The following is a 115,343-nucleotide window of genomic DNA, read 5'->3' as shown; positions in this document are numbered from 1 at the left end:
TTATCTCATCATATACAAAGGCGAATGTTTCATAGGCCATTAATCTAACCAAGCCTCGATATTTTCAAGCGGTGCATCTGACCACAATTTTTCTAAATTATAAAATTCACGTTCTGAAGTACTGAAGACATGAACAATCACATCACCTAAGTCGATCAAGACCCACTTCCCGCCATCTTTTCCTTCAACCCGTTTCACTTCTACTTGTGCTTCTTCTTCTTTGTCAATAATTTCATCGACAATCGCATTGATTTGACGATCCGAATTCGCTGAACAAATCAGAAAATAATCCGCCAATAATGAGACCTGTGAGACATTTAAAGCCACAATATCAACTGCTCGTTTCGAATCAGCTGCCTTCACGGCGATTTCTAACATATTTTTACTATCTATGATAATTCTCCTCCTTATTCCAAATCACTTGCTTATTCAATATTGCTACTATTATCATTATTTTACATCATTCTGGATACCCAACGATTATATGTCTCAATCGTTTTAGGATAAACTGGCGTTTCACTTTCGATTAGATGAGCCAGTGTATGTTTCGTTTCAAATGCTACGGCTTGATCTAAATCACTAAAAGCAATGACACGCGCATCTTCTACTCCTGGAAAATGTCTTCCCGGTTCGATGTAGTCTGCTACATAAATAATCTTATCTAATAACGTCATTTCTGCTGCTCCTGTAGTGTGAAGACGAATCGCATTCAATATCTCTTCATCTGTAATCTCTAACTCACGCGCAACAAAGTCCGCGCCTACAAGCCCATGCCAGATAGCATTGCCGTACTTTAACAGCTCTGTTTTATTCTCATAATTTCCTTTAGCAATTGCCAATTTAAATTCTTCATCAGAACGTTCTTTCGCATAGTCATGCGTCAGTGCTGCAATACTTGCCTTTTTAGGTGAGCCACCAAAGCGTTCTGCCAAAGCCACTGCTGTTTCTTCAACACCTAAAACGTGCTTGAAACGACGTTCACTCATTCGCATCTGAACAGCTTGCATCAGTGCTTCACGATCTAATGCTGTATACTTTTCATCATATTTCATCAAGGTACAATCCTTCTTCTGTGATATATTCCCGCACTCGATCTGGAACAAGGTAGCGAATCGAACAACCTTGATTAACCTGTTTTCTAATATAGGAAGACGATAATTGGATTTCGGGTACATCAACCCAAATGATTGGATATGGGCTTTCCGATGAATATCCTGCGCGCTTCACCCCTACAAAGTTAACGAGGCGAACCAGTTCATCAATTCGATGCCATTTAGGCAGATAAGCAACCTCATCCCCGCCAATAATGAAATAATACTCCGTATCAGGGTTTTCAGCAGTCATTTCCAGCATCGTATCAATCGTATAGCTTTTACCTTTACGAGCAAGCTCTCTTGTATCTATTGATAAAAAAGAATTATCTTCAATCGCCAATTTGGCCATCGCCAATCGATGCTTACTATCGATCGTTTTCTTTTCGTCGATATGCGGCGGTAAATAACTTGGCAGTAGATGTACTTCGTCAAATCCCATTTTCTGTCCGACCTGTTCCGCAATCATTAAGTGCGCATTATGAATCGGATTAAAGTTACCACCCAATAGACCGACCTGCTTTTTAGGCATCATAGTATCCGTCATTGGTTTGACTTTTGGAATCGTTAAGACATCTTGATACAACAGTTACTCCCCCTCATTATTCTAAAAAGTTGTTTAAATCCCTTGCACTTCTTTCGAGATTTTTTGATACTTTTCTTTGCTTGAAGCTTTGTATAAAACCAATACACGTCCAATGATTTGAACAATCTCACAATTAATTTTTTCTTCTAATACGTGAGCCACATCTTCAGCAATCTCATCAGTATTTTGCAATAAATTGATTTTGATCAATTCCCTTTTCTCTAACGCTTCATTGATCTGAACAATTACTGCGTCATTGATCCCATTTTTTCCAATTTGAAAAATCGGTTGTAAATGATGGGCCTGACTGCGTAAGAAACGTTTTTGTTTTCCTCTTAATTCCATTCATACTCCCCTTATTTAGATGATAGATTTTAAATTAATGCTTTGCGGGTCAAGACATCTACACTCTTAGGTGCCCAGCCAGCTACAACGGCGGGCTTCGTCACCGTTACCCAGCCAAGTCCCGCAAAAACAATATCCGACTTTTCTTTGATAGAAAATTCGAAACGAACTAGTTCTGGGAAACTCTCGACTTCATCTGGACGCGGTGGTTGTAGTAATCCTCCAATATGTTTTTCATAGAAGGCATCCGCTTTTTCCAATTTTGTTCGATGCGGATCAATATCATTTGACACATAAGCAACAAATGGAGCGCGATCCCCTTGAATGAAATCAAAACGAGCTAAACCGCCTAAGAATAATGTTTGACCGGCGTTTAACTGATAGACTTTAGGCTTTATTTCTTTGTGCGGAGCAATAATCTTCAAGTCTTTCTTTCCAAGATAATGCGCCATCTGATGCCGATGGATGATTCCCGGCGTATCAAATAAATAGTGGCCATCGTCTAAAGGAATCTCGATCTTATCTAAAGTAGTACCTGGAAACTGAGAGGTTGTAATTAAATCCTGAACACCAGCAGTTTGCTTAATGATTTGATTAATCAATGTTGATTTCCCAACATTTGTCACACCCACTACATAAACATCTCGACCATTTCGATACTCTTCAATTTTTTCTAATAAATCAGCCATTTCATTTGATTTACGCGCACTTGTTAATAAGATGTCAATAGGTCGCAAGCCTTCTTCATGAGCACGTTCTCGCATCCATTGTGTTAAACGCCCTCTCTTCAATGATTTCGGTAATAAATCGACTTTATTTCCGACTAACAGCACTGGATTATCACCGACAAAACGGTGCAGCCCAGGAATCAATGAGCCATTAAAATCAAAAATGTCCACCACATTTACAATCAAGGCGTCTGCTTTTCCTAACTCATTCAATAAACGTAAAAAGTCATCATCAGTCAATGACACATCTTGAATCTCATTATAATGACGCAAACGAAAGCAGCGCTGACAGTAAACTTCGCCACTGGCTAGGCCTTTTTCCAAAGCTGAAAGCGGTGTGTAGCCTAATTCATTTGAATGCTCTGTTTGAATCTTTGCACCACAGCCGATACAAAATAATTCTTCTTCCATTTATAGTTCACTCTTCCATTTCATATCAGGATCTTTGCGCAACAAAATATGCATCACACGACGTTCAAAAAAACGATTGATTCGCGTATTCCAACCATCTGTGTTTAAAATGGGACGAACCAGAATGCTGCGTATACCAGCTGCATTAGCTCCGCGAATATCAGTCATCACTTGATCACCAATCATAACAATCTCATCTTTTGAAACACCCAATTGCTGCTGAGCATTCTTTATTCCCACCGCAAATGGTTTCATTGCCCGAGCAACAAAGTCTAGTTGAAAGCTTTCTAACGCTTTAGCCACGCGGCTAGCCTTATTATTTGAAACAACAACCACAGGAATTCCTGCGTCATCCATCATTTTCAGCCAATCAATCAGCTCTTTTGTACCGTTAGGATTGTTCCAAGCAATCAAGGTATTATCTAAATCCGTCAAAACCGCTCTGAATCCATGCATCTTTAATTGCTCAGGGGTTATTTGATAAATGGCTTCGACCATCCACGTTGGTTTGTATTTATCTAACATGGCAACTCCTATAACTTTATTTATACTTCTACAAAACCTGATTATAACGCAATTTTTTTGAAAACTCTACATTTCGCTACAAAGGTTTAAAAAAAGACTAGGCTTTCTTTGCCTAGTCTCACTATTCTTATAATACTTTTGACAAAAAATCAATCGTTCGAGGGCTTTTCGTGTGGTCAAAAACGTCCTCTGGAGTTCCTTCTTCTACAATCACACCGCCATCCATAAAGATGACACGATCGCCAACTTCCTTAGCAAATCCCATTTCGTGAGTCACGATCATCATGGTCATTCCTTCTTTAGCCAGCTGCTGCATAACTTCTAATACGTCGCCGACCATTTCAGGATCAAGTGCTGAGGTTGGTTCATCAAAGAGCATAACATCTGGTTGCATTGCTAATGCGCGTGCGATAGCAATACGCTGCTGTTGTCCACCAGATAACGATTGCGGGTACGCCCCAGCTTTTTCCGACAAGCCCACTTTTTCAAGCAATTCCTTCGCGATCGTTTCCGCTTCAGCTTTTGCCAATCCTTTAACCTTAATCGGTGATAAAGTGATATTGTCTAAAACCGTCATATTGGGAAATAAATTGAACTGTTGAAAAACCATCCCCATTTTTTCACGTGTTTTAAAAATGTCATTCTTTTTATCGGTAATATCTGTTCCTTCGAATCTAATAGTGCCTGAAGTCGGAACCTCCAATAAATTGACACATCGTAAAAACGTGCTTTTTCCAGAACCAGAGGGCCCGATAATCACGACCACTTCGCCTGGGAGAATCTCCGCAGATATATCCTTCAGGACTTCATTGTCACCAAATTTTTTATTTAGATGTTCAATTTGAATCAATGCTTCTGTCATTATATTCACCTCTGCTCCTTATCGCTGATAGCCTTTTCCAAGTTTTTTCTCCCACAGATTTACTAAACGGGAAGTGATGAAGGTCATCACGAAATAAACGGCCGCAGCGACAATTAATGGTTCTAAAGGAATATAAGAGTTTGAGACAACGATTTGGGCAGAGCCCATTAATTCATTGATCCCAATCGTTGCAAGCAAAGATGAATCCTTAATCAAAGTAATAAATTCATTTCCTAATGGCGGTAGGATGTTTCTCAACGCTTGTGGTAAGATCACATAACGCATTGTTTGCGCTGGACGCAATCCTAATGAATGCGCAGCTTCCGTCTGACCATAATTCACCGCTGTAATACCGCCACGAATGATTTCTGCAACATAGGCTCCAGAATTCAAAGATAGGACAATCATCCCTGGAAATAAGCGACTCAGGCTAACTGTTAACACCCCGACATCTAAATCTTTGGAAGGAAAAAAACCTTGTAAAATTAAAAATCCGATTGTAATTTGTAATAACATCGGAGTGCCGCGAAGCACTTCGATGTAGATATTTGCTAACCAGTTTAAGGGCTTGTGTTTAGATAACTTTAATAGTGCCATTGCAAGACCGATTAAAGTCCCAAGACAAACTGTTACTAGCGAGATAATAACGGTAATTCCCGCTCCTGAAACGAAATAAGATAAGTATTTATCCAAAAAAGAAAAGTTCAAAACCTGTTTCCCCTATTCTTCTGCTGATTTTTCGGCTAATTCATGATTTTGTTGAACATATTCATCAATCTTGCCTTCATCATTCAACTTTTTGATAATCTTATTAATTTCTGCTTGTAGTTTATCACTGCCATCTTTTGGTAAAGCAATTGCGAAGGCTTCATCTTCATTTGCCTTTAAATCAATATTAGCGATCATTAATTCAGGATTTTGTTGGACATAAGATTCTGCGATTGTTTTTTCTACAACCATTGCATCTAACGAACCGCTGTTCACTTCAATCACCATGTTTGGTACTTTTTCGATTGAAACAAGTTTGGCATCTTTAATTTGTGTTTTTACAACATCCTCTTGAATCGAACCTTTTTGCGCACCGACATTTTTATCTTTTAACGTTTCTAAACTTGTAAATTTATTTTCATTCTTTTTATTGATAATCACTACTTGTGGCGGATTGTAGTAGTTATCCGTAAAGTTAAATTGTTCCTGACGTTCTTTTGTAGCAGAAATCGCTGAGATAGCGATATCCGATTTTCCTTCCTTCAATGAAGCTAAAACGGTGTTAAAGCTCATGTCTGAAACTTCCGCCTTGACTCCTAATTGCTTGGCAATCTCATTGACTAAATCGATATCTGCACCGACAATTTTATCTTTACCGTCCACCATGGTATGGAACTCAAACGGCGCATAGTCCGCTGAAGTTGCAACCTTTAATACGCCTGCTTTTTTGATTGCTGCCAATTGATCCTCTGTTTTAGCACTTGATGAGTCCGATGATTTATCGCCGCCTCCACCACATGCTGCTAGGGTAAATAATGCTACTAATGTCATAACTAAGCCGGTAATCTTTTTCATCCTAATTCCTCCTATTTTTGAATGCTTTTTTCAATGAATTTATTATAGCATGTAATTTTCATAAAACAAGCATTTTTATGTATAAATATTAAAATATTTTTGGAAATAAGTTCTATTGTTGCATATATCCCACCCCTAAATGTATAAATATTTTTATCATGATTGATAGAAAACTTCTGACTACTCTCAATTTTCATTATATAAAAACAAAGACGACGGCCTTTGCCGTCGTCGCAGACTGTAGACAAAGTCCATTTTATGGATGATGTCTACAGTCTTTTCTTTTATAATAGATTTATGAAAACGAATGCAAGGAGTGATAGTTATGATGTCTAAAAACAATACGAATGGTAGAAATCAATTTGCGATGCTTACGATTGATGATCTAGTTCCTCAAGATCATCTCGTTCGAAAGATTGATGCCGCGCTTGATTTTGAATTTATTTATCCAATCGTCGAAGCCACTTACTCCGATTTAGGTCGCCCAAGTATCGATCCAGTGATTCTGATCAAATTGGTGTTTATTCAGTATTTATTCGGTATCCGTTCCATGCGACAAACCATTAAGGAAGTCGATACCAATGTCGCTTACCGCTGGTTTTTAGGCTATTCCTTCGAGGAGAAAATCCCCCATTTCTCAACTTTTGGAAAGAATTATGTCCGCCGATTTAGAGAAACGACGGTGTTTGAGGATATTTTTGCCTATATTTTAGAACAAGCAGTTAAAGCAGGTTTTGTAACAGAGGATAATTTGTATCTTGATTCTACCCACATCAAAGCTAACGCCAATAAACATAAGTTTACGAAAGAAATGACCCATGATGAAGCGAAAGCCTATCAGGATGAATTAGAAGATGAGATCAATCGTCAACGAATAGAGGCCGGAAAACGCCCTTTTACTTTGGACTTAGAAAAGGAAGTGAAGCTGAAAGAAAGAAAAATAAGTAAGGCTGATCCGGAAAGCGGCTACTACGTCAAAGGCGAACGAGAAAAACAATTTGCTTATTCTGCCCATACTTCATGCGACGACAACGGATTTATTCTTAGCACAATCATCACTCCTGGAAATATTCATGACAGTCAAGTCGCCTTTCAGCTCGTCAAACAATCGAAGAGACTTTTTCCTGAAATCAACTGTGTTGTCGCTGATGCTGGGTATAAGACACCTAAGTTTGTTCACTTTTTGACTCATTTGAACCTTCGACCTTGTTTGCCTTATTCAAGGCCCAAAGGGAAAAAGGGGTTATTATCAAAAAACGAGTTTCTCTATGACGAGTATTATGATTGTTACATTTGTCCGCAAGATCAAATGCTCGCTTTTTCAACGGTTAATCGAGAAGGGTACCGAGAATACAAATCCAATCCAAAAGAATGTGTGAACTGTCCTCTGCTAAACCAATGTACCAAAAGTAAAAATCATCAACGAGTCATCACGAGACATGTTTGGGGAGATCTGATGGATGAAGTGGAACATCTTCGCCTAACGGATCTGAATAAATCAATTTACAAAAAACGGAAACAAACGATTGAACGAATATTTGCGGATGCAAAAGAAAAGCATGGGATGCGTTGGACCAAGTATCGAGGCTTGGAAAAAGTCGCGACGCATACGATGCTAGTGTTTGCTGCAATGAATTTAAAGAAATTAGCCACCTGGCTATGGAAAGGCAAGGAGCCTTTATTTTTTTGTTCAAAATTTCGAAAGAAATCAGATAAAAAGACGTCTCAAACTCAAATTACGAGTTCGAGACGTCTTTTGTCTACAGTCTGAGACGACGGCCTTTGCCGTCGTCGGATGTTTGGTTAAAATTTACGAAATCGTTGATATCTATTTTCGATCAATTCTTTAGTAGAAATTTTTGATAACTCAGTAATTTTTTCAATCAATAATTTTTTCATCATGCGAATAATCTTATCTTCACTGAGTTTTTTTCCCTTCAACGTTTCAGGAATGACTCGATCAATAACATCTAGCTCTAAAAGCTCAGCTGCGGTAATTTTCATCAGCTCTGCCGCCTCATCCGCGCGCTTTCCATCTTTCCAAAGAATCGATGCAAAGCCTTCGGGTGAAAGAATCGCATAAATGCTGTATTCCATCATCCAGACTTCATCAGCTAAAGCCAAGGCTAAAGCACCCCCACTACCGCCTTCTCCAGTTACAATCGAAATAATTGGTACTTTTAAATCAGACATTTCCATAAGGTTACGAGCAATGGCTTCCCCCTCGCCACGCTCTTCGGCTTCAACACCGCAGAAAGCTCCAGGCGTATTCACGAAGCAAATCACAGGTCGCTTGAATTTTTCTGCCTGCTTCATTAAACGTAACGCTTTGCGATAACCTTCAGGATTGGGCTGACCGAAATTACGCGCCATATTTTCTTTTAGATCGTTTCCTTTTTGAATCCCGATCACAGTGACTGGCTTTCCTGCAAGATTCGCAATTCCGCCAACAATCGCAGGATCATCACCGAATAAACGATCACCATGGAATTCTTGAAAATCGGTAAAAATTTTTTCGAAATAATCCAGACTAGTCAGACGTTCTTGATGTCTCGCTAATTTTACAATTTCTCCAGCAGTCAGACCCATTATTCGCACCAGCCTTTCTGTTGATGGAATGATAATAATTGCGTTAAACGATCGCGCAGCTCTAAACGCGGAACGATCTGATCAATAAACCCATGCTGCAAAAGAAATTCCGCTTTTTGGAAATCATCCGGCAGTTGTTGACGAATCGTCTGTTCGATCACTCGTCGACCAGCAAATCCAACTAAAGTTTGTGGTTCAGCTAAGATAATATCGCCTTCCATCGCGAAACTAGCGGTCACGCCACCAGTTGTCGGATCAGTTAAGACAGTAATATAAAGTAAGCCGGCATTACTATGGCGCTTAACCGCCGCCGAAATTTTAGCCATTTGCATTAAAGAAAAAATTCCTTCTTGCATTCGAGCACCACCAGAAGCCGTAAAAAGCACGACTGGTAATTCTTCAACGATCGCTTTTTCAAAGAGTCGCGTGATTTTTTCACCAACCACAGTTCCCATACTGCCCATAATAAAGTTAGCATCCATTACACCGATTGCAACATTTTGATCATTAATCGTTGCCTTGCCTGTTATAATAGCTTCATCCAACCCAGTTGCTTCTTTTGTTTTATCGATTTTAGCCAAATACCCAGGAAAATCAATCGGATTTTTTTGAACTAAATCATTGTCCCAATCGATAAAACTTTTTTCATCAATCGTCAATGCCAATCGTTCCCAAGCGCTGATTCGAAAGCTGTATCCACAGTGAGGACAAACTTTTTCGGCACCCATCTCTTTTTTATAGAGTGTTCGTTTACAATTTGGACATTTCGCCCACATATCGTCAGGGACAGTTGGCTTCGTTGTCGGTACACTGTCGCGATTAGGATTGATCCGAATGTAGTTTTTTTTCTTATTAAAAAGGCCCACCTAAATTCCTCCTACTCGCTTTGTTGCCATTCAGGTAAAAATGTTTTTTGTAAGAAGCTTGTATCATAATCTCCAAATAAAACACTTGGGTGGCTGATCAGATCCATTTGGAATTCAACGTTCGTAATCACACCATCTGAAACAAATTCACCTAAGGCTCTTTGCATCTTCATTAGAGCATCAAAACGATCTTCTCCGTGAACAATAATCTTCGCAATCATTGAATCATAATATGGTGGGATTGTCACTCCGCTGTACATCGCACTGTCTACGCGTAAGCCTAAACCACCGCTTGGTAATAGCAACGTTTTGATTTTCCCTGGAGAAGGCGCAAAATTGAACGCTGGATTTTCAGCATTGATCCGACACTCGATAGAATGGCCCTGAAATTTTACGTCTGATTGTTTTAAACCTAAAGGCTCGCCAGCAGCAATCTTGATTTGCTTTTTGACAATATCGATTCCCGTGATCATTTCTGTGATGGGATGCTCCACTTGGATACGCGTATTCATCTCCATAAAGTAGAAATTGCCCTCTTCATCACGTAAAAACTCAATTGTTCCAGCGCTTTCGTAATTTACAGCCTTTCCTGCCTTAACAGCAATATCTCCAAGCATCTTACGATTCTCTTCGCCAATCACTACAGAAGGCGCTTCTTCTAAAACCTTTTGATTGTTCCGTTGTAATGAACAATCTCGTTCGCCTAGATGAATGACCTCACCCTGCTGATCCCCAAGAATCTGCACCTCAATATGGCGCGCTGGGTAAATAATTTTTTCCATGTACATCGCATCATCGCCAAAAGCTGCTTTAGCTTCTGATTTCGCAGATAGAAAATGTTTTTCAAGTTCACTTTTCTTAGGAACTTTACGAATGCCTTTCCCGCCTCCGCCAGCAGCAGCTTTCAGCATGACTGGATAACCGATTTTATCTGCTAGTTTTTCAGCTTCCTCTAAAGTATCGATCGCTCCATCACTGCCGGGAATGACTGGAACACCGGCTTCTTGCATCAATTGTCGCGCGTGGATTTTATTTCCCATCGCGTCGATGGTTTTTTCACTTGGTCCGATAAATTTGATATTGCATTCGGCACACATCGTTGCAAACAAACTATTTTCTGACAAGAAACCAAAACCTGGATGGATTGCTTCTGCATTGGTCACAATTGCTGCGCTTAAAATTTCCTGCATGTTTAAATAGGATTCGCTTGAACGAGCCGGACCGATGCAAATCGCTTCGTCCGCCATCTCAGTGTGTAATGCTTCTTTATCCGCCTCAGAATAAACCGCGACTGTCTGAATTCCTAATTCACGACAGGCACGGATGATTCGTACGGCAATTTCGCCACGGTTGGCGATCAAAATTTTTGAAAACATAGACATCTATCCAATCATAAAAGTCAATTCTGCTTCGGCTACTTTTTTGCCATCGACATACGCGATGCCTTTTCCGCAACCAGCTGAAGAACGAACCTTTGTTAATTCTACTTCTAATACTAAAGTATCTCCCGGCACGACTTTCTTACGGAATTTCGCTTTATCGATTCCGCCAAAATAAGCTGTTTTGCCTTTGAACTCCTCCATTGATAATAAAGCGACAGCACCTGCTTGGGCCATTGCTTCAACGATTAATACACCAGGCATTACTGGTTCATGAGGGAAATGTCCTTGGAAGAATGGTTCATTAACAGAAACATTTTTCTTTGCTTTGATACTTTTACCTGCTTCTAATTCTTCTACGCGATCGATCAACAACATTGGATAGCGATGCGGGATAATTTCTTTAATTTCTTCAATTGTTAGCATTTTAAATCCTCCTCGTTCATATTAACGGATTGTTTTTTTATCAGTCTGATTTTCTCTACGTAGCCTAATTCACTAAAGTTAGAAACCCGAAGAATTTGGAAAATAAAATCAATTCAAAAAACAACCTTTTAATTGTCGTTGGCATCCGAGTCCACTAACCATTAAAAACACCCAAGTGTAACTCATAACGAACAGCCTATTTAACCAATTCGGAATAGTGGTTGGCCGTATTCAACAACGTCTTCATTTTCTACTAAGATCTCAGTAACAGTGCCATCAAAATCACTTGTGATTTCATTTAGCAATTTCATTGCTTCAATGATGCAAACAGTTTCTCCCTGTTTCACTGAATCACCAACTGATTTATAGGCCTCTTGATCTGGAGATGGCTGTAAGTAGACAATCCCTACGATTGGTGAAGTGATAACTTGACCTTCTCCTTTTGCCACAGTTGGTGCTGCTTCCGGTTCAACCGTTGTCGAACTAGTCGAAGTTGCTACAGCGACTGGCGCTTCCACGGATTGTTCCGTTTGACTAGGTGCCGCAGTTTGACGACTTGTTTGATTTTTATTCATATATAATTCAAAACTGCCCTCTCGTAAATCAAATTCAGTGAGATTCGAATCGTTGAATTGATTCAGCAGTTCCTTGACTTCATTGATTTCCATTGTTATGCCTCCCAGCGTTTCAAACAGATCACAGCGTTGTGACCGCCAAAACCTAGAGAATTACTTACAGCGTAGTTGACTGTTGTTTCTTTTGCTTCATTAATTACAACATTTGCTACAACCTCTGGATCGATCTCTTTAATATTTGCAGTTGGTGGAATAAATTGATGTTGTAAAGCCATTAGGGATGCTACCGCTTCGACTCCGCCAGCACCGCCCAATAAGTGGCCAGTCAACGATTTTGTACTGCTGACATAAGCATTGTCAGTCAATGCTTTTGCAATCGCTCGACTCTCAGGAACATCATTAGGTGGCGTACTTGTACCGTGAGCATTCACATAATTCACTTCTTCTGGCTGAATCCCAGCCTCTTTAATTGCTTCAGTAATCGCTCTTGCAGCACCATCACCATCAGGTGTAGGCGATGTCATATGGTATGCATCACAGGTTGCACCATAACCAACAACTTCACCTAGAATTTTTGCACCGCGTTTTTGCGCATGGTCTAAAGATTCCAAGACCAAGACACCGGCACCTTCTCCCATCACAAATCCGTTACGATCTTTATCAAACGGAATGGATGCACGAGCAGGATCTTCCGAAGTGCTCAAAGCTGTTAAGGCCGCAAAACCAGCTATTCCAATTTTGTTAATACATGATTCAGCACCACCAGCGACAATTACATCAGAATAGCCATGCTTTATATTTCTAAACGCTTCACCGATTGAATGTGTACCACTAGCACAAGCTGTTACAGTACTAGTACAAATTCCTTTTGCACCAATTCGTAATGCCACATTTCCTGCAGCCATATTAGCAATAGCCAAAGGAACAAACATTGGTGATACTCGAGCGGGGCCCTTTGCATCCATTTTTAGTACCTGATCTTGGATTGTTCCCAAACCGCCAACACCAGAGCCAATCATCACGCCAAAACGTTCCATGTTTTCCTCTTCTGTGTTAATACCGCTCATTTCTAACGCTTCAAGAGCAGAATAGATGGCATATAATGAATAAGTTTCCATCCGTTTCGTATCTTTTTTAACAAAATATTTTTCCAAAGGGAAATCCTTGACTTCTGCTGCTACCGAGATACCAGTTTCGCTGGCATCAAAACGCGTGATCGGTCCAAAACCATGATTTCCTTCTTTTAAATTCTTTAAAAATGTCTCTTCATCGTTACCAATTGGTGATGCGACACCAAAGCCTGTAATTACAACACGATTCATTTACTTCCGTCCTTTCTTTACATGACCATTCCGCCATCCACATTTAGCACTTGGCCAGTGATGTAGCTGTTTTGAGCTAAGAATAACGCAGCATTCGCTACATCCTCTACACTGCCGAAACATTTCAACGGGATTTGACCTTCCATTTGTTCTTTTACTTTATCGTTTAATTCATCTGTCATATCTGTTTTGATAAAACCTGGAGCGATCGCGTTGCAGGTGATGCCTCGCGGAGCAACTTCTCTAGCTACCGCTTTAGTAAATCCAATCACACCAGCTTTACTCGCTGCATAATTGCTTTGTCCAACATTTCCGATCAGACCAACCACACTAGAAAGGTTGATGATCACACCAGCGCGTTTTTTCATCATTTTTTTCAAAACTTGCTGGGTCATGTTGAAGGTTCCCTTCAAATTGATATCCATAACCGCATCGAAATCTTCCGGTTTCATGCGTAAAAGCAACTGATCCTTCGTGATACCAGCATTGTTGATCAAAATATCGATCGAGTCCAACGACTCTTCACATTCCTTAATCATTCTGCCCGCTTCATCGAATGAGCTGATGTCTCCGCAAATACTAATGCATTTTACGCCGAACGCTTCGATTTCAGCAATCTTGTCTGCTGGAATTTCCTTTCGACCGTTCAAAACGACATTTGCACCTGCTTGAGCAAAAGTCTTTGCGATGCCCCAGCCGATTCCACGACTACTGCCGGTAATAAACACTGTTTTATTCGTTAGTTCCATTCGATCCTCCTAATTCATTTTAAGGAATTTATTCTCACTACTCATACTATTCACCTAAAAAACTGACCGTCTCAGCTAATGTCTTTACATCTTCTACACGACTGGTTGCTAACGTGCGATCAATTTTCTTGATAAAGCCCGTCAAGACTTTTCCAGGACCAATCTCAATCAATTGAGACACACCAAGTTCTTTCAGAGTTACAATACTATCACTGAAACGAACTGGCGACATGACTTGTTTTGTCAAAAGCTCCACGACTTGATCCTGTGGCATAATTTCCGCTGTCGTATTTGAAATCACAGGCACTTGCATTTCATTAAAAGTGATTGTCTGCAATACTTCGTTTAGACGCTTGCTGGCTGGTTCCAATAGCGCTGTATGGAATGGTCCACTGACATTCAATGAAATCATCCGTTTTGTTCCAGCAGCTTGCAATAATTCTTCCGCTTTTTCAACTGCGGCCACTTCACCGCCAATCACGATTTGTTGCGGAGTATTATAGTTTGCTGGCGAAACAATACCTAAAGCCGAAGCTTGCTTACAGCAGTCTTCAATGATCTCTGCTGGCGTATTCATCACAGCCACCATTTTCCCACTGCCAGTCGGTGCTGCTTCACTCATAAATTGCCCTCGTTTGTGAACCAACTGAACGGCGTCACTGAATGCTAATGCACCAGAAGCAACTAATGCTGTATACTCTCCTAAACTCAATCCTGCAACTGCATCAGCCTGATAGCCTTTAGTCCTTAACACACGTAAAAAAGCGGTGCTGACTGTTAATATTGCTGGTTGCGTATATTTCGTTTCGTTAAGCTGGTTATTTCCTTCGAAGCATAAATTCTCCATCGAAAAACCTAGCAGATCGCTGGCTTCTTCAAACGTTTCCTTCACAATTGTTTCTTGCTGGTACAACTCTTTACCCATCCCGACATATTGAGCGCCCTGCCCGCTGAACAAGAATGCTGTTTTCATGATCGTCTCCTAATAGCAGGAAAGGCCAGGCCTTACGCCTAGCCTTTTCCCGAAATTTTATTAATTAAGCGTTTTGTTGTTTTTCAACATATTCAACTAAATCTTTAACTGTTGTGATGCCATCTTCTGTTTCGATTTTCACATCAAATTCGTCTTCGATTTCGTTGATGATTTGGAATAAATCTAAGCTATCTGCTTCAAGATCTTCTTGGATATTTGTTTCTAATTTAACTTCCTCTTTTTCTACCCCTAGTTCTTCTACGATAATGTCTTGGATTTTTTCGAATGTCATAAGTTGTTTCCTCCGATAATTTTAAGTTTTAGTTTTTATATTTTTAACAAACTTACAGCTGGATAAGTAGGTTTCCCCACGCTAATCCACCGCCATAGCCTGTCAATACCACTTTTTGATTGCTATTTAATGATAAAATATTTGCTTCAATGAGTTCATCCAATAAAATGGGGATGCTCGCCGCTGAAGTGTTCCCATAATTCATCAGATTCATGGGGAATTTTTCAATTGGCTCATTCATTTTACGAGCAATTTTTTCAATGATTCGTTTATTGGCTTGATGCAGCAGATAATAATCAACTGTTTCTTCACCAATAAATTCCTTCAAACTTTTAGTGACATCATTCAAGGCGAAATTCCAGATGCCGCGACCGTCCATTGCTAAGGTCGCACTCGTTTCTGGTCCTTCATGGAAAATATTACTGTTTTTGCGGAAACCAGATGTCAACGAATTGGCGCGCTCACCATCTGCTCGCAACATTTGCTTTATAATAGAAGCTTTTTCATTTGCTTCTAGCAAAACACCCGCTGCACCATCGCCGAAAAGAACTGCAGAAGAACGATCCTGCCAATCCAACAACTTCGAAGTTTTCTCACCGCCAATCACAATGCCTCGCTGCATTCCCGCACGCATAAAATTTTCAGCTGTGGCCAGTGCATAGACAAACCCCGCACAAGCGGCTGCAATATCGAAGGCCATTGCTTGTTTAGCTCCAAGTTCTCCTTGTACCTGACAAGCGACAGAAGGAGAAGTGTAATCTGGTGACATCGTTGCAACGATAATGAAGTCTAAATCTACTGGATCAATCCCAGATTTATCAATCAATTTTTTTGCAACCAGCGCGCACATATCTGAAGTATTTTCAGTTTCTGCAATGTGACGCTGTTTAATTCCAGTACGTGATTGAATCCATTCATCAGAAGTATCCATCCATTCAGCCAAGTCATCATTACTCACGATTTTCTCAGGTAAATAACGGGCTGTTGCGGTTATTTTTCCGAAACTCATACTCATTTGATCTCCTCTAAGTAACTATATAGATTCACTAGCGCCTTTAAGAAAACCTCTTGTTCATCCTCATCTAAATCCTTGATGGCACTTTTGACCATTTCATGATGAAAATGTTGATGAATACGAAAAACGAGTCTTCCTTTTTTCGTTAGACCTAATTTGACAACGCGGCGATCATCCTCACTGCGAATTCGTTCTACATAGCCCTTTTTCACTAAGCGATTGATCGATGTCGTTAAAGTCCCAACAGTTACTAATAGCTCTCTAGCAACCTCCGTGGTCGTTTTCTTCTTGTACATCCCGATCGCATCAATGGTATGCATCTCCGTGATCGTCAAATCGCTGAATTGTGATTTTTTTAGTTCGTTTTCTTCAATCGACAAAACGTCGTTGAAAATTGAAACTAAATAGGTATTTAATTCTTCCCAGTTTCTTTCCATGTCCTCACCTAATTAGTTTGATTATCAAATCATTTGATGTTCAAACTATATCTTATTTTTTTTCTGAATGCAACAAGATTTTTTCAATTAACCAAAAATTAATGATTAACACTCAATATAGATAAATCTAGTCATTAAAAAATACTTTGGGTGTCAAAGTAATTAAAAAAAGAACCGTATATTAGCGATTCTTAAATATAGCGATTATTTAATGTAATCATGGTTGCGAGTAAAACAGTCAACATACATAAAGACAAAATCATATTAATTTTTTTATTCGACAAACTCAAGATTTTTTCTTTACTGGAAAATAGCGGAACAATGAGTAAACTTCCTGGGATAAAATATCTTCCTTGGACTCCTTCAATAGAGCTTTTGCGATTAACCTTATTCCATATCTGATACAAAGCAAAAAAAGTAAGAAATATATATGCGACAATTCCCAGTATCATCAATACACGTTGGAGGATCAATAAAGAATGATCTCCCTCTTGTTGGACTAGGCAGCCGATGGTCAGACTGATAAAATAAATAATCACCCAATGCCATCCCAGTGGCGTATCTAACCATCCAAAATTTCCGACAAAAGAATAGATGATGCCATCCCCTTTTATTCCAAATAGATAATTCTCGAAAAAATTTACGAAAAATATCTGGGGATTATTGAGAAACGCTTTTACCTGAGCTTCAGGATTTGCAAAATCACGATAAAGAAGCTGTTGATCAATCATTAATTTATTCCAGGAAACATAAAGTAAAATACTAATAAGAAAAATTCCTATACCCCAAATACCCTTTCTTTTTAGATCCAAAGTTTTGTTAGGGATTAAAAAGAACAATATTCCTAATACGATTAACGTTGGTTTCATCAAGACAAGGCTCACCATCATCAGAGCGCTGACTAACATTTGTCGATCTGTTATTTTTGCCTCGCTAATTAATTTCAACATCCAAGAAGTAAAGAAAAAACTTCCAGCAATTATCATACCGTCGCCTGAAACAGAAGAGGTCAGAAATAAGGCCATTGGATTCAGCGCAAGTATTGCTGCTCCCCACTTAGAAAAAGGGAAAATTTTAAGGGCGAAAAAAACAATAAAAATATAAAAAATTAAATTGAACACTCTCGCTGAATAGTATTGCCAGACATAGTTTTTTTGAAATAATTTTCCAATCTGAATGCCTATTAATTGAGGTATATAATTAATAAACGAATAGTTGGTAATACCACCAGTACCAATAAACATTTTTTCTGCAATATTTTTTTCTTTTATCTGGTAGGGAGGTTTAGACTCTTTTCCTTGTGTCTGATTGGCATACTCATTCATTTTGTAAATTTCAGAAGAGACCTTAAATCCATATTCTCCCCAGGTTGAATTTCCTTTTTTACTAGAAGTTGAAGACTTTTCTCGTGGACGAATTTTAAAATCCGAAAAATCTTCTGCTTTTACATAGTGCCCAATCTCATCTGGCGCTTGCAGTGGAGGAATTGTCTTTATCATCAACACACCAAAAAAACTTGAAAAAACTAAAAAGAATTTTAGAACGTAGGGGAGTTCAATGAGCCTTTTGATTTTTTCCTTCATGCTATTTTTTATTTGTTCTACCATAATTCCTCCTTAAAAAAAGAAACACGTAATTTTTATAAAATAATTATATCAGTAATTGAGAATACTGAATATGTATAGTCACAATCTATATTACACTTGTTTTAATTCAAAAAAGAAGCGGGAGTTCCGCTTCTTAAACATTCCGATGCATAGGTATTGAATTATTATTTGGATGAACCAGTAAATATTGAATGACATCGATATTGCTGGCCTGAAATGATGCTGCACAAGCTTGTAAATATAAATCCCACATTCGATAGAAAGCTTCGTCTTTTTGCTCCATAACTTTGTCAGCAACTTGATGGAAATTTCTTGTCCAATGTTCTAAGGTTAATTGATAATCACGTCGCAAGCTTTCAAGATCAATTAATTGTAAATCGTTTTCTGTGATATGTCCGACTAATTCCGTCACACCAGGAATATACCCGCCTGGAAAAATATATTGATTAATCCACGCATTTTTCGCACCACCTTGCTGACGACTGATACCATGGATCAAAGCCGTACCATTTGGCGCTAAATGTCGTTTAATCACTTTGAAATATTCTTGCAAATTTTCGGCACCAACGTGTTCAAACATACCGACACTTGTAATATGATCGAAAGTTCCAACTAAATCACGGTAATCCATAAGTTCTACTGAAACAGTATCTTCTAGTTGTTCTTTGGTGATTATTTCTTGGATATGCTGATATTGCTCCTCGCTTAACGTAATACCTTTAGCCTTGACCTTATATTCTTTCGCGGCTGTCAAAATCAACGTACCCCAACCACAACCGATGTCTAACAATGTTTCACCTGGTTGAGTAAATAGTTTATCTAAGATGTGATGAACTTTATTTATTTGTGCTTGTTCCAAAGTATCGTTTGGCGACTCAAAAAATGCACAAGAATAGGTCAAAGTATGATCTAGCCACATCTCATAAAAATCATTTCCTAAATCATAGTGACTATGAATATCATGAGCGGATTGCTTTTTTGTGTGCTTTTCCTTTGGCATCCATTTCTTAAAATTCGTATTATGAAAAAAACCATCCGCTTGATTATAAACATCATAAATCAATGCCTGCAGGTCGCCCTCGATCTCGATTTTCTTTTCCATATAAGCTTCGCCTAATGCTAATGAAGCATTATTTATGAGTTCTTTAACAGGGATCTTTTCGTTGAAAATAATTTTGAAGATTACTTCACTTTCAGAATCACCATACTCTTTCACAGAACCATCCCAGAAAGTAACTTGCGTTCTCTTTGAAAAAGATGGCTTAAATAGTTGATTGTATACTTCTTTGTCTAACATATCATTACCTCCTCATAATATCTTCTGACTAAATCTTAATAAGTTCAAAAGATTTGACCTGAGTTGGCTTAAAAAATAGGAATTACTCATAAAATTATAATCAAAAATTATCTGAAAACCCTTTAGTCCAAAGAAAAAGGTGACCATCTAAAAATAGGAAGTAATGAAGCTACTAGTCTGAGTAGCACTCTTACTAACTATTAGTTAAACAAGTAAAAATGTGTACAAAAAAAACGGGTTTCCCCGTTTTATTGAATCAAATCATAAATTTCCATCGCAACAATATCGATGTTATCAAATTGATAAGATTGTTTGCTGTCGCTTTCAGTCAGCTCAAATGTTTCTGTCGTATTATCATAAGTTACAGTACATTTTTCTACGCCCTCTTTTTCAAAACGACGTACTTGTACTTCATTATCAGTCGATTCAGTCATTGCTTCTAAGCGTTTAATAATGGCAACTAATTGTGAATGTTTCATCTAGGTGCCCCCCTTCTTCTCAATTCTGTCTTATTGTATCAAATCCGACCGTATCTTGCATTGATTTTCATCAATAAATTTATGTTTTTTTTACTAAATCTAACTTAAGATTTCGACCACCATAATTTAATTAATGCTTGTGTCCCGTCATTGTCGAATCCTTGGTCAGCTAACCGTTCATATAATTCAGTCGCTAATTTTGTTGCAGGAAGGTTTAAGTGCATCTTCTCTGCTTCATCTAAAGCAATTTTTAAGTCTTTGATAAAATGTTTGACGAAAAAGCCAGGGGAGTAATCAGCTTTTAGAATCCGTGGTGCATAATTGCTCATGGACCAATTTTGTGCTGCGCCGCCACCTAATGTCTCCAAAACTTTCTCTACATCTAAGTTCGCCGCCTTAGCGTAGACCAGCATTTCTGTCATCCCCGTCATCGTTCCAGCAATCATGATCTGATTTGCCATTTTTGTGTGCTGACCAGCACCAGCTTTTCCTTGAAGAGAATAGCTTTTGCCCATAATATCGAAAAGAGGTACAACACTATCGTATACTGCTTGATCTCCGCCTATCATTATCGATAATGTTCCATTCTGAGCCCCTAAATCTCCCCCGGATACCGGAGCGTCTAAAGCTGCTGCGCCCTCTTTTTTAGCTGTTTGATAAATCTTTTCAGCCAGTGTTGGAGTTGAAGTTGTTAAATCAACCAAAATCTTATCTTTAACCTCTACTGAGAAGATTCCGTTTGCGCCATAATAAATTTCTTCTACATCGCTAGGATAACCTACCATTGAAAAAATAATTTCGCTAGCATTCGTAACTTCTGCTGGTGTCTCTTGCCAAATCGCACCTTGGGCAACTAATTCATCTGATTTGCTTTTTGTACGATTGTACACCATCACTTCATGACCCTTTGCTAAAAAATGTTTAACGATTGATTTTCCCATTACACCAGTACCGATAAATCCTATTCTCATGCTATTAACCCTCCATAATAAAAAATAATCCACCTCCAGTATACATGAAGAGGTGGATTTCAGCTTTATTTATCTTCGTTGTTTCTAAGGGAATTAATTCGAACCCGCATTTTTTGAACTGTTCGACTAGGCAATCTTACTTCCGTATAGTTTTCAGCATAATAAGCAATCATCTCTTGATAGAACTTGATCATCTCATCACCGAAGCGCTCAGCCGAAATTTCCATTAGTTTTTTTTGTTGGACCCTAGGATCTATAGCGATCTGTTGTTGAACATAACTAACAAAACTTTCACTAAAATCCGCATCCTGTTCAAATGTGATTCCCAAAGACTCATCGTTTAACAATTGATTTAAGTAATCATTTCCTTCAACAATGCATTGTGTCCCCGACGCAATTGCTTCGGCGTAAGTCAAGCCTTGTGTCTCTGAAGTAGAGGCGCTAACAAAATAATCTGCAGCATGATAATAATATGCGACATCCTCATGAGGAACTTCTCCAGTAAATTGTATATAGTCTTCGACACCTAATTGACGACTTAACTCTTCTAAATCTTCACGATAAGGCCCCTTGCCAACAATTACTAGTCGAGCGTTAGGATAACTCATTAAAACCTCCGGAAATTGTTGAACAATGACATGGATATTCTTTTCATAAGAAATCCGGCTCAATGATAAAATCATCAAATCATCTGTGTGTAATCCTAACTTATCCCGTAGCTGATCTGTATCTTTCTTCGTTATATCAGGTCGTGAAAATCTAGATACATCAATGCCTGTAGGAATAATTCGCATTGGAACATCAACTTCATAACGCTTTAGTGTGTCCACCACACGTTTACTAGGGCACACGACGCCAGTTGAATGATTAACAAACATTTTTATGAAATGTTTAACGTGAGATGGTCTTACGACTTTCCCATTCGCAATATAGTGAAGATAGTCTTCATACATCGTATGATAGGTATGAATGACTGGGATACGCAAACGATTTGCTACCATTTTCCCTAAAAATCCGGTCCCAAACTCTGTATGTGTATGAATGATCTCTAATTCTAATTCCTTGGCAATTTGATAAGCAAACCAAAGACCACGGACTACAATCCGCCGATCTGTAAAGGATATAAAAGGAACGCTAGGCATACGTACAATATCCTTTTCAAATTCATCTGCATCGGGATCTGTCGTCGTAAAAATATAAACCTCATGGCCTTGCTTTTCCAGTTCATTTTTTAGTGTTCTAATTGATGTTGCTACCCCGCTGACCTGGGGAAAATAAGTGTCTGTAAAAAAACCGATCCGCACGTCCACTCCTCCAAACTATTTTGTAACTTTTGCATAGACCTGATGATCATACGGCAGCTCCAAAACCGCTTGATAAACAGATTTCAACTCTTCACCAATTTGCGTAATACTTTTTTCCTGAGCTGTTCTAAAACCAGCCATAGAAAGATTAGGTAAACGATGATTGACTAATTGATGAATCAATTGTTCAAATTCTTGATTGTTATCCCCCATATAGCAATTCTTTCGATCCTCCATCCAACCATCGTAGACAGGAATATTTCTTAATAAGACCTGCTGCTGACTAGCTAAGGCTTCTAGTACAACAATCCCTTCAGTTTCTTCATAAGAAGGAAAGAAGAATAAATCAGCTCCCGAATAGGCCCCTTCAATCAAATCTCCATTGATATAGCCAGGGAAAATAACATTTTTTGGGTGTGCTTTTTTTACAACGTGTCTAATATTCGCCGGGATCGAAATCATTGGTACATCACCAAACCAAATAAATGTATATTCAGGCATTTTCTCTGCAATCTTAACAAAATCTAGAATTCCCTTGCGTTCAAAAAAGAGTCCCACACAAATGATGACCTTTTGCGTTTCCGTCAAATTAAAATGTTTCCTAAAGGCTGCTTCTTTATGTTCGTCAGGATAGTATTTTTTTAAATCAATCCCATTTGAAATAGCCGAGATCGGCTGAGTTAAGCCATAACTGCGCAACAATTTTTTTGAATAGGGTGTCGGCGTAATTAAATGATCTGCTTGTTGGTATAAAGAGACAAGCCATTTTTTGAACAAGGGCGCAAGCTGATTCGATCCAACAAATGAATTTCGAAAATCCTCTTCAGTTGAATGTGCATGAAAAACAATTTTTTTACCGAGTCTTTTGGCTTTTTTTACTAAACGTAAGCTTTTCGGTCCATACGTATTAATATGTAAAATATCATAATCAGTCGCTTTAGGGTCCAATGTATAATCAATGCCAATGGAGCTTAGCGCTCTTTTTTGGTGGCTAAGCGCTCGACCAATGCCAGATTTACCAATTACATTCTGACCTTCAAAGTATAATAATATTTTCATAAGCGCCTCCTTCTACATTTCACTATGATGACTCTTTGCATAATTATCTTTATTTTCTCGATTCACTTCTTAAAGCAGTAAGCAAATCGAAAATTGACTTCCTTCTAAAACAAATCAATTATATCATAAGCATTTCAGCTTTTTCTCAACCTATAGTCTGATTTTACAATGAAAACGTTTGCTTCGTTTTTTTAAGAAGATATGTAAAAAACCGTTGCCTTTAAAAGGCAACGGTTCAATAAACCATTTTTATTTTACATATTCTTCTACTAATTCTTGAACTTCTTCCATTGTGTCGCATTCTTTCAATGCTTTTTCAGCTAATTCAGCCATCTTAGTTGTTGTTAGACGTTTCATCAAGCTACGAGTTCTAAGCACAGATGTAGCACTCATAGAGAACTCATCTAAGCCCATACCCATTAACAATGGAACAGCAGTTTGATCGCCGGCCATCTCGCCGCACATACCAGCCCATTTTCCTTCAGCGTGCGCTGCATCAATCACGTTTTTGATTAAGCGTAGAATTGATGGGTTATATGGTTGGTAAAGGTAAGAAACGCGTTCGTTCATACGGTCAGCTGCCATCGTGTATTGAATTAAGTCATTTGTTCCGATACTGAAGAAATCAACTTCTTTGGCAAACTTGTCAGCTAGTACAGCTGCAGCTGGAATTTCGATCATGATTCCGACTTGGATCGTATCAGAAACTTCCACGCCTTCTTTAACCAATTTTTCTTTTTCTTCGTTGAACATTTTCTTCGCTGCACGGAATTCTTTTAATGTCGCAACCATTGGGAACATGATGCGTAAGTTACCATGAACAGAAGCGCGCAACAATGCACGTAATTGTGTACGGAACATGTCATCGCCTAGTTCGGATAGACTAATACGCAATGCACGATAACCCAAGAATGGATTCATTTCGTGAGGTAAAGTCAAGTAAGGTAATTCTTTGTCTCCCCCGATATCCATTGTACGAACTACGACTGGTTTGTCGCCCATGCCTTCTAAAACGGCTTTGTAAGCTTCAAATTGATCGTCTTCTGTTGGAAAATCTGAAGAGTCCATGTATAAGAATTCAGTACGATACAAACCAATTGCTTCAGCGCCATTATTATGAACGCCTTCAAGATCTTTTGGTGTACCGATGTTTGCTGCTAATTCAAAATGCTTGCCATCAGCTGTAACTGTTTCAGCATCCTTTAATTTTTCCCATTCTGCTTTTTGCGTTGCGTAAGCTTCGCCAGCTTTTTTGTATTCAGCCGCTTGTTCTTCAGTTGGGTTAACGATCGTTTCACCGATGATTCCATTAACTGCCAATACATCGCCTTCTTTTACTTTAGAAGTGATTTCTTTCGTACCAACGATTGCTGGGATTTCTAATGAACGAGCCATAATTGCTGAGTGAGACGTCCGTCCGCCAATATCAGTAACAAAGGCTTTAACAAAATTTTTATCTAGTTGAGCAGTATCACTTGGCGTCAAGTCATGCGCTACAACGATAACTTCTTCGTCGATCATTGATGGATCTGGCAAAGATACTCCTAATAAATGCGCCATAACACGTTTCGTTACATCGCGAATATCCGCTGCACGTTCTTGCATATAAGCGTTATCATCCATTGCCTCGAACATGCCAATATACATATCAGTTACTTCTTTAAGTGAGCTTTCAGCATTCACTTTGTTATCTTGAATATGTTGCTTAATTTGACCAATCATTTCTGGATCTGAAAGAACCATTAAATGAGCATCAAAAACTTGTGCTTCTTCTTCACCTAAGCTTTTCGCTGCTTTATCCCGAATTTTTTCTAATTCAGCAGAAGAAGCCGCCAAAGCGTCGTCTAAACGCTTTTCTTCGGCAGCAGTGTCTTCTACATTATTTTGTTTGAAAGATAAATCCGGTTGTACTAGCAGATAAGCTTTCGCAACGGCAACTCCGTCACTTGCGGCAATACCTTTTAGTAATTCAACCATTATTCAGATAATCCTTCTTTCTTCATTGTTTCTACGATTGCTTCCATTGCTTCTTTTTCGTCAGCACCTTCAGCAGAGATAGTCACGTCAGAGCCTTGGCCAACACCTAGAGACATAACTCCCATGATTGATTTAAGGTTAACTGATTTTCCTTTATACTCTAAGTTAATATCAGAGTTAAATTTGCTTGCAGCTTGCACCAATAAAGTTGCGGGACGTGCATGAATCCCTGTTTCTGCTACTACGTGAAAATCTTTTTTTTCCATATTGACCGTTCTCCTTTATAAAAAAAAATGTTTTTTTATGTTAGGGCTTTAATGATAACATCCATCTTTTTGAGCCCTTCATTTTCTTAGATTACCATTTTTTTGCGGTGGATACAACAATTTTAATCGATTTATTCTCTCAATTTGTATGCCCTTTCTTAAAATATCTTGATTAACTGTTTAAACCCTTATTATTCTTGTTTTCATCTTTTTTACATAACAACTATGACTTGCGAAAAAAGTAATTGTCCATTCATTTTAGCACTCTATATCTCTGTCTGCTAAAAAATGAAACAAACTGTTTGCATTTATTGAGATTCTCGCTATAATTATTCTTAAGGTCAGTAAAAGTCAAACAACTGATCAGCGTATCTTTTTACGAGATTCGCTTACTCGATGTACAATGGAAGAAACAATTAACTGTTGAAAGGGTGAAAAAAATGCTTTGCCAAAATTGTCATGAAAATGAAGCAACGATTCATTTATATGCAAATGTCAATGGTCAACGAAAGCAATTAGATTATTGTCAAAATTGCTATCAAAAATTGAAGAATCAAGCTGGAGGTGCGCCGCAAATGGCAGGAAATGATCCTTTTGGTTTTGGAAGTTTAGATGACTTGTTCCGCTCTATGTCCCAACAAATGCAACAGCGTCAAGGAGCTGCGGATCAAACACCACCTACCCAATTCGGTGGCGGAAATGGTATTAACAATCAACCACCCCGGAATAATGGTGGCGGTCTATTAGGTGAATACGGAATTAATATCACAGGATTGGCTCGTGAAGGAAATATCGATCCAGTCGTTGGTCGAGACGATGAAATTCAACGCGTCATCGAAATTTTAAATCGCCGGACAAAAAACAATCCGGTTCTTATCGGAGAACCCGGTGTTGGTAAAACAGCGGTTGTTGAAGGATTGGCTCAAAAAATCGTTGACGGCGATGTACCACAGAAATTAATGGACAAGGATGTTATCCGTTTGGATGTTGCTTCGCTTGTTCAAGGTACTGGAATCCGTGGCCAATTTGAAGAACGGATGCAGAAATTGATCGAAGAAATACGTCAAGCTGAAAATATTATCCTCTTCATCGATGAAGTACATGAAATTGTTGGTGCGGGTGCCGCCGGAGATGGCAACATGGATGCTGGTAATATCTTAAAACCTGCTTTAGCTCGTGGCGAATTGCAGATGGTTGGCGCCACCACGTTAAACGAATACCGAATCATTGAAAAAGATGCGGCGCTAGAACGTCGGATGCAACCTGTTCGAGTGGAAGAACCATCTGTTCAAGAAACGATCGAAATTTTGAAGGGTTTACAACCACGCTATGAAGATTATCATCATGTAAAATATACGGATGATGCTATCAAAGCAGCAGCTGAGCTTTCAAATCGTTACATTCAAGACCGCTTCTTACCGGATAAAGCCATTGATTTGCTAGATGAAACAGGTTCAAAGAAAAACTTAACGATTCAAATCGTCGATCCAAAGACGATTGACAAGAAATTAGCGGAAGCTGAACAACAAAAATCACAAGCTTCTCAAGAAGAAGATTTTGAAAAAGCCGCTTACTACCGTGATCAAATCAATAAATTGCAAAAAATGAAAGATCGTCAATTGACGGATGAAGAAACACCGGTCATCTCTGAAAAGGACATGGAGCAGATCGTTGAAAAACGGACTGGCATTCCAGTGGGCGAACTTAAAGAAAAAGAACAAACACAATTGAAGAATCTTGCCGTCGACTTGAAGCAACACGTTATTGGACAAGATGAAGCAGTCGATAAAGTAGCTAAAGCTATTCGTCGTAATCGTGTCGGTTTGAATAAGAAAAATCGTCCAATTGGTTCTTTCCTGTTTGTTGGACCTACTGGTGTTGGTAAAACTGAGCTGGCTCGTCAACTAGCTGAAGAACTATTTGGCTCTAGTGATTCCATGATTCGCTTTGATATGAGTGAATATATGGAAAAACACAGTGTCTCTAAATTGATCGGTTCTCCTCCAGGTTATGTTGGATACGAAGAAGCTGGACAATTGACCGAGCAAGTTCGTCGTCATCCCTACAGTTTAATCTTACTAGATGAAATAGAAAAGGCGCATCCTGATGTACTTCATATGTTCTTGCAAATTCTTGATGATGGACGTTTAACTGATTCTCAAGGTCGAACAGTCAGCTTTAAGGACACGATTATTATCATGACTAGTAACGCTGGAACTGGCAAGATCGAAGCCAATGTCGGTTTCGGAGCTGCAAGAGAAGGAACTACCCGCTCTGTTTTGGGTCAACTAAAAGACTTCTTTGCTCCTGAGTTCTTAAACCGTTTTGACGGTATCATCGAGTTCAGCTCACTGTCAAAAGAAAACTTGATGAAAATCGTTTCGCTTATGCTAGATGATGTCAACGAAATGTTGGCTTCGCAAAAACTTCATATTGATGTACCAGATAATGTCAAAGAAAAATTAGTAGATCTTGGCTATGATCCTGCAATGGGGGCTCGTCCATTACGTCGGACGATTCAAGAAAATATCGAGGACGGAATCGCTGAATTCTATTTAGATCATCCAACGATTACCGATCTAAAAGCAAAGCTTGATAAAGAAGATCGTATTGTGATCACGTCAAAGCCTGAACGCTTAGCCAAAGAAGATAAAGTTTAAAAGGAAAGGATTCTCTATCGCGAGAATCCTTTCCTTTTTACCAAATTTTTCAAATATTCTAATAAAAGTGAGCAACATCCTTCTTTTTTCTTAATCTTTCTTATATAATTACATTATGGAGTAAGGTTTAGGAAGAAGGTGTTTCAGGATGAAACTTATTAACGTGACCAATAGTCATTCGCAATTGGTTTATAATCAACTGGAAAACACTGATGCAAACATGATTAAAGTCTATACAATCGGCAATACGACTGTGATTTATACAGATGCCTATAAGCATGCCGAAATTGTATTAAAAAACGATAATCGAAACATCCTGCCATCAGAAGTTGATTTTGTACATAAATATTTTAAAAGAAAACTAGACAAGGGAACTTATGATTTCGCAAATATCTCTTACTTGGAGTCCCCTGGTTTAATTGAAATGTCGATCAATAAAAAATAGTTGGAGCTAAAAAAACTTAGCTTCAACTATTTTTTGTTGATTCTCTTAGCAATAATCGGTAATTGTAGAATTCCTACAAAGGCCAAAATTTCAATCCATTGAATCACTGGCACACCTGCCCCTGTATAAATCATCATAAACATATCCTTACGTTCTGGTGCCCAAGAGCAAAACCATGAAACACCAATAATAAAAATTAAATATGACAATGTTAATCCTAGTAAGAGCAATAACAATCCGCGAAAAATTTTTAACTGTGCCTTTGAAAAAAGGCTGCCCACTAAGATTATTAAAACCCCAAATCCAAATAAAACTAACCAAATTGGATTTAAATCACGATAAATTTGAATGATACGATTAGATAACTTGGCAGAATTTGTAATTTTAACCGGCTCAGAACGAGGCTTATTCACATCTTGCCAGTTTTCAGCAAAAGATTGATTTAGTAATTTTTCTGCTTTAGCTACATCCTCTTTTGGCCCAAGGGTTGTGTCTGATCCCTGACCATAGTTTTTGTAAAAAAGATTATACTTCAAACCGCTTTGCATGAAATCCCCTACTGATGGCAGGTCTTTCATTAATTTGCCGTCTCCCGTAGCAGTAAGATAAATCTCTTTTTTCTCTTTAATTTGTCCATTTTTGTATGCTTTGGCTAATTCTGTGTCAACTTTTTCCCAAAATCGTTCTGTTTTTTTTCCATCCTTATAATACCCAGCCTGATCTGCAGCATCTCTTAATGCCCAAAAGATGATATCGCCAGCGATATCTTCGCCACCGCTCCAAGGACTTCCTTGATAAATCCAGTCAATATTTTTTTCGATTGATTTAAGTGTCGGTGAAGCCGCTTCAGCCTTTTTCAATGCTTTTTTTGATACCCAGACCTTGCTGTTCGTTTGATTCAAATTTGTCCCATCATCCATGCGAATTAACTGCTTTGAGACATTGGCAAAAGCTCCACCTGTCCGGTCATTAACCACGGCGATTCCATAATGCTCTTCGTTTATTTTTTCAAGTAACTTTGTTGTAGAAAAAAGCAAAACGAAGGGTAACACACAAAAAATTAACTTAGCCAATTGCCTTTTCGTAAAGTAGAATTTTTTGATAGCTATACGGATATTTTTGATTTTGAAGCTAGAATCATTTTCAAAAATGACAGAGCCGGCAATAATCAATAAACCGACACTCGCTAACGGTAACAACCATAATGAATCTTCTCGTATATACCAATAAAAAGAAAAAATTATTGATAAGCCCAGAGACCACAAAATAAACGGTTTTAGCTTTCCATTTCTTCTAAAATATAATCCAATAAGGCAACCAACTACTAATAAAACAGCCGGAACCACGAGCGTATTCCGATAAATTCTAGTGCTATATTCACTCGTAAAAGTCACTGGTGAATATAAAAAGAATGTATAAACAAACGTTAGAATCCACCGATTTTTTAGTAATGGTCGTAAAGCGATTGCTGCTATCGAACTAGCGAATATATTGAACAGACCCAAAAGAAATCCATACGACAGGTGTAGCTTATTAGCCCAAACCATGAAAAACGAATAAGATACTCCCTTAGATAAGGTTTTTGTTGAATATTCACCTAGCCAATTTCCCTTTAATAATTCTTCACTGTAATGAATAAATAATTGATCATCATAACCAGCAAATAAATTGATAAAATAGGGGGATTTTATGCTCAACATTAGGCGAAACATCGTTAACACGATCAAAATAATTAACCAGAATAAATTACTTGGTCGTATCACTTTTTTTAAAGCAAAAGTCGTATCACTTTTTAGTTTTTGCATCAAAAATCCCTTTCTAATCTTTTTACATCAAGCTCTTCAATTCTACATCTGGATACTTATCTGCAAACCAGCGCATCGCAAATTGATTTTCGAATAAGAATAGTGGTTGATCGAAACGATCTTTCGCCAAAATATTGCGGCTTGAGCTCATTCGTTCGTCTAATTGTTCTGGATCAATCCAACGAGCGATTTTGTTACCCATCGGTGTCATAACTACTTCCGCATTGTATTCATTTAGCATGCGGTGTTGGAACACTTCAAACTGTAACTGTCCCACGGCGCCAATAATATACTCGTCTGTTAAATAGGTTTTATACAGCTGGATCGCACCTTCTTGAACCAATTGATAAATTCCCTTGTGGAAGGATTTTTGTTTCATCACATTTTTAGCAGTAACCTTCATAAATAATTCAGGCGTAAAAGATGGCAGCTCTTCGTAAGCGACTTTCAGTTTTCCCTCATATAAAGTATCTCCGATTTGATAGTTTCCTGTATCATAGACTCCAATAATATCGCCGGCAACAGCTTCCTCGACATTTTCACGAGCATCCGCCATAAATTGGGTAACGTTACTTAATTTCATTTTTTTACCGGTACGACCAAGGGTTACATCCATCCCACGTTCAAAAGTACCCGAGCATACCCGAACAAAAGCAATCCGATCACGATGATTTGGATTCATGTTAGCTTGAATTTTGAAAACAAATCCAGAGAACTCTTCTTCATAAGGAGAGACTGCCTCTCCTTCTTCTGTTTTATGAGCATGCGGTTTCGGTGCAAGATCAACGAATGTTTCCAAAAATGTTTCAACACCAAAATTGGTTAATGCAGAACCAAAGAAGACAGGGGTTTGATCTCCTCGTTGAATTTTCTCAAGATTGAATTGATCTCCAGCTTCTCGAACTAATTCCACTTCACCGATCACATCTTCATAAATTGATTTCTCCTTCAATGGATGTTCCCCAGCGATTTCACCATCCGTCAACTTTACAAATCGTTCCCCTTCATATTGTTCAGGGCGATAAAATTCAATTCGTTCGTTATAGATATCGTAAATTCCTTCTAAGCCCTTTCCCATACCTATCGGCCAATTCATAGGATAAGACTCTATATCTAATAACTCCTCCAGCTCTTCTAATAAATCTAATGGTTCGCGGCCATCGCGGTCCAGCTTATTAATAAAAGTAAAAATCGGAATTCCTCGACGCTTAACAACTTGGAAAAGCTTTTTCGTCTGCGCCTCGATTCCTTTTGCGCTATCAATAACCATTACGGCACTGTCGACTGCCATTAATGTACGGTAGGTATCCTCAGAGAAGTCTTCATGCCCTGGTGTATCTAAAATGTTTACTCGTTTTCCCTCAAAATCAAACTGCATCACAGAACTCGTCACTGAGATTCCCCGTTGCTTTTCAATATCCATCCAGTCAGATTTCGCAAAATTTCCAGTTTTTTTCCCTTTAACTGTTCCCGCCTGGCGAATCGCTCCGCCGAATAATAATAGTTGTTCAGTGATGGTCGTCTTACCAGCATCCGGATGGGAAATAATCGCGAAGGTACGACGGCTGTCCACTTGTTGTTTTAAATTAGGATTATTCATTCTATTGCTCCATTCATCTCTTTCAAATTTCAACCCAATCAGTATAGCATGGATTTTACTCTATTGGAAAGTTGAATCGCTCATTCTTAAATGTTGCCTAACGCATACATTATCAGGCATTTTTAAAAATCTAGGAAAAAGCAGTTTTGAAAAAAACAGGTCTTAATCTCCGAATAAGAGATTAAGACCTGTTTAGTTATCATTTATCTAACGGCGAGGCTCGTCATCCTCAAAATCCTTAGTAAATAGGCGACGTTCTTCTTCTGGTTCAGCATTCTCATGTTCTTCCGGATGGAAAATTGCACGCAAGGTCAAAACACGAGATCCTTCCATTTCTTCTGAGATCAAAGTCAAATCGTCAACATCAAACGAAAGCTTTTCCCCTTGATCAGGAATTGTTCCCAAAGCTGTGATCAGATATCCTGCCATCGTATCGACGTCACTCATATGCAAGTTCAAACCAAACTCTTCGTTGAACTCGTCAATCAGCATCTTCCCATTGATCAAGTATTCGTTGTCCCCGACTTTTTCATAAAGCTTCTCAACTTCATCAGATTCATCATCGATTTCTCCAACGATTTCCTCAAGCAAATCTTCTAATGTGACTAATCCTACCATACCACCATACTCGTCAAGTAGAATCGACATTTGATTTTGGGTTTTCTTCAATTCATATAATAAATCATCAATGAAAATGGTTTCTGGCACAAATAGCGGTTCTTGTAAAATCTTTTGTAAATTGACATTTTCAAAACCGAATTGGCGAGCTGCCTTCAATAAGGTTTTAGTGTGTAAAATCCCTACAACTTTATCCTTATCATCATCATATACTGGAATTCGTGAATAGCTTTCATTCAAAATCTCATCAATGCTTTCCAATACTGGATCATTGATATCTATCATGAAGGAATCTGTTCGAGGAACCATTACTTCGCGAGCGACCTTTGTATCTAATGAAAAGACACCTTGCAGCATCTCGATCTCGTCGTTGTCCAGCACACCTTCATTTTCTAACATATAACGCATTTCGTCACGGGTCATTCTAGTGTCTTCATCATCAAACTTCATCGGCGTAATCTTTGCCAATAAGTTTGTTGAAGCCGTTAACAACCAAACGAAAGGTTTTGTGATTACTCCTAATTTGCGAACCACGCCAGAGGTAAATTGTGCGACTTCCTCGGTCTTGGTCATAGCAATTCGTTTGGGATATAATTCTCCAAATACAATTGATACATAGGTCAATAATATCATGACGATCGCCGCAGAAGCTGTCCGCGCAATCGCACTTCCGCCTAATAAAGGCGTCAAACGAGCAGACAAGCTATCAGCCAAGGAGGCCCCTGACAAGATGTTGACTAAAGTAATCCCAACTTGGATCGTTGATAAGAAATTATTCGGACTTTCAATAACCTCTAATAATCTTTTTGATTTTGGGTTTCCTTCATCCGCCTTTTGTTCTACTCGGTTTTTATTGACCGATACCACCGAAATTTCAGCTGCAGCTAAAAATCCGTTGATTAACGTCAAAATTACTAATAAACCTAGTTGTAAAATTAACGACTGACTATCGGGGTCAGCATTCATAATTGCATTCGCTCCTTATTTTTAAGTGTAAAAAAAGTGGCACAAAGGCCACGATAAAATCGTATCACATCGCTTCTTTTTATGCAATCTTTTCCGAATAAAGAGCGATTTGCTAACTTAAAAATTCTTGCTCTCGTTCTTCTTGTTTGCTTTGTTTAACTATTTTAACCACAAAAACAACTAATGTGCGTAAAATAGCATAAACAGGAACACCTAAAAAGACACCTAATATGCCAGAAAGATTTCCGGCTACTAATAAAATTAAAATAATCGTTAGTGGATGAATATTCAACGATTTTCCAATTACATTCGGGTAGATTACATTCCCATCAATCTGCTGCACAATAATTACAACCACTATACAGAGTAAGGCTCTTGTTGGTGAATCAAAAAATGTGTAGATCAATGCGGGGGCCAATCCTAAATACGGTCCCAAATAAGGAATCAAATTCGTCAGTCCTGCGATTACTCCAAATAAGAACGCATAGTCCACGCCAATCAGCAGATAACCTAGAAACGTAAATGTTCCCACAAACAAACACTCGATTGCTTGTCCGCTAATATAATCAGACAAGGTTTTATTTAACTGCTGCAAGAGTCCTTTGATATTTTCTCTTTGCTTTTCTGGGAAAAGACGTTCAATATTGGGAACTAATTTTTCGCCGTCCTTCAACATATAAAATAAAATGAAGGGAACCGTGACGAGTAATAAGACTATCGTTGTAATCTTGCCTATCACTGAACCTAACCCGTTTGTCACGCCCGTTAACGACTGCTGGATTATGCTTCCTGCAGAGACATCTAAATTGCTAATGTACTTGTCAACGTCTAATTCTTTAAATAGCGGAAAACGTGTCGCATTATTAGCCAATTCTTGCAACCAAGTTTGCATATTACTGATAAATCCTGGAATATTCCTAGCTAAGGAAACTAGCTGCTCAACTAGATTAGGGATGATGCTCATAAAAATCAGCACGATCATTCCAATCAGTAAAATAAAGATTAATGCAATTGCTGCTAAGCGCTTGACACCCATTTTCATTAGTAAGTTCACTAAAGGATTCAATAAGTAATACAAAAAGCCTGCAATTAAAATCGGCGCGAACAACGTAGTAAAAAATGTGCCTATCGGCTGAAAAACAAAATCAATTTTTGAAGAAACCAAAATCAATGTGGCAATAATCAATAGTTCAACCGACCAGAACATTAATTTTGAATTTTTAATTTTCTCAAACATTCATCTACTCCTTTTTTTAGATTTAGTTTATAGTATACATCATGTGAAAGAAAATCCCCTTGAGGAAGGTGTCATTATGAAAATTTTAATCACTAAGGATACAATGAGCGAAATCTATCTCGATGCCGTTCGTATCCGCCAAAAAGTCTTTGTACAAGAACAAGGTGTTCCTGCTAATTTAGAAATCGATGGAAATGAAGCCTATTCTGTTCATTTCGTACTTTACACCGACGATAAGAAGCCTGCAGCAACTGTGCGACTATTACCTCTGAATGACCATACATTCAAATTACAACGGATGGCTGTGTTAAAAGAATACCGTAGAAAAAATCTAGGTTCTGAAATCATTACAGAAGCTGAAGCATTTGCCAAACAACAGCATTATAAAACAATCGAATTAGGCGCACAATTATCAGCGGAAAAATTTTACAAAAAACTAGGATACATTACTTACGGTGAAATATTTGAAGACGCTGGAATTGATCATGTGCATATGAAGAAAGAGCTACAAACATCTTAAAACTAAAAATTTTTTTCTACTTCCATGCATTCATAAAAAGCTGGCAAAAAAGACTGTACCATTTCTGGCACAGCCTTTTCTTTCTACTTTCGCGACAATTGCTTGTAACGATCATACCAAATATCAATATAGCCTTGAGAAAAAGGCCCCTTTTCATTGTTGATCCAGTCCACTAAGATCTTGACATTTTCTTTGAGAATATAATCAATTTCTTTAGAGTAATGCATTTGCTGACTATGGGCTTCATATTCATCCACGTCCAATAGGCGTTTCTCGCCATCAGGAAAAACTTTGACATCTAAATCATAATCAATATATTTTAGTGCCTCGTCATCTAATACATAAGGTGATGCTAGATTACAATAATAAGAAACTCCCTTCTCTCGAATCATTGCTATTATGTTGAACCAGTATTTTTGATGAAAATAAACGATTGCTGGTTCGCGAGTGACCCATCTTCTGCCGTCTGATTCTGTGACCAATGTGTGGTCATTCAAGCCAATCAGTGAACACTCACTTGTTTTTAATACCATGGTATCACGCCACGTTCGATGCAAACTGCCGTCGTGCTTGTAACTTTTAATCGTCACAAACTCTCCTTCTTTTGGAACTCCCATAGCTACCCTTCCCTCAGCGAAAAAATTTCCGCATTTGTTTGGGTGTTATCACACCGACATCAGAATTATTATAGCAATAAAATGAAAGATTGCCTACTAATCTTTGTCATCGGATAAATAATTTTCAAAAACTTCCAACATTTTTTGCTGTGGTTTTGGAAAAACATAGCCAGAAAATTCATTTGGTTTCACCCAATGGCCTTTGAGTGTTAAAGGTGCTGCACTTCGACCGTAGAAAACAAGAATATGCCAGCGTAAATGACTAAAGACATGCTTAACCTCTCCCAGAACCTTTTTTTGCCAAATAATATTTTGAGCTGAAAAGAAATCAGGACTGTCTTCTGCAATCTGTGAACTAGAAAATAAATCCCAGCTTTTAGGATCATATTGCTCCTGCAATTCGCTGAATCGTTCTACTGAAACTTCTTCTAAAGGAAAGAGCCACATATTTGCTAATAACCCTGTTTCTGGACGTTGTTGAAGAAAAATCTCTTGTTCTTTATTTTCAATAATACCAGCTACATAATAAACATCTTTTGGTTTTTGCTTTTTCGATTTCACTGGAAAATCGGTTTGACGCCCTTCTCGATAAGCCTGACAAAACTGCTGAATCGGACAGATTTCACATTGCGGATTCGTCGGTGTACAAATACTGGAGCCTAAATCCATCATCGCTTGATTAAAGTCGCCTGGCTGCTTTTGACTAATGATCTTGCGCATCGCTTCATCAAAAAAGGTTCGACTACTTGCTTTCGCAATATCTGCTTCAATACAAAATAATCTACTAACGACTCGCATCACATTCCCATCGATTGCAGGTTCTGGGATCTCGAAAGCAATACTGCTAATAGCGCCAGCGGTATATGGTCCAATTCCCTTAAGTGAACGAATCTCTTCGACCGTTTTCGGAAACTTTCCGCCGAATTCTTCCATAATCTGTTTTGCCGCAGCCTGCAAATTACGAGCCCTAGAATAATAACCTAACCCTTCCCAAACTTTCAGTAATTTGTCCTCTGGTGCCTCTGCTAACGCTTGAATCGTTGGAAATTGCTCCATAAATCGATAAAAAAAATCAATCACGGTATCGACTCGTGTTTGCTGCAACATGATTTCCGAGATCCAGATGCGATAAGGATCTTGGTTGTAACGCCAGGGAAGATTTCGCTTTTCCTGCTGGTACCATTCTAGAAAAGCTTCTTGAAATTGTTCCACGTCTGAAGCCGACCAATTTTCCCAACCTCTACTCATCTGCTTCCTCTTTTCCACGAATAAAGGCATCGATCTGATCTAACTGAAATCCCTTTTGATACAAACTCTGTTTGACCTTTTGTCGCCGTTTTGCTGGTTCAAATCGCTGATTCTTGCGCCAAAGCTTTTCACCCTGAAGCTCTAATGCATCCGTCTCTTGCTCCTCGATTTCAGAAAAATCAAGTTCGGCTAATACATTTTTGCTGATGTCGCTGCTGAAGCCTTTTGTCATCAGCAATTGCTGAATTTTTCGTTGAACTTCGCGTGGGCTGCTATGATGAAATTTTCGCATCGCCTTTTTTGCTGTATGCGCAGCAACTTGAAATTGTTCGTCTGCTTCATAAAGATATAACGCGTGTTGAATATCCGTATCATTCAGCCCTTTTTGTTTTAACTTTTGCTGCAAAACTCGTGGGCCCTTATCTCCTATGCGCATTTGCGTGCGAACATAGCTTTCTCCATAGACAAGATCATTCAGTAAATCCATTTCTTTCAGACGAACAACAATTTTTTGCCGATCAGCACTTTCAATCTCATTCTCTTTTAGATAGGTTCGAAGTTCTTTTTCCGTCCGTAATTGATAGCTTAAATAATTTAAAGCAAGTTGAAATCCCAGATCTTCTTTACCCTCCTGCTTAATCTCATCTAGCATCTTCTCATCTAGCTCTTGGCCTTTAAGCAAGCGATGACGTACAACTGTATCTTCTGACAATCGCAGCTTTTCACCATTAGAAAATTCTACTTTATAGTAAGGTCCACGACCTTGACTGATTTTTACTACCGTCAGCATCTTATGTCCTCCAATTTACTATTTCTATATATATCATCCGCCTAGTGGAGAATAGTAATAATCTCCTCACAAAAACTAATTCTATCACAGATAATCAACCAATCGATAAAAATATGCTAAAATGAATTGCGTATAAAAAGCTGAAAAAAAATTTGAGAAAGAGGCTAACCATGGCTGTTCAACTTAAACCTAACCAAACATTAACCTTGAAAATAAAACGGCTCGGTATCAATGGCGAGGGCATCGCTTATTACAAACGTCTGATTATTTTTGTCACTGGTGCGTTACCAAATGAAACGGTTATCGCACGAATCACTAAAGCAACTCCTCGTTTTGCAGAAGCCCGCTTAGTAAAAATTACGAAAAAGAGTCCCGATCGTATCACGCCCCCATGTCCTGTTTATAAAGAATGCGGCGGTTGTCAGCTTCAACATCTAGTCTACAGCAAGCAATTAGACTTTAAGAAAGATTTATTGCGTCAAGCTTTAGAAAAATACAAGCCCGAAGGCTATCAGACCTTTGAGCTGCGCAATACGATTGGCATGGATGAGCCTTGGCACTATCGCAATAAAGCGCAATTTCAATTGCGGAAAAATAAACGAACCAATCAAGTCGAAGCTGGTCTTTATCAGGCGGATTCTCATCAATTGGTTCCGATCAAAGATTGCTTGGTCCAAGAACCAACAACGCAAAAAGTCATCAATACGGTAGTAAACTTATTAACAAAATATGATCTGCCGATTTATGATGAACGTTCAAATTCCGGTATTCTGCGTACATTAATGGTTCGAATTGGTGTTGAAACTGGCGAGGTCCAATTAGTCATGATTACAAAAACACCGAAGTTGCCGCAAAAAAATACATTGATTCGAGAAATCACGAATCGTTTGCCAGAAATTGTTTCAATCATGCAAAATATCCAAGAGAAGAAAACCTCTGTCATTATGGGGGATGAAACCATTCATCTTTGGGGCAAAGAAGTTATCAACGAAAAAATCAATGAAGTCAGCTTTGAACTTTCGCCGCGGGCGTTCTTCCAATTGAATCCCCAGCAAACGAAGATCCTTTATCAAGAAGCCATCAATGCTCTGGATTTAACAATGCCTAAAACAGTAGTAGATGCGTATTGCGGTGTTGGTACAATTGGACTGTCATTAGCTAAAAAAGCCAAAGAAGTCCGGGGTATGGATGTAATCCCACAAGCCATTGACGATGCGAAGAAAAATGCGGAAGCAATGAACCTAACCAATACCCGATACGAGGTCGGAACTGCTGAAAGCTTATTACCAAAATGGCTAAAGGAGGGCTTTTCGCCAGATGCAATTGTCGTTGATCCGCCACGAACAGGTCTGGATAATCAATTGCTTAAGGCGATTCAAGAATCACCAAGTCCCCAAATGGTTTATATTTCCTGTAATGTCTCCACTTTGGCTCGCGATCTTGTCAGTCTTGCAAAAATCTATCATATAGACTATTTACAATCTGTTGATATGTTTCCACAAACAGCTCGTTGTGAGGTTGTCGTAAAAATGTCTAGAAAATAGTAACTATCAGAGATTCAGCTTTTGAAAAATCGATAAAAACAAAGCGTTCCTATTTCTATCGTACGTGATAGAAATAGGAACGCTCGTTTTTTAGTAACCAGCAGCGGGCTGGCCGTAAACATCATTTTGCTGTCCTGCGTTAGGATCAGTAGCACCGCCGTAACCTTGATTTGGATCTGTATATCCTTGATCATATTGAGTAGAATAATCATCGGATTGTTGATAGTCGTTAGTTGTATTTGAAGAATCACCATAAACGCCACTGCTGTCATAATTATTCGGATTATCATAGCCTGGCGCAAATTGGCTGGTGTCTTCACTGGCTTTGCCATCAGAGTCATCATAGAACAAACTATCTGCATCTTGTTCTTTCAGGTTTGGTAAAGTGCTTGCTGTAGGCAAATCTAACTGCTTCTTCAATGTGTTCTGAATATCTAATAATTCATTTGTACCTAATATTTGATAGTAAATTTCATCTATCATCTGACTCTTACCAACCAGTTGTTTTTGTTTGATAGTATCAAATGCGGATAAATAGTTCGTTCCGATATCCATCATATCATCCCATGTTAGATCGGTTTTCATATTTTTTTCGACTGCTTTTAAAATTTTTCTATAGTTACTTACACCATTGATTGACATCGCTTTTCGTAAAATTTTGGTTACTACTTCTCGTTGACGTCTTTGCCGTCCAACATCGCCTTCTGGATCTTCATAACGCATCCGCGCATAGGCTAAGCCCTTTTCTCCATCCAACGTTTGTTTTCCTTTAGGTACATGAATACCATCCAAAGTAAAATCAATCTTATTATTGACCTCAATACCGCCAACCGCATCAATCAAGTCTTTTAATCCACGCATATTGATTGATACATAATGGTCCAAAGGGATATCTAAAAGTGTCTCAATTGTATCCATTGACATCTTCACACCACCAAACGCGTAGGCGTGATTCAATTTGTCATTCGTCTCATACCCAACAATTTTAGTCAAAATATCTCTGTCTAAGCTGACAATTGTTGATTTCTTTTGCTTGGGATTGATAGCAACGACCATCATACTATCAGATCTCCCCTGATCCGAGCGGCCAAGGTCTCCTGTATCGACTCCCGCGAGCAAAATTGAAAAAGGCTCCGCATTGTCTATATTGGGTTTGTCACCCTCTCGCTTCAAACTTGTACGTTTAACAGTTTGTCGAATACTATCAACCATTTTACTGGCATCATTTGTCACTTGGACAGCATAGTAGGTAATCCCACCTATAAATAAATTTAGTAGGACTAATAACCCTACGATCACTTTCTTCCAACGACTCATCATACACCTCTATTAACGATTTTTTCGTTTTATTTTCTCATATATCAGCTATCTAATCAACAACAGCTAAAAACAATTAATTTCAAATAACAGAAACTTAAAGAATATTAATAGCTGGTTTGCTCTTTACGTTCGATTTATACCATAAAATTATGAAGATTTTTGGAAGGTCATAAAATCTAGGCTAAGAAAACCTCAGGAGAAAACCGCTCCTGAGGACTTTTTGTTTAGATAAATCATTTTATTGTCGATCACTGATTCTAAATTCGTATCCAAGTACGTTCTTATAGTATTCTGGATACATCTCTCCACCACATTTTTCGCAATCAAATTGCGGAGCGTTCTCAGGATCAAATGCAACATCTCCTGCATCCAAAAATTGAACTACTTCCTTTGGAATTTTTTCCTTTATCCCACATTCAAGACAAATGTAATGAACCACTCCATTGGAATCGAAGTTTTTTAAAAGCTGCTTCTTTTTCTTTTTCATACTTACGTTTCGATGCTTCTTCCCCAATTTTTTTATTCTCCTCTCGCATGAATCGTTCCGATTCTTTATTCTTCGCATATTTCACTACAAGTCGTCCATTTTTAGACACACTAACTCCACTAAATTCATAATATTCGCCACATCTAGTACATTCCAATGGATTTACTCCGAATTCTTCGGCTATTCGTTCACACCATGATTTTGGTTTAAGTGCTTTCTTCACATTCACAAGCATTCGTTGAATCTCTTTCTGGTAATTACTTAATACTTTTTTCATGATTGTCTTGATCCGCCGACTATAAATGCCGTATCTACGAATTGTTTTGAACTGGTTCTCTGGAATATGACGAATCAGTGCACCAATAAATTCCTCTGCCGACATCGTCTTTATCTTATCCGTGTTAGTTCGTTTATCATGATACTGAAACATCACTATTTTCCCATCGTACAAAAGGATACGATTTAAAGCAATGGGACCACGTTTCATATAACGACTGATATATTCTAATATCTTTTTGAGAGAAGTTCGGCTCCTTTTGGGTGCATGCACGTAAAAACCCTCTGCATTTTTCGTGTACGCCGCTTGTAAAAGCGGCTGGACTCGTGCCTTATCCCATTGGGATAAGGTTCTTCGAATGAGCTTTAGGACCGCATTCTGCCAATATTTCCTCAACATTGCGAACGGAAAATAGTCATAGTCCTTCCATTTTCCATCCTTCGTCAGTCCACCCATGGTGACGACTAAATGAACATGCGGATTGTATTCTAGCTGAGAACCGAAGGTGTGGAGTGTTGCCACAACCCCAGCTTGTATATGGTGCTTTCTAAAAAAATCTAATAGTATCCGTGCAGCTTCATCCATTAATCCTTTTAAAAGCTCCTTACGATACTTCTCCTTCAGAAAAATCTCACGTAAACCTTCATCGATCGTGAAGATGACGTGTCGATGCGTCACTGTAAACAGATCATTCGCCGCAACCTCTGCCCACCGTTGACTTTCCCCAGTTGCACAAGTTGGACAAAATTTCCCTTTACAACGAAAAGCCACTTTCTTTACATCATGGCATCCTTCACAGACAAATAGACGATAACCTTTTTTAAGGTCACCACAATCGCGAAACTTCTTCACTTCTCTTTTCACAACGGATCGAATCCTTCTTGTGTACCTTTGATTGAATTTCTCCCAGTTTTGATATTCATCAAAGAAAATGGCGTGTAAAATATTGGGTTTCATATCTCCAGTTTAATAGGAAAAAGACCAGATGAAAAGCGGTCAAAAGATTGATGTATCAATCCTTTGACCGCTTAAAATGTTATACTTCCTTTAATGTTAAAAAAAGAGGAAGATTGACCATGCCAATCTTCCTCTTTAATAGTTGATTATTTAGCGTTCGCTAAGTTTTCATTTGCTTGATCCCAGTTCACAACGTCCCAGAAAGCAGCGATGTAGTCTGGACGTACATTTTTATATTTCAAATAATACGCATGTTCCCATACATCTAAGCCAATGATCGGCGTTTTTCCATCAGTTAATGGGCTGTCTTGGTTTGCAGTAGAAGTAATTTCTAATTTTCCATTGTTCAATACTAACCATGCCCAGCCAGAACCAAAACGACCAGTTGCTGCAGTCTTGAATTCTTCCTTCATTTTTTCAAAGCTGCCAAATGCTTGATCAATTGCGTCCTTAATCGCGCCTGTAGGTTCACCGCCAGCATTTGGAGCCATAATTTTCCAGAAGAAGCTGTGGTTAGCATGTCCGCCGCCGTTATTACGTACAGCCGTACGAATGTCCTCAGGAACTTCATTTAAGTTTTTCATTAGCTCTTCAATTGACTGTTCTCCTAATTCCGGATATTTTTCAATCGCAGCATTTAAATTTGTTACATATGTGTTATGGTGTTTGTCATGATGCAAATGCATCGTTTCAACATCGATATAAGGCTCCAATGCATCGTAGCCATAAGGTAGATCTGGTAAAGTATAAGCCATAGTTCAAGTTCCTCCTTAAATATCTTTATGCTTTAACTGTAACAAACAATGCAATGTTCTTCAAAATATATGCCTACTATGGCGAGGAATTCGTTTTCTCGTCTTCAATAATCTCAACTTTTTTGAAAATGAAGACTTTACTAAAAATATAATTGGCAACGACAACGACAATTTGCGTAATAATCTTTGCAATCAAATTTCCTGTGTGCAACATATCAATAAACAAATACATGCAAGCCATATCCATACCAAATGACAACACACGATAGAAGATAAATTTAGCAAACTCCCACGCCAAAGCTGGAATACTTTCTGTTTTTGATTGAAAAACCCACAATTTATTTGTGACAAACGCAAATAGTACCGAACAAATCCAAGAAATAGCATTTGAAACTGGCCAGCTTAAATGAAAAGCTTGATAAGCCAAAGCAAAGGTCACAATATTTACTACTGTCGCTAATCCACCAAAAAATAAATAAATGAAGACTTCCCAAAGTCTTTTTTCCTCTAAATAGTCCTTAAACATCTGATAAAATTTCATGATTACTCACTTTCTTATTATCCACTTTCATAAATACGATAACGAAGCAAGGTACGATAGTCAATTCTTTCTTGCATTCTTTTTACATTTTTACAGATCGCCTTGTTATTTCAACCTTACTTCGCTACAATGGCTCTTGTATAAATAGATTGGAGCGATCACATGACTTTTCGTCAATTAATCAAAGGATCCCTTATTCGTTTTGAGGATCTAAAATCAGCAAAGGACACGCCCTTTTGGAAATCGATCGTTTATCTACTAGGGTTGAGTTTGCTTTTGGCAATTCCGAGTGTCTATCAGGCCCTTCAGGTAATGGATCAACTGAAAACCGACAGCCTAGAGATTGTTGAAAAAATTCCCGACTTTAGGATTGAAAATGGTGAAATCAAAACTGATAAACCTGAGAAAGGATTTATTTATCAAACAGATTCAATTATTCTGACCTTCGATCCTGAAGGAAAACGTACGCGCCAAGATGTCGAGAAAGACTTGATAGGAAATTACTTCAGCGTTGGACTGTTAAAGGACCAAGCTATAATTGTACTTCCAGATTACGGTGGGGTCAGCTCAGCACTATTCGGCGATAACGTCCTTAAATTCTCCTATAAACAGGAACCTCTAAAAAGTATGACTGGGGATAAATTGAGAACTGGTCTAAAAGATTTGAGAATGCCAATTTGGACGCCTTTAGTGATGCTATTGGCAGGTCTTTATCCTTCCTTCATCAACTTATTCGTTACATTAATTTTTGCCGGTATTGCTGGTATGATCGTAGCAAAATTGAGGTTGCGCCGTGTGACTTTTTTTGAATGTTTCAAAACAATTATTTATTGCGCAACTATCCCAACAATTTTAGCAACCCTTATTTTATTGTTTCAACCAAACTTTGACTCAAGTATTTTAATTACGTTCATCAGCTTGTTTATCTTTTTCCGAGTCATCAATCACTTCCCAAAAATTGAATTGCCAACTAATTAACTGCTTACGATTCTGTAAGCAGTTTTTTTTCGCAAGCTTTGATAAAATAAATGAGACGATTCTATTTGAACATGAAATGAGGCATAAAGATGACAAAACCAATTATTTTCCTACAAAAAAAATTTCGCGAGGATTTCACTGAAAAAATTCAATCCATCGCTCCTGACTATCAAATCAAAAACACTTTGACTGAAGAAGATTTTGCAGCCGTAGAAATATCTGTGGGGTGGGCAGAGAAATTCGAAGATCAGTTATTAACAACCCAAAAATTGAAATGGGTACAATCTATTTCCGCTGGTGTAGACTATTTACCACTAGATAAGTTCTCAGAACAGGATATTTTATTATCTAACGGCAGCGGGATTCATGCCCTTTCTATCAGCGAACATATTATTGGCGTTCTGCTTGGCTATTATCGCGGCTTGAACGAAGCTGTAAAAAAACAAACCCAAAAAGAATGGGCTCAAAAATCCATTCACTATAACCAGCTTGCTGGGAAAAATTTACTAGTCGTTGGTACCGGACATATTGGTCAGCAACTTTCGAAATCAATCCATAGCTTAGGCGTAAATGTTTTTGGTATCAATACAACTGGACATTCAGTAGAGGGATTCGCAGAAACCTATTCCATCAAAAATATGGCTAAAATTGTCCCAGAGATGGACATTGTGGTAGGGATTTTGCCTGGCACACACGAAACCTATCATATTTTTAATAGTGATATTTTCGAAAAAATGAAGAAAACTGCTGTATTTGTAAATGTTGGACGTGGGGATACTGTTCATACGAAAGAGTTGACAACAGCACTTGAAGAAAAACACTTTGCCTTTGCTGCCCTTGATGTTTTTGAAGAAGAACCGCTACCAAAAGAAAGTCCGTTATGGGAATTTGATAATGTTTTGATTACTCCGCATATTTCAGGAATGACTATTGATTTTCAAAATAAATTTATGAAAATCTTTTTGAGTAATTTAAAAAGCTATGTTTCAAGTAAAGAGTTGACTGTGAACCAGGTTGAAGTGAAACGAGGATACTAAAAAAGTTGGAGATTATTTCTCCAACTTTTTTTCAGTCTCCTTAACAATATAAACTGGACGTTTTTTTGTTTCCATAAAAATCTTCCCGATGTATTTTCCAATAATCCCGATGCACAGTAATTGAACACCGCCAATGAAGAGAATGATTGTTACCAATGACGGCCAACCAGATGTCGGATCGCCAAATAATAATGCTCGAACAATAATAAATATCATTGCGATTCCCGAAGCAACACAAGAAAAAGCTCCGACAAAAGAAGCTATATTGAGGGGCACATCAGAAAAATTTATGATTCCATCGATTGAATAGTTAAACAATTCCCAAAATGACCATGAAGATTTTCCAACCACTCGCTCTTGATTCTCAAAAGAAATATATTCTGTTTTAAAGCCAACCCAACTAAATAACCCTTTAGAAAATCGATTATGTTCAGTCAGTTCCAATACCGCGTCAACCATCTGGCGTGTCATTAAACGATAATCTCGAGCGCCATCCACCATCTCTGTCTCACTAATTCGATTAATTAAATGATAAAAAGCTTTGGCAAATAGATTTCGAATAATGGGTTCTCCTTTTCGATTTGAACGTCGCGTTCCTACACAATCAATATCTGATGTCTCGATCATTTCGATCATTCTCGGTAATAATTCAGGCGGATCTTGCAAGTCAACATCCATGACAGTTACTAAGTCACCCTTAGAAGCTTGTAAACCTGCATATAATGCAGCTTCTTTACCAAAATTACGTGAAAAAGAGATATAGCGAACGAAATCGTTTCTTTTAGCTAAATCTCGCAAAACTTTTAGCGTTTCATCCTTTGAACCATCGTTAATAAAAATATATTCAAAGCTATGCGAGACTTCTTTTTTTACTTTCTCCATCTCCGTAAAAAAAAGAGGAATCGCTTCCTCTTCATTAAAGCAAGGAACAATAACTGATATCATTTTGTATCAACTCCTAAACTTGGATAAAGTCGTACTTTGGTTCATCCAAGACTGTGTCATAATCAACAACGAGGTCGTATCCCTTAAAAAACCATTCATCGGCTTCTTCAATATAAAACAATTGATCACCAATAGTTGTTTTTACAAGTGGACTATCGATTGTATCCACCGACATCCCTACTGAAAAGCCATCATGAACCTGAGTTTTTCCATAGACTTTTCCGTAAAATTTAATTCCTTGGCCATCGCTTAATTCAATTTCACGTTTAAACCATTCTTGCGCTTTTGGGGTTATTGTTAACTTCATTTGAAAATCACCTATCCATTCATTTTTTCATCTAAATAATCCACGTCTTCATCGCGACCAATCACCACTAAATGATCGTCCTTTTGTACAACTTCTTCTGCAGGTGGTGTCACGATTGGATCTTGATTATCCCGACGAATTGCTACCACATTTAGTCCAAATCGTTGACGAAAATCTAGTTCATCTAAGGTTTTACCATAAAATTTACGATTGGTCACATTGATTTCCGCCAAAGAAAACTCATCAGATAACTCTAAATAATCCAATATATTCTTCGAAACCAGGTTGTGAGCGATTCGTTGTCCCATATCCCGTTCAGGATGGACAACACGGTCCGCGCCGATTTTTTCTAAGACACGAGCATGGTACTCATTTTGTGCTTTTGCCAGAATATTTGGCACGCCCATTTCTTTGACCATTAAAGTCACTAAGATACTCGCCTGAATATCCTCTCCTATCGCTACAATGACATGGTCGAAATTTCGAATGCCTAAAGAACGGAGAGTCATTTCATCCTGTGCATTCGCCACAACTGCATGAGTAGCAATATTCATGTATTCATTCACACGATCTTCACTGCTGTCTATCGCCAAAACTTCCTGACCGGATTCCACTAATGTGCGGCAAATACTCCCGCCAAATCTTCCTAAACCAATAATGACAAAACTTTGCTTCATGATATCTCCTTAATCTTTCAATATATTATTTATCCAAATAACTTGAATCTCTATACCAGCAAAACTTACATTTCCTAGTATAACAAAGAGCGGGTTAATAAAACAGAGATGGACTCTCTATTTTATTAACCCGTGCTTAAAGGCGTAGATCGCTGCTTGTGTACGATCCTCTACTTCTAGCTTCGCTAAAATATTCGATACATGCGTCTTGACTGTTTTTAAGGTGATAAACAATTCATCAGCGATTTCCTGATTGCTCATTCCTTGAGCAATTAATAGTAAAATTTCTTGTTCACGATTCGTTAATTCTTCATGAAGAATATGACGGTTTCGATTGGATAATTGCTCCATCATCTTCGTCGTCACTTCTGGTTCTAAGACACGCTCACCATTATAGGTCTTACGAATGGCATTGGCGATCTCATGAGCGGTAGATGTTTTCAACAAATAACCTGAAGCACCCGCTTCAATAGCAGGATAAACTTTTTCGTCATCAATAAAACTGGTCACGATTAAGATTCTTGCTTCTGGCCACTCTTTTAGAATTTTCTTGGTTGATTCGATGCCATCCATCACTTCCATCACCAAGTCCATTAAAATTACATCTGGACGAAGAGCCATCGCCTTCTCGTAGCCATCTTCGCCATTTTCAGCTTCCCCCACAACCTCGACATCTGATTGAATCGATAGGTAAGAAGAAACGCCTAATCGAACCATTTCATGATCATCAACTAACAATACTCGTATCATCCTCTGCCTCCTAGTTCTTAATAATCTATTTTATTCTATGCTGTCTAGCATACCGTTAAGCAGGCTCAGTGTCCTCTACAACAGGAACTTTAATTTCAATACTTGTTCCTTGACCTTTAAAACTAATTATTTTAGTTGACCCGCCAACGCCTGCAATTCGTTCACGAATGTTGCGTAATCCATAACTACCAGCGTGCTCATCTTTGGCTTCAAATCCGACACCATCATCAATTACACGCAGCAAAATACTTTGACCAACGATTTTCAAATAAACCTCTAATTCATTCGCCTTTGCATGACGCAATGTATTAGACAATAACTCCTGCACTACTCGAAATAGTTGGTCCTCAATACTTGGTGAAACACAAATATCCTGAACATCCCATTTTAACTGAATTTGAATTTTAGTCTGTAGTTCCTTTAATAATTGCTCAATTCCTTGACGCAAACTTTTGCCTTCTAAACTGATTGGGCGCAAATGAAGCAACAATGCTCGCATTTCTGATTGCGCTGCATTAATAATATCGGCTACCATCGCCAATTGCTTCTTATAAGGCTCCAATTCTTCAGAATGCTGGGATTGTTCATTCAAGGCGGACATCATCATCATTGCCGCAAAAAGCTGCTGAGAAACTGAATCATGCAGTTCCCTTGCTAAACGATGACGCTCTTCTTCTAAGATTTTTTCTCTTGTCGTACCATCAACCATCTGCGGCTGACTGCTTAACTGCTGCAGCTCCCGTGACATGCTCACTAATTTTTCTTTAATTCGTTTGATATCATGATCGACTAACAGCATCTCTTTATTTTGTGAAATCGCTACATCCAAAGAAGGTTGTTCATAGTCACCTGAAGCCAAGTTTTGCAATTTTCCTTCTATTTTCCCCAATTGCCGCTTTTCTAAAAATGTCACGAGAAAATAGACCGCTGCGCATACCGTCAAAGAAATGACAATAATGTGAACAAATAAAGGAATGTAAAAAATTCGTGCAACAAATAATTGAGCAAATAATTGCCTTTTCCCTATCGCATACATATACAGAAAGAGGGTTGTCAAAATCAGTAAAAAAGAAATCAGACCCGAATAAAGGGAAATTTGTAAACGAGAATATTTCCCCATCATACACGAATCACCTCGACATCTCCCACCAATGTATTGGTCACTATTTTCAATCTACGAGGACTCTCATCATAATCCTCGCTATACATTTTGATTGTTTCATTGCGGAGAACTTGCGTATCCTCATCAAAATCAACCTTGCCATAAAGCGTTGCGTGCTCAAAAAGAATTCCAATACCATAAGGAACTAAAATTCGTGTTCGACCAAAGCCTTTACGTACAATTACGATGCTATCTTCTTTAGGCAACAATGTATTCCCTAAGTCAACGATTGTGTCTCCAGCTAAGATTGCTACATTAATATCATCCCACTCAAAAACTTGTGTTCCGATTCGATCATTTCCGATCCAGCTTTGTTTCCTTCGTTCACCATTATGTCCTGTCGGATCTGTTGTTTCAACCATTACGATGCTTTTTTTATTCTTCAAAGAATGGTTTGGCATTGAAATACCCGCAATTTCGAAACCCTTAAGTCCAAGAAATATTACTGCAAAAATCAACATCAACCAAGTCGCAGGACTATTCACTAAACAAATAATCAAAATTACTGAACCTAAGATTAATTGAAATTTTCGACGACGGTGTTTACGCAATGCCCAGTATATATTTAATGTGCCAAAAAGCAGCATGATCAACATCGCAGGATTTGAAGATAGTTGCCATAATAAGAAAATTGCAAGTAAGGCTTCAATTACAATGAAAAAGCGCCATGGACTTTTCATCTTGTCTTTCCTCCCAACTTTTTATTTATACCTTATTCTACTTTTTTTAAAGTCTAAATACTATCGGTCTAAAGTCGCAACCTCTTTAAACCCTAAAAGAAAAGAGGCGACCAGCGCCTCTTTCAACCATTCTTAGTTTTGCTTGACATCTACGATCTTAACTTCCATGTTACCACCGGGAGTTGCGATCGTTACGATATCCCCAACACTTTTACCAATCAATGCCTGCGCGATCGGTGAATCATTAGATATCTTTCCAGTTAACGGATCTGCTTCGGCTTTTCCGACGATCGTATATTCTTCCTCTTCTTCATCAGGCAATTCCACAAAAGTAACTGTCTTACCGATTGAGATTTCATCAGAATCAACATTCTCGTTATCAATAATTTGTGCGAAACGAATCATATTTTCCAAAGTACTGATACGTCCTTCAACAAAGGCTTGTTCATCTTTAGCAGATTCATACTCAGAGTTTTCAGATAAATCACCAAAGCTACGTGCAATTTTAATTCGCTCAATGATTTCTCCACGTTTAACTGTTTTTAGTTCTTCTAATTCCTGCTCTAATTTTTCTTTTCCTTCTAGAGTCATTGGATATGTTTTTTCTACCATTTTTCTTCTCCTTCAATCAACAAAATTACGAAAGGTAATCCTTTATAGATTTAATCCACAAAAGATTACCACGTAATTACTGTATTGTAAATTGTTTATTTCTCTTTATTGACATATTTTTCTACCAATTCCATATGCTCTTCATAAGTCTTAGCATAATACACTTTTCCTGTTGAGATATCCGCAACAAAATAAATGTAATCATTCTCAGTTGGATCGAGGACAGCTAGGATCGCTTCTTGACTTGGATTGTCAAATGGCCCAGGTCCAAAGCCGGTATTCGTATATAAGTTATATGGCGAATCAACCTCAGTATCCTTAATCGTGACAACTTCTTTATGTTCTCCTAAAGCGTAAAGAATAGAAATATCTGATTGCAACGGCATTTGCGCTTCGATCCGATTAAAGAAGACTTGTGCGATTTTCTTGCGGTCAGATTGAGTGACCCCTTCTTTTTCAACCAATGAAGCCAATGTCATAACTTCTTGAACATTTAATCCCTTTTCCTTAATTTGACTATAATAAGGAGTTAATATTTGATTCGTTGTATCTACCATTTGAGTTACTAAATCTTCGAGACTCCTATTTTTATGAACATTATAAGTCGCTGGGAACAGGTAGCCCTCTAAGCGATAACGAACATCCTTTGCGTTACTCGCATCCGTCAATAGATCCGGATACTGTGCTTTCAGCTGATCAAAGAATTTATCATCTTTCATTACTTTGATGAAATCTTCTTTCTTAAAGTCTGTTTTCTTCGCGACTAAACTAGCAATTTTATCAACATCGTAACCTTCAGGAACGGTCAATTTTGAAGCATCATCTAACGGCTCCGCACTTCCGCCTTGCTGCAGCTCCTTACTAATTTGGTCCAATGTCATATTAGGAGAAAATTGATAATAACCCGCTTGGAAGTTTGTTAGGTTTTTAAATTTCGTGTAGAAATTGAAAACCATTCCATCTCGGATCACTTCTCCTTCTTCTAAAATGTCACCGATTTGACGGTTCGATGAGCCGCTCGGCACCTCTACCTGAACCAATTTTTTGTCATTTTTATCCAGCGGTTTCAAACCAGCACTAACATAGTTATAACCCGAAATCGCTAAAATCCCTGCGACGATCAAAATACCAACCGTCAATATATAAACAATTTTGCGGACGACTCGATCCTCTTTGCGACGTTCTGCTCGTTTCAAGTTGCTCTCCTCACTTAAATCACCTTCAAAGTCTTCATCCATATTACGAAGATCATCAAATTTCTCACCAATACGTTGGAAAATTGATGGCTCTTCTTCAACATGCTCATCATGCTTCGACTGTTTTATCCCCTCTGCCTTTTCTTTCTTCTTAGATGGGACAGTCTTAGCCGCTCGTTTTGATTCGTCACGACGAGACTCTGCTTTCTTTTCTTGAATTACTGAAGGTTCTTTGGTTTGCTCTTTTTTTATCGGACTCGTTTTCTCTGCTGTAGACTTCTTTCTCGCTTTTCTTATCTTAGACTTTGCTTCAGAGTTATCAATAGGACCCTTTTCCTCTGATTCTTTTTCTTTCTTCAGAGGTTCCTCTTTTTTTATCTCTTCTTCAATCGGCTTAGACTTTCGCTCAGCAGTAGTTGATTCTTTCTTTTGTCTATTGCCAAATAAACGCTCATAGGACGAAGCCAGATCGTCATCATCACTAGTATCGTTTTTTGTTTTCGAAGGCCCAGCGGATATTGAAATCGCTTTTTTTGTTGGTTCTACTTCGCGGTTCTTTCGGCCTTCTTCTAAAGCCCGCATGATCTGCTCTTTAAAAGATCCTTCTTCCGAGTGTTGGTTTTGATCCTCAGACAAAAACAACTCCTCCTTACTTCATGTCATAACTTAAACCATTATACATGAAATGAAAGAGGAGGGAAATGTAAAATTTATTTAGTTAAGGAAATATATAGAGAATCTTCTTTGACTACAATTAACCATACTTAAAACATTGCTAACAATATACATAAAATCATCGAGACATTATTTTAGTTGATTAATTTCATTTGCATTATCATCCTTTAGTTTTACTATTGGAAAGAGTTGGCTAGAAATATAGGCTAAAAAAGAAAACAATGAAAAAACTGTAATTATTTGTAATCTATAAGTAAACCAATAATGGATTTGCGAATGATTTGACATCGCTAAATACCAAATATAAGGAAAGGGACTTACAAATAATAAGACGATACTCTGCGGATTAACTCTCCCTTTGATAACTTTCTTTTTATAGATTACTAAAAAAATAACCAGTAAAACAGCAAGAACTAATGCTAAAAAATTCAATTTATCTAAAATTAGGCCTGCGTTACTCTTTATCATGTCTATTCTATCTAAAGGATAGGCTTTGTTTCCTTCAGTTCTAAAAACCGCTTGATCTATAGCTACCTTGATAGTGTTCTCTTTTAAAATTACCGAAGCAAGTAACCATTTGTTTATCCAGGTAAATCCATAACCCATCCCCCAAGAAAATATAGTTAATAGGATTTCTTTAAAAAATTGAATAATAGATTTTTCCCTATAATGATATAACTTAATTTTTGAATAAAGAAGAGTTATCAAAGGTACACCCAAAGTTATCATGGGTACAGTCAATAAATCTATAAAATTTGTTATTGACCCTACAATAAAAAAAGCAAGATAGTAATTATTTGTTTTCAAATCAGCATCATTTCTTGTTAAGATGAATAGATTGAAAGCCAGCATAACAATAAATACATTTGAAAATTGCATACTAAGAAAGAATGAATAAAATCTAACAAAATAGAAACTTAAAAAAAATGATAATGCAAAAAAAGAAGGCTCTTCGTCAATGAGTGTTGGTGAAGAAATTCAATAGAATAATCGAGATACTCACACGGCTAGACAGCTATCTTGACTAGCCGTGTTGTTGTTCTGGCTTTAGTCAGTTGGGTAGTATTCTTAGTTTTCTTAAAATATTTTCCTCGATATAAAAAGATTCGTTCTCGGTAGTTTTGAAAGTTTCTAAAGCCATAGGCAATTCGTTTTAGTACTTTGATATGGTTATTCAAACATTCTATAGGGCCGTTGGAATAGGGAACGCGCAACGCTCGTTTGATTTCTGTTTGGTATTTCTTGAAGGTCGTGAACACTGGTTGGTAGTGCTCTGGCAACTCCTTGTAGTCTTCTTTTAGGAGCGCGACGAATTCAGGAACATCTTGTCTTCTGATAACGGAAAGAAAATCCTGGTAGACTTCGTAGCCTCGCTTTAAGGAATCATCATAAGATAATAGCCGATCGACTATCTCTGCTTCTGTCAGATGATCTCGAAATGACGGACGCCAGTAGCGATGCTGACCTTTCAATTCCCACGCATTCTTTTGAAGTAGTCTCCAGTATTTCTTTAAGTGCTTCGACCGACGATCCCCTTTTTTAAAGGTCTTCATTACTTGAATTCGGTGGTTGGTAAAAGCCCGACCAATGTGTTGGCTAATATGAAAGCGATCGGCGACGATTCGGGCATTCGGAAAACACTCTTTCACCAATGTGCGATAAGGTGTATAGAAATCTGAAACCACTAGACGCACTTGTTCACGGACTTTTCTAGGGTAGCGCAAGAAATAGTCGCGTAAAGGATTGAGTTGCCGATTTTCCACAATATCAATCAGTTGATGGGTCTTGCCGTCCATCATGACAAAGCTCATGGCTCCCGAGACGTTTTTCACCGATTTGAATTCATCGAAACACACCACTTCTGGTAACGGCTGGTTCAAAGAAACGGTTTTAGGCCGAAGGCTGCGAAGTATTCGAATGACAGTGGTCGGAGAAATGTGCTTCATACGTGCAATCAAAGACATAGAAATAGGCTCACTTAATAGCTCAAGAATGGCTTGTTTGAATCTGCGGGCGATGGAGCAGCGACGATCACTAACTGAATCTTCTGCTAAAAAAGTCTTTCCACAGTGTTTACATTTGAAGCGCTGTTTGTTAATCCGCAGAATGGTCTTGTAGTTACTGACATCATTCAATAAGATGGATACTTTTTTCCAGCCCCATTTAATGATCGTTTGCTTATTTTGATAGTGACAATGGAAGCATTCCTCTGGTTGATAGGTCAATGTGCCATCAAAAACAAAACATGTTTCGTCATTGATTCGCTCTTTGCGAAAGGCATCTTCATGAAAGATAAGATTTAGGTCTAGAATATCTAGTAACTCTTTGGTAAACTCTGAATAGGACATCTTGAAACACTCCTTTGAATGGTTTTCGTCGACTTTATTCTAAAGGATTTCAAGGTGTCTGTTTGCGTTTATTAGAAAAAAGAAAAAGTATTGGCAACAGAAGGCGTCACCAACACTAGATATTATAGAGCCAAAAAGAATCTCGCTTTTTTACCATTAATACAATATTTAATCCCAACAATAACATAATAACAATCCCATAAAGTTGTCTTATACTACCATAATTAATAAAAATAAGTAGCGGCCTCAAAAATATTTGATATCCATGCCAATACCTTGAATAATTATTTATCGACATTGCAGCCTTCAAAGGATTCTCAACATTTTTTTTCGTTCTATCTATCATTAGTTTATCAGTGAAATTATCTAATTGAGAGCCTTTCAAGTCTGGTTTACTCAGAGATGGATAATCCCCTTCATTCTCCAAGATAGAAAGAGATTCAGCCTGATTTGTCTTTATGTTCTCATTTGAAAAACTATATGCAAAAGATAATAGAGAAACATATACTATTATCATCACTAAAAAGAATCTAAATGATCTCCTTAACATTTCCCACCTCTAAAAAAATTATTTGCTAAAAGTATTTATAAATTAATAAGTTCATTTACAATAGCTCGAATAAGAAATTTATCTAAAAAACAAAAACATAAAGCAAATGACATTATTTTTCATTTGCTTTGTCGTAAATTCCATATAAATTCAACTCATAATTCTTTTTATTATCTGTTACTACCGTATCTAAGATAAATCCTGTAACAAGTAATAACATTGAAAAAGTCATTAAACCCGTTGCTAAAATTGCTGAAGGTATCTTGTCAATGAAACCTGTTCGAACATATTCACTGATTACTGGTATTCCCACTAATAATCCTAAAATAAAAAATAACGCAAACCACATTGTAAAAAAGAAAAGTGGCTTATAGTCTTTACACATTTTAAAAATAGTCATTAATACTTTGGTTCCATCAGAAAAAGTGTCTAACTTTGATTCACTACCTTCTGGACGGTCTCGATAATCGATGGGTATTTCAACCAACTTAAATCTTTTATCTAAAGCATGAATCGTAAACTCAGTCTCAATTTGAAATCCACTACTCATTACAGGAAAACTTTTGACGAACAATCTGTTAAAACCTCTATAACCCGTCATCACATCTTTGATATTAGCTTTGTAAAGCCAATTAATTGAATTCTTAACCAAGTTATTCCCAAAATCATGGAAAGCTCTTTTATTTTCGTTAAAGTATGTTCCATTTGACAACCTATCCCCAATAACCATGTCAGCCCGTTTTTCCTTTAAGGCATGTAATAAATCGTGACAAGCTTCTGCTGGATAAGTATCATCTCCATCCACCATTAAATAATAATCAGCTTCGATATCAAAAAACATTTGACGGATCACATTCCCTTTTCCCTGTCTTGGTTCTTTTCTTACAATTGCACCTTCATCAAGCGCAATTTGATAAGTTTCATCTGTTGAATTGTTATCATAAACGTAAATATCTGCTTTGGGTAATTCTCTTTGAAAATCATTGATTACTTTCTTAATTGTCAAAGCTTCGTTATAACACGGAAGCAGTATCGCTATTTTTTCTTCCATTTTTACTATTCTCCTTAAAATAAACACTAACAATAGAATACAAGAGTTTATGAAATATTTCTATACCTTATAAAAATATTTTGAAATGGTATTTTTTTCAATTAAATCCTTTAAAAAAAAACGTTAACTTGAAATCCAAAGTCTCTTTCCAAGTTAACGTTTTTGACTATATCAATTCTTCTGAAACTAAATATTTTTTCATGCCTTCTCGAACACTAAAACTAGGTGTAAAACCTAAACTCTTTAGTCTAGAGATATCAGCAACTGATTCTTTAATATCGCCATCCCTTTCAGCCTCATGTTCTAGTGGCAGTTTGAATCCTAATGTTCTATCTATAATCTCAATCAATCCATTTAATGTAGTCGCAATTCCTGTCCCAACATTGAATTGTTTACCTAAAGACTCTTCCTTTTTTGCCACAAGTAACAATGCTTGGACTACATCTTCAATGAACACAAAATCTCGAGATTGCGAACCCTCTCCAAACAATATGAACTGCGTATCCTCACCCTTTTGAATTTTCTTATAGCGATCAACTAAGATTGAAATCACTCCACTATAAGGAGATTCTGGATTCTGATTCGGCCCATACACATTAAAGAAGCGCACCGCACTCGTCTTAACACCATAAAGATGATTGTAGTCCAGCACATACTGCTCTGCTGCAAATTTATCGACTGCATATGGAGTCAATGGACGAATAACCGACTCCTCTTTTTTGGGAAGAGTAGGCTCATCTCCATATACCGCAGCTGAAGAGCTAAAGACTAATCGCTTCAAGTCCTTTTGATATTTTCTTATTAGTTCTAACAACATCAAAACACTCTCGAAATTAACTTGATGCGTTTCAACCGGGCGTTCAACAGAATCAGCCACACTCGCTATCGCAGCTAGATGAAAAACGTAATCGAAAGTATTGTTTGATAGAATATCATTCATCAACTCACTATCAGTAACAGAGCCATTAATAAATTGGAGTTTCGAACTTTTGATCAAGTTTTCTTCTTTTCCCATAGATAAATCGTCAATCACAATTACTGAATTTTCTTTGGATAGATAATTTGCCAATGTAGATCCAATGAAACCTGCACCACCAGTGATTAAATATTTATATGACATACCTTCTACTCCTTACTTAACTCTCTTCATGATCCATTCTCTAGTGCTCCGTATAACTTCATTATTCGAATATCTAAAATAGAATAAAGTTATTATTAAATAGAGAACAACACCAATCCCTATTTTTAATAAAAGCCTAACGAATATTGATAACCCAGCCAGCGGTAAAATATCAAGAACAACCATCATTATTATACCAGATATAAAAAACACGATAAATGGACTTAAAAACACCTTGAAAGCTATTTCTTTTCGAGCAGCCAAAATTTGATAAATTGCAAGGACACTTTCAGATAGAAAAGTTGCGATAGTCGCACCAAGCAATCCAAATGGTTTAACTAACAACAAGTTAACAATAATACTAGTCAAAGCTCCAAGCAATACAGATATCACGAATGGTTTATCTTTAGATTGTGGGATCAAATATTGTGTTCTGATAACATTGCCAAGAGCGTAGAAAGGGAGATATAGGGCTAGTCCATTTAACACTAAGATACTTGCATTAAAATCTTTCCCGTAGAATAATGGTACAAAATCTTTTGAAACTCCCAATATACCAAAGGCAAATGCTATGGAAAGAAATAAAGCAAAAATTACAGAGTAATTAAGGTATCTAGTTGCTTCTGCTTTCGCATCCTTCTTCTCATAAATAGCAGACATTTGTGGCAACATTACAGTACCTAATGCAGCTATTATTCCTTTAGGCATTGATAAAACTTGACTTCCAGCATTGTAAAAGCCAACATCTTTTATACTGCTCAAATTTCCTAAAAATACTGAGGTAAAACTAGTATAAATAGTTGCAGAAACAATAGGTATAAATAGAATTGCCGAGGGTTTAAAGTGCTTAGTCACTTCTGATAACTTGATTTTTTTATAAAAAATGTAGTTTTTAACTTGAAACCAAGTGATTAAAAATCCTGCAATCGCACTACCATTCATGATTAGTGTGTACAACCAAAGATCATTTTTATTTTTAACAAGAAGGAAAATAAAAATCAAAGTTGATAACTTAACTAAAATATTTCTAACAATAACGATATTAAATTGCTGTATTCCATAGAAAAACCAATTAATATCTAGCATATAGCTCACAATAAGAAATACCTGCAATAAAGCAATATCTTGATATTGTCGAGCAAAATTAAATACGTAAATCAGATACAAAAGTATGCAAACAATACCACTAAATAATTGTATTCCGAAGATTTCGAAAAAAAGTATACTACGTCTTTCAACATTTTCTCCAACTTTGGCAATAGAACGATTCCCATAATGATCTACCCCTAGTTTAACAACTAATGCAAAGTAAATTGCAATTGAATAAGTATAATTATAGATACCAATCTTTTCCGCACCTAAGATCCTAGCAATATACGGCATCGTTAACAAAGGAAAAATGATTGAAAATACTTGATAAAATGCATTCGAGAAAAAGTTTTTGGCAATATTTTTCATGCTGTTCTTCCTCTCTTAAATCTTAGACCGCTTTATAAGAAATTTACCAACCGTTTCAGGCTCGTAATGAACATCTTTATAGGTCAATTTGTGAATATTGGTCAACTTACATAAATGCAAGAACTCTTCCTCTTTGTACTTTTCATTTAAACGAAATTGTAGGAGGTGAGAATTTCCATTGGTTTGTTGAGGTACATTTTTCCACTCATTTGAAAAGCTTCTAGCAACCATGCTAAAGAAAAGGTGAAAAAGATAATAGTTGACCAAAACATTATGGTCTTTCCAATACTCTAACATCAACCTTCTAGTCTCAGTGATAATAGGATTATTTCTTTTTGAAGATAAGAACCAACTTGAAATTAAAATCGGAGCATCTTTATTATCATTAAAAGTCGTTCTGAATGCAAACAAATCCGCGTCAATGATATATTTTTCTAAAGGGCCAGTCAAGAAAACTGTCGCATCAATCCAGATACCCCCAAAATTAGCTAATAGATCCGCGCGAACAATATCAGAAAACTGCGCATTAGAAATAATTCCTCGCTTCCATTTGGTAATAATATAATCAGGTAATGTGATAAAATCATTAAGATTTTTTTCATTTAAAAAAACAATCTCTCTTCCTTTGCAATTCTCCTTAACAGAACGCAAGCAAGCACGGACTATTTCTGGAGATTGTTCAAATCCCTGTAACCAACAAACCCAAATATAATTGCTAGTGTTCATTTCATCTTTTTTGTATTGTGGCTTGTATTTTTTATTTAAATATTTGTATGCATTAAATGCTCGCCTATCTGCATCCAAAGATTTAGAATATTTAAATCTTGGTCGATACACTGTTGCCCCAAGATACATCTTCTCAATTAGTCTTGCTAATTCCATTAAATTTAAACCTACCTACATAAAAATTTTAATTACCTATTTCACTGATAATTCGATCGCCAAGTTCTTTGCTAGCCTCACCTGACTCAAAGACCCCATAATCCTTATTAAAATTTTCAATTGAAGTATAGTAAACAAATTCGTCAAATTTTTCTATTTGACTTATAAGTTGATTCAGGCTCTTTGAAACTGGAAATGGTAAATCATTTAAATCCAATACTAAACCCCGATTTTTCATATAACTGTCATAATCATAAGCGTATAAAAAGCATTTCTTTTTAGAAATCAACATTTCTCCAAAAATAGATGAATAATCCGTAATTAATATCTCTAATGCACAGAGTAATTCTTGAGTATCAGGGTAATCATTAGCATCTATTATATAATCAACACTTGTTAATTCATGAATTAAGGTTGCATGCCTCAATATATCATTAGGATGTAGTCTCAATAGTATGACTATCTCAAAATTAAATTTAGACTCAAAGCTCTGCTTCAATTTTTTAAGACTTTCTATATTAATCTCAAGACTACCATCTTCTCTAAAAGTCGGAGCATAAAGCAAAATTTTTTTATTCTTTTCTATTCGATAATGCATGTATACTTTTTCAATTGTTGAAGTATCATTCTTTACTATAATATCGTTCTTCGGTATACCATTTCTGTAAAACTCTCCTGAGTACCAAAAAGTATAATGTAAATTTTTAAATAAGTTTGAATGTTCAAATACTAATAGATCACACATTTGAGAATCTTTTTTCGCCACACGCACATATCTTTTGCTAAGGAATTGTTCGATATCATGTTCAATCCGCTTTAGTCCAAACCCTGCATGCCAAGTCTGGAGATAGAATTGATCTTTACGTTTTCTTGGGTGAAAGTTTTTTCGACAATTATCGATCCAAATTTTTGCAGTATGTAATTCCAACAAAGCTCTAAAGGAATTATTTTTTACTAAACGAATTTCATTTGGAAATTCACTATGCTTATTAAGTATAATATCTGGTTTACAAAGCCAAACTATATCTAAATTAGAATAATTTTTTAATAAATAATCAACAATGTATTTGGGATTCTCTCCGTACGCCTTTCCCCAAAAATTTGAGACAACTATTTTATTCTTTTTTACAGGAAAAAAGAAAAGAAGTGGGTAGCATAAATAGAACAAAGAATAATCAATAATTCTAAGAAAAACTACTCTTACTATTTTTAATTTTGATCTCAAAAAAACACTTCTTTCTTAAGCAACACTATGTCTAGATTTTTTTTCAGGAAAATAATGATATACTAACTGACCTAACAATAGCCAAAAAATGAAGGCTCCAATTTTATTAACTAGAATAATCTCTGAAGATAAAACTGCATTAATACTGATTGCTGCAATAATTAGAATATTATAGAAATAAACTGTTTTATATAAATTTTTATCTAGAAAAACAGACTTTATTGCTAAAAGTGCTTTACTTAAATAAAATGAGAAGAAAGTGATAAATCCAATGATTCCAGTTCCAGCAAGTGTATGAACAACAAAACTGTGCAGAGATAATCCTGTTTTTGCAACATAAGTTTCAGGTAAGAAAGCTTTAGCATAACTAACAATACCTTCACGTGACGGACCAACACCAAATAGAAAATTCTGCTTAAACATCAGAAAACCGGCTTTCCAAATGCCAAATCTCCCATTAGATAAATCATTAGAATCTGTTACATCATTTCTTGTCAATTTAACTGGTTTTTGATTTCCTTGGATTTCCATATTATTATTTCCAGCTTTTATTTTTAGACTTTCAACAAAGTCAGGGATAAGAGTTAGTCCATTTTTTAATAAATTCAAGACAAGAAAAACAATTCCAGTTATCATTGCGTTAATAACCACACTCATTAATATGCTAAGAGATACAGATTTTCCTTTTTTAAGTAGATATTGGTTCACTAAAGTAAAGCCAGCAAGAAAAACAATTGCTAAAGTTTCTATTAATCCTGTTCTAGAGCCCGATAGGAGAATGAAGCTTAAACAAAAAAAACAATTAACATAAAGAAAAACACGTAATATTTGATTTTTTATCTGCTTTTGGAATAAAAACATACAAGAAAAAATTATTGAAATCAAACATACAGTTGAAGCAAAGTTTGGATCAGAAAAAACACCAAATAATCTATTTTCAAGAAACCCAAGTCTTAATGGATGAAATCTATTTGGCAATTTAACACTATGCTGCATTTGAAAAACAAACATCACGTTTGAGATAGTTACAAATACAAACCAAATTGTAATCAGAGTCTTAGCAAAGATTTCTATTGTTCGTTCGGAATGATTTCTATTATGACTAAACTCATATATTACAAGTAAATAAATCCCCTCATTTAACAAGAGCTTGATATTAGATCCAAGACCATAATGATAGTTTAATAAACTAGAAATCCCCATAACAATTAAAAATACAAAAAGAGGAATGTTATAAGAAAACTTTTTTAATTTAATCATTTGTAGCAAATCATACAGAATGAAGAGCGCTCCGACTAGACCAGCAGGTACCACCAAAATTGTGTTCAAAATTTTGGGTATAAAGTCATACGGTCCAAATTCTTTAAAAATTAATATCGTTCCAAAATAAAGTACATAAAAAGAACGAAAACGCTCAAGGTATGAATTGATTTTTGTATCTGCAATCATGAAAAAAGCTCCTTTTTCAGTATCTCAATTGTCTTCTCTAAGGATTCCTTAAAATTAAATTTCGGTGTCCAACCAAGACTTTTTATTTTTTTATCATCCAACAATGCCACATTAGCTGTTGAGAAACCTTTTTTTTCGATCTCATCTGGCAATTCAAATATAACCTTTTTACTAGAATAACTAGCAATACTTTCAGCAAACTCACTAAGGGTTACATCGCTATCTAGCCCCTTTATGTTGTATGCTTCGCCTTTTGTGCCCTTCTTTATTAATGTTAATAGCGCAGAAACAACATCCCCTACGTAGCTATAAGAAAACAGTTGATCTCCTTTGCTTTTTAGAATTACATCCTGATTATTGGCTCCATTAAGAATAAACTGTGTAGAAGCTTTAGAATCCCTTAGGTCAACCGTAGGCCCAAATACGCGACTTATCCTAGCAATGACGATATCAAGATTATATTTGGAAATATACGCTTGACATAAGGCTTCGCTAGTCCTTTTAGATTCGCTATATCCTGCTCTTAAAGTATTGCAATCAATGTATCCCATATAACTTTCGTCAAAGTATTTGACATCTTGCCTATTCTCCCCATAAATTTCAACACTAGAAAAGAAAATTGTTCTTTCAACCTTTTTCTCTCGCGCAAATTCTAAAATATTTTGAGTGCCAATAATATTCGTCGTTATTGTACCAATGGGATCGGTGGCATATGCCTTAGGGTGAGTATTACTAGCCGCTTGCAATATGTAATCACATGATAAATCACTAGGCAGTCTCTTATTGATATCAAATTCGATTACATCAAAAAAAGCATCATCAGTATAATCAGGAAAAAGCTTTAATAGCTTATTTCTATTTCTTCCAACACCTATTATAGTGTTTTGTAATCCGTATAGCTTATTTCCGTACATTAATACATCAATAAAAAAGCGCCCGATTAACCCGGTTGCACCCAAAATCAAAAAACGTTTATTTTTAATGTTTAAACTAGCTAAATCTTTTGAAACAGTTAGAATATCATCCATATATATACTATTGGATTGAAGCAAAATTCTTTCATCCCCTAATCATTCATTTTAAGATAAGCTTTAAATAGCTCTAGATCATCAGTTGTAGTCAGTTTAATATTTTTATCTGATCCCGCAGCAAAATACAGAGTTTCACCTAATTCTACCATCATAGTATTTGTGTAAGAAGAATCGGTCATACCAATTTTTTCTTCCACCGCTCTGTTATATGATTCTAGTAATTTATCATATTTATAAGCCTGTGGTGTTGATACTCTTCTAATAGTATTTCTATCGATATATGATGTAGTAGTTTCTTCAGTATCCTTGATAAAGATTTGTTCATTGTAGGGTAAAGAAGTAACCGCATTCCCATTTTCCTGACATTTAACAATTACATCAGATAATACTATTTCATCTACCAAAGGTCGTATACCATCGTGTATAATAATTGTGTCATCATCTTCAGAATAGTCTTTCAAAAACTGAACACCTTTATTAATAGACTCCTGACCAATTTTTCCGCCTTCAATAATCCATTCAATCTTTTTAAGTCCAAATTCCTTTATGTATCCTTTTAGAGTTTCTTCCCAACCAGATTTACAAACAACTAAAATCCTGTCTACTAATGGATGGTGTTCAAATGATTCCAGAGTATATATGATGATTGGTTTATTATTTATCATAATGAATTGTTTAGGGATGGATTGACCCATTCGTTTGCCCACTCCACCAGCAATGATCACTGCAGTTATCATAATCAGTTCAGCTCCTATTATTTTCTTAAAATTTTCTTATATAAAACTGAGTATAAGCCCGAATTAGTAAGATATAAGTATAAGGCGACCCTTTTGGCAAAAGAAACCTCTTTATTACCTTTGACTTTTTTTAGTATTTCTTTAATCTCCACTTTTGATGTGTTGTAATATTTTTTTCTGTCAAGATTATCTCTTTTAGAATTTCCTATTTTAAAACCTGTAGATAAGTACCCATCTACCAATCTAGCTATGGCTAGATTTAAAAATTCTGGAAAATCCTTTTTTACATCATTTAGAAGAATTTTTCTTTGTATGATATTATCATACTGTTTAGGATTAAAATCCTGATAAACAATGCTATCACCGTTTTGAAAATAGAAAATCCCTGCAAAATCTAGAATATCAATAGTATGAGCAGCTTTAAAAGCATGATAAATTGGTACCATATCTTCATACAGTTTACCTTCAGGAAATTCAATATTATTAAAAATTTCCTTTTTAAAAACTTTGTTCCATGCATAAAAATCAATTGCTTTACTTTTAAAAAGTAATTCAACTGCTTCAGAGTTACTACTGCCTATTTTCCTACTGCTGATTAACTCAATTGCATCTTCTTCAGTTTTCCCTTTCTTCAATCCAAAACAAACAATCTCAGGATTATTATTTTTAAAATCATCTATAACTTTATCTATACATCCTGGTAGAAAATAGTCATCGCTATCTAAAAAGGCTATAAGTTCACCACTAATTCTCTTTAACCCATAGTTTCTTGCAGAGGATAAGCCGCCATTATCTTTATGATAACAATAAACTTTATCCAACTTTTTTGACAATTCATCACAAATTAATCCGCTATTGTCAGTTGAGCCATCGTCGATTAACAATACCTCTATATTTTTAAAATCGTTTAAGAATATACTCTCAACAGCTCTCTCTATAGTATCTTCAACGTTGTAAACTGGAATCACTATAGAAAGTTTAATCTTACCTTCGAAGTTTTCTTTCATATATTTGACCTCTGATTTTATTGGGTAAAAGGCTCACTACGATATGTGCAGAACAAGATACTAAAAAATCTGAGATAGATCCCAACCCAACATGATAGATAGCTTTCCGACCTTTTAGTCCATCGATAAAATATTTTTTTCCACCCCGCCGAGCATACATTCCCTCGCCTGTTCTAGCATAAACAAGCGACTCTTGAATATTTTTACCTTTATACCCAGCTTTTAATAATCTTACCCAAAGGTAATAGTCCTCAAATCCCATCATTGGCTGATAATTTCCAACATCCAAAACAGCCTTCTTTTTAAACATAACTGTCATATGATTAAAGGGATTACGTTTTTTTGAAAATTCTCGAATCTCTCTATTAGTTTCTGGAACGATTCTTCTGCCAACAATACTTTTAGGTGAATCATAAAATTCATCTATATTGGAGCCAACTATTGTTAGATTAGGATCCTTAGTAAATTCTGAGTACTGTTTTTCAATTCTTGATGGAAGCATGATATCGTCAGTATCCATTCTAGCAACCAAATCATATTTACAAACCTCTACACCAATCGCTAAAGCCTTACCTAATCCAACATTATTATCTAAAGGAACAACTTTTAAAACTTCTAAATTGTCTTTTTTAAAATCAATGATTACCTCTTGTAACTCAGTAGTAATCGGTCCATCTAAAATCAAAACAATTTCTTTTGCTTTAACGGTTTGTCCAAGAGCACTTTTCAATGACTGCCTAAAATATTCAGGATTTTCCTTTATATATACAGACATCAGTAAACTAACATCAGCGCTTTGCAAAAAGAACACTCCTTTATTCAAAAATTTTATCTTTTGGGAAATTCATTTTATCTAATGATGTACAAATTTCATCTTCTTCTAAACCTTGAGAAGATACTTTATCAAATAGAATCTTGATTGTTTGAAGTAATATTTTCAAATCTAACATGAAAGAATACTTCTTAATATACAACAAATCAAATTTTAACTTACTATTATAGTCGGATGCATATTTCCCATAAACTTGGGCATAACCTGTAATTCCAGCACGAACATTATGTCTCAAGTAATAGTATGGATTTTCATCATTAAACTGCTCAACAAAGAACGGTCGTTCAGGACGAGGCCCAATAATAGACATGTCACCTTTTAATACATTAATTAGTTGAGGTAACTCATCAAAGCGAACAGCACGTATAAACTTACCCACTGGTGTCACACGAGCATCGTTACTTTTTGCTAAAACGGGACCCGATTTAGATTCTGCAGTGGCACTCATTGAACGGAATTTATATATCGGAAATTCTTTCTGATCTTGTGTAATTCGAATCTGCTTATATATGATCGGTCCTGGTGAGGTTACTTTTACTAGTACTGCAGTTATCAACATAAAAGGAGAGGAAATAACTAATAGGATCAAAGAAACAACAATATCAAAAAGACGTTTAAACATCGCATCTTCAGAAGGAATTCTAAAACCTGATGATTCAATTATGCTTTCATCTTCAAAATTCATAATGTTAGGATTGATCGTTACGAGATTCTCAAATGTTGTATTTAGAAATAGCTTCTTCTCTTCCTTTGTAACAAGTTGATAGACCTTAATTTTTTCAGCCTCGTCAATCTCAGAGGCTAAATAAACAATATCTACATCATCAATAATTCCTCTCAAATTTTCATAGAAATGGTCTAACACAACTGATTGAACCTTATGTTTATTATTTTTTTGTGAGCTGAAGTTTTGAATCGCAGGAGCGACATCTTGTTCAAATCCGAGAATAGTGACAATTTTATCTGAGCTCAGTTTCATATATGCTTTATAAATGATTGTACGATAAATAATTAGTAGTATAGTTCCCATCAAGAATGAAATTAAGATAACAGTTCTAGGAAAAGCAAACCAACGTCCAGCGAAGGTAATGATCATAATTCCTAGCGACATCAAAAATTGACCAATAACCGTCACAAAGATAATATCGCTAACGATTCGATTATAAAAAACATAGCTTCCTAGTAGTACATTTAATAAAATAAAGAAAATCGAAATAAATAATGCGGAACTTTCAAACGTTTGAAAGTTTCTTTCTGGAATGGTTCCATTAAATTTCAGCCAAAAACTAAAATAGATGGAAAAATTGTAAACAACTACATCCATCATGATAATAAAAAATCGACGGGCAGCGCTCCATTCACCATTTTTATTCATACAAACACTCCTAATCCACAAAATAATCCATTACACATCTTACCATACACGTTCAAAAAAAAGTAGCGTTCATATGAAAAGTAATAAAAAAGCAAAGAACAAAAAGCGGTCAAATTCACCAATTTGATCGCCTGACCTAAAGTGATAAAATTATTCACTTCTCCTTTTATAAAACAAGAATTTGTATGACAATTCAACAATTGTTAGGGTTTGTTGACGAAGTATTCTTTAAAGTTTAATATGTTATAAGACTACATTCAGAAAATCTGTAATGATTATAGATTGTTAGTCTTTGTACGGGGCTCTAAATAAATGATTTTCTTTTTTTTCAATTGTATTTCTTATAGAGGAAGCGATGAAATACATTAAATACGCCAACAAAGCTGTAGCCATAATAACTGAACATACGTATAGTAACCGATTTCCTATAAAAAATATTTTGCTACGAAGCAATGGAATAAATAGCCCTTGATATAAATACAACTCAAAAGAGAAGGGTTTTAGCAATGAAAGATCGGGCTTTTGAAGGTTACTTTATAGCTACAAATTATAATTAATACAACAAAGAAAAGAACAGAAAGCGACCGTATAATTGGATGATAAAAAACTTCATCAATATAAAAAAATAAACTAAATAGTACTGCTACAGCCCCGATTGTTACTCGATAACGTTTAAATAGAAAGTTGGTCATTTCTCCTTCTTTTGCTCCCCACACAACCCCTAATGGGAAACAAAAAACTGCATTAGTCCACCATTCTCCATAACTTAGTAGATTCGAAATCAAGGTTATTACTATAACACAAGTAATAAGTATCAAAAATAGAAGTAAATCGTTCTCTTTACTTAAAGATGCACTAACAAAAAAAAACAACATACAAATATATAATCATCATAGTAAACCAACCATTTCCAACGAATGGGTTCCCATTCACTAATGAGTACATTGCCGCAGAAAAGTTTAGTTCACCAATCAGATTGCGATATACAAAATAAACAATCATCGCTAGTAAAAAAGGTAAGAGGATACTCATGCCTTTTTTCTTAAAAAAAGTGTCTAAATAAGATTTACCTTTCTGTTTAAATTGTTTGATTAGTCCATACCCTGAGACAAAGAAAAATAGTCCTACTGCTAGTCTGCCAGCAATTATCAATCTAGATGATAAAAAAGAATCAGGATAGTCTCGAAGAATCTGCGATAAATGATGTAAAATCACAAATAATACAGCAATTATCTGTAGATTGGTCGTTGTTTCAACAGATAAACTTTGATTAGAATAATCTGAATTAGTATCAATACTTGAAATAATAAAAAAAACTATTATTAAAAAAATAAAATCCAACTGTCATCCACCTCAAATCATAATATCTATATTGTATCAAAAAGTATACAGGAAAAGGTAACGAATTTTGTAAACAAGCCATATAGGTTAATCGAAGACACCCAGGTATGACTTTTCAACGCTTTGACGTATCCGGTGGTGAGGTCGAGTCCAACCATGGTCAAAAAAACGCCCATGATCGGCAGACTTCCGCCGAATAGATAATTGATTAAGGGAATTTGTATCATATAGATTCCTCGCTTTCTAAATTAATTGATAGCCCCTGCGAATTTCTTTTTGCAGGGGCTAATAGCTGTTGATCCCTACGCAGTATGTGGTTGTCAATGAACGGATTTAATTGGGAAAAGGCCTATTTCCGTGGTGTCTCAGGCGGCCCTTTCTTGTTTTTCTTCCTGATCCTATGAAGCCATTGAAGCAGTCTGTTTTGTTCTTTTGTGTCTTTATTTGATGAATCTTCAATCAAAGGCATAACAGTGGGTTGCTGATCGTTAGTTTCGCTATATCTGGATTGCAGAAGCGACTCCTTTTCTACTTTAATCGCTGCTTTTTCCGAAGGTTCAATCGTAGTTAATTGTTTAAAGTAGCGACCATGTGGTGTTGCTGGGAGCACGGAGGATTTCGGAGTCGGCAAAGCGATCTTTTCTTCCGCGACCTCAAAGCAACGAACTTCTTCACAGGTCGCTTCCTCAACGGGTTCGCCATCATAACGAACACCTCTCGTCTCATGTTCTGGATCAAATATCAGGGTTTCTTTATGGGTCAAGACCTTGGCGGTGACCACAGAATCAAATAGTTTTACGCCGTTTTGTGTACAAATGTCTAAGTTCGTCAATAATTCGCAAGCTTCTTTGATCTGTGGCGCCGTTAAGTTGGGATCAAGATCTCTGTATTTCCAATTGTGGGTTCCGCCATCGCTTTTTCCAAAGGTGGCAATTAAATCCTTGGTCATTGTTCATTTCCTTTCTTTTAAAGTTTAATCTGCGTAGGTAATTTTCAGTAATAATGGTTTTATCAAGGTTCGCCGGTTTCTTCTGGTCGGACAAATGAAATAAGGGAGCGGACAACAGAGACGACTTTTTCACCGAATTTTTTTACTGGAAAGACTCTCAATTTCAAAGTCTTCCATTCGGGTGCCATAAAGTAGTCTTCGAAATAATAAAAGAGACGCTTCATGGTGCGGGTAGCTTTGGTGTGCATGAACACCTCGCGGACAAGATCCTTTAGAAAGTGATCAAACTCCGCCGCTCCTAATTGGCAGCGTACTTTTAAGGCTAAAATGTATTTGATGGTGACACTGCTGTTTTGTGTTTCATGGTAGAAATTGGTGATTCTTTGTTCAAGTGTTTTGGCTTTTAAGTTGAATAACTGCCGAAATGACAGTGTTTGTATGACATTCATTGATTCTCATCCCTTCATTAGATAGTAGAGGAGGGCGGCAAGACTGCCGCTACCCCTCAAAGTATTTGGTTAAAAAATAATTGTTTCAATCGTTTCGACGTACTTCGCACTTTCGACAGTGTTGAAGAGGTCTGCGCCATCTTTATGGCAAAGCTTGACGTCGGTCATGCGTTGCAACAATCCTTTGATTTCTGTGTCGGTCTTTTGAGTATCGGGGTCATTAAAGCTCCAGGTGTGGTTCTTCCCTAAGCTGTTTTTAAAGGTTGCGACGAGTTTTAGCATTTTATTCTTCCTTTCTATAATTTATTTGGTGTAGCGTGATTGACTGGTTAGGATCACGCCGTCTAATTCACTGCCTTCGACTGATAGCGATTTCATAACTTCTCCCAGTTCAAGGACCTTCTCTTCGCTAGGCTCATCCATCACATTTGTAAAGGTGATCTTCTTAGTTTTTTCTCCGCCTGCATCGATTTCTACTTGTAGTTTATTGCCGATTTTTTGAATCATGGTTGTTTCCTCCTAATTTTTTTGTTTCCGGCCGGTGACTAAAAGATAAACGATTTCTAAAAAAAGTGCGAATTGCAAATTGACCAAAAAGGGGGCAATTTGACCTGTTTTTGGGTAAAAAGTGCTGTTTTTGATGAAAAAGCGGTCAAATTGGGGGTGAAATGGTCAATTTGCGATTTTACAAGCAGGAGCGACATATAGTATAATAAAATTTTTATAAATGACGTTTACATAAATGTGAAAAATTTAAGATGACTGAATTTCCCTGTAGAATAAATTATTTTTAACTGAATCATTTCCCATAGGAAGAACCGTCCTATTTAAAAACATGATAGTTAAAATAAGCCATATTAGAGATAACCATACTTCCATTTTACAAACATTAAGTAGTTTCACTTAGAATAAAATTTCCTAATTTGTGATGATAAATAAATAGATACACATCAACAAAATGTCAGCTGTGGGAATAGTCAAAATCTTTAAATATTACTCTCTCTCTTATTAGTTTTACTAAACAAGAAAAATTATTACTGCTAATTTTCCAGTAATATGCACGAATGGAGATAAGAAGGAGCCGGATAATCCCTAAAACTTTTGGTAAATGATCTGCTACTACAAACACAACCATAAGTACTAGTAATTTTTATAGATAGCTACTGATTAATATAATCTTGTTTTTAATAGTACTAATTAAAGAGCGATACAAATCGGCCAAAAGATTGTTATATCAGTCTTTTGGCCGATTTGTATCGCTCTATTTAATTTTAGAATCATCTAATTTTGCTTAATCGTTTGAAACTATTTCACTTTCCTATTCGCACCGAAAAATCTCCACCACTTCTCGTCAAATTTGGATTATAATACGGATCATTTTCAATATAGCTTGTCCAAGTGTCTTCCATATACTTGGTTTCCTTTTCAAACCGAGCTTGCTTTTCGGGTGTGTTTTCGTATCCTCGGGATTGAGATTCGAAGTGGTATAATTCGACTCCATGTAGCCACACATTGTTGTGACCTTTCTCATATTCTCGCAAACACAGATCAACATCGTTAAAAGCAACAGTTAACTCTTCGTCAAAGCCCTTCAACTCAGCAAAATCTTTAGCTCGAATCATCAAGCATGCTGCAGTAACTGCTAAATAATCAACGTTGATCTCTAATTTTCCAAAATAACCAAAATCTCCTCGTGGGAAAGTATGATGACCATGCCCAGCGGCACCACCCATTCCTAGTATTACACCAGCATGCTGAATCGTATTGTTTGGATAGTATAATTTTGCACCAACACAACCAATACGCTCGAACTGTGCAAAAGAAACCATTTTAGTCATCCATTCTGGCGTGATTACTTCTGTGTCATTATTTAGGAATAGCAGATACTTTCCTTTAGCAACTTTTGCAGCTAAATTATTGATGCGAGAATAATTGAATGGAATATCGATCGACTCTACAATGAAACGGTCATCCAATTGCTTTTTGTACCCAGCATAAAGCTCCTGCATCTCTGGCTGATCACTACCGTTATCAGCCAGAATGATCTCATAATTTGAATAAGTCGTTTTTTCAATAATCGAATCTACGCAACGCTTCACGTCATCATATCCATTACGTGTAGGTATGATCACACTGACTAAGTCCTCAGATAATACTTTATAATCTACATCATATAATCCATTTCCAGCCGCATGCTGAACTGTCGCCTCGATCCCGCGTCGATTGATTGCATCCTGAACAGCTTTTAAGCCCGCATCAAAAGCATAGCTTTTCGTTGATTGATCGGCTGCTGTTGAGCTTGGTAGGATACGCCAGTAATAGAGTATCTGTGGAATGTGTGCAATTCGCTCAGCAGTTGTTTGTTCTGTAAAACGCAGAACTAGGTCATAATCTTGCGATCCTTCATAGCCAACACGAAATCCTCCGATTTTTTCCATGATTGAACGACGATAAACACCTAAATGAGAAATATAATTCGTACCTAGTAATAAATCAGGCGACCAATCTGGCTTAAAGGCTGGGTCAAAACGTTTGCCTGTCATATCAATCTTATCTTCATCACTATATATCAAATCTAAATTCGCATTTTCGTTTAAGCGCTTGGCAACTTCGTACAAAGCAATTGGTGCAAGTTCATCGTCATTATCTAGTAAAGCAACAAACTCACCAGTCGCAATCTCTAACGCAGAATTTGTTGCTTTAGAAATATGACCGTTTTCAGAACGGAAAACATTTTTGATCCGAGAATCCTGAGCCGCATATTTTTCTAATAACGGTCTTACGGATTCATCCGTGGAATGATCATCTGCCATACACAATTCCCAGTTAGGATAAAACTGATTCTGAACGGACTCAATACATTTCTCCAGCCATTTTTCTTCAACGTTATAAACCGGCATCAAAATTGAAATAACTGGCTGATAATCAAATGCGGCGATTTCAGCTTTGATTGCCTCAGCATCCCAATTTTCATTTTCCACGATCCACTGCTGATAACTTTCATCGGATTGCTTATTTTGTTCCAACTTGATTCGACGCAAAGTATTCTTTAAGCCGTTGCGTTTCAAATAGCCCAAACCTTTACGTGCTTTGCCATAAAAATTCTGAATTTGTGATGGTTGTTTTGATACTTTTACAATGTTTTCTCTCGGAATAAAAGATTCATTTTGTGTATGATCACTAAAATGAAAATCAAGCGATATTTTTTCATCTGGATTTTCTACCTTAATAATTACCTCAAAACCCATTTGCAGATTAGCACTTGTTTTATGTGCGGCTGCCACATCTGAACGTGGGTACCACTCGATTTTATCGCTAGTGACATTTTCCGAATGAACAGTGATTGTAGGCACATCTTTAGTAACTAGATCAAGGGCCCATCCTCTGATCTCTAATTGATTCGTCTCTGGTTGGAACTTGCATTGATCAATGCAAACTTGTTCATTTTTTGCCATCGGACTAGCCTCCTATGCTGAATTGATTTGGATTGACCAATGGATCATTCAATTCTTGAGAATATTTATTACTTAAAATATCATAAGCTTCTTTTTTCACACTAAAATGATTTTCACCAGGATAGCGTACTTCAAAATAGGGATCAAAAATCAGTTTCTTTTTTTCTCTTGCCAATCGAATCGAAATGTCAATACCTTTAATAGCTGCTGGCAATGATTGATCGAATCCGTCTAATGCTACAAATATATCTTTTTGAATAATCAATGCATCTTCTGTAGCTGTGTAGATTTCCCGTGGCAGAGCCGGACGAAAATACGTCCCAATCGTCTTGTTTGATAGTCCCTGCTGTTCGTACACTATTCCTTCATGGGTAGAATCAATCGTCACACCGCAGTAAAGGATTGCCTCGTCTTTACTAATAATCTTCCCAGTGACTGCTCCCACATTAGGCAAGCGTAAAAAATTTGTTGCTTCTTTTAACCAAGTAGATTTTGTCGGGACCAATTTTTCAGACAAGAACACTAAAAAATCACCCTCGGCTGCTTCGGCAAGTTCATTTTCATTTTTGCCAGTAAATATCCGAACACGTTCATCGGCTACATCAGAATGATTAGTCAAAATTTCAAAATCAGACCACTCGGTGATTAAAAGTTGTTCTAATTGTTCTTCACTCGTTTTCCCACTCAAAATAATCGAAACTTTTGGTTCTGTATGATAATTAAAGTCGATCTTATAAGCACCATAATTTTTTGTCATGGTTACAACACCGTTTAGATTGCGACGGTCAAGCGCTGCTTGTAACGCATTCTGACCTGCTACATAAGCGTATTCTTTGCTTTGAGGATCCATCGCCACTGATGTTTCTATCGTTCGCCAATGGTAAAGAATATTCGGTATATGATAAATTTCTTTTGCTGCTTCTGTTGCACGTAGCACAAAGTCATAATCCTGACTGCCATTAAATTCCGTTCGTAAACCACCGATTGCTTCTATGATTGAACGCTTCACAACTACAAAATGTGTAATATAATTGTGTCCAAGTAATAACGTTTCATTCCAGTTCGGTTTAAAAAATGGATCAAAACGTTTGCCACTCATTGAGAGCTTATCTTCATCCGTGTAAATAAATTCACGGTTTTGATCTTCATTTAAGGCACTAACAACTGCTAGAAGTGCTGTATCTGCTAGAATATCGTCATTATCTAAAAAGCCAATATACTCTCCAGTTGCCACCTCAATCGCTGAGTTGGTAGCTTCGGAAATATGTCCATTCTTTTCACGAAGAACAACTTTTATGCGTTCGTCTTCTGCTGCTAATTCCTGTAACAAAGGCTTGATGTGAGCCTTTGGTGAAGCATCATCTGCTAAACAAAGTTCCCAATTGGAATAAAGTTGATTCTTCAAAGAATCCACACAAGCTCGCAGCCATTTTTCATCAACGTTATACACTGGTACAACCAAAGAAATTTTAGGCTGAAAAGCTAATCCTCTTGATGCTTCGATTAGTTGTGAACGATACGGTTCTTCAACCTTTGTCATCCATTCTTCATAATTCGCACTTTGTTGTTTAGAGCGTTGATAATTCTTTATCGCTCCAGCAAAGCCATTTCGTTTGATTGATCCAAGCAAACGGCGAATTTTTCTTGCCGTAGTTGTATTCGCAGTCTCTATCCTTCGTGCTACAACTGGATAAATTTGATCTTGATCGTCTATTAGAAGCAGCTTCACACCGTCCGTTATTTGCAAATCTTTAATCGTTAGAATAAAGCCAAACTTATCTGCGGATGCTATTCCAAATACTTCATTGACATCTGGGCGATAGATACGATTAACATTCATTTGTTTCACCGATTCTGCCATTAAAAAATCTAATGGCGCCTTCGTAGCTTCTGAAAATCCCCACCCTTTTATAATGGCTTCATTTTCAGATTCATTATTTTCAATCGTCTCAATCGTTAATTTGATTCCTTCTATTTCAATTCCTGGTTCTAGCTCTAAAAAAGGAATATTCTTCAACTGATAGCCATACTTATCTAGATAGTTCAGTTTCAAAGAAAGTAAACGATTTAATCCCTTTTCGTATCTGAGGTCATCCATCATTTTTTCTTCTGCTGGGAAGAATTCTTCTTCATTTAAAACATTTACATTTACTGAATATTCTTTTCCGGCTATTGCTGCTCCATCAACAACCACATAAGGCTCTTCTGCAATCTCAGGGAACATAAAAAGATCTTCTTGGTACCAAGAAGCATTTGTTTCTTCAATTTTCAGGAGCCTATTTTCCACAATAACAGATAGTTGAATTGAAGCAGGAACTTTACCAATAACAATTCTTAATTTCTTAGTATCCTCAGGTGCATGATGAACGGTACTTTTATTTTCGCCGGTTTGATTATTAAATATATACGGCTCTACTTCAAATTTACCATTAATAAGATAAGCTAATTGTATTTGCTTATTGTAATTTGAATTAATTGGTTCGACACGCTCTGGATTCGTCACAGGTTCTTTGCGCAATGCATAAAAATATTGATAAACTTCGCCAAAGGGACGATTTTTGAAATCATAACGAACCATCTCAGGCAAGTCTTCGTAACTCGCAGACAGTTCATTTTGTCCAACCTGTGCGTAAGTAAAGTCTTCTCGACGTATTGACAAACCAATTCGATCAAATAACTCTTCGAATCCTTTTTGCGTATAAAAACTGTTATGTGTGCGATCCAGTAAACCGTATTGTTTCCAGTCCAATTTATTATTAAACAAATCAATCAGTACTGAATTATGCGCCAAATTCGGGAATGTTAATAGTATCTCTCCATTTTGAGCCAAAAATTTACTGGCCTTCTCCAGCGCTTTTTCCGAATCAGTCAAATGCTCTAAAACATCTGCAAAGATAATAAAATCGAAGCTTTTACCAGCAAAATGATCGCACCATTTATATTCTTCAATGTTTCCTAAAAAGCCGTCTTGGGCAAAGCCCATGACGTGCTCAAATAAGATCGGATCAAACTCAACAATTGATACTTCACATTTTTTTTCATTGATTAGATACTTAGTCATTCGACCATTACCTGGACCAAATTCTAAAACAGATGAACTTTCAGGGATCTGGCTAATAATCTTCCCAACACTTGTATGTTCTTCAAGCGACAAATCAAAATCATACTTCATTTTAAATCGTATCCTTCCACTTATGATCCAAGACAACGATGCCTTCACCAACATATTTACCAGAAATAAACATGGTTAAATACCTTGTTTTATAAACCAATGGCACGGTCGCATTTTCTTCAAAAAGGGCTACATCAAAATAATATTCGCCGCCTAAAAGTGCCATCTTTTCGTATTCTAAATAGAAGACATTCTCTCCCTTTTTCCAAGGAATTGATTCTTCATCCAATAATGTATTTAACCCGCACACGTAATTATTATCTACAGTTCGGATAGCCACACCTAAAACAGGTTTCTTTATAGAATCGTCCTTCACATTATATACTACCTTTATAACTACCTTACTATCTTGTTCAACGATTTCTAAAGGTTGCAGATTTCCATCTAATAATTCAGCTGATTTCACTTCCACGATATCATAAGCAGAAAAATCTTCAGATGACGAGTTTTCACGATCAACTGTTTTTAAAGATTTCTTTTTCAAAAAGTTTTCATATGTTTCAGTGATTTCCATCGTCTCGCCTTCAGCTTCTACGACACCGTTTTTCAGCCAATACACTCGATCACAAAAACGGCGAACTGCGTTTACATCATGCGAAACAAAAAGAATTGTTTTTCCAGCATTTCGTAGCTCAGTGAATTTTTCCATACATTTTAATTGAAATTCTAAGTCACCGACGGCTAAGGCTTCATCCACGATCAAAATATCTGGATCGACATTGATTGCCACTGCAAAAGCAAGGCGGACGAACATTCCACTCGAATATGTTTTAACAGGTTGATACAAGTGATCCCCAATATCAGCGAAATTGATGATGTCATCCACCTTTTCAGCCATCTCTTCACGAGAATAACCTAATACCATCCCATTAAGAAAAATGTTTTCATAACCGCTGTATTCTGGATTAAAGCCTGAACCCAGCTCCAAAAGCGCTGCAATATTTCCCTCAATCTTTACTTCACCTTCAGAAGGTGTTAGTACACCCGTAATGATTTTTAAAATCGTTGATTTTCCCGAACCATTTTCACCAATAAAACCAATCATCTCGCCTTTTTCTACTTTAACATTCACATCATTTAAAGCATAAAAAACTTCATGGTATGTTTTTCTTGTTGGACTCAAGGCTTCCTTCAGGCGATCAGATGGCTTTTTGTACATATCATATTTTTTAGTTAAATGGTTTATCTCAATTACAGTTTCAGTCATTTAGATTTATCTCCTTATAAAACATCAGAAAAATGTGGTTTTAAGCGTTTGAAGACGATACTGCCTATTACTAGTAAAATCAAGGTAACAGCCCAGAAATAGATTGATAACATCGGCTTTTCCCAGAACCACTGCTCACCAAAAAATGCGTCCCGATAGCCTTGGACAACATAAAACATGGGATTGAATTTCAAAATAAACTGAATCGTTGGGTGCGCCGCAAATTGATTGATGCTCCACAATACTGGCGTTCCCCACATTAGCGCTTGCATAATAACACCAATAAATTGGTTAATATCTGGGAAGAAAGGCTGGATTGATGACGTAATCCAAGTCAATCCTGTTAAAAACATCATCATCGCAAAAAGATAGTAGAACATCTGCAAAATATGCAAATCTGGTATCACCTGATTAAAGAGTCCTACAACAAGTGCAATAATAATGAAAAATACATGCATATACATAGCAGAAAATAATTTAACAGACGGTAAAATTCGAATGTTAAAAACAACTTTTTTCACTAAATAGCTGTATTCACGAAAAACATTTGTAGCTGAACCTAATACCTCTGAAAAATACATCCATGGTACTAAACCAGTCAATAGAAAAACAATAAATGGATATTTACCATCTGTCATGGCTGCTTTGAATCCAACACCGAACACAAACCAGTAGGTCACTACCATCACTAATGGATTCGCAAAAGCCCAAAAAATTCCTAAAGCTGACCCGGCATAGCGGGCCTTGAAATCATTTATAGAGAATTGCTTTAGTAATGTACGATTCTGGATAATCTCTTTAAAAAAACCAAGTAAGTCTTTGAACATTTTCTTTCCTCTCATCTAACGCTTTATTTATTACTTCTATAGTTGATTAACGTTATTATTCTACAGAAAGATATATGTAAAAGCAAGGTTATTAAGAAAAGCTTCGCTATTTCAGTCAAGCTTTCAATCTCTTAATTTTGCCTTGTTCATATTAACATATAGTCAAATTTCGCGTAGACCTAAACTACGAATTATCAGATAAAAAAAACTAATGCTGTTAAACTTAAAGAGCTAAAATTCTATTAAATTTTATAAAACATTTATACTTACCCTACGTTGAACTAAATTTTGATTTATTAATGAATATAGCTATTTTACTTAGAAAAACCTTTTTTATTAAATAGAAGATGAAATCTTCAAAACGTACTGTAAATTTGGCACTGAAACAAAAAAAGTTTAGATGTCTGACACAACATCTAAACTTTATTCATTATAATCTCCTGCGATTTTTCCGCGAGGGCTCTATTTCAAGCTCTTCATCTCTCTGATCGAACACATTTGTTGAATAGTCATAGATTTCTTCAATCTCAGGGTTTTCTTGCCAAGCAAGACCTAACAAACAGAAAGTGATTGGAATCCAATAAGGTGCCATTAGAGTATCTTCCATCGTTGATTGCAACAAAATAGCAAAAAAAGCGATAATGAAACTAAATTGAATAGCTTGAGTTTCCTCCCTAATAATAAGCGACCAAATATTATATAGTATGAATAGACTGATGAGGACAAGTCCAATTAATCCAAATCCGCCTAATATCGCATTATAGCTGTTATGGTTTCCTAAGACTTGCTCCCCACGCTTAAAGGTGAACGGCGGCATCCCCACCAAGAATTGTTTTCGAACTTTAAACAGCGTATCATAAAATTGTTTCCAAATATCTTCACGCCCAGTAAACAAATCAATATTACTCGAATTTGCCAAATAAAGTGATAATGGAAAAATACCTATAAGAAAAACACTGTACACGACGCCATAAGCCCATCTAACTTTTTCCTTCAAAAAATTAGGCCATGCGTCAAAAAGAACGAAGCAGACAACAGCAAAAAATGCTGCTTGGGATTGAACGACCCACGTACATGCTAATGCGATAAAATAAACTACAAACTTAAGTATTTTTGCCCATGTCCAATCCAGTGATTGCAACAAAGTGGCGATCAGAAAGCTTGAACACATCACACTGCTACCAATCGTGTTTGTATTAATCCAAATCTCCTGAAGCTTATTGCTCTTATCCCAAATACTATTACCAGATGTCGGTGTTGGAATCTCTGAAAAAATTCGGTATGCCGTGATTAAAAGAATTATCAACATCAATCCAGCAAATATCAACCGTAGTTCCTTCGTAAATTCAACTAATTTAAAATCCAAAACAACGAAAATAATCAAAGCAATCGTTATGTCCAAGAAAAAATCAGCCTGTCTCATGGTATCAAATTGATGAAAGAAAAGAATTGAAAGCAGTGCAACTCCAACCCAAATCATATCAGCCCATTTCATCCGATAACAATTCAGCACTAAAACAATCGTAGCACCAATCGGCATGTAACGACTCATATGTGCATAAATGTTAAACATTTCAGGCGTGCCGATTCCTCTAGTCCAAAGGAAAAAGCATAATAGTGTCATTCCGATTAGAATAGATGCACTAACTAAGTTCAAAATAGCTGCTGTGCCTTCTTTTACTCGTCCCATTTTTCTCTCCGACTTTCTCTTAATTAATATACTCACCATAGCTTGGCGCCGGCTGTGGAATTTCCTGATAGTTCTCCGTTCCGCCAACTGGATCAATCTCATCTTCAGGTTGTACCTGTTCTTCATCTGAAGTAAAGCTCAACTTATAAATTGACCACTTGTCTTTATCCGGACCATAAATGCGTTCAAATTGTGCATAGTTTAATGAGTTATAGTCCTCCATCGGACGTTTACTAATTACATATTTAAATCCTAGTTTTTTACAATCTGTAAAATTGAGATAAACCGTAAAATTATCAGGTCGATCCAAGTGGAATCTTGTTGCTTCCGATACAGCAAACGCACGTGTATGCGCATAACGGTTGTAGATTTTCTCATTCTTACCTTTTGGATCAATCTCATGCCATAACTTCATATCTGGATAAAAACGTACAGAATTAATCGTCTTCACACCTAATGCTGGAGTAAAATTATACAAATCCCCCTCTGAAAGCCATAATGCATCGGGGTCTTTCTTTTTAATTTTAACGATTTCTTCGGCCAATGTCTTCTTATCAATCGCTCCAGTTCCACGTATGACTGGATTAACAAAAATTCCTGAGACTAAAACAATCACAGTCATCCCTAAGATAAACACTTTTTTCAATTTGAATAGCACGCAGAAAAGAAGTAAAGCGAACACCACAAGTGTCATAAAAATTTCAAAATTATTAAAATACAACCCCATTACTGAGGAAATGACAGAATGAGAAGCCTGTATCATAACAAGACCAAGTATTATTAATTTTATCCACCAAGAAACTTTTACATATTCCCATAAGAAATTTATCATCCATAAACTTAATAATACCGAGCCAAAACCTAAAGTTACTAAACCACGTGTACTTGTCACATAAGTCAACATCAAAGTTTTTGCGATGCCATGACTATAGCCGAAATAGGTCCAACCAAAAACGAAACAACAAAACAACCCTAAAATTACTCCCAAATATTTTTCTTCCTTGCCGCGTTTAGAAAAGAAAACAAATGGTGATAGCAATACTGTCAGAGGAAATAAATTAAAATATGATGCGACTTCCCCGTTGTTTGTCCCATAAAAATCGAAGTCTTCAAATGGGATTTTCCAATTTGTCAAAAACAGAAAATAATCTGATAATGGACGGCCCCCGCCTTCAGCTTCACGATGGCCTGGATAAATAGTGTTCATCGTCGCATCGATAGCATCCTTTGATGTATTATAAAAATGTAAAAGAATAAATACGATTAGTCCAAGACCACCAATAATAATCGGTAAATCCCAAATATCTAGTACTATTTTTTTTCGGAAATGAATCAATGTGCCGAACAACCAAAATAGAATTAGATAAGCCAATGGCACTTGGTGGGCAGGATACAATACTAAGACAAAACCAATGCCATTAATCACAATTAAGCACATCATAAGTAGACGCAAGATTTTGTTATCGTGCTTAGCAATAAAATAATAACTTGCTACCATAATTGCCAACGTAAAAAATATTAAATCTCCTACATGCTGCATAAACCACCATTGAATTGAGGGAGAAAAAGTGATCCAGAATGCCCCCAACAATGACAAGTACTTATTACGTTTGGTTAGGATCATGACCAATTCGAAACTCAATAGAAGCATCCCGATAATTTTAAATCCCCAATAAAAGGAGAGTCCTCGTTCTTTCCCTAAAAAAAGAAATCCCCAATTGAATGGTTTTCCTATCACAGTTATATCCTTAACAGGCGAGTTGTAAGCAAGAATCATGTTTTGGCCTTCTTTGCCATACTGCTTGTTTACGACTGGATAATCACTTTCAGCTTGTGAGAAATAAAAAGGCGTTTGAACCATCCATTCATCCGAACGAACAGCTCTATTTTCACCAAAAATGACATCAGACTTCTTGTCGTCACTACGTTCAGAAACAATTTTATCCCAAGAACCTATCGAACTCCCATTTAAGTTTAGTACGACGATTAAAATAAGAAAAAGTATGCCTATTATGTATCTAAAGCGAATGATTTGATCAATAATCCATTCAAAAGGATTCGTCTTCTCATATGGCACTTCCCTAGTCCGCTTTTCTGCCCGTGTTTCCATTTTTTCCTCCTGAAATTAAAAATTCGAATGTCAATTTTCCATAGTTAAATCTTCCAGTTAAAATCTGTTTACATCCTCGAAGTAATAACTGCCTTCGATATTGAGGAAGCAATTGTTTGTTATATAAATAATAATAGCATTTTTCAGCTTGAATGATTGCTAGATAACGAGAAAGATTCATATGATTTTTATAGTCTAACACTGATAATTGATGTTCTAGTTCATTTGAAAGAATATAGATTTGTTGATGTTCGCTAAAGATACGCCAGCAAAGCCAATGATCCAAGTAGTCTAATGGAAAATGAATATTGTACCCGCCCAGTTTTCGTAAAAAAATCGTTCTTATTGCCGTTCCTGAATTAATCACCATAATATCCTTAGAATATACACGATCTTTTTCAGGTAATTCTGTATGTAATGGACGCAAAGTATCGCTACGTACAGGAGAAATTTGTCGTTCATTGTCTGTTACTATCGGAGCCACGGCTGCGACAGTTTCTGACAATTCTGAAGATGTACTAATTAGTTCACTTAAGTATTCTTTCGTTAGCTTTGTATCTTGATCTAAGGTCATCAGCCATTCTGTGTCATCATTGCTTTGGTCCAAAGCGTAATTATAAGCCTGAGCCAATCCAACATTTTTTTTACTGTGATAATAAATGAAACGCCCTTCCAATTCTACTGGTTCTGTCCCCTGCTCACTGTTATCAAAAATCAAAATTTTTCGAATTTCTGGAAAAGCTCCAGAGGCAAGAAGTTGGTTTAAGCTCATGATCGTCGGCGACTCAGAAAACGTCATATTATAAAGAACCACCACTACTTCAAACAAATCTCTCACCTCTAGCTTCTTTCTTATTGTTTTGCTTCTAATTCAAGGAAACTATTCAATGCTTCTTGCCACGTAGGTATTTCAAAACCTAATCCTTTGGCTTTACTTAAGTCCATGATTGAATATTGCGGACGAGTGGCTTTTTGCGGATACTCCTCAGAAGTCACTGGTGCTACTTCTACATCTGTATCTTTCAAAATTTCTTTTGCGAACTCATACCATGAACAGCTGTTTTCATTCGATAAATGATAAATGCCGAATGGTGCTTTCTTTTCAATGACGAATACCATAAATTCTGCTAATGTCCGTGTCCAAGTTGGTCGGCCGAATTGATCATTTACAACCGTCAAACGATCATGCGTTTTAGCTAATTTCTGCATGGTATAAATAAAGTTATGACCATAGATGCCAAATACCCATGAAGTACGGATGATATAATAGTCATCCATCGTTTCTTGTACAGCTTTTTCGCCCAATAGTTTCGTTCGGCCATATTCGCTTAATGGGTTTGTCGTATCGTCTACTTGATACATACCTTCTTTTTTCTTACCATCAAAGACGTAATCCGTACTAATATAAATTAATGTTGCTCCGGCAGCTTTTGCTGCTTCAGCAACGTTACGTGTGCCTTCCACGTTGATTTTTTCATCTAACTCTTTTCCTTCGTCCTCCGCCTTATCAACAGCAGTGTAAGCAGCACAATGATAGATAATTTCTGGTTTCATATCTGTAATGAACTTGTACGTACCCTCTTTATCGGTAATATCAAGCTGATCAGTATCCGTTGAAAGATACTCAAGCTTTTTTTCATCTAATAAATGACGTAACTCTGTTCCTAATTGTCCGTGTCCACCTGTAATTAAGATCATTTCTATCGACTCCTTTTCTCAAAAAAAGGCAGGTTACCCCTGCCAGATTCAATTAGTATTATTGGCCGTTTTTGGCGTAATTACTTTCGACCGCTTCTTTTTCAGCACGCCACCACTCTTCATGCTCAGTATACCATTTAATAGTATCTTTCATTCCTGAACGGAAATCCGTGAACTCTGGTGTCCACCCTAATTCTTCTCGTAATTTCGTTGAATCGATTGCATAACGTAAATCATGCCCAGCACGATCCTTTACATGATCGTATGCGTCTTTTGGTTGACCCATTTCTTCTAAGATGATCTCCATTACGGTTTTATTATCTTCTTCTCCATCCGCACCAATCAGATAGGTTTCACCAATCTTACCCTTGGTTAAGATTGCCCAAACAGCAGAAGAATGATCATTAGTGTGTATCCAATCTCGCACATTCTTACCGTCACCGTACAATTTTGGACGAATTCCGCTCAAAATGTTTGTAATTTGACGGGGAATGAATTTTTCAATATGTTGATACGGACCATAGTTATTTGAACAATTTGAAATTGTTGCCCGTAATCCAAACGACCGTACCCAAGCTTTTACTAATAAATCTGATCCTGCTTTGGTTGACGAATATGGACTTGAAGGATTGTAAGGTGTTTCTGCTGTGAATTTTTCTCCTTCACCTTCACCATGGCCGGGCAAATCTTCTCTTAATGGAAGATCGCCATATACTTCATCGGTGGATACATGATGATACCGCACATTATTTTTTCGACATGCTTCAATCAATGTATAGGTTCCAATGATGTTCGTTTGAACAAAAGGAAATGGATCTTTTAGAGAATTGTCATTGTGAGATTCGGCCGCATAATGAACAACCGCATCTGTTTTTTTGACTAAACGATCAACTAACTCTGCATCAGCAATATCGCCAACTACTAATTCTACTCGATCTTCAGGTAATCCAGCTAAATTTTCCTTGTTTCCTGCGTAAGTTAATTTATCTAAAACAGTAATGTGGACATCTGGATGATTATTTGCAACATAATGAACAAAGTTAGAGCCGATGAAACCTGCTCCACCAGTTACGATAATATTTTTCATCAATTATCTACCCCTTAAATTTCACCATAAACGAAAGGATTTTCAGCTTCAAATTCTTTCAAGGTTGGTTGTTTTGCATCTTTTTCTGATGTGATGGCTTTTTCGATATCAATCGGCCAATCAATCGCTAAATCTGGATCTGCAAATGAAATACCACCATCTGCCTCTGCATCGTAATAATTATCACACTTGTACATGAAATTGACATTTGGGGTCAATGTAACAAATCCGTGAGCATATCCTCGAGGAACTAACAATTGACGATGATTATGCTCAGAAAGAATATAACCTTCCCATTTCCCATAAGTTGGACTTCCTTTACGGATATCCACGATGACATCGAGAACTGCTCCCGTCACAACGCGAATCAATTTCGTTTGGGCTGATTTTCCCTTTTGAAAGTGCAAGCCTCGCAGCACACCTGGTTGTGTTGAAAGTGAATGATTGTCTTGAATAAAATCAAAATCTATTCCAGCTGCTTTGAAGTCTTCTACTGAAAAACTCTCAGTGAAAAAGCCGCGGTGATCGCCAAAAACTGCTGGTTCAATAATTTTTACATCTGTTAAATTTGTTTCTGTTACCTTAATTTTCCCCATGCTTATTCCTCTTCTGCTAAACGTAATAGGTATTGCCCATACTGATTTTTCTTTAATGGTTGGGCGAGTTCGATCAATTGCTCTTTTGTGATATAGCCCATTCGATAGGAAATCTCCTCTAAACAAGCCACCTTCAAATTTTGACGCTTCTCAATCGTTGAAATAAATGTTGACGCTTCTAATAATGATTCGTGAGTACCAGTATCTAACCACGCAAATCCGCGACTCATTACTTCTACAGATAATTTATTGCGTACTAAATATTCTTTGTTTACATCAGTGATTTCTAACTCTCCACGCTCAGAAGGCTGGATGTTCTTTGCAATTTCTACTACATCATTGTCATAGAAATACAAACCAGTTACTGCATAGTGAGATTTTGGTTTTTCAGGTTTTTCTTCGATTGACACGGCTTGCATCTCATTGTCAAACTCCACCACGCCAAAGCGTTCCGGATCATTTACATGATAACCAAAAACTGTTGCACCTTCAGTTTTCTTAGCTGCTCGTTGCAGCATGCGGGACAATCCATCACCATAATAAATATTGTCTCCCAGAACTAAACAGACACTATCATCGCCAATAAATTCTTCACCAATAATAAAAGCCTGTGCCAAGCCATCCGGACTTTCCTGAACAGCGTACTCAATGTGGATGCCTAATTCATTTCCATCTCCAAAAAGATTTTCAAACCTTGGTGTATCTTGTGGTGTTGAGATAATTAAAATCTCATTGATCCCAGCCAGCATCAATGTTGACATTGGGTAGTAAATCATTGGTTTATCATAAACCGGCATTAATTGTTTCGAGGTTGCTTTAGTTAGAGGGTATAAACGAGTTCCGCTACCCCCTGCTAAGATAATTCCTTTCATAATTACGCTCCTTTTTAATACATACGAACATATTATACCTGATGTTAGTTATTAGAAGAATCGTTTTGCTATTTTTTTTTGATTTCTTTTATTCTTTTTCTTACCAATCGCAACGCATTCCAGCGCCACTTAAATTGTTGGATGCGCGAAGCAGTGGTCTTGATTTCCGAAGCGTTCAAACCATGACGACGATAATAGACCAATTGATCAGGAATAAAGACAACTCCTCGATAATAATCAGCTAATAAGCCAATCCACATATCGTGCATCGGAACTTCTTGCGGAATCGGTAAGATAATCTCTTTTAATCCCGATCGAAATGCCATACCGGCACCAATATAACTGCTTTTCACGAGATTATGCCAAAAACCAGAATGCGTATGGCGCATCGCTTGATAAGAAGGAACCAAAACTTCAAAATTATTGTCCACAATAACCAAATCAGAAATGACAGCCTGTGTTTGAGGATTATCAAAATAAGGCATTGTTTTTTTTACCTTATCCGGAAGCCAAACATCATCCTGATCACTCAAAAAAATAATTGAATGCGCACTTTTTTCAATTGCATTTGCAAAATTAGCAATCAAACCTTGTCCATTATTTCGAAAAAGCTTGATCCGTGAATCTTTTGCTTCCAACTCTAATAAAAATTCCCACGTTCCATCTGTTGAATGGTCGTCGGAAATAATCAACTCATCATGCTCCGAGAGCTGTGGGAATATGCTATTCAATTGTTCTTCAATAAAGTGACGGCCGTTGTACGTTGCCATACAAACAGATATCCGCTTCTCGGATTGCTTTAGCATCCCCTACCTCCAAATTTAAAAGAATTGCCAGCCCCATTTTTGAAAGTATTTTCTCATGGACTGTAAAAAAATGAAAAATAAGTGTTGATTTTTAACTGCTCCACGCTCATATAAATGAATAACTGAAAATTGAGGACTGTATAACGCCTTGTAGCCAGCTTGCTCCATTTTACGACAAAGATCATTGTCCTCAAAATACATAAAGTAGCGATCGTCAAATCCATTGATTTCATTGAACTTGACTAGATCCACCACCATAAAGCTGCCAGAAATCATTCGTACAAAACTATCTTGATCATCCGGTAAATCACGACATTCAAATTTTGCTAACCGTTTTGCAAACAGCCTTTTAACAAACTTAAACGGAATAAACCGAAGCATATAATCAAAGACATCTAAATGATTACGTATTAGGTATTGTGTTGTTCCATCCTCATTCAAGATTTTGGGAGCCAAAAGTCCACATTTGGGATGATCAGCTAAATGCTTAACCATTTCATTTAAATGATTTTCTGACAATATAATATCGGGGTTAAAAATAATTCCATAACCAGAAACACCTAAGAGATTCGCGTTATGTCCGAAGCCAAACCCTTTATTTTCTTCAAAGAACTCAATCGATACAAATGAATACTCAAGGTATTTTGCTAAACGTTCTTGGTATTTCACTTCAGACGCATTATCAAAAATCTTAATTTGAATTGATTGATCTTTACCTAGCGATCTGATTAATGAATCTAGACTTAAAAAAATCTTATCGCTGTTATGAGTCACAATGCTAACAGTCACATTCATATCATTTACTTTCATAAGGGACGTCAACACTCATTTCTTGAAATATTTGCGCAATACCTGCGAACGGTACTCTTTGTTCCCAAAGAAACGAAAACTTTTTGTAATAATTCCATATTTTTCCGGAATCAACCCAATCAACTCTAACAGGAAAGTCAAAGCAAAAACCATTGCAATAATCAAAACAATCGTTCCCACTCTGCTCGTATAGTTTAATAATAATGCAGTAAAAGAAAATAATACGGCAATGGCGTAAATCGTTAATACAGCTCCACGATGAGTAAATCCCAAATTCAATAAGCGATGATGTAAATGCTGCTTGTCGGCCATTGAGATTGGCATGTTGCTTGTTTTACGACGTATCATGGCAAAAAAGGTATCTGTCACTGGAACACCCAGAATAATTAAGGGAGTAATCAAAGAGATAAAGGTAACATTTTTTAAGCCTTGTAAAGTTAATACAGAAATCATAAAACCTAAAAACAGAGCTCCAGTATCGCCTAGATAAATCTTGGCCGGATGAAAATTATATGGGAAAAAACCTAATATACTTGCAACTAAACAAAAAATAGCTAAAGATATAAACACCTGTGATGAATGCAAAAAGAAATACCCTATTATACCGATTGTCATCAAACTAATGATTGATACACCTGAAGCAAGTCCGTCCAATCCATCGATCAAATTCAATGCATTCGTAATACCAAAAATCCAAAACAATGTAGCTGGCAAACTCAGCCACTCTAAGTTAATTCGACCGAATAATGGAGCGGTAAAGAAGTCAAAGCGAATACCAGCGTAATAATAGATCACTAGACCAGCCAGTAAAATACCTATACTTTTTTGTTTTGGAGAAAGTTCGAACTTATCATCTAGCAAGCCTGTGATTACGATAATTAAAGCACCTAACAAAATTTTACTAATATAATCAAAAGGAATCGCATCACGAAATAAAAATAGTGAAGAAATAGCAAAAGTAATAAAAATCGGCAAGCCACCAGCACTTGGCATTGGCACTTGATTCATTCGGCGCGCATTAGGATTGTCGACCAAACCAGTTTGTACCGAAATTATTTTAAAAATCGGAGTCAAAATTAATGCGATCAAAAATGTTAAAAAGTACTTAATGATCAATCCGAATGATACTAACATGTTGACACCTGCCTTTTTACTAAAAATTATTATAAAGGATTCAACCACCTTTACAAGGTTCTCATGAAATCTTACAAAAAATCTTGAAATTATTTTTTCTTTTTAATGAAGCGATCCTTCAATTTATTCAACCATTTATTCAAACGATTAGATCCTTCCTTAACCTCTTGTCCTGTACGATATTCCTCGATAGTCACATTTAATACTCCGCCTAAAATAATAATGGTAGCGGCAAAATTCAACCAAAACATTAAAACAATAAAACTTCCAATGATTTGATATCCTGACACACGTTGAGCGAAAGTACGTGCGTAAATACTGAAGCCTTGAGCTAGAACTATCCAGCCCACCGTAGCAAAAACGGTTCCTGGCAATGCATATTTTATCCGTACATGTGCATTGGGAATGACAATATACAGACCTCCAAGGATAACCAATAAGCCAATCAATGTTACAGGCCAACGTAACGCTAAGAAAGTATTGATAATATCCGGTGAGAAACGCAACAATTGCTGCAAAGCATCCAAGATCACTTGTCCTGCACTGAAAAAAAGTGCGACAGCAATGATTGCCATCATTAGTACACCAACAATTCCAACCGACACAATACGGCTAATAACGAAATTTCCACGATCTTCAACACCGTACGCACGATTAAGTGCGGTTTGCAAAGCATTAATCCCACGACTTGATGACCATAATGCCGCTAAAACGGAAATGGAAAGCATTCCACCTGAACTGCTTTCTAACAAGCTTGTAATGGCTGGCTTCAAAAAACTGAAGACATTTGGAGGAATGGCCTCGCTCAAATAAGGCAAAACTGTTTCAGGAGTAATGTTAAAGTACGGCAGCAAATTACCAACAATAATCAAGATAGGGAAAAAGGATAGCAACAAATAATAGGCAACTACCACTGAGCGGTCGCCTATTTCTGTCTCTGCTAAATGTTTTTGGATTGATTGGATGAAATCCATTAATTTCTTGTTATTTTTAATTTTATCTATTGGCCCCATAGCATCCTCGTCGTTCTAATAAGTTCCTTCTTCACCTTGTGAAGTCAAGATTTTTGGTCCTTCTTTCGTAATTGCTAGCGTGTGCTCATATTGCGCACACCAACCACCATCTTGAGTATAAGCTGTCCAGCCGTTAGGATCCATCTTCATTTGCCAAACACCAGTATTAATCATTGGTTCAATAGTAATAACCATGCCTTCTTTTAATCGTAAGCCCTTGCCAGCCACACCATAATGTGGAATTGCAGGTTCTTCATGGATTGTTGGTCCAATTCCATGTCCAACAAAATCACGTACAACTGAAAATCCCTCGCCCTCAGCATAGGTTTGAATAGCATGACCAATGTCACCAATACGATTGCCCACCTGTGCTTGTTCGATACCTAAGTACATAGCTTTTTTTGTTACTTCCATTAACCGTTTAATTTCTGGTGTCACTTCTCCTACCGCATAAGACCAGCAAGAATCAGACATTGCACCTTTATACTCTACACACATATCAACCTTGATTAAATCTCCATTTTTTAAAGGTTTTTTTCTTGGAAAACCATGACAAATCTCGTCGTTAATACTGCAGCAGGTTGCATATTCGTATCCTTCAAAGCCGATTTGAGCAGCCACACCACCATGACTTTCAATAAAGTTTCTAACAAAGTTCTCTATATCCATACTGGTAATTCCCGGCTTTATGAAATCCCGTAAATGACGATGCACATCAGCCAGTAATTCACCTGACTCATTCATCATTTCAATTTCTCGGGGTGATTTCAAAGTAATCATTTTCTCGTCTCCTTATTTTTGTTAATTATATTCTGGTGAAAATATTCTTGTCGGTCATCCAGCTAAGCGAAATTCTCTTGATTGGAATTAATGCCGCTTTAAAAGTCTGTGAATCTCTGGACGAACATCCTTTTTCATCTTGTCCATTTTAACATAACCCTATTAAGCGAACAAATGGTTAGAGAACAGTGATTTCCTTTTGATTTCTATTTTGATATAATGACCATAAATTTAGCTTAAAGCTACGGATGTCCGTTCAACTTTAATTAGTTCTTCTTGCTTTAATGAGAAGACCGATTCGACATTCGAAATTGAATGAAATTTTCCTTGTAAAATTAATTCATTCAAATTAATAAGGAGGAATTCTTTTGACATTAGCAAAAATTGTTTACGCCAGTATGACTGGTAACACCGAAGAAATCGCAGATATTGTGGCTGAAGCCTTCGAAAATTTAGATGTAGATGTAGAAATCGATGAATGTACACAGGTTGACGCTGAAGATTTTGAAGATGCGGATATTTGTGTGGTTGCGACATATACTTATGGCGAAGGCGACCTTCCTGATGAAATCGTAGACTTTTACGAAGAACTACAGGAATTAGATCTAAACGGAAAAATTTTTGGTGTTTGCGGATCTGGCGATACATTTTATGATCAATATTGTAAGTCTGTTGATGATTTTGACGCCGCCTTTGCAAAGACTGGAGCCACTCGAGGAGCAGAAAGTGTAAAAGTGGAAATGGCTGCCGAAGAAGAAGATATTGAAAACTTAGAAGCTTTCGCGAAAAAGCTTGTTGCAGCTATAGCATAAGTGAAACCTAGATGTACCAAAACAATTGGTGCATCTTTTTTTGTTTTATGAAGGTTTTCAGAATTATTATATACATTAATGAATCTCATTTTCTTTTTAGAATATCGAAGAAATGCTAAGATAGGACTATCGAATTGGAGGGATAGAAATGGTTTTAGCTAATTTTGACACACTCTTAGAAAAATATGCCCATTTAATTGCAAAGGTTGGTGTAAATGTACAGAAAAATGACACTGTTGTCGTATACGCCAGTGTTGATCAAGCTGTATTAGCTCGGCTTGTTACAAAAGAAGCTTATCAATTAGGCGCAGCAGAAGTTATTGTCCAATGGAATGATGATGAAATTCAACGGGAGTTTTTGAGTCATGCAGCAGAGGAACGAATCAATGAAGTTCCCACTTATAAAGTAGATGAAGCAAACACATTTGCTGAAAAACGGGTCACCCGAATCAGTATTGTTTCACAAAATCCAGATGCTTTATTAGGTGTCGATACAAATCGTGTAGCAAGCTATCAAGCAGCCCGTGGCAAAGCATTACAAGCTGTGATGGAAGCCACGCAATCAAACAAATTACGATGGACAGTAGTAGCTGCATCTAGTCCTGCATGGGCAAAAAAAGTCTTCCCTAATCTCGAGTCAAGTGAAAAACAAGTTGACAAACTTTGGGATGAAATATTTAAAACAACTCGAATTTATTCAGATGATCCTGTTAAAGCATGGGAAGAGCATGATGCAGCAATGCGTGAGCAAGCAGAACGTTTAAACAAGGAACAATTTTCTGCTTTACACTATACCGCTCCAGGTACAGATATTATGATTGGCTTGCCGAAAAATCATGTTTGGGAGGGTGCTGGCAGTTTTGCTGCAGATGGTAATGAATTTATGGCTAATATGCCGACGGAAGAGGTATTTACAGCACCTGATCGCAATCGTGTTGATGGGTATATCACCAGTACAAAACCATTAAGCTATGCCGGCACAACTTTGAATGAAATGAAATTCACCTTCAAGGATGGAAAAGTCGTTGAGTTTTCTGCTAAAGAGGGAGCTGATGTCTTAGCCTCATTATTGGATATTGATGAAGGAGCGAAACACCTTGGTGAGGTTGCCTTAGTTCCAGATCCTTCCCCAATTTCTCAATCTGGAATAACTTTCTTCAATACTTTATTTGATGAAAATGCATCAAATCACTTAGCGTTGGGCGCAGCTTATCCCTTCAGTGTGCAGGGTGGAACGGAAATGACCAAGTCCGAATTGGCTGAGGCTGGTTTGAATAGCAGCCAGACTCATGTCGACTTCATGGTGGGTTCTGCTCAAATGAATATTGATGGCATTCGTAAAGATGGTTCAAAAGTTCCAATCTTTAGAAATGGTGATTGGGCTTAAATAAAACAAAAACAGCACGCAGAATTTTTTCATTCTACGTGCTGTTTTTACGTTCTCGACTGGAATCGAACCAGCGACCTATCGCTTAGGAGGCGATCGCTCTATCCTACTGAGCTACGAGAACATGCCTCTATTATTGTAGCGATTTTAACTTATTTTAGCAAGATGACTAACTTAAATTTAATGAAGACATTCTAAAAAAATGAAAAATTACGATGGTCCTCTATTACTAATTCATGAATTTTTCTCAAATAAGAATCCGAAGAACTTTGTTGCATTCGCTATTTTAAAAAGAACAAAGGGAAGAGACTTATTTCCGTCTCTTCCCTTTGCTCTTTTTACTTTTTTTCTTTTTTGGTTCGCTTTGTTTTATTGGTTCTTCTGTTAAAAGCTCTCCGCCAAATAAATAGATCGGTGAAATTGCTAAGTTCAGTTTTTTAGCAATTTTGATTAAGTCTGATTTTTCTTGTGGCGTAACAAAGGAAATCACAACCCCAGCGTTACCCATTCGGCCGACTCTTCCTGCACGATGTAAGTAACTTTCTTCGCTTAATGGGACATCAACATTGATCACAAATGACAGGGCCTCAATATCTAATCCTCGACTAGCTAAATCAGTTGTGAGCAATCCTAGGATCTGATGCTTTTTGAACTGCTCAATCGCCCCTTTACGGGATATTTTCGATTGGTCCGAAGCCAAACTGGCAACTGGCAACTGGTGATAGAGTAATTTCTCCTCAGCACTGCCCATATCACTTAACTGATTAAAGAAAATCATCCCCAAAAATTCGGGTAGATTTAACAAACGACGCAACTGATCAACTTTTTTACGCTCACTCGTCTCTAAATAAAAGTGTTGTACCTCACCTTGACTGTCATCTTCTTCGCTTACATCTACCACAATCAGCTCAGATTCAATCTTATTCAATTCATCTAATACGACATCAGCAGTTGCGGAAAAATACAGATGTTGCGCATTGTTATCCGTAGCTTTTAGAATGTTTCGAATCAACTGCAAGCTTTGACCTTGAACCAGCTGGTCTACTTCATCAAATACGAGTGTTTTGATGTTGGGAGCTTTGATTTTTTTTGCCATAATCAATTCCAGCACACGGCCAGGTGTTCCGACCAATAATTCTGGTTTTTTCTTCAGTGCTTCTTGTTGACGTTTGACATTGGCACCGCCGATCAAAGGTTGAACTTTCATTCCTGAACCGCTGATCCAGCTTCGAGCGACTTCTACAACTTGCATCGCCAACTCCTGTGAAGAAGTTAAGACCAACACTTGACTGGGAATGCCAGCTTCAAGTCTATTGATTAATGGCAACAAATAAGCTAAGGTCTTACCACTGCCAGTCGGAGCAATACCCACTAAATTTTTTCCTTCACTAATTAAGTCATAAACTTTTGATTGGATCAATGCTGGTTTTTGAAACCCCGCTTCTTCCCAATTTTTTTGTAAAAATGGTACAAAATTCTGATTATTCATGGATTCCTCTATTTCTCGTCCGCATCAAAAATGATGCCCGCACTTTTTCGCATATCATACATTACTTGATTCACATTTCGGGATAATTCGACCCATTCTTCATAGTCCGTGCCCAACTTGCGATCTGTTGGATTCAAAATCACTCGGGCAAACTCGTCTGCCTCTTCAACCATCGGATTCTCTAATTGATGCACAGCCAGCTTTTCTCTACGTTGGTGATTTCGATCATGAAAAATGGCTTCGCTAATAGAATTGACAGCATCCATCACTAAGGTTCCGTTCACTAAATAAATCTCAGATTGTTGAAAACTATCATTGATTTTACCTGTCCGAATCGTTACGTCAAAATTATCGTATCGTAAAACACCTACTCCAAAGCCGTCAACACCAGTTGCGATTTTTTGACCAAAATAGACACTTTCTTTTGGCATACCAAACCAAGCTAACGCCGCATAAATCGGGTATACGCCCAGATCAACCAACGCGCCGCCTGAAAAATGCGGAGAAAAAATATTGGGTTCTCCTCCATCCAAAACTTGATCGTAACGCGAAGAGTACTTCATAAAGCTAAAATCCGCGCCGATAATTTGATCTTTCGATGGTAAAAAATCAGCAATCGTTTTGAAAGATTTCTCATGAATATTACGAGCCGCTTCAAAGAAAAATACTCTTTTCTGATTCGCCAACTCAATAATTTCATCCATTTCTGTCGGCGTTGAAAAAGCGGGCTTTTCGACAATCACATTTTTGCCAGCTAAGATTCCTTGCTTTGCCTGCTCGAAATGAAGGCTGTTTGGTGAAGCGATATAAACGGTATTTACATGTTCAAGACCGAAAAACGTATCAAGATCAGTCGCATACTCGACATCGCCATACTTTTCACCAAATTTTTGTGCCGTATCTAATCGCCGAGAATAAACTGCCGCCAGGCGATATTTCCCCGTCTCATGAGCTGCTTGGACAAATTGATCAGTAATCCAATTTGTTCCAATAATACCTAAGTTAATCATAATTTTCTCCACCTTTCACTCATTGATTTGGATCAATAAATTCTTGTTTCAGATCAAAGGAGACAGACTCTTTAATCGAAATGGTTTCCTGATCTACTTCACAATTATACGCTAAAATTTGCACACCGTCTGCCATAGCCATTTCTGCTGCTTGATAAAGTGCCGGCTGCATCAGACGGTGAAGCGTCGCCGCTTGGATTGCAGAAAATTGTACGATAAATAAAACATAACAATGATAGTCCAAGGCTTGAGCGACTCGTAATTCCTGCACATGCTTTAATCCTCTGATTGTCGGTGCATCAGGAAAAGCGCCGATCCCCTGATTTTCTAATGTCATCCCTTTTACTTCAACAAATCCCTTTTCTTGTTGATCTGTCTCAAAATAAATATCAAATTTCGAGCGTTCAAAGACATATTCCCGTTTTAAATAAATGATAGAACCTTTTAATCCAGGTAAACAGATCTTCTCTGCCAAAATTCCTTCAGCTGCTAAAGCATTAGGAATCTGTGAATCAATATTAATCCACATATTTCCTTTTTTGACTGCAACAAGATCATAGGCTGTTTTCCGTTTGTCAGACGGTTGATGATTTACCGCTACTACTGCGTTGGAAAGTAATAATTCTTTGCACCGCCTTGTATTTTTTACATGAGTGATAATCTCTTCTCCAGATTCTAATAACCGACAACGGGCAATAAATCGATTGCTTCTTTCAGTAAAAGCTGCTAAGTGAATCTCCGAATACTTCATTAATTATCAAAATCCTTCTAAAAATAGTTAAATAGTCCTTAAGTCGGATGGAAAGATGACAGACTTTATTATATAGTATAACAAAGCCTATGAGAATGTCCGTAAATTTTATATCTTACATTCTCAGTCAATGAAATAGGCTAAGAAATCCATCAAATTTATTAAATTTTATCTATACAGTTGTGAAAGGAGTTTTTGGATGAGATTCAAATGGCCCGTGTTCCTCAGTGCGACATCACTTGGTGTGGCAGCAGTAGGTTCAAAAATTATTCGTAAACGTGACGCAAAGGACTTAAATAGCCTTTATGTTGGTTCTTGGGAATTCACTCATCCAAAAGAGCACAAACATCACACCATTACAATCTATCCTGATCTTTCAATTGTTTTAGATGGCACCGCTATTATCTATCAGCTTATTGAATTGAGTGAGCAAAAATTGGCAATTCAGGATCAATATGGCTATCATTTATTGATCAAAACAAAGAATGGTATTCCGGTTAGCCTTTATGATGAATTAGATGATGTCTCTTTTCCAATTACCCCTGTAAATAATTAGACAAAAACGGATGCCAATTTGGCATCCGTTTATTTTATTGATGAATCAACGAACGTAGAATCTGATCCACGTTTTCTGCGGCTTTACGGCCTTCACGAATTCCCCAAATGACAAGACTTGGACCGCGTCTAGCATCACCTGCCACATAAACTTTTTCATTATTTGTCGTATAATCTTCATAGATTTCCTGAACCCCAAAAGTGTCAAGTAAATTCTTCTCGGCTCCTGTAAAGCCCATCGCTAACAAAACAAGGTCAGCTTTTAAAGTTTTTTCTGTTCCGGCAATCGGTTGGAACTGGCTATCGACTTGCGTTGTCTCGATCGCAATTACTTGTCCTCGTTCAGCACCAATAAAAGCAGTTGTAGAGGTATTATAAGAAGTTAGCTCTGAGTTCTTCAATGCGCCCTCTTCTTGTCCATACCCTACGCGATTAATCATTGAATACTCCGGCCAAGGATTATTTGCTGTACGCTGAGCAGGTAATTGCGGGGTGATTTCTAGCTGTTTAACAGAAGCTGCTCCTTGACGAATCGCTGAACCAATACAGTCATTTCCTGTATCTCCACCGCCGATAACAACAACGTGCTTACCAGCGAGCTTTCGATCAGTGACTTTTTTTCCGTGCTTCATTACGTCTTTTGTACATTCAGTCAGATAATCTACCGCAAATTGGATGCCATGAAGCTCACGTCCTTTGATTTTTAGATCCCGCGGAACGCTAGCGCCACTAGCAATAATAATACGATCGTATTTTGCTTGCAGCTCATCTGCCGTAACGTCAACGCCAACTTCTGTACTCAATACAAATGTAATGCCAACTTCCTCCATTACATTGATTCGTCGTTGAACAATTTCCTTATCCAATTTCATATTCGGAATACCGTACATCAATAATCCACCAGCACGGTCACTTCGTTCATAGACCGTTACTTGATGACCTAGCTGATTCAACCGCCAAGCTGCCGACAGTCCTGCTGGACCAGAACCAATGATTGCAACCTTGAAGTCGGTCCGTTCAGTCGGCATGCCATCAGCTTTGACCCAATCCTGCTCAAAGGCATTGTCAATAATGAATCGTTCATTATCATGGATGGCTACACCTGAGCCATTCAAACCTTCTGTACAAGATTTTTCACAAGGCGCTGGACATACTCGACCAGTCATTTCAGGCAAAGGATTCGTTTTAGCTAAACGATCAAATGCATTTTTGAAATCACCGCGGTAGACATAATCATTCCATTCCGGAATCAAATTATCATTTGGACATCCTGAGACAGCTCTTTTTCCGCCATAGAAAATTCCGGTATGGCAAAAAGGAATTCCGCAGTTCATACAACGCGCTGCTTGTTTTTTTCGCTCCTCTACACCGAGTGGGTTTTGTAATTCTTCCCAATCTTGAATTCGTTCTTCAACCGGTCGATAAGGATTGTCTTTCCGAGGATATTTTAAAAAGCCAAATGGATCTGCCATCCTAGCCACGCTCCTTTCCAGCCGGTACGGTTTGTTCGCCGATCACTTCTATAAACGCTTTTTCGATCAGCTCATCACCTGCTAAACCGGTTTTGGCTAATTCTTCAGTCACACGAACCATTTCGTGATATTCTCTTGGATATACTTTAACAAAATGCTTTTGAGCATTTTCCCAATCATTCAACAACTCAGCGGCCTTTAATGAATCTGTGTAAGTCAAATGCTTCTCAATCATTTCTTTCAAGACAGCATCATCTCCGGTTTCGCCGAGTTTATAAAGATCCACCATCTCTAAATTACATTTGTCAGCAAACGTTCCGCTCGGATCATAGACATAGGCGACTCCACCAGACATACCAGCCGCGAAGTTTCGACCAGTTGGGCCTAAAATGACAGCAACACCGCCAGTCATATATTCACAGCCATGATCACCGACTCCTTCAACCACCACGTTGGCACCACTATTTCGAACACAGAAACGTTCGCCAGCCTTCCCGCGGAAATAGCCTTCCCCACGATTTGCACCAAAGCAAACTACATTTCCAACAATTGGAGAATTTTCCACGTCATAAGCAGCATCTTTAGGCGGTACAATAATCACTCGCCCTCCACTTAGTCCTTTGGCCACGTAGTCATTTCCTTCACCAATTAGTTTCAGCTCCATCCCTTGTGTGATAAATGAACCAAAACTTTGACCAGCAATTCCGGTATATGTGTATTGGATTTGACCAGGAGTCAGCTGATAATTACCAAATCGTTCAGCAATCCATCCGCCCATTCGCGCGCCGACTGTTCGATTGACATTATTAATTGGAGCGCTCATTTTCACTTGCTCCCCGTTTTTAATCGCGCCTTCTGCAAATTGATCCAATTCAGGCCATTCGCGTTTTTCTTTAAACGGATCTTCTGTTTTACGTTCGATGCCAATACTTGTTGATAACATTCGAGAAAAATCTAATGATTTTGCCTTGCCTTTTGCAATAAAGCGCGGCTCCAATACTTCTGTGTGGCCGATCATTTCATCAATACTTCTAAAACCTAGTTCAGCCATAATCTCACGCAAATCTTCGGCGATAAAATACATCATATTGATCAGATGCTCAGGTTTCCCAACAAAGAATTTACGCAATGCTGGATTTTGTGTCGCCACACCGACCGGACAAGTATTTAAACTACACACGCGCATCATTACGCATCCAATCGCTACCAAAGCAAGTGAGGCAAAACTATATTCTTCGGCGCCAAGTAAAATCGCCATGGCGACGTCACGACCAGTCATCAATTTCCCATCAGTTTCCAAGGTCATTCGTTGACGTAGATTATTCATCGCTAGGGTTTGGTGCGCCTCAGCGACACCCATTTCCCATGGCAAACCTGCATCACGAATCGAGTTTCGCGGTGAGGCGCCAGTTCCACCATCGTAACCAGAAATCACGACAACATCTGCGCCAGCTTTAACAACACCTGTTGCGATCGTTCCTACACCGGTACTTGAAACCAATTTAACATTGATCTTCGCATACGGATTAATAGCTTTTAAATCATAAATCAGTTGCGCTAAATCTTCGATCGAATAAATATCATGATGCGGCGGCGGTGATATCAAACGCACTCCTGGCGTCGATCCTCGAATTTCTGCCACCCAAGGAAATACCTTGTTACCAGGCAGCTGTCCGCCTTCACCTGGTTTTGCCCCTTGTGCCATTTTGATTTGTAACTCTTCGGCACTCATCAAGTATTCAGCGTTTACACCAAAACGACCTGAAGCAACCTGTTTGATTTTACTATTATAATTCTTGCCATCTGCTTGCGGTTTGAAACGTTTACGATTCTCGCCGCCTTCTCCGCTATTGGATTTCGCGCCGATACTGTTCATCGCCTCAGCAATACATTGATGGGCTTCTTCACTCAATGAACCATAGGACATCGCACCAACTTTAAACCGTTTCACGATTTTAGTTGCGGGCTCGACTTCAGAAAGCTTCACTGCCGGACGCTCTTTTTTAAATTCCCATAACGCCCGTAAGTTAGTAGGCTCTTCTAACGCTTCCTGATTCATCTGATCAACATAGTGTTTAAATAGTTGATAATCTCCCGAACGAACCGCCTGTTGGAAATTGTAGATCGTCTTAGGATTGAACAAATGATGTTCACCATCCGCTTTGTATTGGAAACTACCGCCAGATGCTAGTAAATCATTTTGCTGTGGCCCATAAGCTAATTGATGACGTTGTAAGTATTCTTCTTCAATTTGGTTTAACGATAACCCGCCAATACGGCTCGCCGTTCCAGTGAAGTATTTTTCTGTCACTGGTTGACTGATACCTACGACTTCGAATAATTGAGCGCCGTGATATCCCGCAATCGTCGAAATACCCATCCGTGACATTACTTTTACAATTCCCTTTTCAGCTGCTTTCCGATAATTTTCCAGACCATTTTCAATGTCAAAGTCATTCAAAGTTGCATATGCGCCATAAGGATGAATGCCGCTAGCACCATAACCAATAAGGGTGGCAAAATGATGTACTTCGCAAACTTCTGCTGAATCAACGACTAGGCTCGCTAACGAAGCTTTTCCTTTTCTCACCAAATAATTATGCACACCTGAGACAGCCAGTAAAATCGGCATTGCCATTTTGGTTTTTTCTGCGCCACGATCACTTAGAATCAAGATTGTCCCACCATTATCAATAGCGGATTCAGCTTCTTTAAACATTTGTTCCAAGCCATCTTCTAAAGCATTCTGTCCACCAACTGAATATAAGGTTGAGATAGTCACTGCTTTTTGTTCTTTTGTGTTCAATTGAACGATTTTGCCAAAATCAGCACTGCTGAGTACAGGACTTTTAATTTTTAATTTCTGACAATTATGCGCATCATCAACTCGGATATCTCCATCACGGCCTAAAAACATTTCTGTTCCAATCACTAACTGCTCGCGAATCGCATCAATCGGCGGATTGGTGACTTGAGCAAATTGCTGTTTAAAATACGTGAACAAAGATTGTGGCTTGTCACTCAAAACTGCCAATGGTGAATCATATCCCATTGAAAGAACTGGTTCCTCACCTTTTTCCGCCATAGGTAATAATTCATCACGGATAATTTCATCCGTGTAGCCATTCAACTTCCACATCTTTTGCAGTTCTTGTTCGGTCAACATTGCTGCGTCTTCTTCCGCTTCTGCAAGTTGTGACAGTTCAATTCGATTCTCGGCCAGCCAATCTTTATAGGTATGGGATTTGGCATACTTTTCCTTAATTTCTTGATTACGGTAAAATTTTCCGTTGATAGTATCAACTAAAATCATATTTGCTGGTCCTAGAACACCTTTTTCAATCACATTTGATGGTTCAAAGTCGACCACGCCTGATTCAGATGCCACTTGAACAAAACCATCCTTTGTAATCGAATAACGAGAAGGTCGCAAGCCATTTCGATCCAGCGTTGCGCCCACCATTTCACCATCTGTAAAGCATAATGCCGCCGGTCCATCCCAAGGGGCCATAAAACTCGCATTATACTCCTGAAATGCTGTCATTTCTTCCCCTAGGTTGGCCTTTTCCGACCAAGCTTCTGGCACCATCATCATCAATGCATGAGGAATATCACGACCGTTGCGATATAAATATTCCATACAATTTTCTAACTTCGCTGAGTCAGAATCTTCTTCGTTATACACTTCAATGCCATGACTCTTCATCCAATTTTCTGAACCACGCAACGTGTTGATTTCGCCATTATGAGCAAGAAATCGGAACGGCTGAGCGCGATCCCAGCTAGGAAAAGTATTGGTAGAAAAACGGGAATGAACAACTGCAATACTAGCTGCAAAATCTTCATCCTGCAGATCATCATAAAAAATCCCGACTTGATAAGCATGCAGCATGCCCTTATAAACGATTGTTTTGCTAGATAAGCTACAGATAGCCATTTCGCCTGCATGGTACGTTCTCTCTAATTTGCGGCGCAATCGATACAGTCGATCTTCAAAATCGCGATCAGTCTGAACTTCTAATGGACGCTTTATGAATAATTGCACAAAGCTAGGCATCACTTTTTGTGCTCCTGGACCACAATTCTCATATTGGAACGGAACATCACGTTGCCAAAGGACCAAGTACCCGGCTGCTTCAATTTCTTTTACAAGAGCTTGCTGTAAACCGTTCTTGTGTTTTTCTTCCGCTGGTAAAAAGAACATCCCCACAGCATATTGACCACGATCAGGTAAATTTACCCCAGCAGTTTTCGCTTCACGTTGAAAGAATTTATCTGGAATCGTCGCTAAAATCCCGGCTCCATCCCCTGTTTCAGGTTCCGCTCCCGTTCCTCCACGATGATTCATACGTTCTAACATCGTTAACGCATGCTTCACTAATTGATGTGAAGCCTTCCCTTCCATCTGAGCAATAAAGCCCATACCACATGCATCCTTCTCGAATGAGGGATCATACATGGTCGGGGCCTCTGTTACTTGTTGCTTTGTCATTGACATCAATCCTTTAAATAGTTTGACAATTCTCATTTATTTTTAATATACTACCTTTTTTTTTTTAGATAGGCAAGGATTCTTAGAATATTTTTTTTATTACTCATGTTATTTGTGTAGCAATTCTTCAAAACACCGGTCCAATCAAATGGAAAAAATGTGATATGTTTGGTAAACTTAATCTGATATGCCTCGTTACGAAAGGATGAACATCAATGACACCGAATCGCGAAGACTACTTAAAATTAATATTGGAATTAGGTGGCGACAAAGAAAAAGTTAGTAATAAAAAAATTGTTGCTGGTTTGTCCATTTCTGGCGCTTCTGTTAGTGAGATGATCAATAAGCTAGTGAAAGAAGGCTTGGTTGAACACTCTCCTTACCAAGGTGTTCAATTAACCCCGATCGGTTTAGAAAAAGCAAGTACACTAGTCCGTAAGCATCGATTATGGGAGGTCTTTTTAGTTGATCATCTTGGTTACTCATGGAATGAAGTCCATGATGAAGCAGAAGTATTAGAGCACGTGACCTCTTCACAACTAGAACAAAAATTGGATCATTATTTAAATCATCCAACATTTTGTCCTCATGGGGGAATGATTCCACAGCAGGATCAAACAGTTCACGAAAAAGATCGTCAAACCTTAGCAAGTTATCCTGAAGGCACCAATGTTCGAATAGCCCGTGTTTTGGATGAAAAGGATCTGCTCGATTATTTGATGGATCTGGGCGTCAAAATCCATGAAGAATACAAGATCACAAATATTGCTGCTTATGAAGGACCAATTACTTTACAAAATGAACAAAAAGAGGTTTCAATTAGTTACAAAGCAGCGTCAACAATTTTTGTTGATTCACTGTAGCTGGTCATTAACTTGTTATTATTAAAACGAACTAGGATGTTAATCCAACTTTTTACAGCACACATCAATCAAGTGAGGATTTCGATTTTACTTCTCACATGAGATACATTGCTTAGTTGGATGGTATTCGTGGAGAGAAAAATAAATTCATTAAAAGAAACTAGGAGTGGAATATATGGAACAGGCAGCATTATTTACCATATTTGGTGGAACTGGCGATTTAGCGAAAAGAAAACTATATCCTTCGCTATTTCGCCTATATAGAAAAGGCAACTTAGCAGAGCATTTTGCTGTAATCGGTACAGCGAGACGACCATGGAGTGATGACCACTACCGCGAGATCGTTCGCGAGACGATCAAGGACATTACACCAACTGAGGAAGAAGCAGAAGAATTTTCAAATCATTTTTACTATCTGTCCCACAACGTCAACGATACTGAACATTACGATCAATTGAAAGAATTGTCTGATCAATTAGATGACAAATATAGTTTAAAAGGAAATCGCATATATTACTTAGCCATGGCACCTCAGTTTTTTGGAACAATCGTCAATCATTTAAAATCACAAGAAATTTTGACGTCCACCGGTTACAATCGTTTAGTAATCGAAAAACCGTTTGGCTTTGATTATGATTCTGCCAATGAGCTGAACAACCAAATCCGAAAAGTTTTTCCAGAACAAGATATTTTCCGAATTGACCACTACCTAGGAAAAGAAATGATCCAAAATATTTCGGTGATCCGCTTTGCCAATAATATCTTTGAATCCCTTTGGAATAATCGCTATATTGAAAACGTACAGATTACATTTTCCGAAGCGCTTGGAGTAGAAGATCGTGGCGGTTACTATGAACACAGCGGTGCGCTAAAAGATATGGTTCAAAATCATATCCTGCAAGTCGTAGCTTTACTAGCAATGGAAGTTCCAACTTCTTTCTCCAATAAATCCATTCGTGAGGAAAAAGTAAAAGTTTTACAAGCAATTCGTCGCTATGATTCAGAAGAAGTATTACAAAATTTTGTTCGCGGACAATATGACGCAGGAATGTTAGATGACAAAAAATTTGTTGCTTACCACGATGAACCAAATGTTTCTGAAGATTCTTTGATGGAAACCTTTGTAGCCGGAAAATTTTTAATTGATAATTTCCGCTGGTCAGGCGTTCCTTTCTATGTTCGAACCGGAAAACGCATGACTGAAAAAGGCACAAGAATAAATATCGTCTTTAAACAAGTCCCCGTCAACGTCTTTAATTTCGAGCAAGAAGAAGCCGGTGGTGGAGAATTACCACAAAATATTTTAACCATTTACATCCAACCAACAGAGGGCTTCTCGTTAACCCTTAATGGAAAGAAAATTGGTCAAGGCTTCAATACTGAACCAGTAAAATTAGACTTCCGCCAAAGTGCTGAAGTCACAGAAAACAGTCCTGAAGCGTATGAAAAACTATTGTTAGATGCCTTAAATGGTGACAGTACCAACTTCTCACATTGGGATGAAGTTGCAAACTCATGGGAGATTGTGGATCGCATACGTAATACGTGGGATCAAACTACACCAGGCTTTCCTAACTATGCAGCCGGTACAATGGGGCCACAGTGTGCCTTCGATCTTTTAGCGAAGAACGGACATGAATGGGCTTGGCAACCCGATCAATGGTACCGTGAACGCGGACAATTAGAATAAATAATTAAAGCTGGGAAATTTTTCTCAGCTTTTTTTGTATAGCTACCTCAAAGACATATGAATAAAAAATCATAAAGATTTGACCTGACTCGAATAATCATCGCAACATTTAATAATCAAAACATTTTGAGAAAAGCTAAAGAACCCGCATCGAACTACTCCGATGCGGGTTCCTTCTATTATAGTCTTTTATTCTAATCCTTCTGCTACTGCTTCTGGATAGTTTTCTTCTACAATTTGGGCACATGAGGCACATAAATGCGGAAGCTTTTCATCTTCTCCAACTGTCGTGCGAACTTGACGGCAACGATCACAAACTTCGCCATCTGCTTTTTCAACTAAAATCGCTACATCATCAAATACCATAGCATTTTCTGGTGCAGTATTCATCGCGATACTGAATGAATCCGGTGATACGATCAACAATTGTGCTAGATCAGCATCTAAAGCTGTCAACATCGTAGCCACTTGTTCATTTGGATAAATGGTTACTTTTGCTTCTAGTGATTTGCCAATCACTTTTTCATTACGAGCTTCTTCTAAAGCTTTCAAGACCTTATCACGGAAATCCATAAAGGCTTTCCATGTATCTAGCAATTCCTCTTGGTTAGGGAACGTTTCATAGCTTGGCAATTCCGCTAACTGTACGTATTCTTCTTCTTCCTTCAAGTACGTCCAGATTTCTTCGGTCGTATGAGGAATAATTGGCGTCAATAACTTCGTCAATGCTACCGCTGCTTGATAGAAGACCGTTTGCATGCAGCGACGTTCATAGCTGTCTTCTGCTTGAATATAAACAACATCTTTTGCAAAATCTAAATAGAATGATGATAGATCAACTGTCAAGAAGTTCACGACTGTCTTGTAGATTTGTGTGAAATCATATTTCTCATAACCTTCTTCACGAATCGTTTTGATTACTTCATTCAAACGAACTAACATGTATTTGTCAACCGAACGTAATTCATCATAAGCAACCGTGTGTGTCGAAGGTTCAAAATCACTGGTATTCGCTAATAAGAAACGCATGGTATTACGAATTTTCCGATAAACTTCTGAAACTTGATTCAAAATATCCATCGATACACGAACGTCTGCTTCATAGTCTACACTGCTAACCCACAGACGTAAGATATCGGCGCCCATTTGGTTAATCACTTTTCCAGGAACAATTGTGTTACCTAATGATTTACTCATCTTACGGCCTTCGCCATCTAGAGTGAAGCCTTGAGAAAGGACTGATTTGTATGGCGCAACGCCATTAATCGCCACACTTGTTGTAATACTTGAATTGAACCAACCGCGATATTGGTCAGAACCTTCCAAATACATGTCAGCCGGGAAGGTCAAATCCTCACGTTGACGTAACACTGCTTCGTGAGAAGACCCTGAGTCAAACCAAACATCCATGATATCTGTCTCTTTAGTAAATTTACCATTCGGTGAGCTTGGATGCGTAAATCCTTCAGGTAATAAATCTTTTGCTTCACGTTCAAACCAAATATTAGAACCATGTTCAGCGAATAATTGCGCCACATGCTCTGTAGTTTCCGGTGTGATAATTGGTTCCCCATCTTCACCATAGAAAATCGGTAGCGGCACACCCCATGCGCGCTGACGAGAGATCACCCAATCACCGCGATCACGAATCATATTATACAGACGAGTTTTCCCCCATGGAATGATCCAATCAACTTTTTCGATTTCGTCTAAGATATCTTGACGGAACTTATCAATTGAGGCAAACCATTGTGGTGTTGCGCGATAAATGATTGGTTTTTTCGTACGCCAATCATGCGGATAGCTATGAGTGAAGAATTCTAACTTCAATAGTGCTCCATTTTTTTCTAACAATTCAGTAACCATTGGATTAACCTTGTCATAATAAACACCTTCAAAACCTGGCGCTTCAGCTGTCATTACTCCACGATCATCGACTGGAGAAATAATGTCATTTCGGTAGTTTTTCCATGCAAAGTAGTCATCTTCCCCGTGACCCGGAGAGGTATGAACCAGTCCAGTACCCGCGTCTAATGTTACATGATCTCCTAGAATAACTAAGGATTCGCGATCATAAAATGGATGCTGTGCTGTCATGTATTCAAGATCTTTTCCAGAAACCTCTTCGAGAACTTTAGGATTTTCCCACTCTAATTCCTCTGCAACTTTCTCTAACAAATCTTTCGCAACAACATATTTACCTCCTGCCGCTTCTACCACAGCGTAAGTGTAGGCAGGGTTAACCGAGATTCCTTGGTTTGCTGGCAAAGTCCACGGTGTTGTTGTCCAAATAATGAATGAGGTATCCGTATCTAATATCCCTTTTCCATCCTTTACTTTAAAAGCAACAAAGATTGAAGGAGATTTGACATCTTTATATTCAATTTCCGCTTCAGCTAATGAAGATTCACTTGAAGGTGACCAATAAATTGGTTTCAACCCTTTATAGATATACCCTTTTTCAGCCATTTTACCAAATACACGAATTTCAGCTGCTTCATAATCAGGTGTCAATGTAATATATGGATGTTCCCAATCTCCAGCAATTCCTAGACGTTTGAAATCTTCGCGCTGCTTATCCACCTGTGACAAAGCGTATTCTTCACATTTTTTGCGGTATTCGGCCATCGACATTTCTTTACGCTTAATCCCTTTGTTTGTTAAAACCTGTTCAATTGGCAAACCATGCGTATCCCAGCCAGGTACATAAGGCGCACGAAAACCTGACATTGATTTGGAACGTACAATGATATCTTTACTAATTTTATTTAACGCATGTCCAATATGAATGTTCCCATTTGCATATGGGGGTCCATCATGTAAAACGAAGGTTGGTTTGCCTTCATTTAGTTTTTGTCGCTTTTCATAAATGTTGTTTTCTTCCCATTCTTTTTCCCACTGTCCTTCACGGTTAGGTAAGTTGCCGCGCATTGGGAATCCGGTTTTTCCTAGTTGAAGAGTTTCTTTTGTCTTCACTATTGATCGTCTCCTTTAAATTATAAAATTGAACATTAGCGATACAGTAACTTAGTTTGTCGCTTTTTTTTACACACGTACCAAAAAAAACTGGTAACCTTTGTTGGAATTCTCTTAATGGATAAATCAACAAAAAAACAAGCTTATCCGCAAAGGGACGAGCTTGTCGTGGTACCACCCAAATTTGAAACCTAAAGTTTCCTCTAATCATCGTTAACGCAATGACACGTCGATTATTACTTTTAATTCGTAACCGAATAATCCAGAGGATCTTTCTAATTAGAGTGTCTGCCGATCTTCCACTATCATCGGCTCGCTAATAAGAATCTAACTAGCTTTTCTGTTCTAGATTTCTATTCTTCGTCTGATTTAATCAATTCAGGAATATCAATTGTCAAGCCCATATCTTCTTGAGGCTCCTCAAGAACAATGGATTCACCTGAGTCTACTGCATTCTCAGTATCGTTGTCAAGTTCATTTGCTAAAACTTCCTTCAATACCTCATGACCATCACCAACATATGAAGACATTGGTTTCAAAACTTCTTCCCAGTCGCCGCTGCGTGCTTGATCGATTTGAGTTTCTAACAATAATAGTAATTGTTGATGGAAGACACGTGTCTTCTTCTTTAAATCATTTGTTTCAGCAGCCAATTGACGAGCTTTGGAAGTAGCATCTGTTAAAATTTCTTTAGCCTTATCTTCTGCAGTCGTTGTTAATAAGTTTGCCTTTTGCATCGCATTAGAAATTAATTCATCCGCACGATTTTGCGCAGAAGTCACAATAACTTCAGATTCTTTACTTGCTGAAGATTTCACTTTATCGGCAGTATCTTGTGCCACGACGATTGATTGGTTCAACGCTTCTTTCAATTCATTGAAATACTCTAGTTTTTCTTCTGAATGTTTCAATGCTTTTTCTAATTCACGATTCTTAGCGATGCTGTCCTCATAGTCGCGAACAATCATATCTAAAAAATCATCGACTTCGTCTTGGTTATATCCACGCATCTTAGTGGAGAAATTTTTGTTTTGAATATCTAATGGAGTTAATGCCATTTTTTTGCTCACCTCATAAAATTTATTTTCGTAAAACGCCTAAGCGCAAACGGAATTTTTCTTTCTTTGTTTTTCCTTCTAAACCTTGGATCTGAATTCGCCCAAACCCACGAACTGAAACGACATCTAATAAATCAAGTAAATAATCTGGACGCTCATTGACCGACCAGTTCACTTTTACTTTACTGGCTTCAACTAATTGCTTTGAACGCTGTCGTGAAATATTATAAACAGTTGAAATAATCGCATCTAATCGCATGGATGTGGCGGTCGTTGTTTCCTCAACCCAACTATCTTTCGGAATAATGATATCCGTATACGGACGTTCCTCTAGATGGACGGTTACACGACCAATTTTAGTTACCTGACCTACGATATAATTAGCCGATTCTTTCGCTAAAAAAATTTGCCAGCGATCACCATCAGAAATAATATCCCCAAAATAATCACGCTTAATTCCAGCATTCATTAATGTTCCTAATATTTTCCCATGTGAAAGTTCAGTAAATTTTTTCGGATAATTAATTTCAATCATCACAAGCTCAAAGTCGTCGGTTTGCGGTTCATAATACTCGGGATAAATCATGCAACGACACCGTTCAGCATGTTCATAGCCGCCATAAAATGAAAATTTCAATTCACTATTTTCGCGAATTAACGTCTCCAAGATATAGGCTTGCCGAGGATCTAAAAAATTCGTCAGATAAGGAGCGTATTGGCTTTCAACTTGTTCTAGCCAATCGCCAACACTGTCAACAAATGGATGCTCTTCAGGTCTAAAATGTTGATAGACATTTGCATTCATATTGCCACCTCCTTAGTAGATAATACTATACAAAATTCTTTGTAGAACCTCCATCGCAATATTTAATGCTAAAATCGCTGCCATTACAGAAAAATCGATTCCGCCAAATTGCAAAGGCAAACGTCGAAATAAATCAAGAAACGGTTCACAAATTCGACCTAATAGTTGACCAAATTTAGACTGGTAAGCACCAGGAAACCATGACATTAATGCATAAACGACTAAAAGAATCGTATAAAGATAAACTAGTCGATTTAAATAATAAAAAAGTGTAATAAGTAGATTCAACTATGCGGCTCCTTTACATTTCTAATCCGTAAATATCTTCATCAACCATGGAGCTCAACGTAGAGTTGGTAATTTCAACATTTGTTGGCGTACATAAAAACATTTCATTTCCAACACGTTTAATATCACCATCAATCATAAAGACTGCACCAGTTAGAAAATCGACCACACGACGCGCTCTCATTTCATCCAAAGATTGAAAATTAATTAAGACTACCTCACCTTGACCTACTCGTTTAGCTATTGTCATTGCTTCATTATAGGCCCTTGGTTCTACTACTGAAATACGGTCCTTTCTTTTTTCTTCTGTTCTTGGTGTAAGTCGTTGCGCTCGATTATTATTGTTAGGCATAGACACGACTTTTTCGCTTTTCTTCGCCATGCTTTCTGCCCTTTTTGCCACAGTTTCAGCTCTGCGATTTGTCTGAGGTTCTGCGACTGGTTGGCTGACCCGTTCCTGCTGTATTCTTTCTTTTTGACGTTCCGGAGAACGTTCCTGCTTTTGATACGTAGGACGTGTTGCCACGCGTTCTTTCTTCAAAGGTGCGCTTACTGGGCGGCTAACCTGCTTCTTTGGAGCAGGTGTCGCTGCTTCTTCATACATATCGTCATCTGCTAAACCAAAAAAATCAGTGATCTTTGCTAGACTAATTCCCATTAACTTTACCTAACCTTTCTTAAATAGTGCCGTTCCGATTCGAACAAAAGTAGCACCTTCTTCAATTGCCGTTTTGAAGTCTTGGCTCATTCCCATGCTCAATTCTGTGCATGGCGCATATTGCAAGTCTTGTTCCTTCACACTTTCTTGAAGCTGTTTCAAAGTAGAAAAAACATTCCGAATCTCTAACTCAGTTGCCTCATATGGCGCCATAGTCATTAATCCGATCACCTGAATTTTCTCTAATCCCTCTAATTCTTTAATAAAGGATTGAAGGTCACTCGGCCTAATACCATGCTTTGATTCTTCTCCGGAAACATTTACTTCAATAAAACATTTTATTTGATGTTCAGCACGCTTTTGTATTTCTTGTGCCAACCGTAAACTGTCTAACGCATGAAAGTAATCAATTTCATTTATAATCAATTTTACCTTGCGACGCTGTAAATTACCAATGAGATGCCATTTGATCTGCTGATAGTTTGAAAGACTTCGCTTTTTATCCAGCAATTTATCTACTCGATTTTCTGCTAAATCCGTCACACCTAGTTCAACGAGTTCGTTTGCGGTCATGGAGTCGACACTCTTTGTCACCGCAACCATAGTAATTTCCTCTGGGTTACGTGAAGCAAGAGCACACGACTCCTGAATCTCTTGCTCGATTCTATGCAAGTTTTCAGCGATCATGTGCTCTCCCCCTTTTATTTTCTACGGCGAAAGAATGGTGGTGTATCTAGTTCTTCGTCTTTTTCAGGTTTTACTTCTTCACGATTGAATGTTTCGAATTCTTTCTTTTCGATGTTATCAAATTGTGTATCTTCAACTTTAGGACGGATATTTTCTTCCTTGCGGATATCCCATTCACCAAAAGCAGACTGACCATCGTTGCTTCTTGCAGGTTCAATATCTAAATTTTGTTTTTGTGGAACTGATTGGATTTGACTAGCACGTTGTGTATTACGTGTAGCCTTACGCTCCTTTTTTGTTGGATCGATTCCTGTCGCAATTACTGTAACGCGGATTTCATCGCCTAATTCTTCGCTAATTGATGTACCTAAGATAATATTAACATCCCCTGTTGCTGCGCTTGCAACAATGTCAGAAGCATCTTGTGCTTCAAATAAAGTCATATCTAATCCACCAGTGATGTTTAATAGAACTTGTTCTGCACCATCAATAGATGTTTCTAGCAATGGAGAGGAAATCGCTTTTTTCGTTGCTTCAACGACACGATCTTCGCCACTTGCAACGCCGATTCCCATTAAAGCAGTCCCTTGATTTGCCATTACAGTTTTCACATCAGCAAAGTCCAAGTTCACGTAACCAGGTGCTGTGATTAAATCTGAGATACCTTGAACACCTTGACGCAAAACGTTATCTGCTTCACGGAATGCTTCAAGCATTGGCGTTTTCTTGTCAACTACTTCTAGCAGGCGATTGTTTGAGATGATCAATAAAGTATCAACATTTTCCTTTAATGCTGAAATCCCTTCTGCTGCGAAACGTCCGCGTTTTGGTCCTTCAAAGCTGAATGGACGTGTAACGACACCGACAGTTAAAGCACCGAGATCTTTTGCAATCTTCGCCACAATCGGAGCAGCCCCAGTACCAGTACCTCCGCCCATTCCAGCTGTGATGAAAACCATATCTGCACCTTCTAATGCGTCACGAATAGCTTGTTCGCTTTCTTCAGCTGATTTTTGACCAACTTCTGGTTGCGAACCTGCACCCAAACCACGAGTATATTTAGGGCCTAATTGAATAACTGTTTCTGCTTTTGAGTTTTTGAGTGCTTGAACATCAGTGTTTGATGCGATGAATTCAACGCCTTTAACGTTTTCCTCGATCATACGGTTGATAGCATTGCCACCGCCACCGCCAACACCGATAACTTTAATAACAGCACCTTCGTTAATATTGTTATCTATTGAGAATTCCATGTTTTCTATTCCTCCTACAAATTAATCAAAAATATTAGAGAAGAAGTCTTTAATCTTCCCGGTTACTTTTTCTTCATTTTTTGGCTTTGTTTCTTCTTCATAATCATTTGATGCTTCGTAATCGTCATACACAGGTGCTGTTGAAACAGCGTTGGTTTGTGGTGAAGCAGATAGTGAAACTTTTTCACCTGTAACCGCTGATTTTGCCAAATGATAGACATCACTCAATTCAGCTGAATAATTGACGATACTGATGACATTTGTAAAGACTGGATTTCTCAAGCCCATTTGATTCGGTACATGCAATTTAACTGTGGTTCCAAAAATGTCTTCCGCTAAATCAACCACACCTGGTAAACTTGCTGCGCCACCGGTCAGGACAACACCACCTGGTAAATCAAGTGCTTCGATTTCATCTAAAGCATCTTTGGCTTTACGGAATATTTGTTCCAACCGTGCTTCGATAATTTCAGCCAGATATCGTTCATCAACTTTAACTGGATCTGTTTTTCCAATGACATCAACTGGAAAATCTTCGTCAGCAGATGTCCGGCTTGGATAAGCGTCTCCATAATTGATCTTCAACGCCTCAGCATTATTAAAAGAAGTATTTAAAACGATGGAGATATCCTTTGTAACAAATTCCCCACCTTCTTGATCCACATGTGTGAATTTCAACTGTTTATCATGCATAACTGCCGTCGTTGTTTGTCCACCACCCATATCAATCACAATCGTGCCAAAATCCTTTTCACCATCAGATAAAATAGATTCTGTTAAAGCTAAGGATGTAATTACTGTTTCAGCAACCGATAATCCTGCTTTTTCAACACATTTTGTAATATTATGGATGATCGTTTTTGGACCAGTAAATACTAATCCAAACATTTCAAGACGAACACCGATCATGCCTCGCGGATCTTTGATACCTTCAAA

At 37.4% G+C, this 115,343-nt stretch carries 109 protein-coding genes, 1 tRNA gene, 1 pseudogene and 1 other annotated feature (2 of these 112 only partly in view); of the genes and pseudogenes, 12 read left to right on the top strand and 99 right to left on the bottom strand.

Annotation, left to right across the window (positions count from 1 at the left end; translation table 11 throughout):
• The 10 genes from AUF14_RS02930 to AUF14_RS02885 all read right to left on the bottom strand — a co-directional run.
• Positions 1 to 40: the beginning of a class I SAM-dependent DNA methyltransferase gene (locus AUF14_RS02930; protein ID WP_016180659.1), read on the bottom strand. 689 nt of this gene lie to the left of the window's left edge; only the first 40 of its 729 coding nucleotides appear in the window; its start codon is at positions 38 to 40; the stop codon falls past the left edge of the window.
• The gene (rsfS, locus tag AUF14_RS02925; protein WP_277956735.1) at positions 40 to 396 is read right to left on the bottom strand and encodes a ribosome silencing factor; all 357 of its coding nucleotides are present in this window, start codon (positions 394 to 396) and stop codon (positions 40 to 42) included. The genes AUF14_RS02930 and rsfS overlap by 1 nt, the downstream gene beginning before the upstream one ends.
• 59 nt (positions 397 to 455) lie before the next feature.
• Positions 456 to 1,052, bottom strand: a complete 597-nt coding sequence (yqeK, locus tag AUF14_RS02920) for a bis(5'-nucleosyl)-tetraphosphatase (symmetrical) YqeK (protein WP_016180657.1) — start codon at positions 1,050 to 1,052, stop codon at positions 456 to 458.
• On the bottom strand, positions 1,042 to 1,677 hold the full coding sequence (locus AUF14_RS02915) for a nicotinate-nucleotide adenylyltransferase (RefSeq protein WP_016180656.1): 636 nt from the start codon (positions 1,675 to 1,677) through the stop codon (positions 1,042 to 1,044). Before AUF14_RS02915 ends, yqeK begins: the two co-directional genes overlap by 11 nt.
• Positions 1,678 to 1,710: 33 nt before the next feature.
• A complete protein-coding gene (yhbY, locus tag AUF14_RS02910) occupies positions 1,711 to 2,022 on the bottom strand; it encodes a ribosome assembly RNA-binding protein YhbY (RefSeq protein ID WP_016180655.1) in 312 nt (103 codons plus the stop codon).
• A 29-nt stretch (positions 2,023 to 2,051) separates the two neighbouring features.
• Positions 2,052 to 3,161 carry a ribosome biogenesis GTPase YqeH gene (gene yqeH, locus AUF14_RS02905; RefSeq protein WP_016180654.1) on the bottom strand — a complete coding sequence of 370 codons (1,110 nt, stop codon included), beginning with the start codon at positions 3,159 to 3,161 and terminating at the stop codon, positions 2,052 to 2,054.
• On the bottom strand, positions 3,162 to 3,686 hold the full coding sequence (locus AUF14_RS02900) for a YqeG family HAD IIIA-type phosphatase (protein ID WP_016180653.1): 525 nt from the start codon (positions 3,684 to 3,686) through the stop codon (positions 3,162 to 3,164).
• Between the two features lie 127 nt (positions 3,687 to 3,813).
• A complete protein-coding gene (locus tag AUF14_RS02895) occupies positions 3,814 to 4,548 on the bottom strand; it encodes an amino acid ABC transporter ATP-binding protein (RefSeq protein ID WP_016180652.1) in 735 nt (244 codons plus the stop codon).
• Between the two features lie 18 nt (positions 4,549 to 4,566).
• On the bottom strand, positions 4,567 to 5,256 hold the full coding sequence (locus AUF14_RS02890; protein ID WP_016180651.1) for an amino acid ABC transporter permease: 690 nt from the start codon (positions 5,254 to 5,256) through the stop codon (positions 4,567 to 4,569).
• A 12-nt stretch (positions 5,257 to 5,268) separates the two neighbouring features.
• Positions 5,269 to 6,111: a transporter substrate-binding domain-containing protein gene (locus AUF14_RS02885; protein WP_016180650.1), complete on the bottom strand. Its 843-nt coding sequence runs from the start codon at positions 6,109 to 6,111 to the stop codon at positions 5,269 to 5,271.
• Positions 6,112 to 6,436: 325 nt separating this feature from the next.
• On the opposite strand from AUF14_RS02885, the gene AUF14_RS02880 reads away from it, so the two are divergent.
• Positions 6,437 to 7,882, top strand: a complete 1,446-nt coding sequence (locus tag AUF14_RS02880) for an IS1182 family transposase (RefSeq protein WP_016181586.1) — start codon at positions 6,437 to 6,439, stop codon at positions 7,880 to 7,882.
• 32 nt (positions 7,883 to 7,914) lie between these two features.
• Here the strand turns inward: AUF14_RS02880 and AUF14_RS02875 are convergent, their stop codons facing one another.
• From AUF14_RS02875 to AUF14_RS02785, 19 genes are all read right to left on the bottom strand, one after another.
• The gene (locus tag AUF14_RS02875; RefSeq protein WP_016180649.1) at positions 7,915 to 8,700 is read right to left on the bottom strand and encodes an acetyl-CoA carboxylase carboxyl transferase subunit alpha; all 786 of its coding nucleotides are present in this window, start codon (positions 8,698 to 8,700) and stop codon (positions 7,915 to 7,917) included.
• Complete coding sequence (gene accD, locus AUF14_RS02870; protein WP_016180648.1) at positions 8,700 to 9,566, bottom strand: acetyl-CoA carboxylase, carboxyltransferase subunit beta; 867 nt, start codon at positions 9,564 to 9,566, stop codon at positions 8,700 to 8,702. The genes AUF14_RS02875 and accD overlap by 1 nt, the downstream gene beginning before the upstream one ends.
• Before the next feature lie 11 nt (positions 9,567 to 9,577).
• Positions 9,578 to 10,942, bottom strand: a complete 1,365-nt coding sequence (locus AUF14_RS02865) for an acetyl-CoA carboxylase biotin carboxylase subunit (protein WP_016180647.1) — start codon at positions 10,940 to 10,942, stop codon at positions 9,578 to 9,580.
• A gap of 6 nt (positions 10,943 to 10,948) precedes the next feature.
• Positions 10,949 to 11,371 carry a 3-hydroxyacyl-ACP dehydratase FabZ gene (fabZ, locus tag AUF14_RS02860; RefSeq protein ID WP_016180646.1) on the bottom strand — a complete coding sequence of 141 codons (423 nt, stop codon included), beginning with the start codon at positions 11,369 to 11,371 and terminating at the stop codon, positions 10,949 to 10,951.
• Positions 11,372 to 11,571: 200 nt separating this feature from the next.
• Positions 11,572 to 12,039 carry an acetyl-CoA carboxylase biotin carboxyl carrier protein gene (gene accB / locus AUF14_RS02855; RefSeq protein ID WP_016180645.1) on the bottom strand — a complete coding sequence of 156 codons (468 nt, stop codon included), beginning with the start codon at positions 12,037 to 12,039 and terminating at the stop codon, positions 11,572 to 11,574.
• 2 nt (positions 12,040 to 12,041) lie between these two features.
• Positions 12,042 to 13,268 (bottom strand): beta-ketoacyl-ACP synthase II, encoded by a 1,227-nt coding sequence (gene fabF / locus AUF14_RS02850; RefSeq protein WP_016180644.1) that lies wholly within the window; start codon positions 13,266 to 13,268, stop codon positions 12,042 to 12,044.
• A 17-nt stretch (positions 13,269 to 13,285) separates the two neighbouring features.
• Positions 13,286 to 14,017 (bottom strand): 3-oxoacyl-[acyl-carrier-protein] reductase, encoded by a 732-nt coding sequence (gene fabG, locus AUF14_RS02845; protein WP_016180643.1) that lies wholly within the window; start codon positions 14,015 to 14,017, stop codon positions 13,286 to 13,288.
• Between the two features lie 46 nt (positions 14,018 to 14,063).
• Complete coding sequence (fabD, locus tag AUF14_RS02840; RefSeq protein WP_016180642.1) at positions 14,064 to 14,990, bottom strand: ACP S-malonyltransferase; 927 nt, start codon at positions 14,988 to 14,990, stop codon at positions 14,064 to 14,066.
• 64 nt (positions 14,991 to 15,054) lie between these two features.
• Positions 15,055 to 15,282, bottom strand: coding sequence for an acyl carrier protein (locus tag AUF14_RS02835; protein ID WP_010746005.1), 228 nt, complete (start codon positions 15,280 to 15,282; stop codon positions 15,055 to 15,057).
• Positions 15,283 to 15,334: 52 nt separating this feature from the next.
• A complete protein-coding gene (locus AUF14_RS02830; RefSeq protein ID WP_016180641.1) occupies positions 15,335 to 16,297 on the bottom strand; it encodes a beta-ketoacyl-ACP synthase III in 963 nt (320 codons plus the stop codon).
• Positions 16,294 to 16,734, bottom strand: coding sequence for a fatty acid biosynthesis transcriptional regulator FabT (gene fabT / locus AUF14_RS02825; protein WP_016180640.1), 441 nt, complete (start codon positions 16,732 to 16,734; stop codon positions 16,294 to 16,296). Before fabT ends, AUF14_RS02830 begins: the two co-directional genes overlap by 4 nt.
• 191 nt (positions 16,735 to 16,925) lie before the next feature.
• Positions 16,926 to 18,341, bottom strand: a complete 1,416-nt coding sequence (locus AUF14_RS02820) for a DUF2142 domain-containing protein (protein WP_102865873.1) — start codon at positions 18,339 to 18,341, stop codon at positions 16,926 to 16,928.
• Between the two features lie 133 nt (positions 18,342 to 18,474).
• Positions 18,475 to 19,638, bottom strand: a complete 1,164-nt coding sequence (locus AUF14_RS02815) for an SAM-dependent methyltransferase (protein ID WP_016180638.1) — start codon at positions 19,636 to 19,638, stop codon at positions 18,475 to 18,477.
• 248 nt (positions 19,639 to 19,886) lie between these two features.
• The gene (locus AUF14_RS02810; protein WP_016180637.1) at positions 19,887 to 20,117 is read right to left on the bottom strand and encodes a YkuJ family protein; all 231 of its coding nucleotides are present in this window, start codon (positions 20,115 to 20,117) and stop codon (positions 19,887 to 19,889) included.
• A 104-nt stretch (positions 20,118 to 20,221) separates the two neighbouring features.
• The gene (locus AUF14_RS02805) at positions 20,222 to 21,121 is read right to left on the bottom strand and encodes an NAD(P)-dependent oxidoreductase (protein WP_225844248.1); all 900 of its coding nucleotides are present in this window, start codon (positions 21,119 to 21,121) and stop codon (positions 20,222 to 20,224) included.
• A 32-nt stretch (positions 21,122 to 21,153) separates the two neighbouring features.
• Complete coding sequence (locus AUF14_RS02800) at positions 21,154 to 22,392, bottom strand: glycosyltransferase family 4 protein (protein WP_016180635.1); 1,239 nt, start codon at positions 22,390 to 22,392, stop codon at positions 21,154 to 21,156.
• Between the two features lie 15 nt (positions 22,393 to 22,407).
• Positions 22,408 to 23,451 carry a glycosyltransferase gene (locus AUF14_RS02795; RefSeq protein WP_016180634.1) on the bottom strand — a complete coding sequence of 348 codons (1,044 nt, stop codon included), beginning with the start codon at positions 23,449 to 23,451 and terminating at the stop codon, positions 22,408 to 22,410.
• 249 nt (positions 23,452 to 23,700) lie between these two features.
• Positions 23,701 to 25,428, bottom strand: a complete 1,728-nt coding sequence (gene ptsP, locus AUF14_RS02790) for a phosphoenolpyruvate--protein phosphotransferase (protein WP_016180633.1) — start codon at positions 25,426 to 25,428, stop codon at positions 23,701 to 23,703.
• Positions 25,428 to 25,694, bottom strand: coding sequence for a phosphocarrier protein HPr (locus tag AUF14_RS02785; protein ID WP_010740408.1), 267 nt, complete (start codon positions 25,692 to 25,694; stop codon positions 25,428 to 25,430). The genes ptsP and AUF14_RS02785 overlap by 1 nt, the downstream gene beginning before the upstream one ends.
• Before the next feature lie 440 nt (positions 25,695 to 26,134).
• Between AUF14_RS02785 and AUF14_RS02780 the strand changes: the two genes are divergently transcribed.
• Positions 26,135 to 28,354, top strand: a complete 2,220-nt coding sequence (locus AUF14_RS02780; protein WP_016180632.1) for an ATP-dependent Clp protease ATP-binding subunit — start codon at positions 26,135 to 26,137, stop codon at positions 28,352 to 28,354.
• 148 nt (positions 28,355 to 28,502) lie between these two features.
• Positions 28,503 to 28,799, top strand: a complete 297-nt coding sequence (locus tag AUF14_RS02775) for a DUF1827 family protein (protein WP_016180631.1) — start codon at positions 28,503 to 28,505, stop codon at positions 28,797 to 28,799.
• Between the two features lie 26 nt (positions 28,800 to 28,825).
• Here the strand turns inward: AUF14_RS02775 and AUF14_RS02770 are convergent, their stop codons facing one another.
• The 4 genes from AUF14_RS02770 to AUF14_RS02755 all read right to left on the bottom strand — a co-directional run bounded on the left by AUF14_RS02770 (position 28,826) and on the right by AUF14_RS02755 (position 35,025).
• Entirely contained in the window at positions 28,826 to 30,604 is a 1,779-nt protein-coding gene (locus AUF14_RS02770; RefSeq protein WP_016180630.1) for a hypothetical protein, read from the bottom strand.
• A 22-nt stretch (positions 30,605 to 30,626) separates the two neighbouring features.
• A complete protein-coding gene (locus AUF14_RS02765) occupies positions 30,627 to 32,204 on the bottom strand; it encodes a peptide chain release factor 3 (RefSeq protein ID WP_016180629.1) in 1,578 nt (525 codons plus the stop codon).
• 207 nt (positions 32,205 to 32,411) lie between these two features.
• Positions 32,412 to 33,788 (bottom strand): hemolysin family protein, encoded by a 1,377-nt coding sequence (locus tag AUF14_RS02760; RefSeq protein WP_016180628.1) that lies wholly within the window; start codon positions 33,786 to 33,788, stop codon positions 32,412 to 32,414.
• A gap of 112 nt (positions 33,789 to 33,900) precedes the next feature.
• Positions 33,901 to 35,025: an AI-2E family transporter gene (locus tag AUF14_RS02755; protein WP_016180627.1), complete on the bottom strand. Its 1,125-nt coding sequence runs from the start codon at positions 35,023 to 35,025 to the stop codon at positions 33,901 to 33,903.
• A 76-nt stretch (positions 35,026 to 35,101) separates the two neighbouring features.
• Between AUF14_RS02755 and AUF14_RS02750 the strand changes: the two genes are divergently transcribed.
• The gene (locus AUF14_RS02750; protein WP_049219049.1) at positions 35,102 to 35,545 is read left to right on the top strand and encodes a GNAT family N-acetyltransferase; all 444 of its coding nucleotides are present in this window, start codon (positions 35,102 to 35,104) and stop codon (positions 35,543 to 35,545) included.
• Positions 35,546 to 35,628: 83 nt separating this feature from the next.
• Here AUF14_RS02750 and ntdP read toward each other — a convergent pair whose 3' ends face one another.
• The 3 genes from ntdP to recX all read right to left on the bottom strand — a co-directional run bounded on the left by ntdP (position 35,629) and on the right by recX (position 38,200).
• Positions 35,629 to 36,162 (bottom strand): nucleoside tri-diphosphate phosphatase, encoded by a 534-nt coding sequence (ntdP, locus tag AUF14_RS02745; protein ID WP_010740416.1) that lies wholly within the window; start codon positions 36,160 to 36,162, stop codon positions 35,629 to 35,631.
• A gap of 96 nt (positions 36,163 to 36,258) precedes the next feature.
• Positions 36,259 to 37,410 (bottom strand): A/G-specific adenine glycosylase, encoded by a 1,152-nt coding sequence (mutY, locus tag AUF14_RS02740; protein WP_049219051.1) that lies wholly within the window; start codon positions 37,408 to 37,410, stop codon positions 36,259 to 36,261.
• Entirely contained in the window at positions 37,403 to 38,200 is a 798-nt protein-coding gene (gene recX, locus AUF14_RS02735) for a recombination regulator RecX (protein ID WP_016180624.1), read from the bottom strand. Before recX ends, mutY begins: the two co-directional genes overlap by 8 nt.
• 170 nt (positions 38,201 to 38,370) lie before the next feature.
• On the opposite strand from recX, the gene rlmD reads away from it, so the two are divergent.
• Positions 38,371 to 39,744 carry a 23S rRNA (uracil(1939)-C(5))-methyltransferase RlmD gene (rlmD, locus tag AUF14_RS02730; RefSeq protein WP_049219053.1) on the top strand — a complete coding sequence of 458 codons (1,374 nt, stop codon included), beginning with the start codon at positions 38,371 to 38,373 and terminating at the stop codon, positions 39,742 to 39,744.
• Between the two features lie 90 nt (positions 39,745 to 39,834).
• On the opposite strand, the gene AUF14_RS02725 is transcribed toward rlmD, so the two are convergent.
• The 5 genes from AUF14_RS02725 to AUF14_RS02705 form a co-directional block, all read right to left on the bottom strand.
• Positions 39,835 to 41,061 (bottom strand): LCP family glycopolymer transferase, encoded by a 1,227-nt coding sequence (locus AUF14_RS02725; RefSeq protein ID WP_049219055.1) that lies wholly within the window; start codon positions 41,059 to 41,061, stop codon positions 39,835 to 39,837.
• Between the two features lie 241 nt (positions 41,062 to 41,302).
• On the bottom strand, positions 41,303 to 41,503 hold the full coding sequence (locus tag AUF14_RS02720) for a hypothetical protein (protein WP_040005624.1): 201 nt from the start codon (positions 41,501 to 41,503) through the stop codon (positions 41,303 to 41,305).
• Positions 41,481 to 42,785, bottom strand: a complete 1,305-nt coding sequence (locus tag AUF14_RS02715) for an IS91 family transposase (protein ID WP_071879978.1) — start codon at positions 42,783 to 42,785, stop codon at positions 41,481 to 41,483. Before AUF14_RS02715 ends, AUF14_RS02720 begins: the two co-directional genes overlap by 23 nt.
• Before the next feature lie 146 nt (positions 42,786 to 42,931).
• On the bottom strand, positions 42,932 to 43,540 hold the full coding sequence (locus AUF14_RS02710) for a superoxide dismutase (protein WP_049219207.1): 609 nt from the start codon (positions 43,538 to 43,540) through the stop codon (positions 42,932 to 42,934).
• Between the two features lie 76 nt (positions 43,541 to 43,616).
• Positions 43,617 to 44,081: a GtrA family protein gene (locus AUF14_RS02705; RefSeq protein ID WP_049219204.1), complete on the bottom strand. Its 465-nt coding sequence runs from the start codon at positions 44,079 to 44,081 to the stop codon at positions 43,617 to 43,619.
• Between the two features lie 162 nt (positions 44,082 to 44,243).
• Here AUF14_RS02705 and AUF14_RS02700 point away from each other — a divergent pair, with 162 nt between their 5' ends.
• Both AUF14_RS02700 and AUF14_RS02695 read left to right on the top strand, forming a co-directional pair.
• Positions 44,244 to 45,059 carry a DUF1189 domain-containing protein gene (locus tag AUF14_RS02700; protein WP_049219203.1) on the top strand — a complete coding sequence of 272 codons (816 nt, stop codon included), beginning with the start codon at positions 44,244 to 44,246 and terminating at the stop codon, positions 45,057 to 45,059.
• Positions 45,060 to 45,148: 89 nt separating this feature from the next.
• Positions 45,149 to 46,096 (top strand): phosphoglycerate dehydrogenase, encoded by a 948-nt coding sequence (locus AUF14_RS02695; RefSeq protein ID WP_102865872.1) that lies wholly within the window; start codon positions 45,149 to 45,151, stop codon positions 46,094 to 46,096.
• 12 nt (positions 46,097 to 46,108) lie between these two features.
• On the opposite strand, the gene AUF14_RS02690 is transcribed toward AUF14_RS02695, so the two are convergent.
• The 44 genes and pseudogenes from AUF14_RS02690 to map form a co-directional block, all read right to left on the bottom strand.
• Positions 46,109 to 47,041, bottom strand: coding sequence for a glycosyltransferase family 2 protein (locus AUF14_RS02690; protein ID WP_049218884.1), 933 nt, complete (start codon positions 47,039 to 47,041; stop codon positions 46,109 to 46,111).
• A gap of 13 nt (positions 47,042 to 47,054) precedes the next feature.
• Positions 47,055 to 47,348: a HesB/YadR/YfhF family protein gene (locus tag AUF14_RS02685; RefSeq protein WP_016180614.1), complete on the bottom strand. Its 294-nt coding sequence runs from the start codon at positions 47,346 to 47,348 to the stop codon at positions 47,055 to 47,057.
• Positions 47,349 to 47,359: 11 nt separating this feature from the next.
• A complete protein-coding gene (locus AUF14_RS02680; RefSeq protein WP_016180613.1) occupies positions 47,360 to 48,025 on the bottom strand; it encodes a potassium channel family protein in 666 nt (221 codons plus the stop codon).
• Positions 48,026 to 48,142: 117 nt separating this feature from the next.
• The gene (locus AUF14_RS02675; RefSeq protein ID WP_049218882.1) at positions 48,143 to 48,775 is read right to left on the bottom strand and encodes a response regulator transcription factor; all 633 of its coding nucleotides are present in this window, start codon (positions 48,773 to 48,775) and stop codon (positions 48,143 to 48,145) included.
• A gap of 55 nt (positions 48,776 to 48,830) precedes the next feature.
• Positions 48,831 to 49,898, bottom strand: coding sequence for a sensor histidine kinase (locus AUF14_RS02670; RefSeq protein WP_049218881.1), 1,068 nt, complete (start codon positions 49,896 to 49,898; stop codon positions 48,831 to 48,833).
• Entirely contained in the window at positions 49,895 to 50,617 is a 723-nt protein-coding gene (gene liaF, locus AUF14_RS02665) for a cell wall-active antibiotics response protein LiaF (protein WP_016180610.1), read from the bottom strand. The genes AUF14_RS02670 and liaF overlap by 4 nt, the downstream gene beginning before the upstream one ends.
• Before the next feature lie 132 nt (positions 50,618 to 50,749).
• Positions 50,750 to 51,229 carry a transcription elongation factor GreA gene (gene greA, locus AUF14_RS02660; RefSeq protein WP_049218879.1) on the bottom strand — a complete coding sequence of 160 codons (480 nt, stop codon included), beginning with the start codon at positions 51,227 to 51,229 and terminating at the stop codon, positions 50,750 to 50,752.
• Between the two features lie 95 nt (positions 51,230 to 51,324).
• Positions 51,325 to 52,467, bottom strand: a complete 1,143-nt coding sequence (gene mltG, locus AUF14_RS02655) for an endolytic transglycosylase MltG (RefSeq protein WP_049218888.1) — start codon at positions 52,465 to 52,467, stop codon at positions 51,325 to 51,327.
• A gap of 762 nt (positions 52,468 to 53,229) precedes the next feature.
• The gene (locus AUF14_RS02650) at positions 53,230 to 53,979 is read right to left on the bottom strand and encodes a hypothetical protein (RefSeq protein ID WP_227656322.1); all 750 of its coding nucleotides are present in this window, start codon (positions 53,977 to 53,979) and stop codon (positions 53,230 to 53,232) included.
• 128 nt (positions 53,980 to 54,107) lie between these two features.
• The gene (locus tag AUF14_RS02645) at positions 54,108 to 55,448 is read right to left on the bottom strand and encodes an ISL3 family transposase (protein WP_102865870.1); all 1,341 of its coding nucleotides are present in this window, start codon (positions 55,446 to 55,448) and stop codon (positions 54,108 to 54,110) included.
• Between the two features lie 115 nt (positions 55,449 to 55,563).
• Positions 55,564 to 55,965, bottom strand: a complete 402-nt coding sequence (locus AUF14_RS22745; protein ID WP_227656321.1) for a hypothetical protein — start codon at positions 55,963 to 55,965, stop codon at positions 55,564 to 55,566.
• A 145-nt stretch (positions 55,966 to 56,110) separates the two neighbouring features.
• On the bottom strand, positions 56,111 to 57,049 hold the full coding sequence (locus tag AUF14_RS02635) for a glycosyltransferase family 2 protein (protein ID WP_049220481.1): 939 nt from the start codon (positions 57,047 to 57,049) through the stop codon (positions 56,111 to 56,113).
• A 166-nt stretch (positions 57,050 to 57,215) separates the two neighbouring features.
• Complete coding sequence (locus AUF14_RS02630; RefSeq protein ID WP_016180603.1) at positions 57,216 to 58,169, bottom strand: NAD-dependent epimerase/dehydratase family protein; 954 nt, start codon at positions 58,167 to 58,169, stop codon at positions 57,216 to 57,218.
• Between the two features lie 12 nt (positions 58,170 to 58,181).
• Positions 58,182 to 59,627 carry an oligosaccharide flippase family protein gene (locus AUF14_RS02625; protein WP_016180602.1) on the bottom strand — a complete coding sequence of 482 codons (1,446 nt, stop codon included), beginning with the start codon at positions 59,625 to 59,627 and terminating at the stop codon, positions 58,182 to 58,184.
• Between the two features lie 15 nt (positions 59,628 to 59,642).
• Complete coding sequence (locus AUF14_RS02620; RefSeq protein WP_049220483.1) at positions 59,643 to 60,509, bottom strand: capsular polysaccharide synthesis protein; 867 nt, start codon at positions 60,507 to 60,509, stop codon at positions 59,643 to 59,645.
• A 28-nt stretch (positions 60,510 to 60,537) separates the two neighbouring features.
• Positions 60,538 to 61,734: a CDP-glycerol glycerophosphotransferase family protein gene (locus AUF14_RS02615; RefSeq protein ID WP_049220485.1), complete on the bottom strand. Its 1,197-nt coding sequence runs from the start codon at positions 61,732 to 61,734 to the stop codon at positions 60,538 to 60,540.
• Positions 61,735 to 61,749: 15 nt separating this feature from the next.
• Positions 61,750 to 63,183 carry an O-antigen ligase family protein gene (locus AUF14_RS02610; protein ID WP_049220487.1) on the bottom strand — a complete coding sequence of 478 codons (1,434 nt, stop codon included), beginning with the start codon at positions 63,181 to 63,183 and terminating at the stop codon, positions 61,750 to 61,752.
• Positions 63,180 to 64,235 carry an NAD-dependent epimerase/dehydratase family protein gene (locus AUF14_RS02605; RefSeq protein ID WP_049220489.1) on the bottom strand — a complete coding sequence of 352 codons (1,056 nt, stop codon included), beginning with the start codon at positions 64,233 to 64,235 and terminating at the stop codon, positions 63,180 to 63,182. The genes AUF14_RS02610 and AUF14_RS02605 overlap by 4 nt, the downstream gene beginning before the upstream one ends.
• Positions 64,236 to 64,249: 14 nt before the next feature.
• On the bottom strand, positions 64,250 to 64,951 hold the full coding sequence (locus AUF14_RS02600; RefSeq protein ID WP_016180597.1) for an IspD/TarI family cytidylyltransferase: 702 nt from the start codon (positions 64,949 to 64,951) through the stop codon (positions 64,250 to 64,252).
• A 17-nt stretch (positions 64,952 to 64,968) separates the two neighbouring features.
• Positions 64,969 to 65,958: a glycosyltransferase family 2 protein gene (locus tag AUF14_RS02595; protein ID WP_016180596.1), complete on the bottom strand. Its 990-nt coding sequence runs from the start codon at positions 65,956 to 65,958 to the stop codon at positions 64,969 to 64,971.
• Entirely contained in the window at positions 65,936 to 66,760 is an 825-nt protein-coding gene (locus AUF14_RS02590; protein WP_016180595.1) for a glycosyltransferase, read from the bottom strand. Before AUF14_RS02590 ends, AUF14_RS02595 begins: the two co-directional genes overlap by 23 nt.
• Positions 66,761 to 66,773: 13 nt before the next feature.
• Positions 66,774 to 68,165, bottom strand: coding sequence for a sugar transferase (locus AUF14_RS02585; protein ID WP_016180594.1), 1,392 nt, complete (start codon positions 68,163 to 68,165; stop codon positions 66,774 to 66,776).
• An 855-nt stretch (positions 68,166 to 69,020) separates the two neighbouring features.
• Entirely contained in the window at positions 69,021 to 69,506 is a 486-nt protein-coding gene (locus AUF14_RS22740) for an acyltransferase family protein (RefSeq protein WP_049220491.1), read from the bottom strand.
• Between the two features lie 41 nt (positions 69,507 to 69,547).
• A pseudogene (locus AUF14_RS02575) lies at positions 69,548 to 69,733 on the bottom strand (phage holin family protein); the annotation flags it as partial.
• Between the two features lie 122 nt (positions 69,734 to 69,855).
• Entirely contained in the window at positions 69,856 to 70,455 is a 600-nt protein-coding gene (locus tag AUF14_RS02570; protein WP_102865869.1) for a DUF2922 family protein, read from the bottom strand.
• Between the two features lie 62 nt (positions 70,456 to 70,517).
• Positions 70,518 to 70,904, bottom strand: coding sequence for a hypothetical protein (locus AUF14_RS02565; RefSeq protein ID WP_102865868.1), 387 nt, complete (start codon positions 70,902 to 70,904; stop codon positions 70,518 to 70,520).
• Positions 70,905 to 70,973: 69 nt separating this feature from the next.
• Positions 70,974 to 71,186 carry a DUF2922 domain-containing protein gene (locus AUF14_RS02560; protein WP_102865867.1) on the bottom strand — a complete coding sequence of 71 codons (213 nt, stop codon included), beginning with the start codon at positions 71,184 to 71,186 and terminating at the stop codon, positions 70,974 to 70,976.
• 21 nt (positions 71,187 to 71,207) lie between these two features.
• The gene (locus AUF14_RS02555) at positions 71,208 to 71,411 is read right to left on the bottom strand and encodes a DUF1659 domain-containing protein (RefSeq protein ID WP_102865866.1); all 204 of its coding nucleotides are present in this window, start codon (positions 71,409 to 71,411) and stop codon (positions 71,208 to 71,210) included.
• A gap of 803 nt (positions 71,412 to 72,214) precedes the next feature.
• On the bottom strand, positions 72,215 to 74,359 hold the full coding sequence (locus AUF14_RS02550; RefSeq protein WP_049218857.1) for a glycosyltransferase family 2 protein: 2,145 nt from the start codon (positions 74,357 to 74,359) through the stop codon (positions 72,215 to 72,217).
• Positions 74,360 to 74,363: 4 nt separating this feature from the next.
• Positions 74,364 to 77,531: a glycosyltransferase gene (locus tag AUF14_RS02545; RefSeq protein WP_049218854.1), complete on the bottom strand. Its 3,168-nt coding sequence runs from the start codon at positions 77,529 to 77,531 to the stop codon at positions 74,364 to 74,366.
• Position 77,532: 1 nt separating this feature from the next.
• Entirely contained in the window at positions 77,533 to 78,738 is a 1,206-nt protein-coding gene (locus AUF14_RS02540) for an ABC transporter ATP-binding protein (RefSeq protein WP_049218852.1), read from the bottom strand.
• A 14-nt stretch (positions 78,739 to 78,752) separates the two neighbouring features.
• Positions 78,753 to 79,565: an ABC transporter permease gene (locus tag AUF14_RS02535; protein ID WP_049218850.1), complete on the bottom strand. Its 813-nt coding sequence runs from the start codon at positions 79,563 to 79,565 to the stop codon at positions 78,753 to 78,755.
• 430 nt (positions 79,566 to 79,995) lie between these two features.
• The gene (locus AUF14_RS02530; RefSeq protein ID WP_049218848.1) at positions 79,996 to 81,255 is read right to left on the bottom strand and encodes an EpaQ family protein; all 1,260 of its coding nucleotides are present in this window, start codon (positions 81,253 to 81,255) and stop codon (positions 79,996 to 79,998) included.
• A 19-nt stretch (positions 81,256 to 81,274) separates the two neighbouring features.
• Positions 81,275 to 83,365, bottom strand: coding sequence for a DUF7657 domain-containing protein (locus AUF14_RS02525; protein WP_049218846.1), 2,091 nt, complete (start codon positions 83,363 to 83,365; stop codon positions 81,275 to 81,277).
• Positions 83,337 to 84,203 carry a glycosyltransferase gene (locus tag AUF14_RS02520; protein ID WP_225844245.1) on the bottom strand — a complete coding sequence of 289 codons (867 nt, stop codon included), beginning with the start codon at positions 84,201 to 84,203 and terminating at the stop codon, positions 83,337 to 83,339. Before AUF14_RS02520 ends, AUF14_RS02525 begins: the two co-directional genes overlap by 29 nt.
• 14 nt (positions 84,204 to 84,217) lie before the next feature.
• The gene (gene rfbD, locus AUF14_RS02515; RefSeq protein WP_049218841.1) at positions 84,218 to 85,063 is read right to left on the bottom strand and encodes a dTDP-4-dehydrorhamnose reductase; all 846 of its coding nucleotides are present in this window, start codon (positions 85,061 to 85,063) and stop codon (positions 84,218 to 84,220) included.
• A gap of 58 nt (positions 85,064 to 85,121) precedes the next feature.
• Positions 85,122 to 86,150, bottom strand: coding sequence for a dTDP-glucose 4,6-dehydratase (rfbB, locus tag AUF14_RS02510; protein ID WP_049218839.1), 1,029 nt, complete (start codon positions 86,148 to 86,150; stop codon positions 85,122 to 85,124).
• Between the two features lie 14 nt (positions 86,151 to 86,164).
• Positions 86,165 to 86,737, bottom strand: coding sequence for a dTDP-4-dehydrorhamnose 3,5-epimerase (gene rfbC, locus AUF14_RS02505; protein WP_171030563.1), 573 nt, complete (start codon positions 86,735 to 86,737; stop codon positions 86,165 to 86,167).
• 11 nt (positions 86,738 to 86,748) lie between these two features.
• Positions 86,749 to 87,618 (bottom strand): glucose-1-phosphate thymidylyltransferase RfbA, encoded by an 870-nt coding sequence (gene rfbA, locus AUF14_RS02500; protein WP_049218836.1) that lies wholly within the window; start codon positions 87,616 to 87,618, stop codon positions 86,749 to 86,751.
• A gap of 68 nt (positions 87,619 to 87,686) precedes the next feature.
• Positions 87,687 to 88,424, bottom strand: coding sequence for a glycosyltransferase (locus AUF14_RS02495; RefSeq protein WP_049218834.1), 738 nt, complete (start codon positions 88,422 to 88,424; stop codon positions 87,687 to 87,689).
• A gap of 15 nt (positions 88,425 to 88,439) precedes the next feature.
• The gene (locus AUF14_RS02490; RefSeq protein ID WP_016180575.1) at positions 88,440 to 89,234 is read right to left on the bottom strand and encodes a glycosyltransferase family protein; all 795 of its coding nucleotides are present in this window, start codon (positions 89,232 to 89,234) and stop codon (positions 88,440 to 88,442) included.
• A 15-nt stretch (positions 89,235 to 89,249) separates the two neighbouring features.
• A complete protein-coding gene (locus AUF14_RS02485) occupies positions 89,250 to 90,368 on the bottom strand; it encodes a glycosyltransferase family 4 protein (protein WP_016180574.1) in 1,119 nt (372 codons plus the stop codon).
• A gap of 89 nt (positions 90,369 to 90,457) precedes the next feature.
• Complete coding sequence (locus AUF14_RS02480; protein ID WP_016180573.1) at positions 90,458 to 91,381, bottom strand: YihY/virulence factor BrkB family protein; 924 nt, start codon at positions 91,379 to 91,381, stop codon at positions 90,458 to 90,460.
• A 15-nt stretch (positions 91,382 to 91,396) separates the two neighbouring features.
• Positions 91,397 to 92,161 carry a type I methionyl aminopeptidase gene (map, locus tag AUF14_RS02475; RefSeq protein ID WP_016180572.1) on the bottom strand — a complete coding sequence of 255 codons (765 nt, stop codon included), beginning with the start codon at positions 92,159 to 92,161 and terminating at the stop codon, positions 91,397 to 91,399.
• A gap of 368 nt (positions 92,162 to 92,529) precedes the next feature.
• Here map and AUF14_RS02470 point away from each other — a divergent pair, with 368 nt between their 5' ends.
• Together AUF14_RS02470 and AUF14_RS02465 are read left to right on the top strand one after the other, a co-directional pair.
• On the top strand, positions 92,530 to 92,973 hold the full coding sequence (locus AUF14_RS02470; RefSeq protein WP_016180571.1) for a flavodoxin: 444 nt from the start codon (positions 92,530 to 92,532) through the stop codon (positions 92,971 to 92,973).
• 148 nt (positions 92,974 to 93,121) lie between these two features.
• Entirely contained in the window at positions 93,122 to 94,360 is a 1,239-nt protein-coding gene (locus AUF14_RS02465; RefSeq protein ID WP_016180570.1) for an aminopeptidase, read from the top strand.
• A gap of 50 nt (positions 94,361 to 94,410) precedes the next feature.
• On the opposite strand, the gene AUF14_RS02460 is transcribed toward AUF14_RS02465, so the two are convergent.
• The 4 genes from AUF14_RS02460 to sfsA form a co-directional block, all read right to left on the bottom strand.
• A tRNA-Arg gene (locus tag AUF14_RS02460) sits at positions 94,411 to 94,484 on the bottom strand.
• Between the two features lie 186 nt (positions 94,485 to 94,670).
• On the bottom strand, positions 94,671 to 95,849 hold the full coding sequence (locus tag AUF14_RS02455; RefSeq protein WP_016180569.1) for a DEAD/DEAH box helicase: 1,179 nt from the start codon (positions 95,847 to 95,849) through the stop codon (positions 94,671 to 94,673).
• An 8-nt stretch (positions 95,850 to 95,857) separates the two neighbouring features.
• Positions 95,858 to 96,859, bottom strand: coding sequence for a Gfo/Idh/MocA family protein (locus AUF14_RS02450; protein ID WP_016180568.1), 1,002 nt, complete (start codon positions 96,857 to 96,859; stop codon positions 95,858 to 95,860).
• Positions 96,860 to 96,878: 19 nt separating this feature from the next.
• Positions 96,879 to 97,610, bottom strand: coding sequence for a DNA/RNA nuclease SfsA (sfsA, locus tag AUF14_RS02445; RefSeq protein ID WP_016180567.1), 732 nt, complete (start codon positions 97,608 to 97,610; stop codon positions 96,879 to 96,881).
• A gap of 199 nt (positions 97,611 to 97,809) precedes the next feature.
• On the opposite strand from sfsA, the gene AUF14_RS02440 reads away from it, so the two are divergent.
• Entirely contained in the window at positions 97,810 to 98,166 is a 357-nt protein-coding gene (locus AUF14_RS02440; protein WP_016180566.1) for a DUF4828 domain-containing protein, read from the top strand.
• Positions 98,167 to 98,200: 34 nt separating this feature from the next.
• Here AUF14_RS02440 and AUF14_RS02435 read toward each other — a convergent pair whose 3' ends face one another.
• Both AUF14_RS02435 and gltB read right to left on the bottom strand, forming a co-directional pair.
• On the bottom strand, positions 98,201 to 99,637 hold the full coding sequence (locus tag AUF14_RS02435; protein ID WP_016180565.1) for a glutamate synthase subunit beta: 1,437 nt from the start codon (positions 99,635 to 99,637) through the stop codon (positions 98,201 to 98,203).
• Position 99,638: 1 nt separating this feature from the next.
• Positions 99,639 to 104,135, bottom strand: a complete 4,497-nt coding sequence (gene gltB, locus AUF14_RS02430) for a glutamate synthase large subunit (RefSeq protein WP_370447996.1) — start codon at positions 104,133 to 104,135, stop codon at positions 99,639 to 99,641.
• Positions 104,136 to 104,344: 209 nt separating this feature from the next.
• Here gltB and AUF14_RS02425 point away from each other — a divergent pair, with 209 nt between their 5' ends.
• Positions 104,345 to 104,992 carry a metal-dependent transcriptional regulator gene (locus AUF14_RS02425; protein WP_016180563.1) on the top strand — a complete coding sequence of 216 codons (648 nt, stop codon included), beginning with the start codon at positions 104,345 to 104,347 and terminating at the stop codon, positions 104,990 to 104,992.
• A gap of 175 nt (positions 104,993 to 105,167) precedes the next feature.
• Positions 105,168 to 106,682, top strand: coding sequence for a glucose-6-phosphate dehydrogenase (zwf, locus tag AUF14_RS02420; RefSeq protein WP_049219833.1), 1,515 nt, complete (start codon positions 105,168 to 105,170; stop codon positions 106,680 to 106,682).
• A 189-nt stretch (positions 106,683 to 106,871) separates the two neighbouring features.
• On the opposite strand, the gene ileS is transcribed toward zwf, so the two are convergent.
• The 8 genes from ileS to ftsA all read right to left on the bottom strand — a co-directional run.
• Positions 106,872 to 109,658, bottom strand: coding sequence for an isoleucine--tRNA ligase (ileS, locus tag AUF14_RS02415; protein WP_016180561.1), 2,787 nt, complete (start codon positions 109,656 to 109,658; stop codon positions 106,872 to 106,874).
• Positions 109,659 to 109,808: 150 nt separating this feature from the next.
• Positions 109,809 to 110,016: a binding site (T-box leader), on the bottom strand.
• Positions 110,012 to 110,716 (bottom strand): DivIVA domain-containing protein, encoded by a 705-nt coding sequence (locus AUF14_RS02410; RefSeq protein WP_016180560.1) that lies wholly within the window; start codon positions 110,714 to 110,716, stop codon positions 110,012 to 110,014. (Overlaps the previous feature by 5 nt.)
• 22 nt (positions 110,717 to 110,738) lie before the next feature.
• Positions 110,739 to 111,521, bottom strand: coding sequence for a YlmH family RNA-binding protein (locus AUF14_RS02405; protein WP_016180559.1), 783 nt, complete (start codon positions 111,519 to 111,521; stop codon positions 110,739 to 110,741).
• A gap of 12 nt (positions 111,522 to 111,533) precedes the next feature.
• Positions 111,534 to 111,809 carry a YggT family protein gene (locus AUF14_RS02400; protein ID WP_016180558.1) on the bottom strand — a complete coding sequence of 92 codons (276 nt, stop codon included), beginning with the start codon at positions 111,807 to 111,809 and terminating at the stop codon, positions 111,534 to 111,536.
• Between the two features lie 13 nt (positions 111,810 to 111,822).
• On the bottom strand, positions 111,823 to 112,467 hold the full coding sequence (locus tag AUF14_RS02395; RefSeq protein ID WP_016180557.1) for a cell division protein SepF: 645 nt from the start codon (positions 112,465 to 112,467) through the stop codon (positions 111,823 to 111,825).
• A 9-nt stretch (positions 112,468 to 112,476) separates the two neighbouring features.
• Positions 112,477 to 113,154, bottom strand: coding sequence for a YggS family pyridoxal phosphate-dependent enzyme (locus tag AUF14_RS02390; RefSeq protein WP_016180556.1), 678 nt, complete (start codon positions 113,152 to 113,154; stop codon positions 112,477 to 112,479).
• 14 nt (positions 113,155 to 113,168) lie between these two features.
• Positions 113,169 to 114,407, bottom strand: coding sequence for a cell division protein FtsZ (gene ftsZ / locus AUF14_RS02385; protein ID WP_016180555.1), 1,239 nt, complete (start codon positions 114,405 to 114,407; stop codon positions 113,169 to 113,171).
• A 21-nt stretch (positions 114,408 to 114,428) separates the two neighbouring features.
• On the bottom strand, positions 114,429 to 115,343 hold the 3' portion of the coding sequence (ftsA, locus tag AUF14_RS02380) for a cell division protein FtsA (RefSeq protein WP_016180554.1). The gene runs 411 nt beyond the window's last position; only the last 915 of its 1,326 coding nucleotides appear in the window; the start codon falls outside the window, past its right edge; its stop codon occupies positions 114,429 to 114,431.

The organism is Enterococcus avium (assembly GCF_002891025.1).
GTDB lineage: Bacteria > Bacillota > Bacilli > Lactobacillales > Enterococcaceae > Enterococcus_A > Enterococcus_A avium.
This window is presented reverse-complemented; position numbering and strand designations above follow the sequence as displayed.

Excerpts from the sequence above, each read along its gene's own strand:
- yqeK (WP_016180657.1), bottom strand. The coding sequence starts at position 1,052 with ATGAAATATGATGAAAAGTATACAGCATTAGATCGTGAAGCACTGATG.
- yhbY (WP_016180655.1), bottom strand. The coding sequence starts at position 2,022 with ATGGAATTAAGAGGAAAACAAAAACGTTTCTTACGCAGTCAGGCCCAT.
- yqeH (WP_016180654.1), bottom strand. The coding sequence starts at position 3,161 with ATGGAAGAAGAATTATTTTGTATCGGCTGTGGTGCAAAGATTCAAACA.
- AUF14_RS02900 (WP_016180653.1), bottom strand. The coding sequence starts at position 3,686 with ATGTTAGATAAATACAAACCAACGTGGATGGTCGAAGCCATTTATCAA.
- AUF14_RS02895 (WP_016180652.1), bottom strand. The coding sequence starts at position 4,548 with ATGACAGAAGCATTGATTCAAATTGAACATCTAAATAAAAAATTTGGT.
- AUF14_RS02885 (WP_016180650.1), bottom strand. The coding sequence starts at position 6,111 with ATGAAAAAGATTACCGGCTTAGTTATGACATTAGTAGCATTATTTACC.
- AUF14_RS02880 (WP_016181586.1), top strand. The coding sequence starts at position 6,437 with ATGATGTCTAAAAACAATACGAATGGTAGAAATCAATTTGCGATGCTT.
- AUF14_RS02875 (WP_016180649.1), bottom strand. The coding sequence starts at position 8,700 with ATGGGTCTGACTGCTGGAGAAATTGTAAAATTAGCGAGACATCAAGAA.
- AUF14_RS02865 (WP_016180647.1), bottom strand. The coding sequence starts at position 10,942 with ATGTTTTCAAAAATTTTGATCGCCAACCGTGGCGAAATTGCCGTACGA.
- fabZ (WP_016180646.1), bottom strand. The coding sequence starts at position 11,371 with ATGCTAACAATTGAAGAAATTAAAGAAATTATCCCGCATCGCTATCCA.
- accB (WP_016180645.1), bottom strand. The coding sequence starts at position 12,039 with ATGGAAATCAATGAAGTCAAGGAACTGCTGAATCAATTCAACGATTCG.
- fabF (WP_016180644.1), bottom strand. The coding sequence starts at position 13,268 with ATGAATCGTGTTGTAATTACAGGCTTTGGTGTCGCATCACCAATTGGT.
- fabG (WP_016180643.1), bottom strand. The coding sequence starts at position 14,017 with ATGGAACTAACGAATAAAACAGTGTTTATTACCGGCAGTAGTCGTGGA.
- fabD (WP_016180642.1), bottom strand. The coding sequence starts at position 14,990 with ATGAAAACAGCATTCTTGTTCAGCGGGCAGGGCGCTCAATATGTCGGG.
- AUF14_RS02835 (WP_010746005.1), bottom strand. The coding sequence starts at position 15,282 with ATGACATTCGAAAAAATCCAAGACATTATCGTAGAAGAACTAGGGGTA.
- AUF14_RS02830 (WP_016180641.1), bottom strand. The coding sequence starts at position 16,297 with ATGAGTATGAGTTTCGGAAAAATAACCGCAACAGCCCGTTATTTACCT.
- fabT (WP_016180640.1), bottom strand. The coding sequence starts at position 16,734 with ATGGAAAGAAACTGGGAAGAATTAAATACCTATTTAGTTTCAATTTTC.
- AUF14_RS02820 (WP_102865873.1), bottom strand. The coding sequence starts at position 18,341 with ATGGTAGAACAAATAAAAAATAGCATGAAGGAAAAAATCAAAAGGCTC.
- AUF14_RS02815 (WP_016180638.1), bottom strand. The coding sequence starts at position 19,638 with ATGTTAGACAAAGAAGTATACAATCAACTATTTAAGCCATCTTTTTCA.
- AUF14_RS02810 (WP_016180637.1), bottom strand. The coding sequence starts at position 20,117 with ATGAAACATTCACAATTAGTTGCCATTATTAAACGCTTAGAAGCAATG.
- AUF14_RS02795 (WP_016180634.1), bottom strand. The coding sequence starts at position 23,451 with ATGAAAATATTATTATACTTTGAAGGTCAGAATGTAATTGGTAAATCT.
- ptsP (WP_016180633.1), bottom strand. The coding sequence starts at position 25,428 with ATGGTTGAATTACTAAAAGGTATTGCCGCAAGTGACGGAGTTGCCGTT.
- AUF14_RS02785 (WP_010740408.1), bottom strand. The coding sequence starts at position 25,694 with ATGGAAAAAAAAGATTTTCACGTAGTAGCAGAAACAGGGATTCATGCA.
- AUF14_RS02780 (WP_016180632.1), top strand. The coding sequence starts at position 26,135 with ATGCTTTGCCAAAATTGTCATGAAAATGAAGCAACGATTCATTTATAT.
- AUF14_RS02775 (WP_016180631.1), top strand. The coding sequence starts at position 28,503 with ATGAAACTTATTAACGTGACCAATAGTCATTCGCAATTGGTTTATAAT.
- AUF14_RS02770 (WP_016180630.1), bottom strand. The coding sequence starts at position 30,604 with ATGCAAAAACTAAAAAGTGATACGACTTTTGCTTTAAAAAAAGTGATA.
- AUF14_RS02765 (WP_016180629.1), bottom strand. The coding sequence starts at position 32,204 with ATGAATAATCCTAATTTAAAACAACAAGTGGACAGCCGTCGTACCTTC.
- AUF14_RS02760 (WP_016180628.1), bottom strand. The coding sequence starts at position 33,788 with ATGAATGCTGACCCCGATAGTCAGTCGTTAATTTTACAACTAGGTTTA.
- AUF14_RS02755 (WP_016180627.1), bottom strand. The coding sequence starts at position 35,025 with ATGTTTGAGAAAATTAAAAATTCAAAATTAATGTTCTGGTCGGTTGAA.
- AUF14_RS02750 (WP_049219049.1), top strand. The coding sequence starts at position 35,102 with ATGAAAATTTTAATCACTAAGGATACAATGAGCGAAATCTATCTCGAT.
- ntdP (WP_010740416.1), bottom strand. The coding sequence starts at position 36,162 with ATGGGAGTTCCAAAAGAAGGAGAGTTTGTGACGATTAAAAGTTACAAG.
- mutY (WP_049219051.1), bottom strand. The coding sequence starts at position 37,410 with ATGAGTAGAGGTTGGGAAAATTGGTCGGCTTCAGACGTGGAACAATTT.
- recX (WP_016180624.1), bottom strand. The coding sequence starts at position 38,200 with ATGCTGACGGTAGTAAAAATCAGTCAAGGTCGTGGACCTTACTATAAA.
- rlmD (WP_049219053.1), top strand. The coding sequence starts at position 38,371 with ATGGCTGTTCAACTTAAACCTAACCAAACATTAACCTTGAAAATAAAA.
- AUF14_RS02725 (WP_049219055.1), bottom strand. The coding sequence starts at position 41,061 with ATGAGTCGTTGGAAGAAAGTGATCGTAGGGTTATTAGTCCTACTAAAT.
- AUF14_RS02715 (WP_071879978.1), bottom strand. The coding sequence starts at position 42,785 with ATGAAACCCAATATTTTACACGCCATTTTCTTTGATGAATATCAAAAC.
- AUF14_RS02710 (WP_049219207.1), bottom strand. The coding sequence starts at position 43,540 with ATGGCTTATACTTTACCAGATCTACCTTATGGCTACGATGCATTGGAG.
- AUF14_RS02705 (WP_049219204.1), bottom strand. The coding sequence starts at position 44,081 with ATGAAATTTTATCAGATGTTTAAGGACTATTTAGAGGAAAAAAGACTT.
- AUF14_RS02700 (WP_049219203.1), top strand. The coding sequence starts at position 44,244 with ATGACTTTTCGTCAATTAATCAAAGGATCCCTTATTCGTTTTGAGGAT.
- AUF14_RS02695 (WP_102865872.1), top strand. The coding sequence starts at position 45,149 with ATGACAAAACCAATTATTTTCCTACAAAAAAAATTTCGCGAGGATTTC.
- AUF14_RS02690 (WP_049218884.1), bottom strand. The coding sequence starts at position 47,041 with ATGATATCAGTTATTGTTCCTTGCTTTAATGAAGAGGAAGCGATTCCT.
- AUF14_RS02685 (WP_016180614.1), bottom strand. The coding sequence starts at position 47,348 with ATGAAGTTAACAATAACCCCAAAAGCGCAAGAATGGTTTAAACGTGAA.
- AUF14_RS02680 (WP_016180613.1), bottom strand. The coding sequence starts at position 48,025 with ATGAAGCAAAGTTTTGTCATTATTGGTTTAGGAAGATTTGGCGGGAGT.
- AUF14_RS02675 (WP_049218882.1), bottom strand. The coding sequence starts at position 48,775 with ATGATACGAGTATTGTTAGTTGATGATCATGAAATGGTTCGATTAGGC.
- AUF14_RS02670 (WP_049218881.1), bottom strand. The coding sequence starts at position 49,898 with ATGATGGGGAAATATTCTCGTTTACAAATTTCCCTTTATTCGGGTCTG.
- liaF (WP_016180610.1), bottom strand. The coding sequence starts at position 50,617 with ATGAAAAGTCCATGGCGCTTTTTCATTGTAATTGAAGCCTTACTTGCA.
- greA (WP_049218879.1), bottom strand. The coding sequence starts at position 51,229 with ATGGTAGAAAAAACATATCCAATGACTCTAGAAGGAAAAGAAAAATTA.
- mltG (WP_049218888.1), bottom strand. The coding sequence starts at position 52,467 with ATGGATGAAGACTTTGAAGGTGATTTAAGTGAGGAGAGCAACTTGAAA.
- AUF14_RS02650 (WP_227656322.1), bottom strand. The coding sequence starts at position 53,979 with ATGCAATTTTCAAATGTATTTATTGTTATGCTGGCTTTCAATCTATTC.
- AUF14_RS02645 (WP_102865870.1), bottom strand. The coding sequence starts at position 55,448 with ATGTCCTATTCAGAGTTTACCAAAGAGTTACTAGATATTCTAGACCTA.
- AUF14_RS22745 (WP_227656321.1), bottom strand. The coding sequence starts at position 55,965 with ATGATAATAGTATATGTTTCTCTATTATCTTTTGCATATAGTTTTTCA.
- AUF14_RS02635 (WP_049220481.1), bottom strand. The coding sequence starts at position 57,049 with ATGGAAGAAAAAATAGCGATACTGCTTCCGTGTTATAACGAAGCTTTG.
- AUF14_RS02630 (WP_016180603.1), bottom strand. The coding sequence starts at position 58,169 with ATGTCATATAAATATTTAATCACTGGTGGTGCAGGTTTCATTGGATCT.
- AUF14_RS02625 (WP_016180602.1), bottom strand. The coding sequence starts at position 59,627 with ATGAAAAATATTGCCAAAAACTTTTTCTCGAATGCATTTTATCAAGTA.
- AUF14_RS02620 (WP_049220483.1), bottom strand. The coding sequence starts at position 60,509 with ATGGAATTAGCAAGACTAATTGAGAAGATGTATCTTGGGGCAACAGTG.
- AUF14_RS02610 (WP_049220487.1), bottom strand. The coding sequence starts at position 63,183 with ATGATTGCAGATACAAAAATCAATTCATACCTTGAGCGTTTTCGTTCT.
- AUF14_RS02600 (WP_016180597.1), bottom strand. The coding sequence starts at position 64,951 with ATGATAACTGCAGTGATCATTGCTGGTGGAGTGGGCAAACGAATGGGT.
- AUF14_RS02595 (WP_016180596.1), bottom strand. The coding sequence starts at position 65,958 with ATGAAAGAAAACTTCGAAGGTAAGATTAAACTTTCTATAGTGATTCCA.
- AUF14_RS02585 (WP_016180594.1), bottom strand. The coding sequence starts at position 68,165 with ATGAATAAAAATGGTGAATGGAGCGCTGCCCGTCGATTTTTTATTATC.
- AUF14_RS02570 (WP_102865869.1), bottom strand. The coding sequence starts at position 70,455 with ATGACCAAGGATTTAATTGCCACCTTTGGAAAAAGCGATGGCGGAACC.
- AUF14_RS02565 (WP_102865868.1), bottom strand. The coding sequence starts at position 70,904 with ATGAATGTCATACAAACACTGTCATTTCGGCAGTTATTCAACTTAAAA.
- AUF14_RS02560 (WP_102865867.1), bottom strand. The coding sequence starts at position 71,186 with ATGCTAAAACTCGTCGCAACCTTTAAAAACAGCTTAGGGAAGAACCAC.
- AUF14_RS02555 (WP_102865866.1), bottom strand. The coding sequence starts at position 71,411 with ATGATTCAAAAAATCGGCAATAAACTACAAGTAGAAATCGATGCAGGC.
- AUF14_RS02550 (WP_049218857.1), bottom strand. The coding sequence starts at position 74,359 with ATGGCAAAAAATGAACAAGTTTGCATTGATCAATGCAAGTTCCAACCA.
- AUF14_RS02545 (WP_049218854.1), bottom strand. The coding sequence starts at position 77,531 with ATGAAGTATGATTTTGATTTGTCGCTTGAAGAACATACAAGTGTTGGG.
- AUF14_RS02540 (WP_049218852.1), bottom strand. The coding sequence starts at position 78,738 with ATGACTGAAACTGTAATTGAGATAAACCATTTAACTAAAAAATATGAT.
- AUF14_RS02535 (WP_049218850.1), bottom strand. The coding sequence starts at position 79,565 with ATGTTCAAAGACTTACTTGGTTTTTTTAAAGAGATTATCCAGAATCGT.
- AUF14_RS02530 (WP_049218848.1), bottom strand. The coding sequence starts at position 81,255 with ATGGGACGAGTAAAAGAAGGCACAGCAGCTATTTTGAACTTAGTTAGT.
- AUF14_RS02525 (WP_049218846.1), bottom strand. The coding sequence starts at position 83,365 with ATGGAAACACGGGCAGAAAAGCGGACTAGGGAAGTGCCATATGAGAAG.
- rfbD (WP_049218841.1), bottom strand. The coding sequence starts at position 85,063 with ATGATCTTAATTACAGGTGGACACGGACAATTAGGAACAGAGTTACGT.
- rfbB (WP_049218839.1), bottom strand. The coding sequence starts at position 86,150 with ATGAAAAATATTATCGTAACTGGTGGAGCAGGTTTCATCGGCTCTAAC.
- rfbA (WP_049218836.1), bottom strand. The coding sequence starts at position 87,618 with ATGAAAGGAATTATCTTAGCAGGGGGTAGCGGAACTCGTTTATACCCT.
- AUF14_RS02495 (WP_049218834.1), bottom strand. The coding sequence starts at position 88,424 with ATGCTAAAGCAATCCGAGAAGCGGATATCTGTTTGTATGGCAACGTAC.
- AUF14_RS02490 (WP_016180575.1), bottom strand. The coding sequence starts at position 89,234 with ATGAAAGTAAATGATATGAATGTGACTGTTAGCATTGTGACTCATAAC.
- AUF14_RS02485 (WP_016180574.1), bottom strand. The coding sequence starts at position 90,368 with ATGTTAGTATCATTCGGATTGATCATTAAGTACTTTTTAACATTTTTG.
- AUF14_RS02480 (WP_016180573.1), bottom strand. The coding sequence starts at position 91,381 with ATGGGGCCAATAGATAAAATTAAAAATAACAAGAAATTAATGGATTTC.
- map (WP_016180572.1), bottom strand. The coding sequence starts at position 92,161 with ATGATTACTTTGAAATCACCCCGAGAAATTGAAATGATGAATGAGTCA.
- AUF14_RS02465 (WP_016180570.1), top strand. The coding sequence starts at position 93,122 with ATGGTTTTAGCTAATTTTGACACACTCTTAGAAAAATATGCCCATTTA.
- AUF14_RS02455 (WP_016180569.1), bottom strand. The coding sequence starts at position 95,849 with ATGAATAATCAGAATTTTGTACCATTTTTACAAAAAAATTGGGAAGAA.
- AUF14_RS02450 (WP_016180568.1), bottom strand. The coding sequence starts at position 96,859 with ATGATTAACTTAGGTATTATTGGAACAAATTGGATTACTGATCAATTT.
- sfsA (WP_016180567.1), bottom strand. The coding sequence starts at position 97,610 with ATGAAGTATTCGGAGATTCACTTAGCAGCTTTTACTGAAAGAAGCAAT.
- AUF14_RS02440 (WP_016180566.1), top strand. The coding sequence starts at position 97,810 with ATGAGATTCAAATGGCCCGTGTTCCTCAGTGCGACATCACTTGGTGTG.
- AUF14_RS02435 (WP_016180565.1), bottom strand. The coding sequence starts at position 99,637 with ATGGCAGATCCATTTGGCTTTTTAAAATATCCTCGGAAAGACAATCCT.
- gltB (WP_370447996.1), bottom strand. The coding sequence starts at position 104,135 with ATGTCAATGACAAAGCAACAAGTAACAGAGGCCCCGACCATGTATGAT.
- AUF14_RS02425 (WP_016180563.1), top strand. The coding sequence starts at position 104,345 with ATGACACCGAATCGCGAAGACTACTTAAAATTAATATTGGAATTAGGT.
- zwf (WP_049219833.1), top strand. The coding sequence starts at position 105,168 with ATGGAACAGGCAGCATTATTTACCATATTTGGTGGAACTGGCGATTTA.
- AUF14_RS02410 (WP_016180560.1), bottom strand. The coding sequence starts at position 110,716 with ATGGCATTAACTCCATTAGATATTCAAAACAAAAATTTCTCCACTAAG.
- AUF14_RS02405 (WP_016180559.1), bottom strand. The coding sequence starts at position 111,521 with ATGAATGCAAATGTCTATCAACATTTTAGACCTGAAGAGCATCCATTT.
- AUF14_RS02395 (WP_016180557.1), bottom strand. The coding sequence starts at position 112,467 with ATGGGAATTAGTCTAGCAAAGATCACTGATTTTTTTGGTTTAGCAGAT.
- AUF14_RS02390 (WP_016180556.1), bottom strand. The coding sequence starts at position 113,154 with ATGATCGCTGAAAACTTGCATAGAATCGAGCAAGAGATTCAGGAGTCG.
- ftsZ (WP_016180555.1), bottom strand. The coding sequence starts at position 114,407 with ATGGAATTCTCAATAGATAACAATATTAACGAAGGTGCTGTTATTAAA.